This is a genomic window from Streptomyces sp. NBC_00876 (assembly GCF_045207435.1).
Taxonomy (GTDB): domain Bacteria; phylum Actinomycetota; class Actinomycetes; order Streptomycetales; family Streptomycetaceae; genus Streptomyces.
Genome location: NZ_CP108800.1, coordinates 5,339,161 through 5,450,812, shown reverse-complemented (window position 1 = coordinate 5,450,812; position 111,652 = coordinate 5,339,161). Strand labels below are relative to the sequence as shown.

The window sequence follows — 111,652 nt, the reverse complement described above, 5'->3', positions numbered from 1 at the left end:
AGACGCGCAGACGCGCAGGACCGACCGGGTCCGGCCCTCAGCGCGGCAGCGTCACCCAGGACTTGGTCCCCCGGCTCGGCTGCGGCGCCTCGCACATGCCCCATTCCCCTCCCCAGTCGTCCACGACGGCCGCGAGCATCCACAGCGCCCGCCTGCGCCGCACCTCGCAGAGCGCGGCCGTGTCCAGCTCCGTGTGGTGCGGATGCTGGTCCCAGACCAGGAGGCGGACCGCGTCCTCGCGGTGGCGCAGGGATACGTAGAGCTCCCGGCCCGGGCTCATGCGCGCGGTGACCGACACGAGTTCGGACACGGTGTGCGCCACCGGCCAGACGTACCGGGCCAGCCCGTGCGCCTCCAGTGCGGCCGCGCTCGCCGTACGGGCGATGGACGCGCTGCGGAGGTCACCGGGGAGCGTGAAACTCAGGGCGACCCCGCGGGCGGCGCCGCCCTTCGGCCGCAGGTAGGGCCGGGGAGGGGTGGAGTTCGGGTGCGGGTGTCCCGGATACGGGATGCCCGCGTACATGTCGGCGGCGACCGGGCAGAGTGCGGCGAGCGGAGATGAGGGCATGGCTGACTCCCCTGATACGGGTGGTGAGTTGGCGGTGTCTCTCTTCCTCGTGGGTGCGCACGAATGGCTCTCGCGATCCGGACGGGCAGTGGCTTGTCTCCCTGACGCGGGACTGCCCCTCCCAGGGCAGGAGGTTGCGGGCAGGACCACGCGATGCACTTCCAGCTCGTCGCTGCGTGAGCGGTGCGTCACTGAATGTAGCGCAGCGCAGGCACCCGTGTCACACGATTGGAGGCAATTGCCTCCAATCCTCCTGGACTGCGCCACCCTCGCAGGGACAGACTGTGTCCACCGTCGGCGGAAGAGGGGCCCCATGCCGAGCAGTTCCACTCCTACAGAGCGCCAGAAGCGGCTGGGTTCCGAGCTGCGGAAGATGCGCGTCGCCGCAGAGGCGACCACCACGTACGCGGCAGGCCTCCTGGGCGTAGACCGTACGAAGATCTCCAACATGGAGGTCGGTGTCCGCCCGATCGCCCCCGCGCGCGTACGGACCCTCGCCTGCAACTACGCCTGCGGCGACGAGAGGTACGTCGACGCACTGGCGGCAATGGCGGAACCGCACGAGCGCGGCTGGTGGCACCAGTACCGGGGCAGTCTCCCTTCGGGTCTGCTGGACATCGCCGAACTCGAGTGGCACGCGACACGCCTTCGCACAGCGCAGACCGTCCACCTGCCCGGCCTTCTGCACACGGACGGCTATGCCCGCGCGGTTTTCGGTGCCGTACTGCCGGAGCTGTCGCGCCTGGAGGTCGAACTGCGAGTGGCCCACCGGATGGAGAGGCAGCAGGTTCTCGACCGCGAGACCCCCATCCCCTACCTGGGATACGTCCACGAAGCCGCTCTGCGGATGCAGTTCGGGGGCCGGCAGGTCACGCAGGCCCAGCTCCGCCACCTCTGTCACATGTCCGAGCGCGAGCACATCGAGATCCGCGTCATCCCGGTCAGCCGAGGCGCGTTCCCCGGAGCAGGGCATGCCCTGCTCTACGCCCACGGCGTCGTACCACAATTGGACACCGCCCAGCTCGACTCCGCGCACGGTCCCGAATTCATGCATGCTGAGGGACAGTTGGCGAAGTACAGGGCACAACTGGACTGGCTGGAGGGCGCATCGCTCGATCCTGCCGAGTCACGAGACTTCGTCCACGCCATCTCGGGCCAAATGTAAGGACGTTCAACATGCCGGCGATCGACTGGGAAGACGCGTACTGCGGCGAGGGGAACAACTGCTTCCGCCTGGGCACGGACTCGGCAGGCAACGGCTACATCGCTGTGCTCGGCGAGGAGGACCGGTACCTCACCGACAGCCGCGAGTCACTTCAGCAGCTGATCCGCGACATCAAGGCCGGCAAGGCCGACCACCTGCTGTGAGGCGAAGGCCTCACGGCTGGTCGGGCCCCGCGACCTCCGCGTCCTCGTCCTCCCGCACGTTCCAGAACGACAGGAGCTCCGGCCACTGCGGTGCGGGTCCGGTCAGCGGGCCGGCCGCGGGGGCGCGCAGGGCGGCCAGGGTGAGGTCCAGGTAGCGGGCCCGCAGTTCGTCCACCCGCTCCGGTGAACCGGGCAGCCGGCTGCCCAGGAGCTGGAGCAGCAGCACGAGGTCGGCCAGGGTGACATCGGGCCGCAGGGCGCCCTCGTCGACGGCCCGGCGGACCAGTGCGCCCAGGGCGTGCTCCAGGCGGGCGGAGGCGGCGTCGACCTCGGGAGAGGAGGCGAAGCGGCCCCCGATGACGGGCAGCATGCTGACCTCGCCGCCCTGGGTCAGGGCGGCCCGCAAGGCACTGACCAGCGCATCCCAGGGGCCGAGGCGCTCCGCCGCCCCCTCGACGAGAGCGGTCCACCGGTCGAGTCCGTCGACCTGGACGTGCCGGGCGAGGTCGTCCTTGGCGGGGTAGCGCCGGTAGAGGCTGCCCATGCCAACCCCCGCGCGCTTGGCGATGACGGAGACGGGGGCATCCCAGCCGAATTCGGCGAATGCGGCGCGGGCCGCGCGCAGAACCCTGGCGTCGTTGGCCTCGGCCTGCATCTGGCGGCCGCGCGGGCGGCCGGCGGGGGTTCGGGAGGGGGTGGGCATGGGGATCCGGTTCTCCGCTTCTCTCGTCTCGTCGTCGCGTACGGACGGGCCGTGCGCGCGACCGGGCCCGCAGGCACGCGCGAGAAGCCGGCGCCATGGGCCCGGTCCGTATCCGCACCTACACGGCACCCGCCTTCGCGGTGTCGACCGCGCCGGTCCGGGCGCCCGCGCTCTCGTACGGATGGACGCGGAGCGCCACCGTGAGCACGATACCGGCTACCCCGAGCCCGCCGGCCAGCCAGAACCCCTGGCCGAAGGCGTCATCGGTGGGCAGGCCGGTGCCCGAGGCGATCGACGACTGGAGCAGGACGGTGGCCAGCTGGCTGCCGATGGCGCTGCCGATCGTGCGGACCACCGTGTTGAGGCTGTTGCCGGCCGCGAGGTCGCGACGGGGCACGATCTTCGCGACGAGCGAGGCGAGCGCCGCGAACCCGAACCCGGAACCGAAGCCGACCAGCGTGAAGATCACTCCGATCTGGAGCACGCTGTCGTGCCAGACGGCCATCAGGACGCCGCCCGCGGCCATGAGCGCCATGGCGGCGAACAGCGGGGCGCGGGCCCCGAAGCGGTGGCTGAGCATCGGGCCGAGACGTCCCGCGATCATGGTGCCGATCGCGCCGGGCAGCAGGAGCAGACCGGCCTGGATCACGGACAGGCCGTGCCCGTAAGGGGCACCGGCTGATTCCGGGGTCTGGAGCAGGGGCGGCAGCAGGACGTAGAACAGGAACGGGATCGCCCCGATGAGCAGCGTCGCGACGGTCGTGACGAACATCGGGCCGTGGCGCAGCAGCCGGATGTCGACCAGCGGAGCGGCGCGGCGCGCCTCGACCGCTCCGAGGGCGGCGAGCAGGACGACGGCGAGGACGAACAGCCCGATGACCCGGCCCGATCCCCAGCCCCAGGCACTGCCCTGGGTGACGGCGAGCAGGAGCGCGCACATCGAGGCGGCGAGCAGCACGGCGCCCGGGATGTCGAGGCGGGCAGGGGCGGCGGTGTGCTCGGGGCGCTGCCGCGAGGTCTCGGGGACGTACGCAACCACAAGGAGCAGGGCTATCGCGATGAGCACGCTCTCGACGCCGAACATCCAGCGCCAGGACGCGCTGTCGATCAGCAGTCCGCCGACGACCATGCCGAGCCCGGCACCGCCGCCGATCATGGCCGAGGTGAGACCGAAGGCGCTGACGGTCCGCTCGGGCGGCATCTTCTCGCGGATCAGGGTGAGCGCGAGCGGAAGCGTGGCCATGCTGATGCCCTCGAAGGCCCGCATCACGATGAGGAACGGCACTCCCGGGGCGAAGGCCGCACCGAGGGTGGACAGCAGGAAGACGCCGAGCGAGACGAGCATCATGCGGCGGTGGCCGTACCGGTCGCCGAGCGAACCGACGACCGGCGTCAGGACTGCCGAGCCGAGCATGAACGCGGTGATGAGCCACCCCGCGGTGGCGGGGTCGGTGTCCAGCTCGCGCGTCAGGACCGGCAGCGCCGGAACGATCATCGTCTGCATCAGCGCGTACGAGCCGACGGAGACGAGCAGCGCGGCCAGGAGGGCGGTGGGGCGTAGCGCGCCCCGATGCCCCGTCGACGGCGGTACGGAATGAGACATGGCAGGCCTTCGGACGGAAAAGGGCGGACGGGTGGTGCCTCGCCAACCTATCGGAGCGGAGCGCTCCGTTCAAAGCGAAGTGCTCGGTGACCCTTCACACCTCACGACGGGCGGCACAGGACCGGCACGGTGCGCGAGCGGCCGCATCCACACGTTCGGCCTCACCGCCGGGCCGGGAACGCCACAGCGGCGGCACACCGTGTGTGCCGCCGCTGTGGGCTTGCCCGGCAGGCCCGAAGCCCTGCCGCTACGCGATGACCGTCAGCTCTTGGAGCCTTCCGCGCGGGCGAAGGAGACCTCCACGCGGCGGTTCTTCTTCCGGCCCTCTTCGTTGCCGTTGTCGGCGATCGGGTACTGCTCGCCGTAGCCCCGGATCTCGTACGTGATGCCGGTGCCGGCCAGCGCCTTGTCCAGGACGTTGTGGACGGCCTCCGCACGCTGCTTGGAGAGCACGTCGCCATGGGCCGAGGAGCCGAGGTTGTCGGTGAAGCCGAACACCCGGACCTTCTTGGCGTCCTGCTTCTTGATCTCCTCGGCGATCGAGTTGATCCGGCCGTTGGCCGCCGAGCTCAGCTTGGCACTGTCCTTGCCGAAGAGGACCTCGGCCTGGAGCGCGAACTTGATGTCCGAGTTGGTGTCCTCGCGACGCTCCTCACCCCCCAGGTCCTCGATGACGGACTTGATGTCGAGGACCTTGGCCGGGGCGAGGGTCGCCCCTTCGGGGAGCTTGAGGTCCGTGTCGTTCGGGTCGATCTCGACCGGGGCCTCAGCCGAGGCCGACGGGTACGGACTGTCGTCGGCGAAGGCCTGCGGAGCTCCGGCGATCCCCAGCGCGACCACCCCGGCAAGGACGGTCATCGCCACACGAGCCCGGGTTCGCTCGGCGGTGGTGATGCGGGCGGTCATTAGGAGATCTCAATCGTCGCGGTGGTGAAGCCCGGGAACTGGATGTCCACCTTGGTGGACGTCTGAGGGGGTGCCGGGAACTGGGCGAAGAACGGGAGGCTCTTCCCCGCGTCGATCCCTGAGTCGTAACTGGTGGTGGTGAGCGGCCGGTTGTCCGTGTCGCGCAGCACGTAATAGCGCTTCTTCGCCTGGGAATCCACCAGAGTCATGGCGGCCAGAGAAGCGCCGGTGCGCGCCACTGCTTCCTCGGTGCCGCTCCACTGGACCGGTGTGACCACTCGACTGCCGGACGTGTTCTTGAACTCGCCCGTCAAAGTGAGGAATCCGCCCTCGTCGCGCTTGGCGACGTGGACGACCATGTCGATGCCCTTCTCGCCCTTGACGGTCACCAGGACCTTGCTGGTGTCCGGGAGCGTCTCGCCATCATCCTGCGGCCCCTTCTCGGCCTTGGACGGCGCAGAGGAGCTCGAAGGAGCCTTGCCGGTGGCGCCCTCGCCGTCGTCGCCACCACAGGCGGACAGGGACAGCGTCAGCGTCGCAACCATCAATGCTGCGGCTCCGGTTCGGCGCATGTTCCTCACGTACCGAGTACTCATTGATCCAGATCCTTTGCGTTCACTCGTCGGTCAGGCTTCCAGGCGTACGGAGAAGAGGTCGGCCATCTTGGGCATGACAGCCACGTTGTGGGGGCTGACCACCCATACCAGGCCGCTTTTGCAGACGACCTCACCGATGGACGACGACGTCATGTCCGGGTTCGGGATGAACTTGCAGAGATTCTCGACGACGGCCACGGCCTCGGTTTTCGCCTTCTTACCCTTGGTGCGCGGAACCAGCTTCGTGCTCATGCCCTTTTCCGACTGCAGGTCTACGAAGAACGCCCAGCGGCCTTGGTACGGCCAAATGCAATGGGCATTGGTCGCGTCGTTCTTGGAGGCCCAGGCGGACGCCTGCGGACAGGTGTTCCGACTACCGAAGAAGGGCAGATTGAACACGGCGATGTAGTAGCCGCGATCCGTGATGTGCGCCTTCAGCTCCAGCGCCATCTTGCTGCGAGAGTCCTTGGCCGCTGCCAGCGCCGAGGCATCCGCCGCGGTCTGCGCACCGTTGCGCTGGACATCGGCCTCACCGAACGCGAAGAAGACCAACGCGAGAAAGAGCAGGCCGGTCATCGCTGTGATGTACAGCGGTGCGGCCTGCCCTGTCTCGGAGTTCGCTCGACGGATCACCCGTTGAGGACCGAGTCGATCTTCTCCTTGAACTTGCCGGCGATCGTGGAGCCCAGGTTGGTGTTCAGCAGAGCAACCACGATGGCCACCACGAGGATCGTGATGCCGACGTACTCGATCGCGCCCTGCCCCTTGTCGCTGCGGCGCTTCATCGCGTCCACGGCGGTGTTCTTCCAGCCGTTGATGTAGGTCTGCGTGGTGGTGGCGGCCTTCAGCGTCAGGTTGGTCATGGTGTTCCCCTCCGAGTTCGGCCGACCGGGAATCGGCCGACGCTGCTGCATAAGTCCTCGTGTCGTCCGCACTACCGGCTTCCTCCTGGCCGGTCTCGCCTTCGACATGAGAAACGTACGCCGGGGCAACACCCACTCGCATGGGCCTGCGGGCCCAACTCCGGGCCCACTCCATCAGTTGGGCCTCGAAGCCCGTCCGGTGCTCAGCCATGCCTCATCGACCCCCCGGAAGAGATCCGGTGCCAGACGGCGATGGCCTCGCCCCGGCTGCCGGCATTCAACTTGGCGAAGATGCGGTTGATGTGGTTCTTGACGGTCTTCTGGCTGATGAAGCAGGTGGCCGCGATCTGCTGATTGGTCATGCCCGACGCGATCAGATCCATCACTTCCACCTCCCTCTCACTCAGCTCCGCCGTCACACCCTGGGGTACCGGAGCGGGAACCCTCAACGACGAATGTCCCACAGAAGGTTGCGTAAGCGAAGCCTTTTGCGGGAATCCGGGTGCGTTCAACTCGACGCGCTCACCGCCGAGGTGCTGGTCCACCGCAGTCGACGGCATCCATTTGCCCTGCGTGTCATGTGCGGATGCAGACACTTGGCCCTGATGTACTGCGGGGTGGTACCCGGGACCCGAGAAGGCCGTACCGAGGCCCTCCGGCAGTATCCGGTCGTGCTGCGCCGGGCCGGTGCCTCCTGCGCGTACCGACTCCAGGAGCGCGCTGGTTGCCGAGTACGTGAAGTGGGCCCGGCCCTCCTTCGTGTCGCGGACCGCGGCCACCAGCTGGTCCGCGGTGAACTCGCCGTGCACGAGATAGCCCCCGGCGCCCAGGCGCAGCGCCTCATGGACGATCTCGCTCTCCCGGCTGTAGGTCATCATCAGCACGGGGGCCAGGCGCACCAGGTGGGGCAGGGCCGAGATGCCGTCGACCCCGGGCATGCGAACGTCCAGCAGCACCACATCGGGGCGGTGCTGTACCGCCATCTCGTACGCCTGACGGCCGTCGCCCGCCTCCGCGACCACGTCAATGTCGTCGCGTCCGTGCAGAAGAACGGACAGGCCGGCCCGTACGACCGGGTTGTCGTCGGCGACGACCACCCGGAGCGGTCGCGTGGCGGGCATGGCTTCGGGGGCGGGGAAGGCGGGGAATCCGACGGGAGCCTCCGGTGCGGGCGCACCGGAGGTGGGGGGTGAACTGAGCGGACCGGCGTGCGAGGACGTGTGCTGCGAGACGTGCGGCTGCTGCGTCCACCGCTCTCCGGAACTGCGGGAAATCTCGTCCGGCATGGCGCTGGCCTCCTCTCTCCAGGATGGGGACTGTGGGGACTGCGGAAAATGCGGGGGTTGCATGGGTGTTGCGGATGCCGTTACGCGGTGTTCAGTTGTGGGGCCTGACGGGCTGGCCCGGTATGTGGGTGAGCAGCGGCGGCGTCGGCTCGGTGGTGACGGCCGTTGCGGGTGGTGCCAGGTCCATGGCGGCGAGCGACAGATCGAGGCGGACCTCGGTGCCCCGTGTCGCCTTGCCCCGGCCGATCCTGATCCGGGCGCCGATGGACGCCGCGCGTTCGACCATGCCGACGAGACCGAAGTGCCCGGCCTTCCTCAGATGGGCCAGTGAGGTGCCGGGGGGCAGGCCGTCGCCGTTGTCGTACACGCTGATCCGGACCACGTCGCGGACCAGCCCGGCGGAGACCTCCACCAGGCTGGGGTGAGCGTGCCGCTGGGCGTTCTCCATGGCTTCGGTGGCGATGGTGAGGGCGTGCCGGGCCACGGCGTGGGGAATGAGCGGCACCGCGCCGTCACCGATCCGGCGGAAGACGGCTTGGACGCCGTGACGTCGCTCGAAGTCGGAGGTGCGGGCGGCCAGTTCGTCCAGTACGTCGATACCGCCGTCGAGGCCCGACTCACGGCGCAGGTCGGACAGGAGTTCTCTCGACTCGGCGGCGGCCCTGCGGGCGGAGCGGGCCACGAGTTCGGCCTGTCGCTTGACGGTCATCGGGTCCATGCGGTCGGCCGTGCCGGCCAGTCCGTCGGCGGCGAGGGCCAGACCGTGCAGGGTCTTGGCGACCGAGTCGTGCATCTCGCGGGCCAGCCGGGCGCGTTCCTCCTCCACCGCGCCGCTCACCGCGAGGCGGGCCCTGGTCTCCGTCAGGGCCTGGGATGCGGCGCCGAACCTGAGCAGCAGGCTCCGCAGCGTGCTGCCGACCGCTCCGGCCATGATGCAGAGCCCCACGACGAGCAGGGCCGACGCGTCGGCGTCGACCTCCTCGCTGACACCGTAGGAGGCGGCGAGCAGAAGGGCCTGGAGTGCGGCGAAGACCGCGCCGCCCCGCCAGCCGTAGACCAGGCCCGCGAGGAGCGGGGTGCAGACCGTGACATACGAGAGCGTCGATCCGGGGCCGGCGGCGAACAGCAGGAGCGCCCCGAAGAGCATGTCCACGGCGAGGAGGGCGGGATGGCGCAGGAGGTACGGTCCGAAGCGCTCCCAGTCGCGCATCAGGGCGTAGGACACCATGACGGTGACGAGGACCGCCGCACCCACCAGCCAGCTGCCCAGTTCGTCGTGGACGCCGGTGAGCGCGAAGGGAGCGGCCAGCCCGGTCATGGCCAGCCGGAAGCCGAACAGCTGGCGGCACAGGGCCTGCAGCGCGTTCACCTGTATCGGCAGGGCCGGCACATGGCCGGGTGCGCTCGCCTGGGTCTGCGCGTCGGGGCCGCCGGTCAGCGCAGGTCCGGTCAGTCGTGGGCCCACGGTCCTCTCACCTCCTCGTCGTTCGGTCCCCCATTCGTTCGTACCCGTCAGCCGCCGAAGACATCTCCGACATTGACGCTGGCCGCATAGTAGAAGCCGACGGCGATCAGGATCATCGTTCCGGGCAGCATGAAGCTGGTGACGATCAGCGTGGCCTTGGGAACGGCCTTCGAGGCCTTGCGCCGGGCGTTCTGCGCGTCGGTGCGCCGCATGTCGTTGGCGATCTGGATCAGGGTCTCGACGATCGGGGCGCCGAGCTCCTCGCCCTGCTGGAGGGCCGAGACGAACATGGACACCTGTTCCGACTGGTTGCGATGGCGGAGCTGGTCGAATGCCTCACGGCGGCTGACGCCCATGTCCATCTGGCGCAGGGTGATGCGGAGTTCGTCGGCCCACGGCCCCACGTACTTCTCCGCCACCCGCTCCAGCGCCTGGCGGAACCCGAGTCCGGCCGAGACGACGACCGCGAGGACGTCGAGGAAGTCGGGGAGGGTCCGGTCGATGTCGTCCTTGCGCCGGCTGATGGCGGCCCTGATGATCACGTCCGTCCAGAAGAAGCCGTAGACCAGCAGGATGATGGCCAGGACCACCTGCCCGTTCATCAGCATCGCCAGGGCTGCCAGCACGCCGAGGCCGCCGTAGACGGCGCGTCGCGCCGCGTAGCGGTCGACGGTCATGCCCCTGGGGTTACCTGCCATGTCCAGCTTGCGCCGGACCTTGTCGACGCGCTTGGGGCCCATCATCGACAGGACCTGGGGGGCGTAGCGCATGCCCATCCGGTCGACCGCCGAACCGGCCACCGTGGTGCGGCTTGCGCCGATCTCCAGGGCGACGGCCAGGTCACCGGGGAGTTTGGCGTCGGCACGGTACATGCGGATGCCCTGGAAGGCCCCGTAGACGGCGAGTCCGATGACGGCCGCGAGCAGAAGCTCCATGTCTGTCTCCTTTCCTGGTTCTTCGGCCGTCAGATACGGACGCGAGTGAGCCGGTTGATGAGGAAGAAACCGAGGCCGTAGAGGACCGCGGCGATGATGACGGCAATCCGTCCAGGGGTGGCGGCGGTCATGTCGTCGAGTGCGCCGTCGCGCATTCCGTTGATGATGAGCAGGAAGCCCAGCCCGAGGATCGGGACGGCCACCGCGGTCACCTTCACCTGGGACAGCAGGGTGGTCACTTCTCGCCGGGTCTCCTTGCGCTCCTCCAGCGTCTCCGTGAGGTTGCGCAGCGAGGAGACGATCGTGCCGCCCGCCCGGTTGGAGAGGATGAGGGTGGAGACGAGCACGGTGAGTTCGCGCGAGGGCAGCCGCTCCACGAGTTCGTTCAGCGCGTCGTCGAGGGTGTGGCCGACGGCCAGCCGGTCGGCGACCTGGCGCAGTTCCTCCTGCGCCGGGGCGTCGAGTTCCTCGACCGCCATGCTGATGGCCGTACGGAGTGCCAGGCCGGCCTGGGTGGCGTTGGCGAGGACACGGGTCAGCTCGGGCAGCTGGTTGATGAACGCCTCAGTGCGCTTGGCGCGCTGCCAGTTCAGGAAGGCGTTGCCGCCCCACAGACCGGTGAGTGCGGCGAGCAGTCCGAAGAACGGCGCGAAGATCGAGCCGACCACGAAGTAGAGGGCGAGCAGGGCCGCCACGACGTAGACGAAGTACTCGCCGGGGGTGAGGTCCAGGCCGGTGACCGCGATCTTGCGTTCGATGCGCTTGCCCAGGCTCGTCCTGCGCAGTCGGCGGTCGATGCCACGGAAGCGCCGTACGCGGCCGCCGATGGTGAGCTGGCCGGTCTGGGACATCCGGTCGGACAGTTCCTGCCGCTGTGCCCTGCCCGAGGAGAAGGTGTGCAGGCCGAGGACGGCGAACAGACCGGCGAACAGTGTCACACCGACCGTCAGAAGCGGGAGATTATCCATGTCGGGGGAGACCTTCTGGGTGAACGGAGGGCTGGGGACCGTACGGGACGCGGGGACGGGTACGGCTACGGGCTCAGGCGGCGGATTTACGCATGCTCAGCTGCTCCTCCGACTCGGCGACACCGAAGGCTGCCGGGATGGCCTCGCTCATCATGAAGAAGCGGTCGGCCACCCGGCGGGGAAGCGGGTAGTACTCGAACTTCCCGTACACGCGCCCGTCCGCGCCCATCGGCTGAGCGTTGAAGCGGCAGACGGAGACGATGCGGTAGTCCTCGCGTCCGTGCGAGTCCACGATGGCGATCTCGGTGACGCGGCGGGAGCCGTCGGCATGACGCGTCAGCTGCACGATCACGTCGACGGCGCTGTTGATCTGGTCGTGGATCGCCACGAACGGGATCTCCACCTCGGACATGGAGCTCAGCGTCTGCAGACGCATCAGCGCGTCCTCGGCGTTGTTGGCGTGGACGGTGGCGAGCGAGCCGTCGTGACCGGTGGACATGGCCTGGAGCATGTCGAGCGTCTCGCCGCCACGGACCTCACCGACGATGATGCGGTCGGGGCGCATACGCAGGGAGTTGCGGACCAGGTCGCGGATGGTGATCTGGCCCTTGCCCTCCACGTTGGAGGGGCGGCTCTCCAGCGTGATCACGTGGGACTGCTGGAGCTGGAGCTCGGCGGAGTCCTCGATGGTGACGATGCGCTCGCCGTTGGGGATCAGGCCCGAGAGCGCGTTGAGCAGGGTGGTCTTACCGGTGCCGGTGGCGCCGGAGACGATCACGTTGAACTTGGCGCGGACGAGTCCGGAGAGCAGGACCAGCATGTGCTCGTCCAGGGAGCCGAGCCCGATCATCTCCTGGAGCGTGAACGCCCTGGGGAACCGCCGGATGGTGAGGATCGGGCCGGTGAGGGAGAGCGGCGGGATGATCACGTTGACACGCTCGCCCGAGGGGAGCCGGGCGTCGACCATGGGATTCGCCTCGTCCACACGGCGGTTGACCGTGGAGACGATGCGTTCGATGGTCTGCATCAGCTGTTCGTTGGACGAGAAGCGCATGGGGAGGAGCTCCAGGCGCCCGCCCCGCTCCACGTAGACCTGTTCGGGCCCGTTGACCATGATCTCGCTGATGGAGGCGTCCTCGAGCAGCGGCTCCAGGATGCCGAGCCCGAGGGCCTCGTCGACGACCCGCCGGATGAGCTGCGAACGCTCCATGGAGGAGAGGACGGGACCCTCGCGGCTGATGATGTGGCCCAGGACGCGTTCGAGCCGCGCCCTGCGCTCGGCCGCCGCGAGGGCGGACATCTCGGCGAGGTCGATCTCCTCCAGGAGCTTGGCGCGGTAGACCCCGACCAGCCGACTCTCTTCGCTCATCCCGTTCGTCGGCTCGGGACTGGTGATGCGCGCCCGCAGGCTCATGTGCTGAACTCCCTTGTGTGGTTGCCGGTGCCGGATCAGTCGGTCGGCATGGTTGCGCTCTTCTCGATGGGCCTGAAGTTGAACAGCGGCAACAACTTGGGGACCTTGACCCTCACGGTCACGGTCACCGAGCCGGCGCCGCCCGACGTGCGGAACGAAGCCTTCTTCGCGACCCATTCGCTCATGGACTCCCGGGCCACCGAGCTCCCGCGCTGGCGCTGACCGACGCCATCGGAAGCCACTCGGGCCCCCGCCCGTGCGGCCGTGCCGGCCTGCTGGGCCGCGTACACGGCGAAGCCCAGCTGGGCCGCGGCCAGCGCCACGACGAGGAGGAGGGTGACGACACCCACGTATTCGAGGGCTGCCTGCCCCCGCTGGCGGGTGGTGCGAGGGGCGGGAGTACGTCCGGGGACGAGTCGTCGCCGGCGGAGATGCGTCACCACAGCCAACCACCCGTCTCGTTCTTGGCCTTGGCCTCACCCGTTGCGCGCATCGGCAGATTGAACGCCCCGGGGAAGAGGAGCGGCACGTCGATCTTCACCCTGACCCTGACCAGCTCGCTGAACCGGCTGCCACACTTCTCGACGGTGGTGTCCCAGGCGCTGGGCACGTCCTCGTGGACGGCCTGCTCGCACGCCACACGCTGGCTGACGTTCGCCACGGCCGCCGCCCTGGCCGCCTTGTCCGCCGCGTTGCCCGCGAGCATGTACGTGTAGCCGACCAGTGCGGCCTGCCACATGATGGCCAGCGTGATCAGGATCAGCGGCAGGGTGCCGACGAACTCGATCGCCGTCTGCCCCCGGTCGCCGCGCGGGCGGCCGGTGGCGGCAGGTTCCGGTATCTCCGTTCCGGGGCTATGCGGCCCTGTCTGCAGCCGGGCCGTTCGTAGAAGGTTCATGACTCAACGGTCCTCCTCGGTCTCTTCGCTTCCCTGATCGCTTCCGGCCGACGGGACTGCCCGGCCCGGCCGCCGCTCATTTCGTACGTCCACGACGGGTGCCGACAGAGCCCCGGTCACCCTTGAACCTGCCCTGTTTCGAGGCCGCTTCCGCGCTCTTCACCAGACCGAGATCTCCGGCGAGGCCCCACAGGGCCTGCTTCACCGTGGACTTGGCCTCCAGGTCCTGCAACCGGCCGGCGTCCACCACCGCCTGGAGCTCCTTGAAGTTCGCGGGAATCACGATCCGCGCCACCTTCGTGGCCGTGATCTTCTCGACCAGCGGCGGCTGGATCTCGGTGTTGCGGGTGAAGCGGTTGATGACCGTGATCGTCTCCTCGGCCTTGCGGACCTGGAGCCGGTCCCAGAGCCGGACCATGCGTTTGGCGGCACGGACGGCGATCACGTCCGGGGTGGTGATCAGCAGGGTCCGGTCCGCCATCTCGACCGCTGCGGCGTTGGCCGAGTTCATGTGCGTACCGCAGTCGATGATGACGACCTCGAACCGGTGCCGCAGGGCGCTGATGGTCTGGCGCACGACCCGGTCGCTGACGTCCTCGCCCCGCTCCCCCTCGCCCGGCGCGAGCAACAGGGCGAGCCCGGAGTCGTGGTTGTACAGGGCGTCCTGGAGGACGCGCGGGGAGATGTCCTGGATGGTGGTGAGGTCGACGATCGACCGGCGGAACTGCACGTCGAGGTAGGACGCGACGTCCCCCGACTGGAGGTCCAGATCGGCGAGCGCGACCGTGTGGCCGGAGGCCGCCGCCGCGAGGGCCAGCTGTACGGCGGTGACGGTGGTGCCGACGCCGCCCTTCGCACCGGTGACCGCGACGACGGTGCCGCCGGGGCCGGTGAAGACCTCGGGGCCCGTGCCGAGGTGGCGGCGGACCCCGACGGACCAGCCGGCCGCGGCCTGGACGCGCTGGGCCAGTTCCTCGTACGACAGCGGCAAGGCGACCAGGCCGCGGGCGCCGGAGTCCATGGCGGCGGAGTAGTGCGCGGGGCCCGCGTCGGAGGTGACGAGCACGACCCCGACCGCCGGGAAGCGCAGGGCCACCTCCCGGATCAGCTCGAGAGCCGGAACCGGACCGATCCGCTCGTGCACCAGCACGACCTCTGGCAGCTCGTCCAGGGACTCGGCGGCGAGCCGGGCCAGCGTGTCGAGCAGGGAGGTCGAGTCACCCAGCGGCGCGGCCGGCTCCGCGTCGGGGAGCTGGCTGAGCAGCGTGGTGACGGATCGGGCGGCGTCGGCGTCACCGACGGCCGGGAGGATTCTTGTGCTCATCCGGTCCTCACTTGTTCTTGTCTTCGTCGAGGTTGTAGCTGCCCTCGCCCGGACGGAGCGTGGTGGGGCTGTCGTCGGGCAGCAGCGCCAGCCGGACGTGCTCCGCGAACGACTCCGCGTAGGCGACGCGCTGGGCGTCGGTGGTGTCCAGGGCGAAGGTGATCGGCACGGCCTCGGTGGGACCGCTCGCGCTGCCGTCCTTCCTCGGCTCCAGCGAGGTCAGCTCACCGACGTCGAGGACCTTGGCGTTCGGGACGATGACGCGCGAGGTGGGCTTGTCCTTGTCGGTCTGCCCCTCGAACGTGGCGTAGATGTTGACCAGGTTGCCCGGCCGGATCTTGCCGGCGACACCGGTCGCCGCATCGATCATGATGGCTATCTCCTGCTGCCCGTTCTCCAGCCTGGGGCGGCTGACGATCATGTCGTCCTGGAGCAGGGATCCCTTGCGCAGGCTGGTGACGGCGATCTTCCCGTTGATGACCGACAGATCGGTGACCGCGTTCTTGGACAGCCAGCGCTTCGGCATCGTGACCTTCTCGAACTGCCCCGCATCCAGCGGCTTGTAGGGCGGGATGTCCGTCTTGACCTGGTAGGCAGTCACCTCCGGTCCGACCTTCGAGTTCACATCGCTGATCACCGAGAGCACACCGGCGAAGGCGGCGAAGGCGCAGAGGACCGAGAGGAGGAGCAGGATGACGCCGCGGCGTTGCCGTGAGTTCATGAGCGGAGCAACCTCGTTGGGTGACGTGGGCCGATGAGCGGACAGGGGAACGGGACGGGGACGAGCTGTCGCGGTTCACGGTCTGGTGCGGCCCGTAAGGGGCGGACCGCCGCCTTGCGCTGTTCGCCCGGCTGTGGGTGCAGCCGGGCAGCGCCGTCGCCGCGGTGTTTCACGACGTCCGGCGCATGGGCGTTCACTGGTTCAGGACAGCGGATCCGCGTGTTCGGCTCTCCGGTGGATTCAGCGGGGCATTGCACAGGCCGCAACGGTCGCCGATGAGTTCGTTTCCGCACCAGCTACAGACCTCTCTGCGAACCGAAGAAACCAATTGATAAATCAGCGAGATATCGGGCAGAAACGCGGCGAATTCGATCAACTTGGAGGTGCCCCACCAGGCGGCCGAATCCGCGGGCAGCGCGACGTCGTGCACCTCCTGCACCTGCCAGGCCGGGGCGACCGTCTTGGTTACCCAGTCGGACTGCAACTGCCCCTTGGCCACCAGTAGATGCGTAGTGAAGTCGGGCCCGTCCAGCTCCCCCGTACCGACCTTGATCAGCTGGGGCTTCGGGTTGGCCAGCACACCGAACTGCGAGCCGGGGACCCATGACTTCGCGTGGGCCTTCAGGCTGACCGGGACCCGGTCCAGCTTGGTGACCGAGTTCAGGAGCGCACCGGAGTGGATGTAGTGCGAGAGCAGCCGGGCGGCGGAGGCGACCACCCCGGCGCTGAAGTCACAGATGGACAACTGCCGCAACTGGCGCACCAGTACGGCGACCCCCAGCGGGGGCAGATCCACCTTGAGCAGCGCGATCCGGTCGCTCTCGAGCACGGCGCGGATGGTGTGCAGCCGGCGCTCGTGGGCGGGGGCGATGCTGGACGGATAGACGGCGATGACGTAGCCGTGCAGATCCAGGAGAAGCTGCATGTCGCTCAGCGCCGTGTCCAACGACTGTTCGTCGGGGGCGCGCAGGTGTACGGCCGTGGGCGTCTGCTGATCCGTGGGCGGCAGCACGAGGTCAGCGCTTGTCACTGCTATTGCTGTCGGCACGCTGTTCCCCGTTCAGCTCCGGCCGTCGTGTACCGCCGGCCGCATTCGCTCCTGCCAGGTGCTCCTGCTCGGACGCTCCTGCTTCAGCACTTTATCCACGTAAGGCGAGGCAGAGAACACCCTCCAGGGCCCAGTTGGACACGGTCCGTGAAGTCCTCACCTGTTGTTCGCACGACAAATCGCCCCAAGTGAACCGTTGTTAATTTCCGGACGATTCACGGGCCCAACCGGGCCCAGCCAGGCCCGCCAAGGGAATTCAAGATCCTCTTTGCTTCAGCGCACGCCGGATGCGCTGAAGCAAGGCCATCCGCCGCCCCCGGCACACAGGGAGGGCCCAGCAAGCGCTCTGGGCCCGGATTGGGGCCCCCGGGCCCAGGGCCGGTGCGGACCACAGCGGACGGAACCGTTCCCCCGACAACAGCCCTGCTCACAGCCCTGGTTGCGACGGTTTACCGCCAGAGGTCTTGACAACTTGATTGGTCTGGACCAGTTTATCGGCCAGCGGTGGCCACCGTTCCCCGATTCCACACCCCGGCATCCCCGTGCCGCTCCCCCCGCCATCCCCGACTCCCCCCGGAGGCAGCAAGTGGATCGTTCCCCCGCACCCAGCCGCAGAAGAGGCCGCACCCGCCCGGTCCTCGGGTCCGCCATGGCGGTCGTCGCCGCCGGCGCCCTGACCGTCACCGGTCTCGTCAGCAGCGCCGAGGCCGCCGACGTCAACGTCGCGAAGAACGCGGGCTTCGAGTCCGGCCTCGCCAACTGGACCTGTTCCGGCGGCTCCGGTGCCACCGTCTCCTCCCCCGTGCACGGCGGCACCTCGGCCCTCAAGGCGACCCCGGCCGGCCAGGACAACGCCCAGTGCACCCAGACCGTGGCCGTGAAGCCCAACTCGACGTACGCGCTCAGCTCCTGGGTCCAGGGCGGATACGCCTACCTGGGCGCCAGCGGCACCGGGACCACCGACGTCTCGACCTGGACCCCCGGCTCCAGCAGCTGGACCCAGCTCACCACCAGCTTCAAGACGGGCCCGAGCACCACGTCCGTCACCGTGTACACGCACGGCTGGTACGGGCAGGCCGCCTACCTCGTCGATGACGTCTCGGTCAGCGGCCCCGACGGCGGCGGCGGCACCGACCCCGCCCCGACCATCCCCGCGGCCCCCGCCGGTCTCGCGGTCGGCACGGCCACCTCCTCCTCCCTCGCCCTGTCCTGGAACGCGGTGACCGGCGCGACCGGTTACACCGTCTACAAGGACGGCGCGAAGGCCACCACCTCCACCGGGACCTCGGCGACGATCACCGGACTGACGGCCGACACGGCGTACCAGTTCGCGGTGACCGCCACCAACGCGGCCGGTGAGTCGGTCAAGTCCACGACGGTCAGCGGCCGTACGGCCACCTCGGGCGGCGGCAACCCCAACCCCGGCACCTCCGTGCCCAAGCACGCGGTCACCGGGTACTGGCAGAACTTCAACAACGGCGCGACCGTGCAGAAGCTCAGCGACGTGCCCGCGAACTACGACATCATCGCCGTCTCCTTCGCGGACGCCACCACCACGCCCGGCGCGGTCACCTTCAACCTGGACTCGGCGGGCCTGAACGGCTACACCGTCGACCAGTTCAAGGCCGACATCAAGGCGAAGCAGGCGGCCGGCAAGAACGTCATCATCTCGGTCGGCGGCGAAAAGGGATCGGTTTCGGTCAACAGCGACGCGTCCGCGACCAACTTCGCCAACTCCCTGTACTCGCTCATCCAGGAGTACGGCTTCAACGGGGTCGACATCGACCTGGAGAACGGCCTCAACTCCACGTACATGACGAAGGCGCTGCGCTCGCTGTCGCAGAAGGCGGGCTCCGGTCTCGTCATCACGATGGCCCCGCAGACCATCGACATGCAGTCCACCTCGGGTGAGTACTTCAAGACGGCGCTCGGCATCAAGGACATCCTGACCGTCGTCAACATGCAGTACTACAACAGCGGTTCGATGCTCGGATGCGACGGCAAGGTCTACTCGCAGGGTTCGGTGGACTTCCTCACCGCGCTGGCCTGCATCCAGCTGGAGGGCGGCCTCGCCCCGTCGCAGGTCGGCCTCGGTGTCCCCGCCTCCACCAGCGGCGCGGGCAGCGGCTACGTCTCCCCGTCGATCGTGAACGCGGCCCTGGACTGCCTGGCCGCCGGCACCAACTGCGGCACCTTCAAGCCCGCGAAGACCTACCCGGGCATCCGCGGCGCCATGACCTGGTCGACCAACTGGGACGCCAAGTCGGGCAACGCCTGGTCGAACGCGGTCGCCCCGCACGTCCACGGCCTGCCGTAACCACCCTCCGGCATCCGTCGGAATCCGTCGGCACACGTCCGGCATACGTCCGGCAGCCGTCGGCATACGTCCGGCATCCATGACCAGCAGCGCCGCCGCTCCCCCGGCGGCGCTGCTGCATGTTCCGTCCGCCGCCTCCTGCCCGCCGTCCGCCGCTTCCTGTCCGCCGTCCCCGTATCCGGTCCGCCGTCCCCGTATCCGGTCCGCCGCCCCCGTATCCGGTCTGCCGTCCCCGTCCCCTGTCCGCAACGGAGTTGTCCGGGAGTTGCCGCATTCGATGGCTGTTCGGGCACCCGCATGGCACGGTTATGGGGCGCGGTGATGGTGTGACAGGGGGAGTGACATGGCCGGGGCGCGGGTACAGGCGCTGAGCGGGGACGATCCGGCGGCGCTCGGGCCGTACCGGCTGATCGGGCGGCTGGCGTCCGGAGGCATGGGGCGGATCTATCTGGCCCGCAGCGGCGAGCCCGGCAGCCGGGGTCTCGTCGCCGTGAAGACGCTGCTGGCCGAGGGCCGGATCAGCGAGGTCGACCGGCGGCGGTTCGCCCGCGAGGTCTCGCTCGCCCAACGGGTCGACAGCGCGTACACGGCCCGCGTACGGGACTCCGATCCGGACGCCGAGCGGCCCTGGATGGCCATCGACTACATCGCCGCACCCCCGCTCTCCGAACTGGTCAGCAGCTGCGGGGTGTTGCCCGCCTCGGCCGTACGGTGGATCGCGGCCGGCACGGCGGAGGCCCTGGCCACCCTGCACGAGGTGGGCATCGTCCACCGCGATGTGAAGCCGCAGAACGTGCTGCTGCCGCTGGACGGCCCCCGGGTGATCGACTTCGGCATATCGCACGCCATCGACCTCACCCTCACCGGTCTCACGCTCGGCACGATCGCCTTCACCTCGCCCGAGCAGGCCCGTGGCGAGGAGTCGACGGCCGCATCGGACGTGTACTCGCTGGGCGCGACCCTGTTCCTGCTCGCCACCGGGCGGCCGCCCTACCGCGCGGACGGTGACACGCTGCGGCTGCTGGCGCGCGTCCAGCGCGGCGAACTCGATCTCGGCGGCCTGCCGAAGGAGCTCGTCGCGACGATCCGGCCCTGTCTGGCCGTCGATCCCCGCCAGCGCCCCAGGCCCTCCGACCTGCTGGCCCGCTTCCGCGAGGAGCAGGCCGGCCTGCCGACGACGCACAGCGGCACCCGCTGGCTGCCGCCGCGGTGGACGGCGCTGATCGGCGCGTACGCCACCCAGGGCCTGGAACTCGCGAGCGGCCGCCGCACGGACCCCCCGACCGTGACCGCCGGCTCCCGCACGAAGGTCGTCCCGCCGCCGCCCCCGACGCTGGTCTACCCGCCGGAGCGGCAGGCGCGCGCGGCCCGGGACCGGGCCCGCCGCGACCGCACACGGCAGGAACTGGCAGTACTCGCGCAACTGGCGGAGCGGCAGCGGGCGGAGCTCGCCGAACGGGAGGAGGCCGAGCGCGCTCAGCGCGAGGGCGCCGAGCGCGAGCGGCGGGAACGGGCCGAGCGCGCGGAGCGGGAGCGGGCGGAGGCCGAGCGGGCGAAGGCCGCACGCCGGGACGCGGAGCGCCTGGCGGCCGAGCGCGCCGCCGGCGAGCGGGCCGCGCAGGAGCGGGCCCGGCGGGAGCAGCGCAGGCGGGCCGAGCGGGCAGCGGCCCGTGCCGCACAGGCGCGTCCGGCCCCGTCCCCCGCGGTCTCGCCCACCCCGGGCACGACGCGCCCGGCACCGGCGCGGACGGGTTCCTCGGACAACTCCTCGGGCCTGGGCTGGCTGGTCGCCGTGGCCGCCGTCATCGCGCTGCTGGTCTGGCAGCCCTGGGAGACGGCGGGCAGCGGGAGCACGGGCAGCAGCACCGGAGCGAGCGCGAGCACGAGCACGGACACGGGTGCGGACGGTACCGGTACGGATGGCACCACCATCGGCGGCACCAGCGGCAGCACGGATGGCAGCAGCGGGGACGAGCAGCCGGAACCGACGCCTACACCGACGCCCACGCCCACCCCCACGCCCACGCCCACGCCCACCCCTTCCCCCACTCCCGATGCCACGGACCTGGCGTTCCGTGCCGTGGGGGCCGGCGACTGCCTCAACCTCTACAGCAACGGTTACGGGGACTGGAACGCCAAGACCCCCGAGCGGGTGAACTGCGACGCGTCGAACGCGTACATGTACGTGAGCAGTACCTCGGCCGTCGACGGCGCTTCCGGCTCCTGCCCGAGCGGCGCCGGGACCAGTTGGTGGAACCACCGGGGCGAGGACGGCATCGGGACGACGCTCTGCCTCAACCGCGTCTTCCGTGTGAACCAGTGCTTCCCGGCCAAGACCCAGGGCAACGGCACCGCCGATCTGACGGTCCTCTGGGACTGCGGCTCCGGCCAGGTGCCCAAGCAGTACGACTCGATCCTCCAGATCACCGGCTACTACAAGGCACCGGCCCAGGGCACCAGCTGGACGTGCCCGGCGGGCAACGGGCAGAAGTTCTGGTGGTGGCCGGTCAACGGCGGCAAGAGCGTCATCTGCGCGATCCGGGTCTGACGCGGTGAGGCGGCGGGGCCGCCCCGCCTCACCGCGCCCCGACTCAGGTCACTGGATCACCAGGCTGAGCAGGGCGGCCACCACGAACCCGGCGACCGACAGGACCGTCTCCAGGACCGTCCAGGACTTCAGGGTGTCGCGCTCGGAGATGCCGAAGTACTTCGACACCATCCAGAAGCCGCCGTCGTTGACGTGCGAGGCGATGATCGAGCCCGCCGAGATCGCCATGATGATCAGCGCCAGGTGCGGCTGCGAGAAGTGCTGGTCCTCGACCAGCGGGACCACGATTCCGGCGGTGGTGACGATGGCCACGGTCGCCGAGCCCTGGGCGATGCGCAGCACCGCCGAGATCAGCCAGGCGAGCAGGATGACCGGCAGGCCGACGTCGTTGAACGTGTCGGCGAGCGCGTCCGCGATACCGCTGCTCTTGAGGACGGCGCCGAAGATTCCGCCCGCGCCGACGACCAGCAGGATGTTGCCGACCGGCTTCAGGGACGAGGTGGACACCGATTCGAGGGACTTGCGGGACCAGCCGCGCCGGATGCCGAGCAGGTAGTACGCGAGCAGCAGGGCGATCGTCAGGGCGACGAACGGGTTGCCGAAGAACTCGATGACCGAGCGGAGCGTAGAGGGGTCCAGCGCGATGGAGGAGAACGTCGCGGCGAGGATCAGTACCAGCGGGGTGCCGATGATCGCGAGGACGGTGCCGAGTCCGGCCGGGGCCTCGTGCGGGGTGACTCCGGCGGCGCGCTGCTCGGCGAGGACCGCCGCCTTCGCCTCCTCGGCGGCCTCGACCATGTCCTGCGGGACCTCGACGAAGATGCGCTTGCCGATCCAGGCGGCGTAACCCCAGGCGGCCAGGACGGACGGGATGCCGACGACGGCGCCCATCAGGATGACCCAGCCGAGCGAGACGTTGAAGAGACCGGCGGCGGCGACGGGGCCGGGGTGCGGCGGCAGGAACGCGTGGGTCATGGACAGGCCCGCGAGCAGCGGCATCGCGTACAGCAGGATCGATTTCCCGGAGCGCTTGGCGGCGGCGTACACGATCGGGGCGAGGACGAAGATGCCGACGTCGAAGAAGACCGGGATACCGAAGATCAGACCGGTCAGGCCCATGGCGAGCGGGGCGCGCTTCTCACCGAAGAGGTTCAGCAGGCGGGCGCTCAGCACCTCGGCGCCGCCGGAGACTTCGAGGATCGCGCCGAGCATCGTGCCGAGCCCGATGATGATCGCGACGTGGCCGAGGATGCCGCCCATGCCGGATTCGATGACGGAGACGGCGGCGGACTTCTGGACCGTGCCGAAGAGTTCGGTGACGGAGAGTCCGGCACCCAGGCCGACGGCTATGGAGACGGCGAGCAGCGCGACGAACGGCTGCAGCCTGACCTTGATGATCAGGAAGAGGAGGAGCGCGATTCCGAGGACGGCGACGGTCAGCAGACCGGCCGTCCCGTCTATGAGGAGAAGGAGTCCACCGGTGTGGGGTGGCGTCTCGGCCGGTGGGGGGCTGGCGGCGAGCAGCATGGGTAACTCCGTTGTCGTCCATGGGGATACAGGCAGGGCGGAGCGCGGCACGGCGCCCCGGTGGGGTGGGGCGCCGTGACCGGCATGGTGGTGCGGTGGTGCGGGTGCGGCAAGAGGATCAGGCTCAGCCGAGGACCGCGAGGGCGTCGATCTCGATGAGCAGGCCCTTGGGCAGGCCGACGTAGACCGTCGTGCGGGCGGAGGGGGCCTCCTTCAGGTTCTGCTCGCCGAAGTAGGTGTTGTAGATCTCGTTCATCTCCGCGAAGTGGTCCACGTCCGTGAGGTAGACGCGCATCATCATCACGTCGTCCCAGCTCGCGCCGCCCTCCTCGAGGATCGCCTTGACGTTGGCGAAGGTCTGGAGGGTCTGCTCGCGCAGGGTGGGGCCGGCCGGGGTCGGGGCCTGTCCCTCGGCGGCGGGCAGGAAACCGACCTGGCCGGCGACCTGGAGGATGTTCCCCTTCTTCACCCCGTGCGAGAACTTCGCGGGCGGGGTGGTGTGGGTGCTCGGGGTGAGTGCGGTCTTGTCGGTCATCGCTGATCAGGCTTTCTTGGGTCGGTTGGTGCCGGAGTACTCCCGGCTGATGGTGTCGGCGGTGCGACGGACCAGGGGGAGCAGGGTGAGGAGTTCCTCGGCCGTGACGACCACGTTCGGTGCGGAGACCGACATCGCGGCGACGACGCGCCCGTCGGCGCCGCGAACGGGGGCGCCGATGCAGTTGATGGACTCCTCGTGGCCGCCGAGATCGGTGGCCCAGCCCTGTTCGCGTACGGCGGCGAGCTCCTTGAGGAAGGCACCGGCGCCGGGGATCGAACGGGACGTGTACATGGGGTAGTCGAGCCTCTCGGCGATGGCGCGCCGCTCGGGCTCGCTCAGGTCGGCGAGCAGGAGCTTGGCCACGGCGGCGACGGTGATCGCGACGGGCTTGCCGATCCGGGAGTACATCCGGACCGGGTAGCGGCTCTCGACCTTGTCGATGTAGAGGACCTCGTTCTCCTCGTACACCGCGAGATGGATGGTGTGTCCGCAGGTCTCGTTGAGTTCGACGAGGTGCGGGTGGGCGATCTCCCGTACGTCGAGGTTCTCGACGGCCTCCTGGGCGAGCGCGAAGAGACGTGCGCCGAGGCGGTAGCGCTGGTCCTGCTGGCGGTAGACGAGGCCGTGCTCGTGGAGCGTACGCAGCAGGCGCAGCGCCGTGGACTTGTGGACGCCGAGCCGCTCGGCGACCTGCCCGAGGTCGGCGGGTCCCTGGGCGAGCAGCGGCAGGATGCTCAGCGCCCGGTCGACGGTCTGACTCATGCGCGTGCCTCGCTGTCCTCGGCCCGGCGTTCGCCGGGGACGCCCCTCTTGTCGGGTCGCTCGCTGCGCTCGCTCATGGCTTGGGTACCTCCGTGTCGTCCCCCGTCCACCCGGGGCCGAGACGCAGTCTCCCCCAGGCGGCGTCGTCGAGGGCCGCGAGGCGGTCGGCGCGCTCTCGGGCGGGCGGGTCGGTGAGGTCACCGGGAACGGTGAGGACGGCGGCGGCCATCAGGTGCCCGTGCCGGGCCCGGTCGCGGACGGGCAGTCGGCGCAGGGTGGCGGAGAGGAACCCGGCGGCGAAGGCGTCACCCGCGCCGACGGGGGCGACGACGTCCACGCGCAGGGCGGGGACCTCGGTGACGCTGTCGGGCAGGCCGGGCTCCGCGGAGAACACCGTCGCCCCGTCCGCCCCACGCTTCACCACGAGCACCGCCGGCTCCGGCAGCGCCGCACGGATCGCCTCGACCCCCACGATCCCCCACGCCTCCTCCGCCTCGTCCTCGCCGACGAAGACGAGGTCGCAGCGGCGGGCCAGGTCCAGCAGGACCTCGGGGGACGTCCCGCCGGCCCGCCACAGGCCGGGCCGGTGGTTGACGTCGAAGGAGACGAGCGGGCGCCCCGGACGCGGCGCGGTCAGCTCGTGCAGCAGCGCGAGGCAGTCGGCGGAGAGCGCGGCCGTGATGCCGGACAGGTGCAGGATCCGGCCGGTGGGCAGGGCCTCGTACGGGACGTTCGCCGGGGACATGGCGGACGCCGCGGACCCGGCCCGGTAGTACGCGACCTCATGGACATCGGTGGCGCGGTCCGTCGCCGTGCGGAAGTAGATGCCGGTGGGCCGGGCGGGATCGCGCTGTACGGCGGAGGTGTCCACCCCGTACCCGGAGATCGCGTCGACGAGGTGGTCGCCGAAGCCGTCGGCCCCGACCCGGCTCACCCAGGCCGCCCGGTGCCCGGCCGCCGCGAGGGCGCAGGCCACGTTGGACTCGGCGCCGCCGATCCCGCGCCCGAAGGACGGTACGTCGGCGAGGCGCCCGGGCTGCGAGGGCAGGAACGTCACCATGGACTCGCCGAGGCACACGACATCAGCGGTCGCGGCGGCGTCGTCGGTCCTGGCCGGGGTTCCGGGCACTCAAGGCTCCTCATGGTCGGGCGGGCGGCACCGGCTCTCACCATTGACCGGGCGTCGGCTCGGATGTTAGACAGCCTTGAGCGATATACGCAATGGGTGTTGCATATGTTGCAACAGCAGCATCACTGATGACCCACTGATGACCCACTTCGATCGAGGAGGCACCCCATGGCTGCCGAGCGCCCCGCGGCCGGACTCGCCGAACCCACCGGCCTCGCTGAACCCACCAGCCTCGCCGGACTCGCCGACGAACTGGTCGACCACCGGTTCAAGGCACTCCCGCCCGACGCGGAGGGTCTGACCGTCGGCGCACTGGCCGCCGAGCGCCGCAACCTCTTCACCGGCGGCTTCACCACTCCGGTGCTCGCCCTGTCGGCCGAGTCCGTCGAGCACAACCTCGTCCTGCTGGAGACGTACGCGGAGCGCCACGGCCTCGCGTTCGCACCCCACGGCAAGACCTCGATGTCCCCGCAGCTGTTCGCCCGCCAGCTGGAGCACGGCGCGTGGGGCATCACGGCGGCGGTGCCGCACCAGGCGCGGGTCTACCGGGCGTTCGGGATCCAGCGGATCTTCCTGGCCAACGAGCTCGTCGACGCGGCCGCGCTGCGCTGGGTCGCGGGCGAGCTGGACGCCGACCCGGACTTCCGGTTCGTCTGTTACGCGGACTCGGTGCGCGGCGTCGAGCTGATGGACGAGGCCCTGCGCGCGGCGGGCACCTCCCGCCCGGTCGACGTCGTCGTCGAACTCGGCGCGGGCGAGGGCGCGCGCACGGGTGCGCGCACCGAGGCCGACTGCGCTGCGGTCGCCGACGCGGTGGCCGCGGCCCGGACGCTGCGCCTGGTGGGCGTGGCGGGTTACGAGGGCGAGGTGCCCCGGGCGTCGGGCGAGCGGGTACGGGACTGGCTGCGCCGGCTCGTCGCGCTGGCCGCGTCGTTCGACGCGGCGGGGAGGTTCGCCGCGCTGGACGCCGGCGAGCGGATCGTGATCAGTGCGGGCGGCAGCGCGTGGTTCGACGCGGTGGCCGACGTGTTCGCGGAGATCCCCGAACTCTCTTCCCCCGTACTCAAGTTGCTCCGCTCAGGGGCGTACGTCTCGCACGACGACGGGCACTACCGCCACCTCACCCCCTTCAACCGGGTCCCCGAGGAAGGTGCCCTTCAGCCCGCCTTCCGGCTCTGGGCCCAGGTCGTGTCCCGCCCGACCGCCGGACAGGCGTTCCTGAACGCGGGCAAGCGTGACGCGGCGTACGACCTGGATCTGCCTCAGGCGCAGGTCGTACGGTCCGGGCGCGACGGCTCGGTGCGCGAGGCGGCGGGGATCGAGATCACCGGGCTCTCCGACCAGCACGCGTGGGTACGGACGGACGAAGGCGCCGGACTCGAGGTCGGGGACTGGGTGGGGATGGGGCTCTCGCACCCCTGCACCAGCTTCGACAAGTGGCAGCTGATCCCGCTGGTGGAGGCGGACGGCACGGTCACGGACTACATCCGCACGTTCTTCTGAGCCCCGACCGATGAAGCGGGTCCAGGGGGCGGAGCCTCCTGGACCCCCTTGAAAGGCACCCCCCATGGACCTGGTCATCCGCGACGCCCGCGTGATCGACGGCACCGCCACCCCCTCCTACCGCGCCGACGTGGCCGTCACCGACGGCCGTATCGCGGAGATCCACCGCGAGGACAGCCCCGGCCCCCGCCCCTCGGCCGCCCGCACCCTGGACGCCGGCGGGCTCGCCCTGTCCCCCGGCTTCATCGACATGCACGCCCACAGCGACCTCGCCCTGCTGCGCGACCCCGACCACAGCGCGAAGGCCGCCCAGGGCGTCACCCTCGAAGTCCTGGGCCAGGACGGCCTGTCGTACGCCCCCGTCGACGACCGCACCCTCGCCGAGGTCCGCCGCTCCATCACCGGCTGGAACGGCGACGGGAGCGACATCGACTTCGACTGGCGCACCGTCGGCGAGTACCTGGACCGGCTCGACCGCAACTTCGGCGGCCGGGGCATCGCGGTCAACGCCGCCTATCTGATCCCGCAGGGCACCGTCCGGATGCACGCGCTCGGCTGGGACGACCGGCCGGCCACGGACGCCGAGCTGATCCGGATGAAGGAGCTCGTCGCCCAGGGCATGGCCGAGGGCGCCGTCGGCATGTCCTCGGGGCTCACCTACACCCCGGGCATGTACGCGGACGACGCCGAACTCACCGCCCTGTGCCGGGTGGTGGCCGGGCACGGCGGCTACTACTGCCCGCACCACCGCTCCTACGGCGCCGGGGCGCTGGAGGCGTACGAGGAGATGGTGCGCCTCACCCGCAGCGCGGGCTGCGCCCTGCATCTCGCCCACGCCACGATGAACTTCGGCGTGAACGAGGGCCGGGCCCCGGAGCTGCTGTCCCTCCTGGACGACGCCCTGGACGCGGGCGCCGACATCTCCCTCGACACCTACCCGTACACCCCCGGCTGCACGACCCTGGTCGCGATGCTGCCGAGCTGGTCGAGCGAGGGCGGCCCGGAGTCGGTCCTGGCGCGGCTGGCCGACGACGCGACGGCCGCCCGGATCCGGCACGACCTGGAGGTCGTGGGATCGGACGGCTGCCACGGTGTGCCGATCGAGTGGGACACCATCGAGATCTCCGGCGTCAGCGAACCCTCCCTCGCCGCCCATGTCGGCCGTACGGTCGCCGAATCCGCGCGGCTGCGCGGTGAGGAGCCGTGGGTGACCGCGCGGCGGCTGCTCATGGACGACCGGCTCGGGACGACGATCCTCCAGCACGTGGGCCACGAGGAGAACGTCCGGCAGATCATGCGCCACCGCGTCCACACCGGCGGCAGCGACGGCATCCTCCAGGGCGACAAGCCGCACCCGCGCGCGTACGGCACCTTCCCGCAGTATCTCGGCCGGTACGCGCGGGAGCTGGGCGTCCTCTCCCTGGAGGAGTGCGTCGCCCACCTCACCGCACGCCCGGCGGCCCGGCTCCGGCTGCCGGACCGCGGGCTGGTGCGCGAGGGCTACCGCGCCGATCTGGTCCTCTTCGACCCGGCCACGGTGGCGGCGGGCTCGACGTTCGAGGAGCCCCGCACCCTGCCGGCGGGCATTCCGCACGTGCTCATCGACGGCCGCTTCGTCATCGAGGACGGGAAGCGGACACAGGTACTGGCGGGGCGGTCGGTGCGCTCCACGCCGCCGGCGCGTCCTTGACGGCCGCGGTTCATCCGTCCCGGGTCACCAGCGGTACCAGCGGCCGCGTCCGGCACCCGTACCGGGCCGTACGAGAAATCCGACCAGCCACACCGCAAGAACGATGACGGCTATCCACCAGAGCAGATTGACAGCGAACCCGGCACCGAAAAGAACCAGGACGAGAAGAAGAACGAGAAGCAGGGGAACCATGAATATCAACCTCCGCAAATACGGGTGCCCCGGTCCGGCCGGTCCACACATCCCTGCACGCTCCGGCCGGTTCCGGATCTGTCGAAACCCTCGGCCGCACCCCCGCCACCTGCACCGGCGTCCGGCCGCTGCGGTGGCGGAATAGTTTCCGGCAGCCTTTCCCGGGCACCCGGGTGAAATGAATATCTCTGCGACAGCCCGGAGAAGCCGCGGAAAGGCGAGACGGGCGGGAAACAGTTCCGTGGTCGAGGCGGGCGGCCGCGCGGGATTCGTCGCGCGCGGTGTGATCTATTTCCTCGTCGGCGTTCTCGCCCTGCGTATCGCGTTCGACAGCGGCGAAAAGGGCGGCGGAAAGCAGGCGGACCGGGGCGGGGCGCTCTCGGAGATCGCGCAGAAGCCCTTCGGGTCCGTCCTGCTGTGGGTCCTGGGCGGAGCGCTGGTGGGGATGGTTCTGTGGCGGCTGTCCGAGGCGGCGTTCGGAGCCGCCGGCCCCGACGGGCGCAAGGCGACGAAGCGGCTGGCCTCGGCGGGGCGCGCGGTCTTCTACGCCTTCGTGTCGTACTCGGTCCTGATGTTCGCCGCGGGCGACCGGGGCAGCGGCAGCGGTTCCGGGGACGCGCAGTCGAAGGACGTCACGGCGGACGTGCTCGGCATGCCGGGCGGGCGCTGGCTGGTGGGCGCGGCCGGTGCGGTCGTCGCAGGGACGGGCCTGTGGATCGCCGGCCGTGCCGCGCTGCGGAAGTTCCACAAGCATCTGCGCACCGGCGAGATGTCGCCCCTCGCGCGGCGGACGGTGGACATCACCGGGGTCCTCGGCGGCATCTCCCGCGGACTCGTCTTCGCGGTCGCGGGCGGATTCGCCGTGGCCGCCGCGGTGAAGGCCCGCTCGGGCGAGGCCAAGGGCATGGATGACACCCTGCGGTCCTTCAGCACGACGCCCGCCGGTCCGTGGCTACTGGCCCTGATCGCCGTCGGACTGGCCGCCTTCGGCCTCTTCTCCTGCGCGAACGCCCGGTGGCGCAGGATCTGAGGGCGAGGCGCGGTGGTGGGGAGGGCGGTCCCCCTCCCCACCACCTGCGTCACCCCTTACGGCTTGGGCAGCGTGCACCCCGCGCGGTCGAGGTCGAACACGTTCCCGGCACCGATGCACGGCACGATGCCGTAGGTCTCCTGGGCGTAGTTGATGCCCTGGCGGACCGTCACCTGGCCGTTCTCGTCGACCTCGCACGGATTGTTGTCCGTGCACTCCTGCCCGTCCTCGTTGCCGGTGTTGTTGACGGCGACGACCTTGCCGGTGGCGTTGTCGATCACCGGCGAGCCGGACGTGCCGCCGATGGTCTGGCAGGCGGAGGTGTAGCGGACCGAGTCCTTCCAGGTCCACTCCCCCTCCTCCAGGCGGTAGACGAACCCGTCGACGTTGCAGCTGTAGGTGCGCTTCCAGTACCCGGACACGACGGTGATCGCGGTGCCCTGCACGGGGTGCGCGGTGTTGAGCTCCAGCGCCTTGATGCCGTAGGTGCTCTCGATCTGGGCGTACGTGGAGGTGAGCTGGTACACCGATATGTCGGTGTCCGTCATCGTGCCGTACGCGACCTTGCTCGCCCGCAGCGTGCCGACACCGCTGCCCGCCGAGTTCAGCAGGGTGAAGCTGCGGGTGGACGCCTGGTTGAACACGACCTCGCCCGGACCGGGGAATCCGGACTCCAGGCAGTGACCGTTGGAGAGCACGAGCGCGGGGTCGCCCGGCTGGGAGTCGGGCGTACGGACGACCGATCCCGAGCAGTTGCTGAGCGCCACGGTCCCGGCGAAGCCGATGGCCTTGGGCCTGACCTTCGCCTTGACGGCCGCGTGGCCGGATGACGCCGTACCGGCCGCGGCGATGCCGGAGGCCGCTGACGTCCTGACCGTGCCGGCAGCTGCCGCGTCGTGGCTTGTGGCCGCGGTGGCGGGCGCGGTGCCGGCTCCGAGGAGCAGCACCGCGAAGAGCGCACCGACGAGAGGCTTTTTCATGTGGGGGTCCCCTCAAGTGACCTGTGCAGAGCGCGTGGGGCCTCTGCCACCGGAGTTCTTCCGGTTTTGACATGCGCATGGTGGCGCACTGAAGGGAAGCCCACAAGGGGCGAATTCAGGCCGCGGTCCACTCCCGCCCCGATCCGGGGCCCGCCGGGGCGCCGGGATGCGACAAGGGTGCGACGCCGCCCCGGTCACCCGCCGCGATCCGCCGCAGTCCGCCATGCGCCGCGGCACACCGTGGCGCATCTCACCCGCCCCGGTCCGTCACGTCCCCGTTCCACCCCATTCCAAGCCGCTCCCCCTTCCGCGCCCGGGGTTCCCACGGTTCGCGGGAGGCGGGCGCATGGCGATGGAAGTCCGCGAGGGCGGGCGGACAGACCCGTGCGGGTCAACCGGCGGGGAAAGCCCGGGCGGGCCGTGAAACACAGTCGTAAGCTCGCAGACATGCAGGTCATCCAGTCCACGAAGCTCGCCAACGTCTGTTACGAAATCCGCGGCCCCGTGCTCGAGGAGGCGATGCGGCTGGAAGCAGCGGGTCATCGCATCCTCAAGCTGAACACCGGCAACCCTGCCGCGTTCGGTTTCGAGTGCCCGCCCGAGATCCTCGAGGACATTCTGCGCAACCTCTCCGGGGCGCACGGCTACGGCGACGCGAAGGGGCTGCTGTCCGCGCGGCGGGCGGTGATGCAGCACTACCAGACCAAGGGGATCGACCTCGACGTCGAGGACGTCTACCTCGGCAACGGCGTCTCCGAGCTGATCCAGATGTCGATGCAGGCCCTGCTCGACGACGGCGACGAGGTGCTCGTACCGGCTCCGGACTATCCCCTGTGGACCGCGTCCGTCTCGCTCGCCGGCGGCACGGCGGTGCACTACCGGTGCGACGAGCAGTCGGACTGGATGCCGGACCCGGCCGACATCGAGCGGAAGATCACCGACCGCACGAAGGCCATCGTCATCATCAACCCGAACAACCCGACGGGTGCGGTGTACGACGACGAGATGCTGCGCGGGCTGACGGAGATCGCCCGGCGCCACGGTCTGGTGGTCTGCTCCGACGAGATCTACGACCGGATCCTGTACGACGGCGCGACGCACACGCCGACCGCGGCGATCGCCCCCGATCTGATGGTGCTCACCTTCAACGGCCTGTCCAAGAACTACCGCGTGGCGGGGTACCGCTCCGGCTGGCTCGCGGTCTGCGGGCCGAAGGCCCATGCCTCCTCGTACATCGAGGGGCTGACGATCCTGGCCAATATGCGGCTGTGCGCCAACATGCCCTCGCAGCACGCCGTGGCCACCGCGCTCGGCGGCCGGCAGTCGATCAACGACCTGGTCCTGCCGGGCGGCCGCATCCTGGAACAGCGGGACGTGGCGTACGACCTGCTGACGCAGATCCCGGGCGTGACCTGCGTCAAGCCGAAGGGCGCCCTGTACCTCTTCCCCCGGCTCGACCCCAAGGTCTACAAGATCAAGGACGACCGGCAGATGGTCCTCGACCTGCTGCGGGCCGAGAAGATCATGGTGGTGCAGGGGACGGGGTTCAACTGGCCGGAGCCTGACCACTTCCGCGTCGTCACGCTTCCCTCGACGGAGGATCTGACGGACGCGATCGGCCGGATCGCCCGCTTCCTGGACGGGTACGGCCAGGTGTAGCGCCGTGCGGGGCGTCACGCGCCCCGACTTTCCTCGAAGAAAGACAACTTTAGACTAAATCCAAGCTAGGATGGTCCCCACAGCACCACCAGGAGGCCATCCATGTACGAACCGATCCGCACCAAATCGGTCCACACACCGGCCGACCACGCCGGCGACTTCCCGCACCGCACCCGCGAGGAGGAGCTGGACATCCAGCTCGCCGGACACCTGGCCGCACTGCTCGCGGTCACCGACGAACTGGGACTCGGCGAGGCGGGCGACCGCATTGCCGAGCAGGTCGCCCGGCTGCGCGGCGCACCCCCCGTCCGGCACGCCGGGCTGTCCGACGCCCCCGCGCCCACGCTCCACCGCCGCGCCCACGCCCTCGCGGGCCGGGCCCTCGTGGTGGCGGCGTCCCGCGCCGACACCGTGGTCGCGATCCTGTCGGCCGAGCGCATGGACGCCCACACCGCAGCGGCCCCGGCCGCCGCCACCGCCGACTCCCCCGCCGCCCCGTCGCGGCTGGTCGGCGCCCTCTGACGGCCCCGGTCCACGGGCCGTCGAGGCGCGTGGACCGGGTGCCACCCATTCACGGCGTGGCCGGCTTCGACGCCTCGGCCGGTTCGGTCGACAGGAACGTCACGTCGGCGACCACGCACTGCGGCCGGCCCCGCACCGGAACCGGCCCGGCGATCTCCCTGGTGGCGGTCGCGCCCACCGCCAGGTCCTTGAAGACCACGGTGCGCTTCCCCGCCGCATCGCTCCCGCCCTTGCCCCGCGGGTCGCGGAACCGGAGATCCACCCTGTAGGTACCGCGCCTCTTCGCCCGGCTCACCACCCGGACACCGGCCACCGGGCCGCCTCTCACCGCGTCCTTCCGGCAGGAGGAGATGCTCACGTCCTGGGACGGGAAGCGCAGGTCCCCGTGGTTCTCCCCCGAGACGTGGAAGAACGCCACCACGAGCGCGACCGGCGACAGGACCAGCAGCGAGGCCATCGCCGGGACCAGGATCACCACCAGGCGCGGCGCGCGGGTGCGCCGGCGCGGCATGCCGGTGTGCCGGTCCGGATACGGCGGTATGCCGGAGTACGTCATGCTCCCCCACGACCTCCGCGCCCCCCGGCACGGCCCGGTCAAAGGTAGACCGGGGCGCCCCCCTCCGACAGCTCGGACCGGTCACGACCCGAGTACGAACCATGCCGGTTGCGGCCGGGGCCACCCCCGGGAAACGGGAGTGGCCCCCGGAACCGTATGGCGGTTCCGGGGGCCACTCCAGGGACGTGTTCGTGCACGTCCCTACCGCGGCAGGCCTTTGACCCCACAGGTCAGGGCGGATGTCGGGAGCCGGGCCACGGTGATCGAAGGGGCGGTCAGCCCAGGCGCTGGACCAGGGCGCGGTACTCGTCCCACAGTTCCTTCGGCGTGTGGTCGCCGAAGGTGTTGAGGTGCTCGGGGACCAGCGCCGCCTCCTCGCGCCAGACCTCCTTGTCGACGTTGAGCAGGAAGTCCAGGTCGGACTCGGAGAGGTCCAGGCCCTCGGTGTCGATCGAGCCCTTGGCCGGCAGGATGCCGATCGGGGTCTCGACGCCCTCGGCCCTGCCCTCCAGGCGCTCGACGATCCACTTCAGGACACGGCTGTTCTCGCCGAAGCCGGGCCAGACGAACTTGCCCGCCTCGTTCTTGCGGAACCAGTTCACGTAGTAGATCTTCGGGAGCTTGGACTGGTCGGCCTTGTCCGCGCCGACCTTGATCCAGTGGTTCATGTAGTCGCCCATGTTGTAGCCGCAGAACGGCAGCATGGCGAACGGGTCGCGGCGCAGCTCGCCGACCTTGCCCTCGGCGGCGGCAGTCTTCTCGGAGGCGACGTTGGCGCCGAGGAAGACTCCGTGCTGCCAGTTGAAGGACTCGGTGACCAGCGGGACGGCCGAGGCGCGGCGGCCGCCGAAGAGGATGGCCGAGATCGGCACGCCCTTGGGGTCCTCCCACTCGGGCGCGATGATCGGGCACTGCCCGGCCGGGACGGTGAAGCGGGCGTTGGGGTGGGCGGCGGGCGTGCCGGACTCGGGGGTCCAGTCGTTGCCCTTCCAGTCCGTGAGGTGCTTCGGGAGCTCCTCGGTCATGCCCTCCCACCAGACGTCGCCGTCGTCGGTGAGCGCGACGTTGGTGAAGACGGAGTTGCCCCACATGGTCTTCATGGCGTTGGCGTTGGTGTGCTCGCCGGTGCCGGGCGCGACGCCGAAGAAGCCGGCCTCGGGGTTGATCGCGTAGAGGCGGCCGTCCTCGCCGAACCGCATCCAGGCGATGTCGTCGCCGATGGTCTCGACGGTCCAGCCGGAGATCGTGGGCTCCAGCATGGCCAGGTTCGTCTTGCCGCAGGCGCTCGGGAACGCGGCCGCGACGTACTTCGACTCACCGCGCGGCGGGGTGAGCTTCAGGATCAGCATGTGCTCGGCGAGCCAGCCCTCGTCGCGCGCCATGACGGAGGCGATGCGCAGCGCGTAGCACTTCTTGCCGAGCAGGGCGTTGCCGCCGTAGCCGGAGCCGTAGGACCAGATCTCGCGGTCCTCGGGGAAGTGCGAGATGTACTTGGTGGAGTTGCAGGGCCACGGGACGTCCTCCTGGCCCTCCTCCAGGGGTGCGCCGAGGGTGTGGACGGCCTTGACGAAGAAGCCGTCGGTGCCGAGCTCGTCCAGGACGGCCTGGCCCATGCGCGTCATGGTGCGCATCGAGACGGCGACGTACGCGGAGTCGGTGATCTCGACGCCGATCGCGGAGAGCGGCGAGCCGACGGGGCCCATGCAGAAGGGCACGACGTACATGGTGCGGCCACGCATGGAGCCGCGGAAGACACCCCGGTCCCCCACGAAGATCTCCCGCATCTCGGCGGGGTCCTTCCAGTGGTTCGTCGGACCGGCGTCCTCCTCCTTCTCGGAGCAGATGAACGTCCGGGTCTCGACGCGCGCGACATCGCTCGGGTCGGAGGCGGCGTAGTACGAGTTCGGGCGCTTGATCTCGTCGAGTTTGGTGAACGTGCCCTTGGCGACGAGCTCCCCGCACAGGCGCTCGTACTCGGCCTCGGAGCCGTCGCACCAGACGACCCGGTCCGGTTCGGTGAGGGCTGCGATCTCGTCGACCCAGGAGACGAGCTCCCGGTGGTTGGTGGGGACAGTGAGGGGAGCCGCGATGTCGCGCGCCACGATCGCTCCTTGATGAGGGTGTCTGTCTGGAAGTTGCCCCGTGGGGGCTGCGACCCGGATGCTTCTACCCTTTCGGATTCCCCTGGCGCTCATCCGGTGCCGACCGCACTCATTTGATCATCCGACCGATCCGCCCATATGTCCAGAGGGCCGCCCATGTGAGCATCACCACTCATATCCGATACCTACGGTGGCGTAGGTACGATGCGGGGATGACTGCTGCCGCCGCCGCGCCTGAACCCGCCGGGCTGGAACCAGCCGGAACCGACGTAGCCGAGCTGAAGCCACGCATGCGCGGCTGGCTGCACGCCGGAATGTTCCCCGCCGTCCTGATCGCGGGCATCGTGCTCGTCGCGCTCACGGACAGCAGCCGCGGCCGGATCGCCTGCGGCATCTACATCCTGACCGCGTGCCTGCTGTTCGGCGTGAGCGCGGTCTACCACCGCGGCACCTGGGGGCCGCGCGGCGAGGCCGTGCTGCGCCGGCTCGACCACGCGAACATCTTCCTGATCATCGCGGGCACCTACACCCCGCTGACCCTGCTCCTGCTGCCCGAGTCCACCGGGACCCCGCTCCTGTGGGCGGTCTGGGCGGCGGCGGTCGCGGGCATCGCCTTCCGGGTCTTCTGGGTCGGCGCCCCGCGCTGGCTCTACACCCCGTGCTACATCGCGATGGGCTGGGCCGCCGTCTTCTTCCTGCCGGACTTCATGCGGACCGGCGGGATCGCGGTACTGGTGCTCGTGGTCGTCGGCGGGCTGCTCTACAGCGCCGGCGGCGTCATCTACGGCATCAAGCGGCCGAACCCCTCACCGCGCTTCTTCGGCTTCCACGAGGTCTTCCACTCGCTGACGCTCGCCGCCTTCGTCGTCCACTACGTCGGCATCTCCCTGGTGGCCTACAACCACAGCTGAGCCCCGCCACCCCCTCCCGTCGACAGGGCCGCGGCTTCCGAGCCGCGGCCCTGTCGCATGCCCCGCCTGCGGACCGGACCGTGAACGGGACGGACCCGCGGACTTGGCCGCCGCCCCCGCCGTTGCCCGACAATGGCGACCATGGCCGCCACCTCCCGTACCCCCTCCTCTACCGCGCCCGGCGCACCGCCCCCGATGGGGCTGCGCGAGCGCAAGAAGCTCAAGACCCGGGTCGCGATCCGGCAGGCGGCGTACCGCCTCATCGAGGAGCAGGGGTACGAGGCCACGACGATCGAGCAGATCGCGGAGGCGGCCGAGGTCTCCCCGAGCACGGTGTTCCGGTACTTCGCGGCCAAGGAGGACATCGTCCTCAGTGACGAGTACGACCCGCTCATGGAGGCCCTCCTCCGCAGCCGTCCGGCGGACGAACCTCCGCTGGAGTCCCTGAGGTTGATCGTGCACGAGGCGCTGACGTCGTTCGTCACCGCCGAGGACGGGGAACTGCGCCGGTGCACCCGGCTGATGGCGGAGGTCCCCGCCGTCCGGGCCAGGATGACGGAGACCATGTCGGACACGGCGAGGATGCTCACCCGGGTGCTGGCCGACCGGAGCGGCCGCAGCGCGGACGACCTGCGGATCCGGGTCTTCGTCGCGGCGGTGCTGGGTGCGCTGCGCGAGGTCGCGCTGTACTGGGGCGAGCACGGCCAGGAGGGCGACCTGCCGGCGATGGCCGACGGGGCGTTCGACGCCCTGGCGGGCGGCCTGCGGCTGTGAGCCGCGTCAGGACCCGTCGCCCCTGAGCGCGCGCGCCAGCACCTGCGGGTCCGTAGTCGGCGCGTCGCACACGAAGTGCCTGCACACGTACGCCGTCGGCACGCCGTCCACCATCGGGCGGTCCGCCAGCAGCGGGAACTCCGATCCGGACGTCTCCCCCGCCGCGACCACCGCGCCGGGTGCCCGCCCCAGCAGGGCCGTACGGTGCATCACGCCGCCGACCGGTCCGGCGACCGCCACCTCGCGCGGGCCGTCGAGCAGCGCCTCGGCCACCGCGAGCCCCCAGCCGATGAACCGCGGCACCTTCGGCCCCAGTGCCTTCACCACACCCAACGCCCCTTCCGCGGCCGTGCGGTGGGGCTCCGATCCGGTGTAGGCGGCGTACGAGAGCAGCGCGCCCGCCGCCGCCGTCCAGCCCGCCGGGGTGGCACTGTCGGTGGGGTCCTGCGGGCGGCGGATCAGCTGCTCGGCGTCGTCCGCCGTGTCGAACAACTGGCCGCCGTCACCGGTGAAGTGCTCCAGCACGATGTCCAGCAGGAAGCCCGCGAACTCCAGCCACACGCCCTCGCCCGTGACGGCCGCCAGCGCGAGGAAGCCCTCCGCGACATCGCCGTAGTCCTCCAGCACCCCCGCGTGCGCTCCGGCGCGGCCGTCCTTGGACGTACGGACCAGCCGGGCGACCGGGCCCATGTGCAGCCGCACCAGCAGGTCCGCCGCCTCGGTGGCTCGCTCGATCAGATCGGGGCGGTCGAAGTACGCCCCCGTCTCGGCGAGCGCGGCGATCGCCAGTCCGTTCCAGGCCGCGACGACCTTGTCGTCCCGCCCGGGCCGCTTGCGCAGCTCACGGGCGGCGAGCAGCCGGGCCCGCACGTCGGCGGCGCGGGCCTCGTCCGTGGCATCCGCCGCCGGGAGCTGGAGCACCGAGGAACCCTCCTCGAAGGTGCCCTCATCACTCACCCCGAAGAGCTCGGCGGCGAAGACGGCATCGCCCTCGCCCAGCACCTCGCGCAGCTGCGCCGGCGTCCAGACGTAGTACGCGCCCTCGACGTGCTTCCCGTCCGCGTCCTCGCTGTCGGCGTCCAGCGCGGAAGCGAAGCCGCCCTCGGCCGTGCGCAGCTCACGGACCATGAAGTCGGCGGTCTCCAGCGCCACCCGGCGGGCCGTCTCCGATCCGGTGGAGCGCCACAGATGGGCGTAGACGCGGCAGAGCAGCGCGTTGTCGTACAGCATCTTCTCGAAGTGCGGGACGACCCACTCGCGGTCCACCGAGTAGCGGGCGAAGCCGCCGCCCAGCTGGTCGTACATCCCGCCCCTGGCCATCGCCTCGCAGGTGCCGGCCGCCATCTGGAGCGCCCCGTCCGACCCGGTGCGGGCGTGGTGGCGCAGCAGGAACTCGACCGTCATCGACGGCGGGAACTTGGGCGCCCCGCCGAATCCGCCGTTCTTCTCGTCGTACTCGCGGGTGAGGCCGAGGAGCGCCTGCGCCAGCTCCGGCTCACCGGGCAGGCCGTCGCCGCCGTGCGCGAGGGAGCGCTCGGACAGATCGCGGACGATGCGTGAGGCGACCTCGCCGACCTCGTCACGGCGGTCGGTCCAGGCCGCCACCACGCCCTCGAGCACCTGGCGGAAGGACGGCAGGCCGTGCCGGGACTCGGGCGGGAAGTACGTGCCGAAGTAGAAGGGCTCCGCGTCCGCGGTGAGGAAGACGGTCATGGGCCAGCCCCCCTGACCGGTCGCCGCCTGCACCGCCTCCATGTACACGGCGTCGACATCGGGACGCTCCTCGCGGTCGACCTTGACCGGCACGAAGTGCGCGTTCACATACTCCGCGACCCCGGCGTCCTCGAAGGACTCATGGGCCATCACATGACACCAGTGGCACGCGCTGTAGCCGACGCTCAGGAGCACCGGGACATCGCGCCGCCGGGCCTCCTCGAACGCCTCGGTCTCCCACGGCCACCAGTCGACGGGGTTGTCCGCGTGCTGGAGGAGGTACGGGGACGTGGCCTGCGCAAGTCGGTTGGGCATACCTCATCCTTGCGCACCGGCCTCCACAGCACCCGCGCGCCACGGGGCGGGGGCGGGAACGAGCAGATGGCGGGGCGGCAACCCCGCGCCCTTCCGAAGTCGGGCGCCCCCACCTCACAGGACAGTAGGCTGAGCCCAACAGCGCCGGAACTGTTGAAGCACCTCGAAGGAGGCACACCATGACCGCCGAGATGGTGACGCCCGCGTGGATGCATACCCAGATCAGCGCGGAGCAGTACGAATCCTGGTCCGAGGAGCAGTGTGCGGGCATCGAGATCGTGGACGGGATGGTCGTCGTGAGCCCGAGCGCCTCCAAGCGCCACAACCGGCTGGCCCGGATCCTGGCCAATGCCCTGGACGCCGCCGCCGGCCCGGACTGGAACGCCGATACGGACTTCGACGTCCGCCTGCAGGACGTTCCCCTGACCAACCGCCGTCCGGACGTCACCGTCTACCGGGCGGAGACCATCGACCTCACGCCCACACGCCCGGAGCACGTACTCCTGGTCGTCGAGGTCGTATCGCCCGGCTCGGAGACCACAGACCGGATCGTGAAGGTGGACCAGTACGCCAAGTCCGGCATCCCCTTCTACTGGCGGGTCGAACAGGCCGCCACCGGCGTCCCGATCATCTACACCTACGTCCTCGACCCCGCCACCAAGGCTTACAGGGACGGCGAGATGTTCACCGGCACGGTGAAGGCCACCGCACCTTTCTCCATCACGGTCGAACTTGGGAACATGTAGAGAACGGAAAAGCCGTCTCGCTTTCGGCGTTTGGCCGGTGGCGACCGCATCGCATTCTTCGCGAACCAATCGGGACTCCCTCTCCCTCCGAAACAGACACGCCAATCGCGGCGGATGCCATGCCGGCTCGATGGGATCACCCATCCGCAACCGGTCAGATTCGATGCAATTTGCGAAATTTGCTTCCTATACCTCCGGTGCGGCCGAGAGGTGAGAGCACGGCCGCGATCAGCAATGCACTGGCGGCGCTGTGCGAACCACGCCTGCGCGGCGATCCGTACGCACCGCTGCCGACCGTGGAACGGGTCGCCGAACGGCTGCGCCCGCGGTGGCCGGCCGCCAACCGGGCCGCCGTGCAGTGGAACATCGACTATCTGGCGGTGAAGCTGCCGCTGGGTGCACGGCGATCTGAAGCCGGGCAACGTGCTGCTGATGGAGGACGGCACGGCACGGCTCGGCGACTTCAACATGGCGGCCGAGCTGGAGGGCACACACGCCTACTCGCCCGCGTTCGCGACGGCCGACTACACCCCGCCCGAACTGCTCTGGTCCGAGGTCGGCGAGCGGGGCATGCAGATCCGGCAGATCGCGGACATCTGGGCGTTCGGGGTACTGGCGCACCTCGTCCTGACCGGTCCGTTCCCGCTGGCGGGCGGCACTCCGCCGGCCCGGCGCAAGACGGTGGCACGCTACGCCCGCGGGGAGGAGGAACTGCGCCGCCCGCTGCTCACGGCGGCGGCCGCCGTACCCGCACCGATCGGTGCCCCTCCGATCGTCGCACCCTCTCGCGCTGACGCGCCGCACACAGGACACTTGAGCGCTACGGCCGATGACACAGCGGCCGTCGTCGTATCCGGAGGGGGACACATATGCGGGACAGCCACCGGGCGGAAGCCGAACGGCTGTTGGTGCGGGCCGTGGAGGAAGAGGTGCGCCGTTCGGGCGGCCGGACCGACCCCGGCACACTGATGGCACGCGGCCGCGTCGCGCTCGACTCGCTGGCTTCCGGGGCGGACGACGAGTACGCGGCGTACACCCGGGCGCTCGACGCCGCGGGGGCCGGACAGCGGCCGCCGGGACAGCGGTTCAGCCGCGCGACGCTGGGAACGCCCTTACTGGTCACCGGAGTTGCCGCGGCCGCCGCCTTCGGCGCGGATGTGGCGCTCGGCACGGCGGCCGGCCTGGCGCTCGGCGCGGGAGCCGTCGTCGCGGTGGCCGGCGCCACCGCCACCGTCGCCAAGGTCACCGTCTCGCACTGGCCGGCCGCGCACCGGCGGGCGGCCGCGGCGGGACAGCCCGGAGGGGCCGAACAGCTGCGGCTGCAGTGGCTGACGGCACTGGAGGTACGGGGCATCCGCCCCTTCCTGGACCAGCAGCGGATGCTCGCAGCCTCGTCCCGCACCCCGGCGAAGAAGGCCGCCGCCAAAGCGCGGACCGCACCGCACCTGCGCGGCGGGGACCGCAGCGCCGCGGCACGCATGCGCTCCCTCCTCGAACAGTCGTTCAGCCATCTGCCCACGTCCGAGGGCCGGTTCGCGGGCCGCCGGGCCGAGCTGGCCCGGATCGCCCAGTGGGTGCACGCGGCCCGCGCGTCGACGGAGACCAAGCCGACGGTCGTGGTGCTGCACGGTGCGCCCGGCGCCGGGCGCACCACACTGGCCGTGCGGGCGGCGCACGATCTGAAGGACCAGTTCCGCGGTGCGTGCGTGGTGGACCTGCGCGGCGGCGCGGACGGCGAGTCGCCCCTGCCGACCCGGGACGCGCTTCTCCATCTGCTGAACCGGCTGGGCGCACCCCGCGAGCAGCTGCTGTTCCGTGAGAGCTCCTCGGCCGATCAGCAGGTGCGCCGGCTCAGCGAGCTGTACCACCAGCATCTGACCGGCACCCCGGTGACGATCGTCCTCGACGACGCGAGCGATGCCGAGCAGGTCCGCACGCTGATCCCGGAACGTTCGGACAGCCTCGTCCTGGTCACCACCCGTGAGCCGCTCGATCTGCCGGACTCCCTTCCGGCCTGGGTGCACCGCCTGGAGGTCGGGGCCCTGGATCCGGCGGGCGCGGAGGAGCTGCTGCGCGAGGCGTCCCAGGAGGAGGAGCACGGGCCGTACGACTACCCGTCGAGCGAGGCCATCGCCGAGCTGTGCGGCGGGCTGCCGCTCGCGCTGCGGATCGCGGGCTCCTCGCTCGGAGCGCGCACCCCGAGCACGCTGGCCGCCGATCTCGCCGCGTACGGGCCGGTACCTCCCGTAGAACGGGCCCTGTGGCTGCGCTACACCGACCAGTCCGAGCAGGCGCGCCGGCTCCTTCGCCGGCTCGCCCTGGCCGGGCGGGCCAGTCTCGGCACGGCGGCGGCCGCCGCGCTGCTCTCCGCCGACGAGCAGGAGGCCGGACGGCTGCTGACGGCCCTGTCCGGGGCCGGCCTGCTGGACCATGTACGGGGCTCTCGCTACCGGCTGCACGATCTCGTACGGGCCTTCGCCCTGGCCCGGCTGCTCGACGAGGAGGAACCGGCCGAGCGCACGGCCGCGCAGGAACGGCTCATCACGAACTACGCGGAGCTGGCCGGTGCGGTGATCCGGATGGTGGACGGCAAGATGTCCACCCGGGCCGGTCAGTTCGGTTCGCACGGATTCGGTTCCCTCGACGCGGCGCTGCGCTGGCTGGACGACGAGTCGAGCTTCATCACCTCCGCGCTGCGGCACTCCGAGGGCGTCGACCAGGGTGCGGTGCTCGCCCTGCTGGGCGCGCTGTGCGACTACTGCCTGCTGCGCGGCGACCTCTACCGGCTGGGCGAGATAAGCGAGTTGACGCAGGCGGTCGACCAGGGGCTGCTGGAGCGTTCGGTGCAGTGGCGCACCGGTATCGCGGCCCGTCAGCTCGGCGAGCTGGACAAGGCCCGCACGACGCTGTCCTCCGTCGTGGGCCTGTACCGCGAGGCGCAGAACGATTCGGGTACGGCGCTGGCGCTCTGCTCGCTCGGCATCACCCTGCACCACCAGGGCAACCTGACGGAGGCGGCGGCGCGGCTGCGCGAGGCGATGGCCCTCCAGTCCTCCGCGGGGCAGGCGGAGGACCGGGCCTGGTCGATGCACGCGCTGGCCGCGGTGGAGCGCGACCGGGCCCACCTGCCCGAGGCGCTGGAGCTCCTGGACGCGGCGCTGGTCCTGCACCGCGAGGGCGAGTCGCTGCACGGGGAGGCGTGGACGCAGTTCCAGCTGGGTCAGGTGCTGCTGCGGATGGGCGATGTGGAGCGGGCCGAGCTCGCGCTGCGTACGGCCCTGGAGCTGTACGGGCGGACCCGGGACGAGCGGGGCGAGGCGTGGGCGCTGACCCAGCTGGCCCGGGCGCGGCTGCTGGACGGCGATCCCTCCCCGGCGGTCGAGCAGCTGAGCGCGGCCCTGTCCCGCCACCGCGACAGCGAGGACGCCCGGGGTGAGGCGTGGACGCTCTACTACCTGGGCCAGGCCCTGGAGGAGGCCGGCGACACCGATCAGGCGGTACGGCAGCTGGAGCGGGCCCGCACGATGTTCTCGCGGATGCGGGACGTGTACGGGCTGGCGTGCGCCCGGCACCACTCGGGCCGGGTCACCCGCGACCAGCGGGCCGCGCAGACGGGGAACCTGCGCAATTCCGGTTTCGCCCGTCAGCTGCTGGTCGACGCGCGGGCGGACTTCCGGCGCATCGGCGTCGCCCACGGGGAGGCGTGGACGTGTCTGGAGCTGGCCCTGATCGACGCGGGCAACCAGCGTGCGCCGCAGGCCCTGGAGCTGTGCGGCGAGGCGGCGGCGCTGTTCGACTCGTACGGCGACGCGCGGGGCGGCGACTGGGCCCGCTTCCTGCGCTGCACGCTGCTGCCGTACGCGTCACCGGGCGGCATCGAGGTGGGCTCGGTGGTGGCCCAGCAGGAACTGGCCGACCTGATCGCGGCCGGCCATCCGACCCGGGACGGCAAGGTGGAGGACTGCGCGGAGGCGTTCCGGGTGATCCTGAACCGTGGGGTGACCCTGGAGGACGGCTGGCAGGCCTGGCACCTGGGCCTGACCCCGACCCGCCAGGCCCGAGAAATCATGGGCGTACAAGTCCCACCGAGGCCATAACCCCCGAGCCCACCCAAGCCGAATCAAGCCCACCCGGCCACATCAAGCCCACCCGGCCACACCGAGCCCGCCCGGCCACATCAAGCCCGCCCGGCGATTGAGGGCATCCTTCAACCCACCCCGGCCAAAACAAGCCCGCCCGGCGATTGAGGGCATCTCCAGCCCGTCCGGCGCTTGAGGACACCCCGGCAACCCGGGGCGGGGGCACCGGTCACCCGGCACCCCCGCCCCACCACCTACTTCCGCTTCGCGGAATCCGCAGCCCCGGACTCCACACCCTCCGCGGCGAGCGCCGCGTCCGGCGCCTCCTCGAAGTCGACCCGGCCCATGTGCCGGTTCATCGACTTCATCAACAGCCACACGCCCACGGCGAGCGCCGCGAAGACGAGGAAGCCGAGGACCCCGGGGGTCACCTTGTTCTTGTCCAGTTCCTCGGCGAGCGGAACGAGGTGCGTCAGTGCCTGAGTCGCGTACATATCAGGCATTGTCGCGGATGCCCGCGAAGAGGTCGCTCTCGGGGAGGGAGGTATCGACGAGAGACTTCGCCAGCTCGTACTCCTCGGTCGGCCAGACCTCCCGCTGGATGTCCATCGGAACGCGGAACCAGCCGCCGTCCGGGTCGATCTGCGTGGCGTGCGCGATCAGCGCCTTGTCGCGGATCTCATAGAAGTCCGCGCACGGAACATGCGTGGTCAGCGTGCGCTCGGCGCGCTCGAACTCCTTCCAGCGCTCCAGCCAGTCCCCGTACGGGGACTCCATGCCCCGGGCCAGCAGCGCCTCGTGCAGGGCGACGGTGCGCGGCTTGTTGAAGCCCTGGTTGTAGTAGAGCTTCTGCGGCGTCCAGGCGGGGCCGAACTCCGCCTCGGGGAACTTCTCGGTGTCCGCGGCGCCCTCGAAGGCGATCATCGAGATCGTGTGGGTCATGATGTGGTCGGGGTGCGGGTAGCCCCCGTTCTCGTCGTACGTGGTGATGACCTGCGGCCGGAACGCGCGGATCTTCGCGACAAGACGCCCCGCCGCCACGGTCTCGTCCTCCAGCGCGAAGCAGCCCTCGGGCAGCGGCGGCAGCGGGTCGCCCTCGGGGAGCCCGGAGTCGACGAAGCCGAGCCACTCCTGCTTGACGCCCAGGATCTCCCGGGCCTCGTCCATCTCCTTCTTGCGGACCTCGTGGATGTTCTCCTCGATGTACGCGTCGCCCTGGAGTTTCGGGTTGAGGATGGAGCCGCGCTCGCCTCCCGTGCAGGTCACCACCAGCACGTCCACCCCCTCGGACACGTACTTGGCCATGGTGGCCGCACCCTTGCTCGACTCGTCGTCGGGGTGGGCGTGCACGGCCATCAGTCGAAGCTGCTCAGTCAAGACTCGATCCTCAGTGATTGGTCGCCATCAAGGTGCCGTCCCGCAGGGACGTCGGTGTGGGGTGGCGGTCGGGTGGCGGTAGGACGGCTTCTATAGTGACCGAACCGGGGGGTGGAAAATTCCTCGATCCCCGGTACGGGAGGAACGATCATGACGGCGGTGCGCGAGGCGCTTCCCGAGAACCGCTACGGCCGCTCCGCGGACCAGCGCGCGGACCGCAAGCTCAAGATCATCGGCTCGGTCCTGGGCGTCGCCCTGCTGGGCGTGGTCGGCTGGATCGGGTACGACTACGTGGGCGGCAAGGGCCTCAGCGCCGAGATGATCAAGTTCAAGGTCGTCTCGGACAGCCGCGTCGAGGTGCACCTGGAGGTCCGCAAGGACCGGGACGCCAAGGGCTACTGCACGCTCCGCTCGCTGAGCGAGGAGGGTGCGGAGGTGGCCCGCAAGGACTTCCGCTTCGACGGGGACACCGACCGGATCGACCAGGTCCTCACCCTGCGTACGACATCCAGGGCGACCGCCGTCGAGCTGCTGGGGTGCACGGACGACGGCGGGGCGTCACGTTGACCGCCGCACGCACGTCCTGACCCGCACATACCCGCGCTGACCTGCGGCTCGACAGTCTCAGCCGTTTACCTTCTCCCCCTTTTCCCGGCGAATTGTTAGGCTCGTGGTTTCGCCCACCCGTAGGAGCACATGCTTCCGGGTAGGGCGATGCTTTGTATTCCCAGTACCGACGAGGAGCACCCTGTGACCCAGACCAGCGAAAACGTCACCTGGCTCACGCAGGAGGCGTACAGCCAGCTCAAGACCGAGCTGGAGTACCTGTCTGGTCCCGCGCGCACGGAGATCGCCGTCAAGATCGCGGCGGCCCGTGAGGAGGGCGACCTGCGTGAGAACGGCGGGTACCACGCGGCCAAGGAGGAGCAGGGCAAGATGGAGCTCCGGGTGCGCCAGCTGACCCAGCTCCTGGAGCACGCGAAGGTCGGCGAGGCGCCGGCCGACGACGGCGTGGTCGAGCCCGGCATGGTCGTGACGATCGCCTTCGACGGCGATGACGACGACACGACGACCTTCCTGCTGGCCTCCCGCGAGTACGCGAGCTCGGACATCGAGACGTACTCCCCGCAGTCCCCGCTCGGCAGGGGCGTGAACGGCAAGAAGATGGGCGAGAACGCGGACTACGAGCTGCCGAACGGCAAGATCGCCACGGTGAAGATCCTTTCGGCGAAGCCGTACTCCGGCTGATCCGCACAGCTCGCACAGGAGCCCCGGCCGCATGGCGGCCGGGGCTCCTGCGTGCGCTCAGACGGCCACCGAGCGGTACTTGCGCACCGCCAGGGTCCGGAAGACCATGATGATCAGCACCGACCAGATCAGCGAGGCCCACACCGGGTGCTGCATCGGCCAGGCGTCGGACGTCGACACGCCGGGGTTCCCGAAGAGCACCCGGCACGCCTGGACGGTCGCGCTGAACGGGTTCCAGTCGGCGATCGGCTGGAGCCAGCCGGCCATCTGGCTGGAGTCCACGAAGGCGTTGGAGATGAACGTCACCGGGAACAGCCAGATCAGCCCGCCGGAGGTGGCCGCCTCCGGGGTACGGACGGACAGGCCGATCAGCGCGCCGATCCAGGAGAAGGCGTAGCCGAGCAGCAGGAGCAGTCCGAACGCGCCCAGCGCCTTGGGGATGCCCTCGTGGATGCGCCAGCCGACGATCAGGGCGACGATCGTGAGGACCAGCACGGTGAACATGGTCTGGACGAGGTCGGCCAGCGTGCGGCCGGTGAGCACGGCGCCGCGCGCCATGGGCAGCGAGCGGAACCGGTCGACGAGCCCCTTGTGCATGTCGTCGGCGATCCCGGCCCCCGCCCCGGCCGTGGCGAAGGTGACGGTCTGCGCGAAGATCCCGGCCATCAGGAAGTTCCGGTAGACGACGGGGTCCGTCGAACCGGCGATGTTCATGGAACCGCCGAACACATAGCTGAACAGCACCACGAACATGATCGGCTGGATGAGCCCGAAGAGCACCACTTCGGGAATCCGGGTCATCCGGATCAGGTTCCGCCGGGCCATGACCAGCGAGTCCCGGACGGACTGGCCGATGCCGCCGCGGCCGCGGGGCAGGGGTACTGAGGTCGTCTCGGTAACGGCACTCACTTCTCTGCCTCCGTCCGGGCGGCGGGCTGCGCGCCGCTCCCGTTCTCCTCGGCCCTCTCCTGCTCGGCCGCGTGGCCGGTGAGGGAGATGAACACGTCGTCGAGGGTGGGTCGGCGCAGCCCGATGTCGTCGATCTCCACGCCCCGGGCGTCGAGGTCGCGGATGACCTCGGCGAGCAGCTTGGCGCCGCCGTCGACCGGGACGGTCAGTTTGCGCATGTGCGGGACGACGGCGACCTCGCCCTTGCCCAGGTGGGCGAGCACCTCGCGGGCCGGGTCGATCTGGTCGCGCTGCTGGACGACGACCTCGACGCGCTCGCCGCCGGTGCGGGCCTTGAGCTGGTCGGAGGTGCCGCGGGCGATGACGAGTCCGTGGTCGATCACGCAGATGTCGTGGGCGAGACGGTCGGCCTCCTCCAGGTACTGCGTGGTCAGCAGCAGGGTCGTGCCACCGGCGACGAGCTCCTCGATGACCTCCCAGAGCTGCTGCCGGTTGCGCGGGTCGAGGCCGGTGGTCGGCTCGTCCATGAACATGACCGGCGGGGAGACGACGAGCGCCGCCGCGAGGTCGAGGCGGCGGCGCATGCCGCCGGAGTAGGTCTTGGCGGTGCGGTCGGCCGCGTCGGCGAGGTTGAACCGCTCCAGCAGCTCCACGGCCCTGGCCTTCGCGTCGCGCGCCGTCATCTGGTAGAGCTGGCCGACCATCTGCAGGTTCTCGCGGCCGGTCAGGTACTCGTCGACGGCGGCGAACTGGCCGGAGAGGCCGATCGAGCGCCGCACCTCGTCGGGATTCTTCAGTACGTCGATGCCCGCGACGAAGGCGCTGCCGCTGTCGGGCATGAGCAGCGTCGTGAGGACGCGTACGGCGGTCGTCTTGCCGGCCCCGTTGGGGCCGAGAAGTCCGAGGACGGTGCCTTCCGGCACGTCGAGATCGACGCCGCCGAGTGCGGTGACGTCACCGAAGGTCTTCACCAGACCTTCGGCGTAGATGGCGCCTGGCATACGGGATTCCCCCAGTACGTTCGGGTGACTTCCTCACAAATCCTAGATTTGCCCCAGTTTCCGCGCCCGGCGAACACGCGAAGCGAACGCGCGTGCGGCTCGGGCCGGACGCGGGAACAGTAACGCGATACATCGCGACTGACAAGCAGTCAGGCCATCACGCGATAGCCCGCCCCGCGCAGCGCCGCGGCGACCTCCTCGCAGTGCTCCGGCCCCTTGGTCTCCAGGTGCAGCTCCACCTCGGCCTCGGTGAGTCCGAGCCGGGGATCGGTGCGCACATGGCTCACGTCCAGGACGTTGGCATCGGCCACCGAGAGCACGCCGAGCATGGTCGCCAGCGCGCCGGGGCGGTCCGTCAGGCGCAGCCGCAGGCTCAGATAGCGGCCGGCCGCCGACATGCCGTGGGTGAGGATGCGCTGCATCAGCAGCGGGTCCACATTGCCGCCGGAGAGCAGGGCCACCACCGGCCCGCGGAACGACTTCGGGTCGCTGAGCAGCGCCGCCACCGGGCTCGCCCCGGCCGGCTCCACCACCATCTTGGCCCGCTCCAGGCAGAGCAGCAGGGCGCTGGAGAGCTCGTCCTCGGAGACCGTACGGACCTCGTCGACCAGCTCCTGGACCAGGCCGAACGGCACATCGCCGGGGCGCCCCACCTTGATGCCGTCCGCCATCGTCTGGAGCGAGCCGATCGACACGGGGTGGCCGGCGGCCAGCGAGGGCGGGTAGCAGGCCGCGCCCGCCGCCTGCACGCCGACGATCCGCACCTCGGGCCGGATCGCCTTCACCGCCACCGCGATCCCGGCCGCGAGCCCGCCGCCGCCGATGCCGACGACGATCGTGCGCACCTCGGGGCACTGCTCCAGGATCTCCAGGCCGACCGTGCCCTGTCCGGCGATGATGTCCGGGTGGTCGAAGGGGTGGATGAAGACCGCGCCGGTCTCGTGCGCGTACTCCTGCGCCGCGGCCAGCGTCTCGTCGACGACATGGCCGTGCAGCCGCACCTGCGCCCCGTACTCGCGGGTCGCGGCGACCTTCGGCAGCGGCGCCCCGACCGGCATGAAGACCGTCGACCGTACGCCGAGCAGTGCAGACGCGAGCGCGACACCCTGCGCATGATTGCCTGCGCTCGCGGCGACGACGCCGGCCGCCCGCTCGACCGGGGACAGACCGGAGATCCGTACGTACGCGCCCCGCAGTTTGAACGAGCCGGTCCGCTGCAGGTTCTCGCACTTGAACCGGACCGGCGCGCCCACCAGGGCGGACAGATGACGGCTGCCCTCCAGCGGGGTGACCCTGGAGACCCCGGAGAGCATCTTCTGCGCCCCCCGTACGTCATCGAGGATCAGCGGGGGGAAGCGGCTGGGCGGCGCGAAGTTCATACCGTAAGTCTTGCAGTCACAACGGGTCGCGGCCGCCGCTCGTGGTGCCGTCCTGCGCCGATGTCCGCAGGTTTGTGCAGCACTGGTACGCGTTGCCCCGGCGCCGCGTACTCTGTCCCCCACCCATCCGACACCGCACGAAGAGAGCCCCCGGCCATGCCCCCTCAGGACATGACGACTGCCGCGTCTCCTTCCGGGGGCGCCGCCCCGGAGAACCCGGGTCACGACCACCTTCTCGACGCCCTTCAGCACCAGGTGGCGGTCTTCGCCCGACGTGCCGAGCAGACCCGCCTCGGCGGTGTCGGCCAGGTGCGCAACTCCATGGACCGGGCCGCGTATCTGCTGCTCAACCGGCTCGACCGGGAGGGCCCCATGGGCGTCAAGGCACTGGCCGCCGGGATGGGGATCGACTCGTCGACCGTGACCCGGCAGGTCGCGCCGCTCGTGGACACCGGTCTGGTCAAGCGCACCTCGCATCCGGAGGACGGCCGCGCGGTCGTGCTCCAGCTGTCCCCGCGCGGACAGGCGCGGCTGGACGAGGTCCGGGCCTCGCGGCGCGAGCTGATGAACCAGGTGACGGACGAGTGGAGCGAGGACGAGCGGGACACGTTCTGCGCGCTGCTCACCCGCTTCAACACGGCGCTGGCCGCGCGCCAGACGGCGAACCAGGCCCCGGCCGCGGGATAGCCCGGCCCGGCGGGTCCCCGGGGGTTGACCCGGGGGCCGCGGAGCGCTCGGATTGAACTCGTGCAAGAGCGCCATGCGGGCCGACAGCGGCGCCGCGCCCGGGAGTTCGAGGCCTTCGTGGCGGGCGCGGCAGGCCGCCTGCTGCACACCGCCACGCTCCTGACCGCCGAACCCGTCGAGCCGCCCGGCGCGAACGAGCGCGCGCAGCGGCTCCTGACCACGGCTCTGGCCCGTACGTACGCGGGCTGGGACCGGTTGCACGGCGAGGATCCGTACGACCGCACCCGGCAGGATCTGGCCACCCGCTTCGCCCGGGACGCCTGGCGCCATCGCCGGCCGCGCGGCGGGCTGCTGGACCGGCTGACCCCGCAGGAACGCCTGGTCCTGGTACTGCGCCTGTACGAGGGGGTCCCCGAGGAACAGACCGCGGCGCTGCTCGGGCTGCCGGCGGACCGGGTCCGTGCGATCTGCAACCGCTCGGTGGCCACGATGCGCGGCACCCGGAAGCCGACCGTACGGCGGGGACTCACCGGGCCCCTGGGGGCCGCGCCGTGAGCGGCACCGGACGCAAGGTGGACGAGGTCCGGCGCATGCTGGAGGGCCCGCACCCGCAGGTGCCCGCCGAACTGGCGGCGCGGGCGGCGGAGCGCGGCGGGCGGCTGCTGCGCCGCCGGCGGATCCTGCGCCGGGTGTGGCTGCTGACGGCGGCCGCGGCGGTCGTGGCGTTCACGGTGTGGGCGGTGGTGGTCCAGCCCTGGCAGGTGCCGCCCGCCGAGACGACGCCGCCGCTGAACGGCTGGTAGGAGCGGTTCGCCGGGTCCGTGGATCTTTCCTTGATTCGCGCGGATCTATCCTGGAGTGGAGTGCCTCGCGACTGGGGGGAACCGGCCTAGGAGGCTGTGATGACCAGGAAGATCGCTGACTGCCGCAAGTATCCGAGCGTGTCGAACTGCTCGCTGACGATCTCCGGCGAGGAGGAGGAAGTCGTGCGGGCGGCGACCGAGCACGCGGTGTCCGTCCATGAGCACACCGACAGCCCCGAGCTCCGGGAGCAGGTCAGGGCCTCGCTGGAGGACGAGAAGGCGGCTGTCTGAGACGGCCGGGCCACCCGGGTCCGGGACCGGTTCGCCCGGTCCCGGACCCGCGTACGCTGCTGCTCGCGCTCGGCTAGCCGAGCGCCTGCGTCAGATCGGCCAGCAGGTCGTCGGCGTTCTCGATGCCGACGGAGAGCCGGACCAGGTCGGCGGGGACCTCGAGCGGGGAGCCCGCGGTCGAGGCGTGCGTCATCCGGCCCGGGTGCTCCAGGAGGGACTCGACGCCGCCGAGCGACTCACCGAGCGTGAAGAGCTTCGCGCGGTTGCAGACCTCGACCGCCGCCTCCTCGCCGCCCGCGACGCGGAAGGACACCATCCCGCCGAACGCCTTCATCTGCTTGGCGGCGACCTCGTGGCCCCGGTGCTCGGGCAGCCCCGGGTAGAGGACGTGGGTGACCTTGGGGTGGCGGGTCAGCAGGTCGGTGACCTTGGTGGCGTTCTCGGTGTGCCGGTCCATCCGGACGGCGAGGGTCTTGATGCCGCGCAGCACCAGCCAGGCGTCGAACGGCCCGGCGACGGCGCCCATCGCGTTCTGGTGGTAGGCCAACTCATCCGACAGGTCCGGGTCGTTGACGATCAGCGCACCGCCGACGACGTCCGAGTGGCCGCCCATGTACTTGGTGGTGGAGTGCACGACCACGTCGGCGCCCAGGGCGAGGGGCTGCTGGAGGTACGGGCTGGCGAAGGTGTTGTCGACGACCAGCCGCGCACCCGCCGCACGGGCGACCCCGGCGACCGCCGCGATGTCGGTGATGCCGAGCAGCGGGTTGGACGGGGTCTCCACCCAGACCGCCTTGGTGCGCGGGGTGATCGCCGCCCGTACCGCCGCCACGTCCGATGTGTCGGCGACCGAGAACTCCACGCCCCAGCGCGAGGCGACCTTCGCGAACAGCCGGAACGTGCCGCCGTAGGCGTCGTTCGGGATGACCACGTGGTCGCCGGGGGTCAGCAGCGTACGGAGCAGGCAGTCCTCGGCGGCGAGCCCGGACGCGAACGCGAGCCCGCGGCGGCCGCCCTCCAGGGCAGCGAGGTTCTCCTCCAGGGCGGTGCGCGTCGGGTTGGCGCTGCGGCTGTACTCGTAGCCGCCGCGCAGCCCGCCCACGCCGTCCTGCTTGTACGTGGACACCTGGTAGATGGGCGGGACGACGGCGCCGGTGAGGGGATCGGCGGTGTTTCCCGCATGGATCGCAAGAGTCTCGAAGCTGTGCTGGTCGCTCATGGGGCACGAGCGTAGTTCGTCTCGAGGGCCCTCACGGAGCACCTGGCCGTCCGGTGACAATGGGGGCATGGAGATTCTGCTGTTCCTGCTCGCGCTGTGCGTTCTCACCGCCGTCGTCGGCCCCTATGTGCGGCGCCGTCGCGGTGGCATCCGTCAGGTGGCGCCCGGTTCCCCCGACGCCGCCGACCCGGACACCTACGGGTTCCTGCGCCAGGAGGAGCTCGACATCCGGACGCCGGGCCCGGACCAGGATCTCCTCGACGTACTGGAAGTCGTGCAGAACACCCAGGAGTGGCGGGCCGCGTCCCAGCTGCTGTCCGGGACGCCGAAGGACGGTGAGGTGCGGTGGCAGCGGGTGCAGGCGTTCGCCGGTGCCGCTTCGCTGGAGCTGATGCAGCGGCCGGGCGTCGGCGGGGCGTGGCTGCGCAAGTGGCGGGCCGAGGCGCCGAAGGACGCGGGCGGTGCGGCCGTGCACGCGGAGTTCCTGGTCCAGCAGGCGTGGCGTTCCTCCACGGCGGGCACGGACGACTTCCGGATCATTCTGGAGGAGGCCCGTACGGTCGTCGGCGAGGCGGCCCTGCTGGCGCCGGGCGACCCGGTGCCTTACATCGTGGAGCTGGCCGTCGCGCGCGGACTGGGCTACTCCCACGAGGAGTTCGACCAGCTCTGGGCGAAGATCATCGACCGGGCGCCGGCGCACATGGGCGCGCACATCGCGGCGCTGCACTTCTGGTGCGAGAAGTGGCACGGATCGCGTGAGGAGGCCGACCGCTTCGCGACCGCTGCGGCCGCCCGTGCCCCGCAGGGCTCGCTGCTGGCGGCGCTGCCGCTGTTCGCGGTGTACGAGCACCTGCCCGAGGTCAATCTGGTGCAGGGCTTCTACCGGAGCCTGGTGGTGACGAAGGCGGTCGAGGGCGCGATGTTCGCGGTGCACGCGGCCCGGGCCGACGACCCGATGCTCGCGCACGTCCGCCATCTCCTGGTGCTGTTCCTGGTCCGGATGGAGCGCTGGTCGGAGGCGATGAACCAGCTGATCCACATCGACGGCCACGTGGGCGCCCTGCCGTGGACGGAGAGCTCGGACCCGGCCGCCGAGTACACCGTGTACCGGGCCCTGGCGGTCGCGGGCTACGAGGCGAACGGCGGCAGCCCGGCGACGCTGCTGCGGTAGCGGAGGGCTCCCGCGGCCGCCGGTGTGCGACCGTGGGAGCGACGTACCCCTGATTCGTCTGATTCCTCTGATTCCCCGGCAAGGAACGGTGTTCCCGTGGCACGACTGATACCCCTGGCCCTGATCGGTCTCGGCCTCTACTTCTGGTTCAAGGCCCGCAAGCGGGCCGCCGCCTATGTCGAGGCCGCCGAGTCGGACGACGGCACGCCCCGCGCCTGAGCTCCGGGGCCGGAATCCGCGGGGTTCCCGGTGCGTTGTACGGACAGCACGCCGACCCACGAGGAGCCCCCGCATGTTCCTGCACCGCCGCACCCCGCAGCTCCCCACCCCGGAGGAGGCCCTGCGCGGCCGCCCCACTCCGGAATTCACCGTCCCGTCCCGCCACACGGTCCTGGGCAACCCGCTGCTCGGCCCGTACCCGGAGGGTCTGGAGGTCGCGGACTTCGCGATGGGCTGTTTCTGGGGCGCCGAGCGCAAGTTCTGGCAGACGGACGGCGTCTGGACGACGCTCGTCGGCTACCAGGGCGGCTATACGGAGAACCCCGCGTACGAGGAGGTCTGCTCCGGCCTGACCGGGCACACCGAGGCCGTGCGCGTCGTCCACGACCCGAAGACCGTCACGTACAACCAGCTCCTGAAGCTCTTCTGGGAGTCCCACGACCCGACCCAGGGCTTCCGCCAGGGCAACGACGTGGGCACCCAGTACCGCTCCGCCGTCTACACCCACTCCCCCGAGCAGGCCGCGGCCGTGGCGGCCTCCCGCGAGGCGTACCAGAAGGTCCTCACGGCCTCCGGCCACGGTGAGATCTCCACGGAGATCCTCCCGGCGGAGGGCCGCCCGTTCTGGCCGGCCGAAGCAGCGCACCAGCAGTACCTGGACAAGAACCCGGCGGGCTACTGCGGAATCGGCGGCACGGGCGTCTCGTGCCCGATCGGTGTGGCCCGGGCCGACGGCTGATCCGGTTACCCTCGCTGCGACATGACCGGCGAGGGTGGGGGCAGCATGCGCGACAACCGTACGGACAGACCGGCGACCCCCTCGTTGAGCGGCCGCCCCTGGTGGGCCGCGAACGAGGGCCTGGCGTTCCTGCTGGAGCTGGCCGCGCTGGCCTGCCTGTGCTGGTGGGGGTTCACCGCCGGTGACGGCCTGGCCGTGCACCTGCTGCTCGGAATCGGGCTGCCCGCCGTCGCCATCGCCCTGTGGGGCACCTTCGCCGCACCCCGCGCCCGGATCCGGCTGCCGCTCGCTGGCGTGCTCGCCGTCAAGGCCGTGGTGCTCGGCGGTGGCGCGCTCGCGCTGTACGGGGTGGGGCACCCGGTCGCGGCGGTGGTCATGGCCGTGGTGGTCGTGGTGAACACGGCGCTGGCGGAGACGTTCCGGCGCAGGCCGGCGGCGGAGGGGCAGGGCGGGCCTGCTTGAACGACAGTTCCAAGGGGCGGCCGCGCTCCGGAGCCGGCCCGGGCCGGCCCTCACACGGGCCCGGGACGCGCATGCGTCCCGGGCCCGTGTGAGGGCACCGGGGAACCGGTCAGATCAGGCCCTGCGCCAGCATCGCGTCCGCGACCAGTTCGAAGCCGGCGATGTTCGCGCCGACCACGTAGTTGCCGGGGCTGCCGTAGCGCTCCGCCGTGGTGTAGCAGGAGTCGTGGATGTGCCGCATGATCTCCGCGAGCCGCTCCTCCGTGTGGGCGAAGGTCCAGGAGTCGCGCGAGGCGTTCTGCTGCATCTCCAGGGCGCTGGTGGCCACGCCGCCCGCGTTGGCCGCCTTGCCGGGGGCGAAGGCAACACCGGCTTCCTGGAGGACGCGGACGGCCTCGGGGGTGGTGGGCATGTTGGCGCCCTCGGCGACCGCCTTCACGCCGTTGCGCACGAGGGTCAGGGCGTCGGCCTCGTGGAGTTCGTTCTGCGTGGCACAGGGCAGGGCCACGTCGCAGGGGACGTTCCAGACGCCGGGGCCGGGGACGAAGACGGCCTGGCCGGCACGGCGTTCGGCGTACTCCGAGACGCGGCCGCGGCCGGTCTCCTTGATCTCCTTGAGCAGGGCGAGGTCGATGCCCTTCTCGTCCACGACGTAGCCGTCGGAGTCGGAGCAGGTCACGACCGTGGCGCCGAGCTGCTGGGCCTTCTCGATCGCGTAGATCGCGACGTTGCCCGAGCCGGAGACGGCGATGCGCTGGCCGTCGAGGGATTCGCCGCGGCTGCGGAGCATTTCGGCGGTGAACAGGACGCAGCCGTAGCCGGTCGCCTCCGTGCGCGCCTGGGCGCCGCCCCAGCCGAGGCCCTTTCCGGTGAGGACGCCGGACTCGAAGCGGTTGGTGATCCGCTTGTACTGGCCGAAGAGGTAGCCGATCTCGCGGCCGCCCACACCGATGTCACCGGCGGGGACGTCGGTGTACTCACCGAGGTGGCGGTGGAGTTCGGTCATGAACGACTGGCAGAACCGCATGATCTCGGCGTCCGAGCGGCCCTTCGGGTCGAAGTCCGCGCCGCCCTTGCCGCCGCCGATGGGCATACCGGTGAGGGCGTTCTTGAAGATCTGCTCGAAGCCGAGGAACTTCACGATGCCGAGGTTGACCGAGGGGTGGAAGCGCAGCCCGCCCTTGTACGGGCCGAGCGAGCTGGAGAACTCGACCCGGAAGCCGCGGTTGACGTGGATGTCGCCGGAGTCGTCCGACCACGGCACACGGAAGATGAGCTGGCGCTCTGGCTCGCATATCCGCTCGATGATCCGGGCGTCCACGAACTCCGGCCGCTGGGCCAGCACCGGGCCGAGCGTCTCCAGGACCTCGCGTACGGCCTGGTGGAACTCCATCTCGCCCTGGTTGCGCCGGAGGATCTCCGCGTACAGCGGCTCGATGACGCGGGTGTCGGCGGCGTGCGGAGTTGCGGAGTCAGGGGTGGCCGTCATCTGATCAAAACCTTCCATGGGTCGGCTCATGCGCGAAGGCGCCCCCGTCCCGAGGGGCGCCAGGTCCCCCCTCCCCATTGAGGGCGTCGCCCAGACATCACGCATACCGTGCTCACGAAAGCGACGAACAGAACCGTTGTGGCCTACCGAGTGTCCCAGCGGGACCGCCTCATGCTCCACGGCATCCACATGGTGATCCCGTGACCCCGCACGCCGACGGCCCGCAACGGCCTTGCCGCAGCCCGCTTCCCGGCCGGAACGACCGGCCGGGGCCGGGGGCACCCACCGCCCGAAGTGGCGAACCTCACAGTGGGGCGAGGGCTGTTGTGAGGTCGCACGGGAGATCGCCGGGCCCGCGTCCTCGATGCCGTTACGCCCCCAGCGCCGCCGCCGCCCGCATCACGGCCGCCGTCGCGGCGGCGTCGTAGTCCGGTGCGACGCCTTCCACGAGCACCACGTCGCCCGCCATGTTCCGGGTCCGCAGCGGCAGCAGCTCCAGGTAGGCGGGCGAGGCGTACCAGGCGCGGGCCGCCTCGACGGACGGGAAACCGACGATGACCAGAGCCCCGGGCCAGTCCCCCTCGACGATCTCGACCGGGGTGTTGTGCACCAGGAAGCGGCCGCCGTACGGGTCCATCGTCGACTGGATGCGCTCGATGTAGCTGAGCACCTCCTCGTTGGGCAGGCCTTCGGGGTGCAGGTGCGCAATCACGTAAGCGGTCATGGTCTCGCCCTCCGGGCTTCCGGTTGTGCGTCGGCTGGTGGACTCCATGCTGCCGAGGAGCGCCGGCGGCGTCGATTACCCGTGGGGTAATGCGGCTCAGTGCGCGGTCCCGGCCCACGGTGACGGGTAATCAGACATGATTCCGCTATGACGCCTTCACGGGGGAACCGCAGAGTCCGGCATTCTCGTACCCCGTACGAGCCGGCGCCGCCCGCCGGGCCTTCCTTAACCGGGTACGGCCTGCCCCGGACGGGCTACGGGCCGGTCGCGGCGGAGCGGCCCGGAACGCGCACGCCGCCGCGGGCCGGGGAGATGCGCCGGTATCTGGCCGTGGGACTCGACTGCTACCTGTGCCTGGTCACCAGCGGGCTGCTGGTCCGGCCTTACGTGGATTCCGCGACCGTTCCCCAGGCCGTCGCCCTGCTCATCGGACCGGTGCTCGCCCTGTCGTTCGTCAACCAGGTGGTGCTCACCGCGGTCGTGGGAGCGGGCGCGGGGAAGCTGATCATGGGGATCCGGGTGGTGAGCCTGCCGGACGCGGGGCGTCCCGGCCCGGGGCGACTGGTGCGGCGCTGGATCCACGGGCTGTGCTGGCTGCCGTTGCAGCCCTGGTACGGGCTGCGCGCCCATCTCGCCAGGACCGCGGGCGAGGGCGGCCCCGGCCCGCGGACGGCCTGCGAGGAGGTTGTCCCGCACACCGACCCGCTCGGCCTGCGCCAGGTCCGCCGCAGCGATCTCCTGGCGCACCGCCGGGCCGTCGCCGGGCGCGCGGTCTGAGCCGGCGGACCGCGGTGCGGGCCCGCCGGCCGGGATGACAGCCGTACGAACGCGCCCTAGGCGGCGGCGTTCTCCGTGATGGTGACCTTGCCCTTGCGGATGGTGGCCAGCCGCGGCGCGCGGCGGGCGATCGCGCTGTCGTGGGTGACCATGATGAAGGTGAGCCCGTGCTCCTTCCACATGGTCTCCAGCACCTCCATGATCTCGTCGCGCATCGACTCGTCGAGGTTGCCGGTGGGCTCGTCGGCGAGCAGCACCTTGGGCTGCTTGACCAGGGCCCGCGCGATCGCCACCCGCTGCTGCTGGCCGCCGGACATCTCGCCGGGCAGATGGCTGAGCCGTTCGCCGAGCCCGACCGAGTCGAGCGCCTCGGCGGCTCTTCTGCGCCGCTCGGACGCCTTGCCGCCGAGCGGGACGAGGGCGGTCTCGACGTTCTCCTGGGCGGTGAGCGTCGGGATGAGGTTGAAGCTCTGGAAGACGAAGCCGATGTTCTGGGCCCGCACCTTGGTGAGCTTGGCCTCGCTGAGCCCGGCCAGGTCCACGCCGTCGAGTTCGACGCTGCCGGCCGTGGGACGGTCCAGGCCGCCGAGCATCTGGAGCAGCGTGGACTTCCCGCCGCCGGTGGGGCCCTGGATGACCAGGCGGCCGCCGTCCTCGATCGTCAGATCGATGCCGGCGAGCGCGTGGACGGTGGCCTTGCCGCGCTTGTAGTGCTTGGTGACGCCTTGAAGCGTGTACATGGGTCAACTCCTGCTGAACGATGATCGCGGGTCCCGGCGGACGCCTCGCGGGTCGCGGGCCGTACGGGGGACGACGGCGGGGTGCGGGACTGCCCGGGTGCCGGGCATCGCGCGACGGGTTACTCGACGCGGCGCAGCGCGTCGGCGGGGCGCAGCCGGGAGGCGCGCCAGCCGCCGAAGGCGCCCGCGATCAGCCCGCCCGCCACGGCCAGCGCGACGGCGATCAGGATGGTGGAGAGGGAGACGGGCGCGGTCAGCGCGATGTCGAGGGCCTTGGAGGCGGTCTGCCGGCCGGGGCCGCCCATCATCGCGCCGCGCATCCCGCCGCCGCCCGGGGAGCCGAGCTCGGCGGTGAGGGTGGGGCTGACGGCGGTGACGGCGTAAGCGCCGGCCAGGCCGGCCGCGATGCCGAGGACGCCGCCCATCAGGCCGTTGACGAGGGCCTCGCCGATGACCTGGCGGGTGACCCGGCCGCTCTTCCAGCCGAGCGCCTTGAGCGTGCCGAACTCCCGTACGCGGCGGCTGACCGCGGAGGAGGTGAGGAGCCCCGCCACCAGGAAGGCGGCGATCAGTACGGCGATGGAGAGCCACTTGCCGACGCTGGAGGCCAGGTCGGACGCGGTGGACAGGGAGCCGGACACGGTGTCCGCGAGGTCGGCCGACGTGGTGACCGTGGTGCCCGGGATGTTCTTCTGGATGGTGGACTTGACGCTGTCGATCCGCTGCGAGTCCGTGGCCTTGACGTAGACCGTGGTGACCTTGTTCTTCGCGTCGGCGAGGGTCTGGGCCCGCTTGAGCGGGATGTAGAGGTTGGCCGCCGCGTCGCCGCTGTCGGCCGTCGAGACGCCCACGATGGTGAACTCGGTGCCGTGGATGGTCACCTTCTTGCCGGTGGAGAGCTTCTTCTCCTTGGCGTAGGCGGCGTCGACGACGGCCACCTTGCCGTTGGTCTCGGTCGCCTTGAACGTACGTCCGGCGGTGATCTTCGACGAGGTCAGCGGGCCGAGGTCCTGCTCGGTGACGTCGGTGCCGTACACGGTGAAGGAGTTGACGTCGAAGGAGGCGCCGCCGCCCTGGACCTCGCCCTGCGGCTGGCCGCTGCCGCCGCCGGGGCCGCCGCGGCTGCCCTGGGCCGTGCCGCCCTGCTGCTTGAACTCACCGCGCTTGAACTGGCCGTCCACCTTCATGACGGTCATGCTCAGCCCGCCGACGGCGTCGGCGACGCCGCTCTGCTCGTCCACCTTGCCGACCGTGGTGGAGGCGAGCGTCTGGAAGCCCTGGACCATGACCCGGTCCGTGCTCTGCGTCGATTCGTCGTCGCTGCCCTTGGCGTCGAACTCGAACCTCGGACGCTCCGTGCCGGAACCGGGAGCCGCGGCGGCCTTGGTGACGGTCATGTCCGTGCCGAGGCCGTACAGCGATTCCAGGACCTTGTCCTGGGCCTTGCTCATGCCCGAGGAGACCGAACTGACGATGATGACCAGCGCAATGCCGAGGGCGAGCCCCGAGGCGACGACGAGCGCCGCCTTTCTGCGGCGGCGCAGCTCGCGCCGGAGGTAGGTGAAGAACATGGCGCGAGGCTAGGAACCGCTTGTGATGGTGGGTTAAGGCCACGATGAGAGCGGGATGAGAACGGCCGGGAACGCCGAAGGCGGCGGCTCCGGGATCCGTGGGGATCCGGTGCCGCCGCCTGGCGTACGGGACTTGGTGCCGATCAGGGGTCCTGCCCGGGGCGAGGAGGACGGGTCCGGTCGGCTCAGGCCACGGAACCCGCCGTCCACTGGGCCCAGGTCATGTTCCAGCCGTTGAGTCCGTTGTCGGGCTGGATGGTCTTGTCCGGGGAGTTCTTGACGATGACCACGTCGCCGATCATGGAGTTGTTGTAGAACCAGGCTCCGGGCGCGCTGGCGTCCCCGGCGCCCTTGGTGTCGGAGAGGCCGACGCAGCCGTGGCTGGTGTTGGCGCTGCCGAAGATCGACTTGGCGCCCCAGTAGTTGCCGTGGATGAAGGTGCCCGACGTGGACAGCCGCATGGCGTGCGGCACGTCCTTGATGTCGTACTCACCCTTGCCGTCGTCGTCGGTGAAGCCGACGGTCGAGCCGTCCATCCGGGTCTCCTTGAACTTCTCGGAGATCACCATCTGGCCGTTGTACGTCGGGTTCTCCGACGAACCGGCCGAGATCGGGATGGTCTTGATCGTCTTGCCGTCCTGGGTGACGGTCATCGTGTGCGTCTTGGCGTCCACGGTCGAGACCTGGTTGCGGCCGACCTTGAAGGTGACCGTCTTCTGCTGCACGCCGTAGACGCCGTCCGCGCCCTCGACGCCGTCCAGGGCCAGCTTCAGGGTGACGGTGGAGCCGCCCTGCCAGTAGTCCTCGGGGCGCAGGTCCAGACGCTGTGCGTTGAACCAGTGGCCGACGACCTGCTGGCCGCTGGAGGACGTCACCGTGATGCCGTCCTGGACGGCCTTCTTGTCGGTGATCGCCTTGTTGAAGTTGATCGAGACGGGCATGCCGACACCGACGGTGGAGCCGTCCTCGGGGGTGAAGTTCCCGATGAAGCTGTTGGTGGGCGACACGGTGGTGAAGGAGGAGTTCTCGTGCGCCTCGCGGCCCTTCGAGTCCTGCGCCGTCGCATTGATCTTGTACGTGGTCGAACGCTCCAGCTGGGCGTCCGGCCGCCAGCTCGTACCGTCGGCGGACAGGGTGCCCTTGACGCTCGCCCCGGCCGAGGTGGTCAGCGTGACGACGGTCAGCTTGCCCTTGGTGACGGTGACCTTGGCGTCGTTGTTGATGCTCGCGTTGGTCGCACCGTTCTTCGGCGAGATCGTTATCTGTGCCTGAGAGGCTTCCTCGGCCGCCGCCTTGTCGACCTCGGCCGCCTGCGACTTCTTCGAGCTCTCGGGGCTGGGACCGCCCTTGTCGCCGCCGTCGCTGCAGGCCGAAAGCACCAGCACGCCGCCGAGCAGTGCGGACGCGGCCATGAGGCCCCTGCGCCGCTTGCTGTCCGTCATCACACGCTTCTCCATCGTTGCCGAAATCCCCATAAAAACCCCGAGCAAGGCCGCCGGCCGGCGATACCCCGTCAATGCTCCAAGAACACCTGGAATGGGTCCTCCGTTCCACATCTGCCTCAGATGTGGGGAACACCACTCATCGACGCGGTGGTGACGGCGTTGGTTCCCGCCGTTGATCACCTGTGTGTCCGCCGGTGCGGAGCCCGGCCGGCCGGCACGGCCGCGACCCGGCTCACCGGTCGTCACGCACACCGGCCCCGGTCCGCGGGAAGCGGGCCGGGGCCGGTGTCTCCACCCGCTAGGCCCGCCGCTCCGTACTGCCGTCCTTGTCGTCCTCCTGCCCATTGTGCGGGACGCCGACGCCGCCCTCGTCGCCGTCGTCCTCGTCGTCCTCGTCGTCGTACCCTTCGCCGTCCTCGTCCCGGCCGTCATCGAGATCCCACGCATCCGGGTCCTGCGGGTCGTAGTCGATGGTCTCGCTGCTCCAGGAGGCCTGGGTCAGTTCGACCCCGGGCACCTCACTGACCAGGTCGAACGGATCGATCAGCGAGGCGAGGGCCTCCGCACCGTCTTCCCGCACCGCGGTCTCGGCATGCGTGCGTTCCTCGGCGGAATCGCCGCCGGGCTCCCCGTACTCGGCCGCGAGGCTCTCCAGCGCGGTCCCGCTCAGGGCATCGGCGTCCGTGATCTCCAACACCATTTCGACACGAAGGCGAACGAATCGTGATGACTCAGAAGTGCTCATGAGCCGGAGCGTAAGCTCCCGGCCGCCACGCCTTTCCTGCGACCCGCTGCTTTCATTAGCATCGGCCACAGGCCCGACTCGGGCTGTCACAAGGGGGATCGATTCCGTGGCCATCACCCGCCGCCCGCTCCTGACCGCGACCGCCGCGGGAACACTGCTGTGCGCCCTGTGGTTCGTCCCGTCCGCCAACGCGGGCGACGCACCACCGGCACCGGGCCGGGCCGGCGACAGCGCCGCCGCCACCGGTCCGGGTACGGGCCCCAGCGCGCTCGCCGACACCGGGACCGGCGTCGACACGACGCCGTATCTCCTCGGCGGCATGGCGTTCCTGGGCATCGGAGCCGGCTTCGTCGCGTACTCGGGCCGTCGCGGAGGTCCGCAGCCGGCGCTCTGACCGGTACGCGGAAGCGGCCACCGGGTCTGTCCCGGTGGCCGCTTGCGCGCATACGCCGGCGATCAGGCCAGCGGCCCCGTGACCGGCTCGACCGCCGCCACGAGCCCGCCCGCCCGGACGAAGGCGTCCGCGGCCGCCAGGTCCGGCGACAGGAAGCGGTCCGGGCCCGGACCCTCTACGCCGGCCGCCCGCAGCGCCTCGATGGCGGCCAGCGAGGCGGGGGCCGGGGTCAGCCCCTGTGCGGCCCGCAGTTCGATGGCGCGGGTCGCCGCGTACAGCTCGACGGCGACGATCCGGGCGAGGTTGTCGACGGCGGTACGGAGCTTGCGCGCGGCCGACCAGCCCATCGAGACGTGGTCCTCCTGCATCGCGGACGACGGGATCGAGTCCGCGGACGCGGGGACGGCGAGCCGCTTCATCTCACTGACCAGGGCGGCCTGGGTGTACTGGGCGATCATCAGGCCGGAGTCGACGCCGGCGTCGTCGGCGAGGAACGGCGGCAGCCCGTGCGATCGGTTCTTGTCCAGCAGCCGGTCGGTGCGGCGCTCGGTGATCGAGCCGAGGTCGGCGGCGACGATCGCCAGGAAGTCCAGGACGTAGGCGACCGGGGCCCCGTGGAAGTTGCCGTTGGACTCGACCCGGCCGTCGGGCAGGACGACGGGGTTGTCCACGGCGGCGGCCAGTTCGCGCTCGGCGACGGTCGCGGCGTACGCGAGGGTGTCGCGGCCGGCGCCGTTGACCTGGGGCGCGCAGCGTACGGAGTAGGCGTCCTGGACGCGTGGCGCGTCGTCCTGGTGGTGACCGGTGAGACCCGAACCGGCCAGCACCCGCAGCATGTTGTCGGCGCTGGCGCCCTGGCCGGGGTGCGGGCGGATGGCGTGCAGCTCGGGGGCGAGGACCTTGTCCGTGCCGAGCAGGGCCTCCAGCGAGAGGGCCGCGGTGATGTCGGCCGAGGTGTAGAGGCCGCGCAGGTCGGCGAGGGCCATCACGAGCATGCCGAGCATGCCGTCGGTGCCGTTGAGGAGGGCCAGGCCCTCCTTCTCGCGCAGTTCGACCGGGGTGATGCCGTGGGCGGCGAGGAGTTCGCCCGCGGGCCGCACGGTCCCGTCGGGGCCTTCCGCGTCGCCCTCGCCCATCAGGGTCAGCGCGCAGTGCGAGAGCGGTGCCAGGTCGCCGGAGCAGCCGAGCGATCCGTACTCGTGAACGACGGGCGTGATCCCGGCGTTCAGTACGTCGGCCATGGTCTGCGCGACCTCGGGCCGTACGCCGGTGCGGCCGGAGGCGAGCGTCTTCAGCCGCAGGAACATCAGCGCCCTGACGACCTCGCGCTCGACCCGCGGGCCCATGCCGGCGGCGTGCGAGCGGACGATGTTGCGCTGGAGCTGCGCGCGCAGCTCCGGGCTGATGTGGCGGCTTGCCAGCGCGCCGAATCCGGTCGAGACGCCGTAGACCGGCTCGGGCTTGGCGGCGAGCGCCTCCACGATCCGGCGGGCGGCGGCGAGGGCGCTCACCGCGGCGGCGGAGAGCTCGACGCGGGCGTTGCCGCGGGCCACGGCGATGACGTCCTGAGCGGTGGTGCCGGACGTCCCCACCACGACTGTATGCATATCCATATTCAGAAGCGTACGGACTGAAACCCTTCATGTCACTAGTGGTCGCCGCCTTGACCCCTTACCGGCCCGGTCAGGACTCAGGGGGGTTCCCGCGCAGCCGGCGGCGGTCGTGGGCGGCCTTCGGCGGGGAGTCGGCCAGCCGGATGACCTCGCCGTCGCGCCCCGCCACCACGGGCTTGACGGAGCGGGCGGCCTTGGCCCGGTACTGGGCCGCGTCCGCGAGCCGGAAGAGCCGGCGCGCGGAGACCACCGGGCCGATCGGATCACCGGTGGACGCGATCCCGCAGGCGACCCCGTTGCCGAACTCCAGCTCGGCCGCCCGTTCGCACAGCTCCGTGGCCACCGCGACCACCTCGTCCGCCGCGGGACCCGCGGCCAGCAGGCAGAACTCGTCCCCGCCGAGCCGGGCGGCCAGCGCACCGGGCAGCATGGCCCCGCACCGGGAGAGCACCGAGCCGAAACGTTCCAGCAGCCGGTCGCCGACCGCATGGCCGTGGGTGTCGTTGACCCACTTCAGGCCATTGAGGTCGCAGACGACCAGGCTGACCACCGAACCGTCCGCCCGGTGCCGCTCCACCGCCTCGTCGAGCCGCATGTCGACGGCCCGCCGGTTGGCGAGGCCCGTCAGCGGATCGGTGAAGGCGAGCTTGCGCACCTCCTCCAGGCGCTCCGTCTGGGCGAGCCCGGCGGCCACGACGGCCGCCAGCACAGTGGCGAAGTCCGCGTCCCGGCGGCCGAACACCGGCTCCCCCACCGGCCGCGCCACATAGAGCTCACCCCAGGCCCGCCCGTGCAGCACGATCGGCGCGACCACGCAGCAGCCGCGCCCGCGCCGCCGCAGACCCGCCACCCGCTGATGGCAGTAGCCGTGCCCGTAACCGTGCGCACCCGCCACCCCCGCCCCCCGCGCATCGCCCACGGGTTCCGGCTCCAGCGGCCCGTCGGCGGTCTCCACCCAGGCGTCCGGCTCACCACCCCCGGCCCACCGCTCATGGAGGAACTCGGTGATCTCCGGAAACTGATGGACCGGGTACACCTCGTCGTCGGGGAACTCCTCCTCCCCCTCGGCCCGCTCGCCCGCGTTGACCAGGACCCGCAGCCGCCCGCGCCCGCGCTCCCAGACCGACAGCGCGGCAAAGCTGCCGCCCAGCGCCTCGCACGCCCCCAGCGCGGCCGCTCGCCAGCACCCCCGCGGGGTGTGCGCCGCCGCCATCGCCTGCGCAAGCGAAACCACGGCCCGCAGCCGCGCATCATCACCACCCATCACCACAGCTTATGTAGATTTGTGATGATTTGACCGATTTGCCGCTCCCGCCATGCTCATCACGTCGGAGATCGGTCACCCAGGGTCACGCGCCGGGCAGTGGGCGGCTTCGTACGCCGAGCCGTTCGTCGGGGTCACTCACCGCGTCACTCGCCGGGCCAGTTCGCCTTCCGCTTCTCGTTGAACGCGGCCACACCCTCAGCCCGGTCCCCGGAGAAGGCCACCGACCGCCACGCGGAGTCCTCGACCTCCAGGCCGGCCCGCAGATCGAGCCCGTGCCCCAGCCGCAGCGCCCGCTTGGCCGCCCGCAGCCCCACCGGCGAGTTGGCCGCGATCCGGCCGGCGAGCGCCAGCGCCCCGGCCCGGTCCTCGCCCTCCGCGACCAGCTCGTCCACCAGCCCCAGCTCCCGCGCCTCGGCGGCCGGCACCCGGCGGGCGGTGAAGATCAGCTCGGCGGCGCGCGCCGCCCCGACCCGGCGCGGCAGCAGCTGCGTGCCGCCGCCGCCCGGGATGACGCCGACCGAGACCTCGGGCAGGCCCACCAGGGCGGTCCGGTCGGCGACGATCAGGTCGCAGGACAGGGCCAGCTCGAATCCGCCGCCGAGCGCGAAACCGTGCACCGCGGCGATCGTCGGCATCGGCAGTTCGAGCACACCGGTGTAGGCGGCCCGCGCGGTGGGCCGCTGACGCACCAGGTCCGCGTCGGTGAAGGAGTTGCGCTCCTTGAGGTCCGCACCCACGCAGAAGGCCCGCTCGTGGCTCGAGGTGAGGACGGTGACCCGTACGTCGGGGTCGGCGGCGAGCGCGGCGCAGGCGGCCGCGATCGAGCGGGCCATGTCCGTGGACACCGCGTTCATGGCCTTGGGCCGGTCGAGAACCAGCTCGGCGACGTGTTCCAGGCCCTCGTGGCCCCGCACGGCGACGAACTCCCCGAACCGCTGCTCCGACGTGACGGTCATGACTGCACCCCTCCGGTTAACGAGCGTTACCGGAGGGATCCTAGGGTCTTTCGTTTGAATCCGGCCCGGCCCCGGCGAGAGACCCCGGAGCTCTCCCCCGGTGAAGGGGGCAGGGCTCGGTCAGGACGTGCCGCGACGGGCCAGCAGCCACGGTTCGACGATGCCGAGGCCGCGCACCGGGCGCTGCCACATCGGCTGCAGCCCGTAGCGGTACTTGGGCACGGGCTTCGGCTCCTCGCCGTCCGCGCCCTCCTTCTCTGCCCGCTCGGCGGCCGCCGCGGCGTCCTGCGCGGCCTGGGCCTCGGAGACGGGGGCGTCGCCGGTACGGGTCAGCTCCTCGGCGAACGCCCCGTCCACCAGGACGGCGTCCTTCGGAGCTATCGAGGTCAGCCGGCTGGCGAGGTTCACCGTGGTGCCGAAGACATCGCCCATCCGGGTGGTGACGGTGCCGAACGCGATGCCGACGCGCAGCGCCGGCATCGTCTCGTCCAGGGCCATGGCCTCGACGAGACGCAGCGCGATCTCGGACGCGGTGCCCGCGTCGTCGGCGGCGAAGAGGACCTCGTCGCCGAGGGTCTTGATGAGCCGGCCGCCGTGCGCGGCGACGAGGTCGGCGCAGGTGGTCTCGAAGGACTCGACGAGCTCGCCGAGCTCCTCCTCCTCCAGCCGGCGGGTCAGCCGGGTGAACCCGACGAGGTCGGCGAAGCCGACGGCCAGACGCCGGTCGACCATCTCCTCGTCGTCCGCCGCCTGGACGACCCGGCCGGTGGCGGCGGCGAGCTGGCGCCGCCACACGTACACCAGGAATTCCTCCAGCTCCGGCAGGAGCAGTTCGATCAGGGGGTACGTGACCTCGGTACGGGTCATGCCCGGTTCCGGCGGCTCGGTGAGGCCCTCCAGGAACGAATCGATCTGCCACTCCGCCAGCCGGGCGGTGGTCTGCCCGGTCGACCGGGCCACCTGGATCGCCATCGGCTCGCTGAGCAGCCCGGCCTCGACCAGACCGGACAGCCGCCGCAGCGCCAGCACGTCCGCCTCGGTCAGCGCCTTGGCCTGACCGATGTCCGCGAAGCCCATGGCCCGCCAGAACCGGGACGCCAGGTCCATGGAGACCCCCGCGGTCCGGGCGGCCTGGAACGGCGTGTAGCGCCGGTCTGCGCCCAGGATCAGCTGTTCCAGCCTGATCGCGAGGGGGTCGTCGGTGGGTTCCACCGTGTGGTCGACTTCGTGATGCGGTGTCGCGTGGACCGAGGAGTCCGACGGGGGCTGTGTGCCCGCGCCGGAGGTCGTGTCGTCGACGGTCACCAGCCGCCTCCTGCCCGTTCCCTGCGCACTGCCCTGCCGATCTGTCGGTGGATCGCCTCAACGATACGGCAGGTGTGCCCTACCTCACGTCGTCCAGGCGTTACCGGAGTGCTTCGCGCCGTGCGGGCGCGGCTCAGGTCAGTCCGCCCCCGGCCCCGCGCAGATGCACGATGTCGCCCGCCGACACCGGTTCCCGCAGCCCGTCGCCGGTCGACAGGACCAGCCGCCCGTCGCCGTCGATCGCGACCGCCTCCCCGGTGAGCGTGCGATCGCCCGGCAGCTGGGCCCGCACCGTCCGGCCGAGCGTGGCGCAGCCCGCCGCGTACGCCTCCTGGAGGCCGCTCGCCGCCGCGTCGCCGTCCGCCGCCCGCCACTGCCCGTACCACTGCTCCAGTGAGCGCAGCACGCCCCGCAGCAGCGTCTCGCGGTCGGTGGACACGGCGCCGGCGAGGGCCAGTGAGGCGGCCGTGGGGGCCGGCAGTTCGTCCTCGCGCAGGGAGACGTTGAGGCCGATGCCGATGACGACGCCGTCACCGGCCCGCTCCGCGAGGATGCCGCCCGTCTTGCGCTCCTGCCCGTCGACCGTGACCAGCAGGTCGTTGGGCCACTTCAGCGCGGTGTCGACGCCCGCCGACTTCGCCAGGCCGGTCGCCGCGGCGACGCCCGCCAGGAGCGGCAGCCAGCCCCAGCGCTGCACGGGGACGTCGCCGGGGGTCAGGTAGACGGAGAAGAACAGCCCGGAGCGCGCCGGGGCGGTCCAGGTCCGGTCCAGCCGCCCCCGGCCCGCGGTCTGCTCCTCGGCGACCAGGACGGTGCCCTGGGCGAGGGAGGCCGCGCGCCCCGCGAGATCGGAGTTGGTGGAGCCGGTACGGGTCACCACGTCCAGGGCGGTCCACAGGCCGTCCGGCCGCAGCAGTCCACGCCGCAGCGCGGGAACGTTCAGGGGCGGCCGGTCCAGGTCCGACCAACGGCTGTGAGACGCATCCGAAGGTGTCATGCAAGCCACCCTAGGTGTGTCAAACGACGCACTGCCGAACCGTATCCGCGCCGATACGCTACGGATCAGTAGCCGTTCGGCGCTGCGGGCCGTCAGCGGTTCATCCGCTGACCAGCAGCGCAGTCGTCCCCCGTGACCAGGCAGGGAGCCGCCACCCGATGTCCGAGCCGGAAGAGATCGACATCCACACCACCGCGGGCAAGCTCGCGGACCTGCAGCGCCGCATCGACGAGGCGACCCACGCGGGGTCGGCGCGCGCGGTGGAGAAGCAGCACGCGAAGGGCAAGCTGACCGCGCGCGAGCGGGTCGGTCTCCTGCTCGACGAGGGTTCCTTCGTGGAGCTCGACGAATTCGCCCGGCACCGCTCGACGAACTTCGGGATCGAGAAGAACCGGCCGTACGGAGACGGTGTCGTCACCGGGTACGGCACGGTCGACGGCCGCCCCGTCTGCGTGTACTCGCAGGACTTCACCATCTTCGGCGGCTCGCTCGGCGAGGTCTACGGTGAGAAAATCGTCAAGGTGATGGACTTCGCGCTGAAGACCGGCTGTCCGGTCATCGGCATCAACGACGGCGGTGGCGCCCGCATCCAGGAAGGCGTGGCGGCGCTGGGTCTCTTCGCGGAGATCTTCCGGCGCAATGTGCACGCCTCGGGTGTCGTCCCGCAGATCTCCCTGATCGTCGGACCGTGCGCGGGCGGCGCGGTGTACTCCCCCGCGATCACCGACTTCACGGTCATGGTCGATCAGACCTCGCACATGTTCATCACCGGGCCCGACGTCATCAAGACGGTCACCGGTGAGGACGTCGGCTTCGAGGAGCTCGGCGGCGCCCGTACCCACAACACCACCTCCGGTGTGGCGCACCACATGGCGGGCGACGAGAAGGACGCCATCGAGTACGTCAAGTCGCTGCTGTCGTACCTGCCGTCGAACAACCTCTCGGAGGCCCCGGCCTTCCCGGAGGAGGCGGACCTGGCCACCACCGACGAGGACCGCGCGCTCGACACGCTCATCCCCGACTCGGCGAACCAGCCGTACGACATGCACACCGTGATCGAGCACGTGCTGGACGACGGCGAATTCCTGGAGACCCAGGCGCTGTTCGCGCCGAACATCCTCACCGGGTTCGGCCGGGTGGAGGGTTATCCGGTCGGTATCGTCGCCAACCAGCCGATGCAGTTCGCCGGCTGCCTGGACATCAACGCGAGCGAGAAGGCCGCCCGGTTCGTCCGGACGTGCGACGCGTTCAACGTGCCCGTGCTGACCTTCGTGGACGTGCCGGGCTTCCTGCCGGGTGTCGACCAGGAGTACGGCGGCATCATCCGCCGCGGCGCCAAGCTGATCTACGCGTACGCGGAGGCCACGGTCCCGCTGATCACGGTGATCACCCGCAAGGCGTTCGGCGGCGCGTACGACGTCATGGGCTCCAAGCACCTGGGCGCCGACATCAATGTCGCCTGGCCGACCGCGCAGATCGCCGTCATGGGCGCACAGGGCGCCGTCAACATCCTGCACCGCCGTACGATCGCCGCCGCCGAGGATCAGGACGCCACCCGCGCCGAGCTGATGGCGGACTACGAGGACGCGCTCCTCAACCCGTACGTGGCGGCCGAGCGCGGCTACGTGGACGCGGTGATCATGCCGCACGAGACCCGGGCGCAGGTGGTCAAGGGGCTGCGGCAGCTGCGGACCAAGCGCGAGTCGCTGCCCCCGAAGAAGCACGGCAACATCCCCCTCTAGAAAGGGTCCTGGCCATGATCAAGGTCGTACGGGGCAACCCGACCCCGGAGGAGCTGGCCGCCGCACTCGCGGTGGTCCGGGCGCGCGCCGCGGCGGCGTCCGCCGTGTCGTCCGGTGCGCCGGAGCTGCCCGCACAGTGGTCCGACCCGGCCCGGCCGGCCCGGCGCGGCCGCCATATGCCGGGACCGCGGGCCTGGGCGCGCACGTACTGGCCCGGATAACCGCGGCCGCCCCGGGCCCGGATCCCCTGCGGGGTCCGGGCCCGGGGCGTGTTCCGGAAGGATCTGGTCCGTACGCGCCGGGGGGCTGAGTACAGGTACTCAGGCGCGGCGCCGGTGCCCGCAGCAGGATCGTTCGCATGCTGTGGTCCGATCCCGAGAACAAGCCCCCGAAAGAGCTGCGCGACATGCAGGACATGATGCGCCGCGCGGGGCTGGTGCTTGCCCTGGCCATGGTGGTGGCCATGTTCGTGCTCGGGACGCGGTGACGCGGTCCCGCACGGTGCCGCCGGTGGCGGCGGCGGGCCCGGCCGTGCCGAGCACGGATACCGGGCCCCCGCCCCCTTTGTACGATGACGCTCATGACTGATCCCGCTCGCCGCCGTCTCGTGCTCGCCTCCGCCTCCCCCGCCCGCCTCGGCCTCCTGCGGCAGGCCGGGTTCGCGCCCGAGGTGATCGTCAGCGGGGTGGACGAGGACGCGCTGAGCGCCCCGACGCCGGGCGAGCTCGCGCTGGTGCTCGCCGAGGCCAAGGCGGCCGTCGTGGCCGGGCTGCCGGAGGCGGCGGGGGCCCTGGTCATCGGGTGCGACTCGGTGCTCGATCTCGACGGCGAGGCGCTCGGCAAGCCGGCCGACGCCGAGGAGGCCACGGCTCGCTGGAAGTCCATGCGCGGCCGCGCCGGTGTACTGCGGACGGGGCACAGCCTGACCGACACCGCGAGCGGTCGCACCGCGTCGGCGACCGCGTCCACCACGGTCCGTTTCGGTGAACCGACGGACGCCGAGATCGCCGCCTACGTGGCCTCCGGCGAACCGCTGCACGTCGCCGGCGCCTTCACGCTCGACGGGCGCTCGGCACCGTTCGTGGACTCCATCGACGGGGACCCGGGCAATGTCATCGGGCTCTCGCTGCCGTTGCTGCGCAGGCTGCTGGGCGAGCTGGGGCTCTCGGTCACCGACCTGTGGGTCTCGGACTGACCGTCCCTCAGGCGGGCGCCGGGGCCGCCGGCTGCTCGGGCTCCGGCTCGGTCCGGACGGCCGGCTCCTCGCCTGCGGAGCCGTACGCCACCAGCGTCAGCACGATCAGGCCGAGCACCACCATCATGAACACGAACGCGGTCCAGCCGACCAGACCCACGGTCAGGGCGCCCAGCACCCCGTGGATGACGGCGCAGGAGATGAGCACGGTCCGGGCGGCGCGGCCCGGGGCGCGGTCGCGGATGCCGGCCAGCAGGAGCAGTACACCGCACAGCACCAGGAACAGTCCCGAGACGCCGCCCAGCACCCAGGTGCCCTTGGACATGACTCCGGGGTCCGTGCCGGCCATGGACATGTCCTGGTTCTTCACCACCGTCCCCAGGACAACGTTGATGATCACGATGCCCACGGCTTCCGCGAACAGTACGAGCGCGGCTATGAAAGCCACCGGCCTGCGCACCACTGCGCTCACCCCCTGTTACCTGTAGTACGTGCGATAGCGCGGACCCTACTAACGGGTAATGCCCACGACAAGGGGGTGCGTCAACCTTCGCACCCCCCTATCCACCCCGGCATTACGCGCCCTCTGTGGGCGCCCTCGTGCGTCGCGCAAAGAATCTCGTGCCCGTTAGTGGGAACTCCACAAAGAAACACGGGGTGTCGCTGCCTGTGCAGACAGAGACCTGGACCACACCTCACGGCTACTGTGCGGTCATGCGACCCGGCGTACCGTGGTGGCACAAGGGATTTCGCGACTCGAGCAAGCCTCGAATCACACTCCGTGTGGGCAAGCTCACCATTGGGGACGGGTCGTAAGGCCGTGTCGGTAGTCCCTAAACTCAGCTTGTTTCAAGGAGGGAGCCATCGTGCGCAAGGTGCTCATCGCCAACCGTGGCGAAATTGCTGTCCGTGTTGCTCGGGCCTGCCGGGACGCGGGAATCGGGAGCGTGGCCGTCTACGCAGACCCGGACCGCGACGCTCTGCATGTGCGTGCGGCCGACGAGGCATTCGCTCTGGGCGGTGACACCCCGGCCTCCAGCTACCTGGACATGGCCAAGGTGCTCCAGGCGGCCAAGGATTCCGGGGCGGACGCGATCCACCCGGGTTACGGATTCCTTTCCGAGAATGCCGAGTTCGCCCAGGCAGTGCTGGACGCCGGTCTCACGTGGATCGGCCCGCCGCCGCAGGCGATCCGGGACCTCGGTGACAAGGTCGCCGCCCGTCACATCGCCCAGCGCGCCGGTGCCCCGCTCGTCGCGGGCACCCCGGACCCGGTCTCGGGCTCCGCCGAGGTCGTCGCCTTCGCCGAGGAGCACGGGCTGCCGATCGCGATCAAGGCCGCGTTCGGCGGTGGCGGGCGCGGGCTGAAGGTCGCGCGCACGCTGGAGGAGATCCCGGAGCTGTACGACTCCGCGGTCCGTGAGGCCGTCGCCGCCTTCGGGCGCGGGGAGTGCTTCGTGGAGCGCTACCTGGACAAGCCGCGGCACGTGGAGACCCAGTGCCTGGCCGACAGCCACGGCAACGTGGTCGTCGTCTCGACCCGTGACTGCTCGCTCCAGCGCCGTCACCAGAAGCTCGTGGAGGAGGCCCCGGCCCCCTTCCTGTCCGAGGCGCAGAACGCGGAGCTGTACGCGGCCTCCAAGGCGATCCTGAAGGAGGCCGGCTACGTCGGCGCCGGCACGGTCGAGTTCCTGGTCGGCACGGACGGCACGATCTCCTTCCTGGAGGTCAACACCCGCCTCCAGGTGGAGCACCCGGTCACCGAGGAGGTCACCGGCCTCGACCTCGTGCGCGAGATGTTCCGCATCGCCGACGGCGAGGAGCTCGGTTACGGCGACCCGGCCGTGCGCGGCCACTCGTTCGAGTTCCGGATCAACGGCGAGGACCCGGGCCGCGGCTTCCTGCCGGCGCCCGGCACCGTCACCGTCTTCGCCCCGCCGACCGGCCCCGGCGTCCGCCTGGACGCGGGCGTGGAGTCCGGCTCGGTCATCGGCCCGGCCTGGGACTCGCTGCTGGCGAAGCTGATCGTGACCGGTGCGTCACGCGCACAGGCACTTCAGCGCGCGGCCCGTGCGCTGGCCGAGTTCAACGTCGAGGGCATGGCCACCGCCATCCCGTTCCACCGCGCGGTCGTCGTCGACCCGGCGTTCACCAGCGACCCGTTCCGTATCCACACCCGCTGGATCGAGACGGAGTTCGTCAACGAGATCAAGCCGTTCGCCGCTCCCGCCGACGTGGAGGCGGACGAGGAGTCCGGCCGCGAGACGGTCGTCGTCGAGGTCGGCGGCAAGCGTCTCGAGGTCTCGCTGCCCTCGTCGCTGGGCATGAGCCTGGCCCGTACGGGACTCGCGGCGGGCGCCAAGCCCAAGCGCCGCGCGGCGAAGAAGTCCGGCTCGGCGGTCTCCGGCGACACCCTCGCCTCCCCGATGCAGGGCACGATCGTGAAGATCGCCGTCGAAGAGGGCCAGGAAGTCCAGGAAGGCGATCTGATCGTCGTCCTGGAGGCCATGAAGATGGAACAGCCGCTGAACGCCCACCGGGCCGGCACGATCAAGAGCCTGGCCGCCGAGGTCGGCAGCTCGGTCTCCTCCGGTGCCGTCATCTGCGAGATCAAGGACTGACCCCGCACCGCCCCACCTGATCCACCGGCGCCCCGCTCATGTCATAGGACGTGAGCGGGGCGCCGGTCATTTCCGCGCGAGGCCTTCCTCGTCCGTCGTTACGGAGAGCACCTCCGGTTGCGCGATGGCATCCTGGACCCAGGGGCGGAACAGGGAGGACTGCGCAATGGCGATGAGCACGGCACGGACACCGGCACGCACGCCGGACCGGCCCATGCGCGCCGACGCGCGCCGCAACTACGACCGGCTGCTCACCGAGGCCCGCACCGCCTTCGCGGAACACGGCACCGACGCGTCCCTGGAGGACGTCGCACGGCGTGCGGAGGTGGGCATCGGCACGCTGTACCGCCACTTCCCGACCCGGCACGCCCTGATGAGCGCGGTCTTCCAGGAGGCGGTCACCTCACTGATCACCCGCTCCCGCGAACTGGCCGCGGCGGAGCGGCCGTGCGCCGCTCTGGTGGAGTGGCTGGGTGCGATCGTCACTCATGCGGGTGAGTACCGGGGGCTGGCCCAGGCGCTCATGTCGACGTGCCGCGACGAGACTTCGGCCCTCGCGCGGTGCAATGTGCCGATGCGCGAGGCGGGTTCGGTGCTGCTGGCCCGGGCACAGGCGAGCGGCTCGGTACGCGCGGATGTGTCCATCGACGATCTGATGCAGCTGACGAACGCGATCGCCCTGGCCGCCGAGCAGTCACCGGACGATCCGGGACTCGCCGGACGGCTGCTGACGCTGACGCTGCGCGGCCTGAAGGGGGATTCGAACCCCTCCGGCGGCCAATCCAGCCCCACCACCGACTCATCCAGCCCCACCGGCGGCTGATCCAGCCCCACCGGCGGCCAATCCAGCCCCTCCGGCGATTGAGGAGCGGGGGTACGGGGGCAGCGCCCCCGGAACCCGCACCCGCACCCGCACCGCCGTCCCGCTACAGGCTTCCCGATACCGCCGCCCCGCTACCGGCGGCGCAGGTCCGCCACTCTGCCCCGGTCCCCCTGCCCGCCCTGCTCCGCCAGCACCGCCGCCCCCCGCAACTGCTGCGCATGGGTGCGCCGCTGTCCCGGCAGGGGCATGTCGCGCCGGGCGGCCCGGCCCGGTGGCGCGGGGTCGGCCGAGGCGGGGCCGCCTCCGGCACCGGCCACCGCGATCTGCACCCCCTGGTCCGCCAGGGCCTGGAGCTCCGCGGCCGCCCGGTCGTCGTGACCGGCCGGTTCGTCCGTCACCAGACGGGTGATGAGATCCGTCGGCACGGTCTGGAACATGGTGTCGGAGCCGAGCTTGGTGTGGTCGGCGAGGACCACCACCTCCGCGGCGGCCTGCACCAGCGCCCGGTCCACGCTCGCGGAGAGCATGTTGGACGTGGAGAGCCCGCGTTCGGCGGTGAGCCCGCTTCCGGACAGGAAGGCGCGCGAGACCCGCAGCCCCTGGAGCGACTGCTCGGCCCCACTGCCCACCAGGGCGTAGTTGGAACCGCGCAGAGTGCCCCCGGTCATCACCACTTCCACCCGGTTGGCATGGGCCAGCGCCTGGGCGACCAGCAGTGAATTGGTGACCACGGTCAGCCCGGGGACCCGCGCGAGCCGGCGGGCCAGCTCCTGCGTGGTCGTACCGGCTCCGACCACAATGGCCTCGCCTTCTTCGACGAGACCGGCGGCCAGGTCGGCGATGGCCGTTTTCTCCGCGGTGGCGAGATGGGATTTCTGCGGAAAGCCGGACTCCCGCGTAAAACCGCCCGGCAAAACCGCACCGCCGTGCCGGCGGTCGAGGAGTCCTTCTGCCTCCAGTGCCCGCACGTCCCGCCGTACGGTCACTTCGGAGGTCTGGACGACGCGGGCGAGCTCACGGAGCGATACCGCCCCGTTGGCACGCACCATTTCGAGGATCAACTGACGACGTTCTGCAGCGAACACAGAACTGACAGTAACGTGACCGCCCGAGAGTTTTCAGCAGTTTGCGCCGAATTGCAGAAGTTGTACACACAAGGGGCCGCCAAGTGGTATAGGCGGCCCCGTTGTTGTTCCGTACTGATCGAACGGCGGTCCCGGACCGCCTGAGTTGCCGGGAGTTGCCGGGGAATGCCGGGTTCCCGGGGGTGGCTACGCCTCGCCCGCGCGCTTGCGGGTGTGCAACTGACGGGCCACTTCCGCGATCGATCCCGACAGGGACGGATACACAGTGAAGGCGTTTGCGATCTGTTCCACCGTCAGATTGTTGTCGACCGCGATCGAGATGGGGTGGATCAGCTCGCTCGCCCGCGGCGAGACGACACAGCCGCCGACCACGATGCCGGTGCCGGGCCGGCAGAGGATCTTGACGAAGCCGTCGCGGATGCCCTGCATCTTGGCGCGCGGGTTGCGCAGCAGCGGCAGTTTGACGACCCGGGCGTCGATCTTGCCGCCGTCGACATCGGCCTGGCTATAGCCGACCGTGGCGATCTCGGGGTCGGTGAAGACGTTCGAGGAGACCGTCTTCAGGTTCAGCGGGGTCACCGCGTCACCGAGGAAGTGGTACATCGCGATCCGGCCCTGCATCGCGGCGACGGAGGCGAGGGCGAAGATCCCGGTGACGTCACCGGCCGCGTAGACGCCCGGTGCGCTGGTGCGGGAGACCTTGTCGGTCCAGATGTGGCCCGAGTCCTTGAGCCGGACCCCGGCCTCCTCCAGACCCATGCCCGCGCTGTTGGGGATCGCGCCGACCGCCATCAGGCAGTGCGTGCCGGAGATGACCCGGCCGTCGGCGAGGGTCACCTCGACCCGGTCGCCGACGCGCTTGGCGGACTGGGCACGGGAGCGGGCCATGACGTTCATGCCGCGGCGGCGGAAGACGTCCTCCAGGACGGCGGCCGCGTCCGGGTCCTCGCCCGGCAGCACCCGGTCCCGGGACGAGACGAGGGTGACGCGAGAGCCGAGGGCCTGGTAGGCGCCGGCGAACTCCGCACCCGTCACGCCCGAGCCGACCACGATGAGCTCCTCGGGGAGCTCGTCGAGGTCGTAGACCTGGGTCCAGTTCAGGATCCGCTCACCGTCGGGGAGCGCGTCCGGGATCTCCCGGGGGTGGCCGCCGGTCGCGATCAGCACGGCGTCGGCGGTGAGGGTCTCCTCCGTGCCGTCGGCCGCGGTGACGACGACCTCGCGCGAGCCGTCGGCGGCCTGGAGGCCCTCCAGACGGCCGCGCCCGCGCATCACCCGTGCGCCCGCACGGGTGACGGAGGCGGTGATGTCGTGGGACTGGGCGAGCGCCAGGCGCTTCACCCGCCGGTTGACCTTGCCCAGGTCGACGCCGACGACCCGCGCCGCCTGCTCTATGTGCGGCGTGTCGTCCGCGACGATGATGCCGAGCTCCTCGTACGAGGAGTCGAAGGTGGTCATCACCTCTGCCGTCGCGATCAGGGTCTTCGAAGGCACGCAGTCGGTGAGTACGGACGCGCCGCCGAGGCCGTCACAGTCGACGACGGTCACCTCCGCGCCGAGCTGGGCACCCACCAGTGCCGCCTCGTACCCGCCGGGTCCGCCGCCGATGATCACGATCCGGGTCACGAAAAGTCCGCCTCGCGTTTCTCGTCCCGCGGCCGTCTGCTGTCCCGGCCGGGGGTCCGGGGGATCGCCCCGGGGGAATGCAGTACGTACTTCATTGTCCCGCACGCGCCAAGGTGCTTCGCCCCGGGGCCCTCCATACGTGGGGCGGGGCTGCCCGCGCGCGGGCGGCGGGTGGGCGGCGGGTGGTGAAACCGGGTCCCCCTGGCGGGTCTTCCTCACAGGAATCGACCCTCCCGGGGCCACCTCCCGTACCCTCGACCCCATGTCGCTCTACGCCGCGTACGCCGGCAACCTCGACGCGCGGCTGATGACGCGCCGCGCACCGCACTCACCGCTGCGCGGCACCGGCTGGCTGAACGGCTGGCGGCTGACGTTCGGCGGCGAGCAGATGGGCTGGGAGGGCGCGCTGGCCACGGTGGTCGAGGCGCCGCGCTCCCAGGTCTTCGTGGCCCTGTACGACCTGGCCCCGATGGACGAGGACTCCATGGACCGCTGGGAGGGTGTCGGCCTCGACATCTACCGGCGCATGCGGGTGCGGGTGCACACCCTGGACGGCGAGGAGCCGGCCTGGATGTATGTGCTGAACGGCTACGAGGGCGGGCTGCCGTCCGCCCGCTACCTGGGCGAGATCGCCGACGCGGCCGATTCCGCGGGCGCGCCGCACGATTATGTGATGGAGCTCCGCAAGCGCCCCTGCTGAGCACCGGGGCACCGCCCTGATCTGCCCTTTCGCAGGATCACCACGCGCTGGCTGTGGGAACACACGAACGGACGCGGCCAGACTCTGTACGAGGGCATCTACGCGCGTAGGGAATCAGCGGTTACGCTCATCCGCGTGAACGCATCAGTTATTCCGGACCTCATCCAGGGCGACCCGCACGCCGCCGCCGCCGACGCCGCCGCCCGCCTGCGCGAGCTCACCGGTGCCGAGACCCACGACGTCGCCCTTGTGATGGGCTCCGGCTGGGCGCCCGCCGGCGATGCGCTCGGCACTCCGGAGGCCGAGTTCCCGGTGACGGAACTGCCCGGGTTCCCCGCCCCCGCCGTCCAGGGCCACGGCGGCACGATCCGCTCGTACCGCTTCGGCGAGAAGCGCGCCCTGGTCTTCCTTGGCCGTACGCACTTCTACGAGGGCCGCGGCGTCGCCGCCGTGGCGCACGGGGTGCGCACCGCGGTCGCCGCGGGCTGCAGGACCGTCGTGCTGACGAACGGCTGCGGCGGACTGCGCGAGGGCATGCGCCCCGGACAGCCCGTCCTGATCAGCGACCACATCAACCTCACGGCGGCGTCGCCGATCATCGGCGCCAACTTCGTCGACCTGACCGACCTGTACTCGCCGCGGCTGCGGGCGCTGTGCAAGGAGATCGACGACACGCTCGAGGAGGGCGTGTACGTGCAGTTCCCCGGCCCGCACTACGAGACGCCGGCCGAGATCAACATGGTCCGCGTGATGGGCGGCGACCTCGTCGGCATGTCCACCGTGCTGGAGGCCATCGCGGCCCGCGAGGCGGGAGCGGAGGTGCTGGGCATCTCGCTGGTGACCAACCTGGCGGCGGGGCTGAGCGGCGAGCCGCTGAACCACGAAGAGGTGCTGCAGGCGGGGCGCGACTCGGCGACCCGGATGGGCTCGCTGCTGGCGCGGGTCCTGGACCGGATCTGACCCCAGGCCCCCTCAGCCCCTCCGGCGTTCGAGGAGCGGGGTCCGGGGCTGAGCCCCACACCACCACAACGGCCACACCCCGGAAGGCGGACCACCGTGCAGCAGGACCTCATCACGCGGGCCAGGACCTGGCTCGCCGAGGACCCGGACCCCGAGACCCGCGACGAGCTGGCGAAGCTCATCGAAGCCGAGGACCTCGACGAGCTCGGCGCACGGTTCGCCGGCACGCTCCAGTTCGGCACCGCCGGACTGCGCGGTGAGATCGGCGCCGGGCCGATGCGGATGAACCGCGCGGTGGTCATCCGCGCCGCCGCCGGGCTCGCCGCGTACCTCAAGGACCAGGGACAGGCCGGCGGCCTCGTCGTCATCGGCTACGACGCCCGCTACAAGTCCACCGACTTCGCGCGGGACACGGCCGCCGTGATGACCGGCGCCGGCCTGCGGGCAGCGGTACTCCCCCGCCCGCTCCCCACCCCCGTACTGGCGTACGCCATAAGGCATCTGGGGGCCGTCGCCGGCGTCGAGGTCACCGCCAGCCACAACCCGCCGCGCGACAACGGCTACAAGGTCTACCTCGGCGACGGCTCGCAGATCGTGCCGCCCGCCGACGGCGAGATCGCCGCCGCGATCGCCGCGACCGGCCCGCTGGACACCGTGCCCCGCCCCGAGGGCGGCTGGGAGATCCTCGGCGACGACGTCCTGGACGCCTATCTGGCGCGTACGGACGCGGTACTGGCCGCCGGTTCGCCGCGTACCGCCCGCGTCGTGTACACGGCGATGCACGGCGTCGGTACGTCCGTGCTCACCGCCGCCTTCGACCGGGCCGGCTTCTCCGCCCCGGTGCTCGTCGCCGAACAGGCCGAGCCCGACCCCGCGTTCCCCACCGTGGCCTTCCCCAATCCGGAGGAGCCCGGCGCGATGGATCTCGCGTTCGCCACCGCGCGCCGCTCGGACCCCGACATCGTCATCGCCAACGACCCGGACGCAGACCGCTGCGCCGTCGCCGTCCCGGACCCGGCGGCCAACGGCGGCTGGCGGATGCTGCGCGGCGACGAGGTCGGCGCCCTGCTCGCCGCGCACCTCGTCCGACGCGGTGTCACCGGTGTGTTCGCCGAGTCGATCGTGTCCTCGTCCCTCCTCGGCCGGATCGCCGCGAAGGCGGGCCTGGGCTACGAGGAGACGCTGACCGGCTTCAAGTGGATCGCCCGCGTCGAGGGTCTGCGGTACGGATACGAGGAGGCGCTCGGCTACTGCGTCGACCCGGACGGCGTACGCGACAAGGACGGCATCACGTCCGCGCTCCTGGTCGCCGAACTCGCCTCCGTACTGAAGGAGCAGGGCCGCACGCTCCTGGACCTGCTGGACGATCTCGCGGTCGAGCACGGGCTGCACGCCACCGACCAGCTGTCGGTCCGGGTCGAGGACCTGTCCGTCATCGCGGACGCCATGCGCCGGCTGCGCGAGCAGCCGCCGGCCGCGCTCGCGGGCCTGGCCGTCACCTCGGCCGAGGACCTGTCGCACGGCACGGAGCTGCTGCCGCCCACCGACGGGCTGCGCTACCACCTGGAGGGCGCCCGGGTGATCGTGCGCCCGAGCGGCACCGAGCCGAAGCTCAAGTGCTATCTGGAGGTCGTCGTGCCGGTCGGCTCGGCCGACGAGCTGCCCGCGGCCCGCGCGAGGGGCGCGGAGCTGCTGGCCGGCATCAAGCGGGACCTGGCGGCCGCGGCCGGGATCTGACGAACACCCGGACCGCGGCCGGACCGCACCGGGTCGTCCGAAGGTCCGGCGCCCTGTCCGCGTGCGAGAGAAGGGGCCCCGGCGCGGGACCCCTTCCTCGGCTCACTCAGCCGGCGACCCGGGCCATCCACTCCTCGACGTCGTCCGCCGACCGCGGCAGACCGTCCGAGAGGTTCTCGTGGCCGTCCTCGGTGACGACGAGGTCGTCCTCGATCCGGACTCCGATGCCGCGCCACTCCTCGGGCACGGTGAGGTCGTCCGCCTGGAAGTACAGGCCGGGCTCGACGGTGAGCACCATGCCGGGCTCCAGCACGCCGTCGACGTACTCGTCGTTCCGGGCCTCCGCGCAGTCGTGGACGTCCAGACCGAGCATGTGACCGGTGCCGGCCATGGTGAAGCGGCGCTGGAGGCCGAGTTCGTACGCGCGGTCGGCCGGGCCCTCGATGAAGCCCCACTCGACCAGCCGGACCGCGAGGTGACGCTGCGACGCCTCGTGGAAGTCGCGGTAGGCGGCACCCGGCTTCACGGCGGCCATGCCCGCTTCCTGGGCCTCGTACACGGCGTCGTACACCTTGCGCTGCACCGGCGTGAAGGTCCCGCTGATCGGCAGGGTGCGGGTGACGTCGGCGGTGTAGAGGGTGCGCGACTCCACACCGGCGTCGAGCAGGAGCAGGTCGCCGGGGCGCACCGGGCCGTCGTTGTCGGTCCAGTGCATGATCGTGGCGTGCTCGCCCGCGGCGCAGATGGAGCCGTAGCCGACGGCGTTGCCCTCAAGGCGTGCGCGGCGGAAGAACGTGCCCTCGATCCACCGCTCGGACGACGCGACGGCCCCGGAGAGGTCACCGATCGCGTCGGTGAATCCGCGGACGGTGGAGTCGACGGCCTTGCGGAGCTCGTTGATCTCCCAGTCGTCCTTGACGAGGCGGAGGTCGCTGAGCGCCTCCTCCAGCTCGAAGTCGCGCTCCTCGTCGGTGGTGACGGCGGCCTGGAGGGCCTGGTCGATACCGCGGACGATCCGGGTCGGCGCCTCGGAGGCGGCGGCGAGGTCTTCGGCGGCCGTGCGGACGTCGCGGCAGGGCAGACCGAGCACGAGCTCCGACTCGGCGAGCGAGCGGCGCCGGCCCATCCAGAGCTCCGCCGTGGGGCCGGTCCAGAACTCGTCGTTGTCCCGGCTGTCACGCGGCAGCTGGAAGCAGTAGGCGTCATGCCCGCCGTCCGCGCGCGGTTCGAGGACGAGGGCGCCGTCACGGGCCTGGTCCCCGGTCATGTGCACATAGCCGGTGTACGGACGGAAGGGGTAGCCGTCGTCGTTCGAACGGACCTTGAGGTTCCCGGAGGGGATCACGAGGCGTTCGCCCGGGAAGCGCGCGGAGAGCGCGGCGCGGCGGCCGGCCGCGTACGGAGCCTGCTCGTCGAGCTCCAGATCGTGCCGCTCGGTGTCCGCCCAGCCGGTCCGCATCAGCGCGGACAGTTCCTCGGAGATCCCTGAGTAGAGCCCGTTCCGTCGGCCTTTCGCCACGTCCTGCACCTCTTTCTGAGTGGGTTCCTCGCCGGCGAGGGGCCGCGAAAGCCGTACGGGGTGGCTTCGCCTCCGGCGCGTCCGGGGCGCCCTCGCTGCCGCCGGTCGCCGGCGGCTCCCGGACGCTATCGCGGACCGCGTCCGTATTGTGCACAGGTGTGCCACTGGCACAGATCGGCCACGCCCGCGGTCGGCACCCGTTGGACAATGTGGTCATGACGAACGCGAAACTCGGCGAGGCGCTCCGGCTCCTGGGCATCGGCCACGATTCGGCCCAGGTCTATCTGGCGCTGCTCGAACTGGCCCCTGCCCCGCTGAGCGCGATCGGAGCCGCGACCGGCCTGAGCGATGCGGAGCTCGCCGGGGCGTACGACGCCCTGGTCGACGCGGGCCTGGTCAGCGCCGCCGGTGCGGGCGAGGACGTGGTGGCCCCGGTGCCGCCGGCCGCGGGCCTGGAGATCCTGGCCCGGCACCGGGAGAGCGAGGTCGAGGAGTCCCGGATCGCCGTCGGGGGCGCGTTCGAGTCGTTCCGGCGCCGGCGGCTCGCCGCGTACAACGACCATCTCGTCGAGGTCGTCACCGGCGAGTCCGTGGGCCCCCGGATCCGTCAGGCGTGGGCGAGCGCCCGCGACCAGATCCGGCAGTTCGAGTCACCGCCGTACTTCCCGCTGCCCGGCGCCACGGACGACTCACTGGCCACGCTGGCCCGCGGCGTCACCCAGCGTGTCGTGTACTCACGGGAGTCCCTGGAGTACCCGGGCCACCTGAAGAACGTCATCGAACCGTGCATCCGGGCCGGCGAGCAGGCCAGGGTGGCACCGTCGGTGCCGGTCAAGCTCTTGATCATCGACGACTCGTACGCGCTCGTGTCGCTGTCGATCAAGGAGGCCGACGTGCACAACACCACGCTGGTCGTGCAGCCGTGCGGCCTGCTCTCCGCCCTCATCGCCCTGTTCGAGCAGTCCTGGCAGAACGCCCTGCCCTTCCACGGCCGCACCACCTCCCCGGGCGGCCTGCCCCCCGCCGACCGCCGCCTGCTGTGGCTCCTGGCGGGCGGCGCGGGCGACGACGTCATCGCCCGCGAACTGGACATCAGCCGCCGCACCCTGTTCCGCCGCCTCCAGATCCTGATGGCCCGGCTGGGCGCCGAGAACCGCTTCCAGATGGCGCTGCAGGCACAGCGCAACGGCTGGCTGTGACCGGCGCCGCCGCACCGACGCGGCGGTCCCCCGCACCCCGCAGGGCCTCATGAGCCCTGGAAGTACCGGGTGAAGGGCGACGTGTCGAGCGCGAGAAGGCCGCTGAACGGCTGGTTCAGCTGGTAGACGAGCACGACGGTGAAGGTGATGAGCGCCGTGAGCCCCATGACCATGGTGACGTGGGTGAGGTTCCGTTTGACGCCGAACATGAACATGAACGCCACGGTGAGGGCACCGCCGATGATCAGTCCGAGCCACAGCGTCGGGGACAGGCTGTCGAGGGCGTCGGCCTCCCGGCCCCGCCGGGCGGCGTCCAGCGTGCTGAGCTGCGCCAGCACCTCCTGCACGGTGGCCTGCTGCACGGGCGTCGCGCTGTCGGGGACCCGGTTGGCGGCGCGCACCTGGTGGAGCAGGTTCCAGCCCTCCGCGCCGAGCGGTCGCCCCGCCACCATCTCGGGGAATTCGGCGCGGACCACGTGGTGGACGTAGGCCTGCATCGTCGTCCGGACCTGCTCGGTCCGGGCCGCGGGCAGTCCGTCGGCCAGCAGATAGACCTGGTGGGCCGCGCCGGCCTCGGTCTGCACATGGTCCTGGGCGCTGGAGCGCGTCTCCCAGACCGACACCAGCGACAGTCCCAGGATCAGGGCGTAGAGCACTCCGACCATCATCGAGATGTACTCGGCCACGTCCTCGCGCGGCTCCTCGTCGGGGTCCGGGGGCCAGTAGCGGTGCCGTACGAGCACGCAGGCGGCGGCCAGCATCGCGACGCCGAGAACAACGGCGATGATCTCGGTCATCGGGGTCCGGCTCCTGTCGGCGGAAGTGGTTCACGGCGGTTCACGGCGGGTGGGCGGGGCGAAGGAGGCGGTGGGGCCGTCCGTCATCCCCGCCGGGATCCGAGGACGGCGGCGGCGATGGCGGCGGGCATCAGCACCAGGAAGAGGGAGGTGAGCAGTCCCAGTCCCGTGGGACCGCTTCCCGGACGGTAGAAGTGGCTCAGGATCGGCTGCCGCCTCACGGGCTGCGTCGGCTCGTCGGGCCGGGCGGCAATCCCCCCGGCGTCGGCACCCGTACCGGTGCCGCTGCTCGCGCCCGTGCCTGCGTCTGCGCCGGTTCCGGTGCCGGTGCTCGTGCCGGTGCCGGTGCTGCCCGTGCCGGTGCCCATGCCCGTGCTCACACCTGTACCGGTGCCGGTGCCGGCGCTCGTGCCCGTGCTCGTGCCCGTGCCGGTGCCCGTGCTGGTGCCCACACCTGTACCGGTGCTCGCACCTGCACCGGTGCCCGCGTTGGTGCCGGCTGTCGCGCCCGTACCGGTGCCCTCGCCCGTACCGCCGGCCGCGGCCGTGCCCGGTACGGCAGCCCCGGGCGGCGGCTCGGCGGCGGCCAGGAAGCCGGGGGCCGCGATGCCCGGTGGTGGCGGTGGCAGGACGAGGGCGCCCGCCGGCACCTGCGGAACAGCGGAGAGCGGAGGTACGTCAGCGGGCGGCGGTCCCGCCGGCGGACGGAGCGACGGCGGAGCGGCCGGCCTGGACGGCGTGGACGGTGGAGTCGGCGTGGACGGCGGACGGGCCGGGGGGTTCGGGCGCGGGGTGTTCGGGCGCGGGGGGTTCGGGCGCGGAGGCCGCTCCGGCGGGCCGGTGAGCGTGAACCGCCCGGACGAGCGTGCGGTCAGCCGCGGCGGCGGGACCCTGCCGCCCGTGCGGCCGAGCGTGCCGATCCGGTCGCTGCCCTCGGCGAGCCCCTTGCTGACGTACCTGCCGGGTCCACGGCGTACGAGCGCCCGGCACCGCGCGGAGCGCCCCGGCGCGATCCGCGCCACGACGGGCCGCCCGCTCCCGCAGCCGATGCCGCCCGCGGCGACGAGCGGGTCGCTGAGCCGTACGTCGTACACGGTGCGGTTGCCCCGGTTCGTCACCGCGTACCGGATGACCGCCCGCCGGCCGGTGACCGTCACGGCCTCGGAGAGCGCGAGGGCGCTGCCGACCCCCTGGTACCCCGACCGTGCCGTGGCCCTCGAGCCGGCGCGCAGATACGGGATGCGGCCCTCGGCCCGGACCTCGGCCGTCCAGGTGCCGGGCCGCGCCCTCGCCTCCGCTGTGCAACGCGTCGAACTCAGGCCGCGCAGCATGGGCACCCGGTCGCCGCCGGAGCAGCGGACCGCCACTCCCGGCAGGCCCGGATCGGTCACCCGCACGTCGTACAGGTCGGCGCCGCCCCGGTTGGTCAGCAGGTAGACCTTGACCACCGGATCACCCACCCGGATCCCCGGTCTCAGCGCACCCAGCCCCGGGCGGGAGTTCACGCTCACGCTGAGTGCCAGCCCGTGCGTGCCCGCGCCGTCGGCACGGGCCGGGGCGGGAGGGACGGCGCCCGCGACCGCGGCCAGCAGGGCCGACAGCAGCAGGGGCGCCCTGTGACGGCGGTGCCGGGTGCGGGGTTCCGCGTTCCGATGTGCTCCGATGATCACATCGGAATGCTGGTCGGGTTCGGCCCCTCACCGCACCCGCCACGCCCTCGCCCCCGCGGCGGCGAACGATAATCGCCCGAATGGCGCCGGGGCGCGTCCGGGGCACGGCCGTCAGGCCGTCAGGCCGTCGTCCTGCTGTCCGGCGTCCGGTCGTCCTGTCGTCCGGTACGGGCGCCGGCATCACTCGGCGGTGGTGAGGGCGAGTACCGCGTTCTGGCCGCCGAAGCCGAAGGAGTTGCTGATCGCCGCCCGCATGGCATGCGGACGCGGGGCCTTGGTGACGACGTCGAGGTCGATCTCCGGGTCGAGGGTGTCCAGGTTGGCCGTGGGCGGGATGAGCTGGTGCTCCAGGGACAGCACCGTGCAGGCCGCCTCGATGGCCCCGGCGCCGCCGATGGCGTGCCCGATCGCACCCTTGAGCGCGGTGACGGGTGGCGGCCGGCGGAACACCTGGCGCAGGGCGCGGTGTTCGGACTCGTCACCGCGCGGCGTGGCCGTGCCGTGGGCGTTGACGTGGTCGATGTCCTCGGGCGAGAGCCCGGCGTCGGCCAGGGCGCCGCGGATCGCTTCGGCCGCACCGTCGCCCTGGGGGTGGGGTGCGGTGAAGTGGTACGCGTCGCAGCTCGCCCCGAAACCGGCGATGTACGCCCGGGTCCGCGCGGCCCTGGCGCGGGCGTCCTCGGGGCGTTCCAGGACGAGGACGGCGGCTCCTTCACCGAGGACGAAGCCGTCGCGGTCGCGGTCGAAGGGGCGGGACGCGGCGTGCGGTGCGCCGGAGCGGCGGGAGAGCGCCCGCATCTGGGCGAAACACGCGGCGGTCATCCGCAGCCGGGCCGACTCGCTGCCTCCGGCGAGCACCACGTCGCAGGCGCCGGAGAGCAGCCAGTCCCTGGCCAGCCCGATGGCACTGGTGCCGGAGGCGCAGGCCGTGGAGACGACCATGTTGGGGCCCGTCGCGCCGAGGTCGATGGCGATCTCGGCCGCGGCCATGTTGGGCAGGCTGCGGGACAGTGCGAGGGGCGAGATCCGTTCGGGCGTCCGGTCCGCGAGCCGGTCGAACTCGGCCTGCCAGCTCTGCATGGAGCCGGTGCCGACCCCCATCACCACGCCCACCCGGGGGCCGGCCGGCCCGCCCGCCGTGAGCCCGGCGTCCGCCGCGGCCTCCCGGGCGGCGAGCAGGGCGAGCGTGGTGAAACGGTCGAGCCGCCGCGCCCGTCGGTGTCCCAGGAACTTCCCGGCGTCCAGGCCGGGGACCCGGCAGGAGAACGCGACGGGCAGCCCGTCGAGGTCGGGATCGGCGGTGGCGGCCGAACACCCCGTGCTCAGCCCCTCCCAGGTGGCCTGCGCTCCGATCCCCGCCGGGGTGACCAGTCCAAGGCCCGTGACAGCCACGGGCGCGCGCCTCATGCGTGTGCCTTCGCTCGATGCATAAAGCGTGATTATGCGCGGAATGTCACGCTTGCCGGGTCAGCGTGCGGCGGCGACCGGCGTCAGCGACTCGTCCGGCGCACACCGGACAGGCTTCCGGCCGCCCCTGCCGCGTGCTTCCGGACCGGCGGAAGCGTCCGGGTCCGGAAGCGTCGGGGTCCCGACCGGGCGGGGCCCGAGCAGCCGGGCGGACCTCACCGGGGGCTCACCCGGCCGGGTTCCGCACGCCCCGCGTCCAGCCGCTTGGCGGCGAGGCGGTCCGCGTCGGGCCAGCGCACGTCGTAGGCCCAGCCGAGCTTCTCGAACAGGGCGATCAGCCGTGCCGTGGGGTCGGCCTGGCCCTTGAGCGCTCCGTGGCGTGCGCTGATGGGGTCGGCGTGGTGAAGGTTGTGCCAGCCCTCGCCGAAAGTGAGGGCCGCCACCCATCGCACGTCCCGCGACTGGTCCCGGGACGCGTAGTGCTGGGGGCCGAAGGCGTGCGCGACGGAGTTGACCGACCAGGTGACGTGGTGGACCAGTGCGTACCGCACCAGGCTCGCCCAGAAGAAGGCGGTGGCCGTCGCCCACCAGTCCTGGGTCCAGGCCAGGGTGAGCACCGGCGGCAGCAGCAGGGAGAGGGCGGCGGTGGCCGGGTACCAGCGGTCCAGCCGGCGCACATCGGGGTCGGCGAGGAGGTCGGGCGTGTAGCGCCGGTAGTTGGAGCGCACCGGGGAGGAGGAGAACCAGCCGATCTGGGCGTGCCACAGCCCCTTGGCCAGCGCCCGCCGGCTCGTGCCGTACTTCCACGGGGAGTGCGGGTCCCCGTCACGGTCCGAATGCTGGTGGTGGCGCCGGTGTTCGGCCACCCACATGGTGACGGGGCCCTCCATCGCCATCCCGCCGGCGAGGGCGAGAGCGATCCGCAGCGGGCGCCTGGCCTTGAAGGACAGATGGGTGAAGTGGCGGTGGTATCCGGCGGAGATTCCCATGATGGAGATCGCGTACATGGCGACGCCGAGCACGACGTCGCGCCCGTGGATGCCCCAGCCCCACGCGAAGGGGACCGCCGAGACGAGGACGGCGAAGGGCAGCACCACGAGCATCAGCAGATAGCCGGTACGCAGGGGGAGGCCGACGGAAACGGTGTCGGGCAGCGGTTCACGGCGTCGGGGCGCGGCGGAGGAGGAGGACGGAGGCATGGGCGGGCTCTCGTTCGCTGGATGACGGAAGACGGAAGGCCTCTTGTACGACGGGGGTCCCCGGTCCGGCCGGGACGGACGGGCGGACGGGCGGGCGGACGGGCGGGCGGACGGACGGGCGGACGGACGGGCGGACGGGCGGGCGGGCGGACGGGCGGGCGGACGGGCGGGCGGACGGGCGGGCGGACGGGCGGGCGGGCGGGCGGGCGGAACGGCGGGCGGGCGGAACGGCACACGATGATCACTGTCACTGTGCAGGAGCCGGAGCCCTCCGGCAGCGCCGTACCGGGGCATGGCCCCCGGCGGTAACCGCCCGGATGACCCCCGCGGACGTGGGGATGGCATCGCCCCCGGGAGCATCTGCGGTGGCGCGGCCCGGCGGGCGGTCCTACAGTCCCGCCTCCCAGGACGGGGCGCCGCGCCGCCGAGGACGCTCCCGGGCGGCCGGCGCCGCGGGAAGCGCCCGGGGATCACCCGCACGCACCAACCGGCCCCCGTCCTCCCGATGTGCGCCGGGCAACCGACCGGCCAAGGATGGTGGAGTGCAACACGGGCCCGGCCTACACGGACCCGGCGGCGAAGGGACCATCCTGATGGCCGAGCACTCCCGGGCGCACGTCTCGCAGCCGGCGGACGGCCCTTCGGCCGTTCCGGCGAAGGAAGTACTGAGGCAGTGCGCGCGCGACGTCGTCGCCGTCGCCGAGGGAATCCGCGAGGTGTCCGCGCGCACGACGGCCGTTCTCCTGGACCAGGAGTTCCGCGCCTCCGCCCGCAGACATCCGCGCACCGGACTGCCCGCCCAGTGGGCCACGCTGCGCGTCCTGATGAGCAAGCGGGGCCTCGGCTCCGCCATCACCGCGGAGCACGGAGCGGGGCGCCGGCTTGGACAGGGCGGCGAGATCCTGGGCCGGGAGAGCCTGGCCGCCCTGGTCGCCGTGACCTCGCTGCGGATGCGGATCGGCGCGGTCCTGCTCGACCATCCCGAACTCGTCCGGGACGCGGGCATGCGCCGTCTCCTCGACGCGGTGACGTCCGACCGCGATCTGGCCTCGGTGCGTGCGCTGCGCTCCCTGTTCAAGGACCGCGGTGCTCAGCAGGCCCTGTCCGCGCTCGCACCGGTCACGGCCGAACTCCTGGCGATCCGGGCCCTCCTGGACGAGGACCCGATGAACGACGAGACCGGCTGGGCGCTGGCGACGGGGCGCGAGCTCACCGCCGATCCGGTGAAGGGCGTCAGCGCCTCGTACCTGTGCGAACTCGACCGGGGCGAGGGCGCGGCCGACCCCGTCGAACTCGCCGCGCACGAGCTCCCGCGCGTGAGTGTCCGGGGCTCGTTCCTGGGGTTCCTGCGCAATATCAACCTGCTGTCCACCGACGGGCGGATCCTCATCCAGGACATCCGCGGGCCGGACGGCACCGTCCGGCACGTCGTGCACGCCCCCGGTATGGCCCCGGGCCGGCCCCGCAACGACTCACCCCAGGATTTCGTGGGCGCATGGCGCAATCTGTTCATGGCCGACTCCCCGTACACCCGGTCGATCCTGCGGGCCGTCGAGCACTACGGCATTCCGCGCGGTGCGGACGTCGCGCTGATCGGGCACAGCGAGGGCGGCATCGCCGTGATGAACCTCGCCCAGAGCGAGGAGTTCTCCCGCACCTACCGGGTCACGCACGTCGTCGCGGTCGGCTCCCCGGTGGACTACAAGAAGCCCGCCGACCCACGCACCTGGGTGGCCACCCTCACCAACCAGCACGACATCGTGCCCATCCTCGACGGCAGGGCGGCCGGCACGGCCTTCGACCCCCACCCGGACTGGTACGAGGTCGACTACACCGGCCCCACCCACGAATTCCCCCTGAGCCACATGCTCGACACCTACATCAAGGACCTCGAGACGATCGTCGCCGACGCCGCCCGGGACGTCGACGAGGCACTCGCGCCGTACCGGGGCGAGGTACTGCGCACGCAGTCCTACCAGCTCAAGGACCGGGAACACCCGCCGCGGGGCTATCCGTTCCTGACCGTGCCCACCACCCCGGTGCCGACCGCCGCCGGTCCGGTCGACACCCCTGTGCGCTACTACGACTCGACCGCCGCGCACGCGTTCTTCCCGGTCGACGCCGAGGCGGCGAGGAGCCTGCTCCCCGACGTCACCTGGATGACGCCGGCCCGTCTCGGACGCCGGGCGCTGGCAGTGCTCTCGGTGTACGAGCACCGGTGCACCACCATCGGCCCGTACAGCGAGGTCGGCCTGTCGGTGGTCGTCAACGACCTCTGGCGGCCGCGGCCGTACGACCTCGCTCTCGACCTGACGCGCTCGACGGACCTGCGCCGCACCGGGCGTTACGTCGTCGGGCTGGCGGTCTCCACGGAGGAGGCCCGCGCGGTGGCCGAGGAGGTCTGGGGCCAGCCGGCGTCGGTCTCGGCGGTCGATGTCGATCTGCTGGGCCGGGACATCAGTGCCGGGGCGGCGGAGCCCGGTATCCGGCTGGTGGGCGGACTGGGCCCGGCCATCCGCTGTCCCGACGTGGACTGGGTGCTCTACGGCCGCAGGGGCGACCGGACGCTGCGCGTCCAGGTCCGCAACCACGGCAGACCCCGGCTCCACCCCGCACCGCGCGTCCGGCTGCGGGTGGACACGCACGCGCACCCGCTGGCGGAGCGGTTGCACCGGCTCGGTCTGGACTCCGCGAGGCCGCGGTCCGTACTGATCTGCCACGACTTCATGGCCCGCCGGGGAGCGGGCGCCGAACTGCCGCGCTGAACCCCGGACCGGCAGCCGGCCGTACGCCCCGACGGCCCCGTACACCCCCACGCCCCGTCCGACGGCACGGAAGAGCAGGTGACACCCATGGTGACCGAGATCCCCGGCCTGAGCGCATCCGACGCGGCCGCCCCCGGCACACTGCCCGGCCTCGCCTCCACGCTCCGGGCCGATGCCGCCAGGATGGAGGAGTACGCGCGCACCCTGCGCGCCACCGCCGCGACCCTCGACGGCCTGGACGAGGCTCCGCCATGGTGCGGCCCCGTCCTGGAACAGCAGGCGTCGGCCTGCCTGGTCGCCGCGGACCAGCTGCGCACCGCGGCGGCTGCGGCGGACACCCACGTCCGCGCCACCGGAGCCACCGCGGCGACGGGCTGAGGCCCGTACCCCGTCGACGGGGTACGGGCCTCGGCCCGTCGCCGCGGGTCACCGCCCGGTGCGGCTCCCGGCGGCCGCGAGCGAAACGGTGTACCGCCCGTCGTCCTCCGGCAGATTGCGGTGCACCAGCTGCGAGAAGCCGTGGGTCTCCCGGATGATCCGCATCCCCTCGGGCGAGAAGGTCGAGGAGCTGAACAGGCGTGGTGCCAGCAGCGGGTTGTTGAGCGCCTCGGAGAAGGCGTCGACGGAGATGACGCGTTCGAGCAGCCGGCCGAAGATGGCACCCGGCCCGGGTTCCTCGGCGAACACGCCGACGAACAGCTCGACGTCGTCCACGTCCGCGTAGGTGTCCCGCAGTCCCTCGCGGACCTGCGGATCGCCGGAGATCTGCCGCCAGTCGGTGACGCGGGGGAAACCGTAGTACGCGCGGTAGTCGTTGTACGAGGCCAGGCCGAGCTTCCGGCCCACGGCGATGCTCCCGGTCTCGATGGGAAGCAGCAGCGGATCGGTGTTGAAGAGACCGGACCGGCCCGCGGGCTGGAGGGACAGGTCCTCGAAGAGCGGCCCGAGGCCCCGGTCCAGGACGAGCTGCCCGTTGGCGACGGTCCCGGCCAGGGGTACGTCGCGGCCGCCGATCGCGTACGTGGAGGGAATCAGGCTGTGCCACCGGTAGACGAGGCTGAACTCGATGGTCGCCCAGTTCTCCCGGTGCCACACCCCTTTGTCGGTGCGGGCCGGGTCGAGGACGAAGCGGAAGTGGTACGGCGTGATGTGGTTGATGTACTCCTCCAGCATCACCCGGATCATCATCACCACCAGGGTGTTCCGGGTGGTCTGGAAGACCCGCTCGTCGTCCCAGTCCGGGTGGGCGGCGGCGATGATGCCGGCGACCCGGTTGTGCTCGCGCAGGAAGAGGACGTTCATCGCCATCGGCCCGATGTGCGCGTGGACGCGGTCGCCGCCGCAGGCGAAGAGGGTGTCGCGGAGCTCATCGGGCACTTCCTCGAACCGGACCGGTTTGAGCGCGCCGAACTCGCTCTTGATCCGGCCGCCTTCGCACAGCGCGGGCGGGAACTCGCCCCCGTTGACCGTGCGGCTCTTCAGTCTGCCGCCCTCGAAGGACCGCAGACAGGTGGTGGCCTCCTCGCCGTCGCCGTACAGCTGGGACATGTCGAGGGTGTGCGGGGAATCGGTCCTGCACGGGTCGCCGGTGGCTCCGTGGCCGCGCAGGAAGCCGTCGGTGAACCACTGGGCGAAGGCGGGCAGCAGCGCACTGGAACGCTCGCAGGTGCGGGTGGGGCCGCTGCGCCGGAACAGTTCGGTGACCGTCTCCAGGCCCGGCCGGCCGGGGTGCGGGCCGGAGACCGGGGGGAGGTGGCGTCCGACGTAGGAACGGTCGGTCAGCGACGGCCAGGAGGTGTACGGGGCTTTGGTGCTCAGCGGGTTGGGGCGGGTCGGGGCCTTGAGCACGGCCAGGTCGGTGAGGGTGGAGTTCACCCGGCGGTGCAGGGAGCGGTTGCCGTGCACCGAGCGCCACATCGGACCGTAGTGGGTCAGCAGGTGCGACTCGAAGCGGTTGCGCCAGCCGTCCTTGGACGGGTCCCGGACGGTGGTCCGCTCTTCGGGCCGGCGGGAGGCGGTGGTGGTCATGGGTCTCCTCCGGAGGGGGGCGGACGGATGGCCGCGGGTGCGGGCGGGCCGGATCAGCGTTCGCCGGAGTCCGGACCGGCCGCCACCGCGTAGTGCTGCGGGTAGGGCGTACCGGCGTAGTCCATCGCCTGTTCGGCTCCGGCGGGCGGCCGGACGCCGGGGCGCAGCAGCACCCGCCGCACCAGCTCGGGCACGATCACGGACGCCGCGTACTTGCCCACGCACTCGTGGGCGCCGTACCCGAGGACGAGGTTGTGCGAAGGCGGCCGTCCCGTGCGGAACTCGGCGGGCGCCTCGATCACGTCCTCGTCGAACATCGCCGAGTACATCCAGGCCACGACGGGGGTTCCCGCGGGAATCCTGGTCTGCCGCGGTGTTCCCGCCGCGAGGACGTGCTCACGTACGCACAGCCGGGGGGTGGCCGGCACGAACGGGTGGAAGCGCAGTGCCTCCCAGACGTACGCGTCGAAGCGTGCGGGGTCGGGGTCGGCCGCGGCCCGCTCGGCCTCGGCCAGTACCTCGGGCCGGAGCGCCAGTTCCTTGAGCGCGGTGGCCGCGCACTGGGTGGCGTTCTGCTGGTACCCGGTGAGATAGCCGACCAGGTTGGCGTTGATCCGCTCGTCGTCGAAGCCGAACTCGTCGGGCAGCCGGGTGCGCAGCATCCGTCCGAGGACGTCGTCGGGGCCGTCCGTCCGTCCCGTTCCGTCCGTCCCGTCCGGGCGGCCGGACTCGGCCCGGCGCCGGGCGATGAGGGCGGCCACCAGGTCGTGCATCTCCTTGCCCGCGGCGGTCCCGGCCGCGTGGACGTCCGGGTCCCGGCCCTGGTTGGCCGCGAACGCCCACTGCATCAGGCGCGAGTCGGTGTGCAGCGTCTCCTCGGGGATGCCCGTGAAGCCCAGGTACTCGACGGCGACCCGGGCCGCCGCCAGGCAGGCGTAGTCCTGGATCAGGTCGAACGTGGCGCTCCCGCGCTCCGCGGCACCCGCCACGGCCGCGTCGAGAGCGGCGTCGGCGAGCGAGGCGGTGAGGGCGCGCACCCGGGGCGCGTCCTCGGGAGCCAGGACCAGCTGCCCGTACCCGCGCTCGCGCCAGTGCACGTCGGCGCCGTCCCGGGCGAGGATGAACGGGGCCCCCAGCACCTCTTCGAGGACGGGCCCGAAGACGCCGGCCGTGAAGGTCTCCGGGGCGGACAGCACCTCCAGTACGTCGGGATGCCGGGTGACGAAGACGCCGAGCGGGGTGGGGAACACGGGGCGGGCCGCACGCAGTTCCCTGAAGAGCCCGGCCCGGTCGGTGGCCGTCGCCCGGCGGAGCAGCCCGATCCGTCGCGGTGCGTCGGTCTCGGGGACCGCGTCGTACGCGGCGAGGAAGTCCATGGTGATGACCGCCTGAGGTGGGGGGATGCCGGAAGCGTGCGCGAGCCGCCGCACGGACGGCGCGACGCCGGACGGCTCGCCCGGCCGCGCACCCGATCATTCAGACACGCGCCCGGGGCGGCCGCATGCCGGCGGCGCATCCGGGTGTTCCGGCCCGCCGGGAACAGCGGTCCCCCGGGAACCCTCGCCCTCTCAGCCGGTCGCGCCCAGGACCACCAGCAGCACCGCACCCACCACGGCCGGCGCGATGATCTCGTAGGCCCAGCGCACCGACGCGGTGGTGCCGCCCGCCACGGGCTTGTCGCCTGCGCGTTCGGCCAGTTCGCGCAGGTCCACCACGGTCTGGTCCGCGGGTGCCACGCGTGCCTTCTTGTCGCGCACGTCGGCGGTCACGGCGGTCCTGCGGTACGGGTCGTCCATCGACTGGCGGGACTGCTGCCGGGCGACCTTCTTGCGCTGCCGCAGCGACACCGGCACCGCCCAGAGCTGGTACTTCGTACCGTCCTGGGTGAACAGCTCGCTCGAGTACCCGGCCCGCACGTCGGCGACGTCGGTCCACGGCAGCGTGATCGTCCGGAACGGGTTGCGGATCCGGATGCGCTCGTCGCTGGCGGACACCACGGGGCGCAGGGTGAAGGCGATCACCAGCGGCACCACGGCCAGCAGCCCGGCCAGCGCCAGCCACGGCACCCGGCCCTCGCCCCGGATCGCGGCGTCGCCGGCGATCCAGCAGATGAGCAGGAGCAGCAGGGCGCCCCCGACCAGCCCGGCGGGCGACCGGAAGGTCCGGTCGGCGTAGGTGTGCTCGGAGGGGGGCGTGGGGCTCGTCATGAGCCCGATTCTGCCTGACGGACGCGGCGGACGCGGGGGCGGCCGCCCGGACACGCGTACGGAGGGCGGCGGGGCCGGTTCCGGGCGCAGGCGCGCCCCGCTCGCGCCGCGCCGCGCGATGCGCGCCGGACCTGGGCCCCTGTACAGGCCGCTACGCGCGTAGATATGCTCCCCTGGTGACCATGCCCACCACTGCACCTGCATTCGCCGACGCGACGGCGTCCGACAGTGCGCTGCGCCGCTTCCTGCACGGGCTGCCCGGCGTCGACGCCGTCGGCCTCGAAGCGCGCGCCGCCTCGCTCGGAACCCGTTCGATCAAGACGACGGCCAAGGCGTACGCCATCGACCTCGCCATTTCGATGATCGACCTGACGACGCTGGAAGGCGCGGACACCCCGGGCAAGGTCCGGGCTCTCGCCGCCAAGGCCGTTCATCCCGATCCCACCGACCGCACGGCCCCGCGCACCGCGGCGGTCTGCGTCTACCCCGACATGGCGGCGACCGCGGTCGCCGCGCTGGCCGGCTCAGGTGTGAAGGTGGCGTCCGTCGCGACGGCCTTCCCCGCCGGGCGCGCCGCACTCGACGTGAAGCTCGCGGACGTCCGCGACGCCGTGGCCGCCGGGGCCGACGAGATCGACATGGTGATCGACCGGGGCGCGTTCCTCTCCGGCCGCTATCTGAAGGTGTACGAGGAGATCCTGGCCGTGAAGGCCGAGTGCGGCTCCGCACGCCTGAAGGTGATCTTCGAGACCGGCGAGCTGTCCACGTACGACAACATCCGGCGGGCCTCCTGGCTCGGGATGCTGGCCGGCGCCGACTTCATCAAGACCTCGACCGGCAAGGTCGCGGTCAACGCCACACCCGCGAACACCCTGCTGATGCTGGAGGCGGTGCGCGACTTCCGTGCGCAGACCGGCGTCCAGATCGGCGTGAAGCCGGCCGGCGGCATCCGCACCTCCAAGGACGCGATCAAGTTCCTGGTCCTGGTCAACGAGACGGCGGGCGAGGACTGGCTGGACAACCACTGGTTCCGCTTCGGCGCCTCCAGCCTGCTGAACGACCTGCTGATGCAGCGCCAGAAGCTCAGCACCGGCCGTTACTCCGGCCCCGATTACGTGACGGTGGACTGATTCCCATGGCATCTGCATTCGAGTACGCACCGGCGCCGGAATCCCGTTCCGTCGTCGACATCGCCCCCTCGTACGGCCTGTTCATCGACGGTGAGTTCACCGACGCCGCCGACGGCCAGGTCTTCAAGACGGTCAGCCCGTCGTCCGAGGAAGTCCTCTCCGAGGTCGCGCGGGCAGGCTCCGCGGACGTGGACCGGGCCGTGAAGGCGGCCCGCCGGGCGTTCGAGAAGTGGTCGGCGCTGCCCGGCTCCGAGCGCGCGAAGTACCTGTTCCGGATCGCCCGGATCATCCAGGAGCGCTCCCGCGAGCTCGCCGTCCTGGAGACCCTGGACAACGGAAAGCCGATCAAGGAGACGCGCGACGCGGACCTCCCGCTGGTGGCGGCGCACTTCTTCTACTACGCGGGCTGGGCCGACAAGCTGGACCACGCGGGCTACGGCGCGAACCCGCGCCCGCTCGGCGTGGCCGGCCAGATCATCCCGTGGAACTTCCCGCTCCTGATGCTCGCGTGGAAGATCGCCCCGGCGCTGGCCACCGGCAACACGGTGGTGCTCAAGCCCGCCGAGACGACCCCGCTCTCCGCGCTCTTCTTCGCGGACATCTGCCGCCAGGCGGGCCTGCCCAGGGGCGTCGTCAACATCCTGACGGGATACGGGGACGCGGGCTCGGCCCTCGTCGAACACCCGGACGTCAACAAGATCGCCTTCACCGGATCGACCGCCGTCGGCAAGGCCATCGCGCGCCAGATCGCCGGCACGGGCAAGAAGGCCACCCTGGAGCTGGGCGGCAAGGGCGCCAACATCGTCTTCGACGACGCCCCGATCGACCAGGCCGTCGAGGGCATCGTCACCGGCATCTTCTTCAACCAGGGCCAGGTCTGCTGCGCGGGTTCTCGTCTCCTCGTGCAGGAGTCGGTCGAGGAGGAGCTGCTGGACTCCCTCAAGCGCCGGCTGTCCACGCTGCGCCTCGGCGACCCGCTGGACAAGAACACCGACATCGGCGCGATCAACTCCGCGGAGCAGCTCTCCCGGATCACCGCGCTCGTCGAGACCGGTGAGGCGGAGGGCGCGGACCGCTGGTCGGCCCCGTGCGAACTCCCCTCCGCCGGCTACTGGTTCGCACCGACGCTGTTCACCGGCGTCACCCAGGCGCACACCGTCGCCCGCGACGAGATCTTCGGCCCGGTGCTGTCGGTGCTGTCGTTCCGTACGCCGGACGAGGCGGTCGCCAAGGCCAACAACAGCCAGTACGGCCTCTCGGCCGGCATCTGGACGGAGAAGGGCTCCCGCATCCTCGCGGTGGCGAACAAGCTCCGGGCGGGCGTCGTCTGGGCCAACACGTTCAACAAGTTCGACCCGACCTCGCCGTTCGGCGGTTACAAGGAGTCGGGCTTCGGCCGCGAAGGCGGCCGTCACGGCCTGGAGGCGTACCTCGATGTCTGAGCGCAGTGACCGACTGAGCGTCTTCAAGACCTACAAGCTGTACGTAGGGGGCAAGTTCCCCCGCTCCGAGAGCGGCCGGGTGTACGAGGTGACGGACTCCAAGGGCAAGTGGCTGGCGAACGCGCCCCACTCCTCCCGCAAGGACGCGCGTGACGCCGTCGTGGCCGCCCGCAAGGCGTTCGGCGGCTGGTCGGGCGCGACCGCGTACAACCGCGGCCAGATCCTCTACCGCGTCGCCGAGATGCTGGAGGGCCGCCGGGAGCAGTTCGTCCGGGAGGTGGCGGAGGCCGAGGGGCTGTCGAAGTCCAAGGCCGCGGCCGTCGTCGACGCGGCGGTCGACCGCTGGGTCTGGTACGCGGGCTGGACCGACAAGATCGCCCAGGTCGTGGGCGGCGCGAACCCGGTCGCGGGGCCGTTCTTCAACCTGTCCACCCCCGAGCCCACCGGGGTGGTGACGGTCCTGGCCCCGCAGGAGTCGTCGTTCCTGGGCCTGGTCTCGGTGGTCGCCCCGGTGATCGCGACCGGCAACACCGTGGTCGTCATCGCCTCGGCCGACGCCCCGCTGCCCGCGCTGTCGCTGGGCGAGGTGCTGGCCACCTCGGACCTGCCGGGCGGTGTGGTCAACATCCTGTCGGGAAGGACGGCGGAGATCGCCACGCCGCTCGCCTCCCACCAGGACGTGAACGGCATCGACCTCACGGGGGCCGACGCGGATCTCTCCAGGGAGCTGGAGATCGCCGCGGCCGACAACCTCAAGCGCGTCCTGCGTCCACAGGCTGTGGACGGCGCCGCTTCCGGTGACGGCGTCGACTGGTCGGCCGATCCGGGGACCCGCCGGCTGACGGCGTTCCTGGAGACCAAGACGGTCTGGCACCCGACGGGTGCGCTGGGCGTGTCGGGCTCCTCGTACTGACGCGCACACAGCGGCGGCCCGCGCCCCGGAATCCCGGGCGCGGGCCGCTTCCGTGTCAGCCGTGCAGCAGCCCGGCGACCTGGCCCACCACGGGCAGGTCCTTCAGAGCGCCGCCGCTGGTCACCGGGTCGGTGAGGGCGGCGGTGGAGACCGGCTTGAAGTCGGCGATCTGGGTCCCCACCGCGTTGTCCAGCGGGTCCACGCCCGTGCCGGCCAGCGGGTCGAGCCGCAGATGCGTCACGGGGGCGAGACCGCTGTCGAGCGAGTGGCCGAGCGCCCCCGCCGCGCCGGAGACGGCGGCGTCGCCGGCCTCGCCGATGCTGCTGTCGGCGCCCGCCGCAGGCGCCAGGGGCAGCGGTGCGGCCTGAGCCACCGCACCCCCCGCGCCGAGCGCGGCACCGACCGCGGTGACGGTCAGGCCTGCCCGCAGCAGAGCGCGGCGACGGGACTTGGAAAGTGCGTGACGTGCCATGGATTTCCCACCTGATCGAGCCGGTCGAACCGTCAATCGAGTAATCGTCTGGGTGCACAGCGTAGTTGAGGTGTGATGCTGGATACCAACAGGACCTCCGGGGGATCCCCTGCGCGGGTCAATGCCTCACACTCGTGTCCTGTGAGTTCCCATGCGCTTTCGACCCGCGTCGTCCTCCTGGCGGGCCCCTCCGGCTCCGGCAAGTCCTCCCTTGCCGCCCGCACCGGCCTTCCGGTGCTGCGGCTCGACGACTTCTACAAGGAGGCGGGCGACCCCACGCTGCCGCTCGTCACCGGCAGTACGGACATCGACTGGGACTCCGTACGGTCCTGGGACGCCGACGCCGCCGTCGCCGCGATCTCCGAACTGTGCCGCACCGGGCGCACCGACGTTCCGGTGTACGACATCTCCACCAGTTCCCGCAGCGGGCACGAGGCCCTCCACATCGAGCGCACCCCGCTGTTCGTGGCCGAGGGGATCTTCGCCGCGGACATAGTCGAGCGGTGCCAGTCGCTGGGGCTCCTGGCGGACGCCCTGTGCCTGCGCGGGCGCCCGACGACGACGTTCCGCCGCCGGCTGCTGCGGGATCTGCGCGAGGGCCGCAAGTCGGTGCCGTTCCTGCTGCGGCGGGGCTGGCGGCTGATGCGGGCGGAGCGCCGGATCGTGGCGCGCCAGGCCGAACTGGGCGCGTACCCCTGCGGCAAGGACGAGGCGCTGGGACGGCTGGCCGCCGCCGCGGCGGGCCGGTGCCGCACGCCCGCGCCTGCGAGGTCGAGCCTCTCCCGCGACTGAGGAGCGGGGCACGGGGGCGGCAGTACCCCTGGGCCGGTGTGCACAAGAGGCCCTGGCGGCTCCTGTACGGCGCTCAGGCGCCCCGGAACGCACTGTGGGGCCGGACAGGACCCCCCGGCCCGTCCGGCCCCACAGCTATCCCCGTAAACCGCCGCCTCCCCCGAGGCGACGGCCCGTTTCCCCCGTACACCGCCGCTTCCCCCGAAGCGACAGCCGTTTCCCCCGTACACCGCCGCCTCCCCCGAGGCGACGGCCCGTTTCCCCCGTACACCGCCGCCTCCCCCGAAGCGACAGCCGTTTCCCCCGTTGCCTCAGGCCACCAGCTCGCCGAAGGACTCCTCCTCGTCACGGCCGAAGCTGAGGACATCGTCCTCGCGCAGCCGGCGGAGCGACCGCCAGATGCTGGACTTCACCGTGCCGACACTGATGTCGAGGATGGACGCGATCTCCGGGTCCGTGCGGCCCTCGTAGTAGCGCAGGACCAGCATCGTGCGCTGCGTCTCGGGCAGTCGCGCCAGCGCCTGCCAGAGCACGGCGCGCAGCTCCGTACCGCGCATCGCGTCCGTGTCGCCCGCCGTCTCCGGCAGCTCCTCGGTCGGGTATTCGTTCAGCTTGCGCCTGCGCCAGGCGCTGATGTGCAGATTGGTCATGGTCCGGCGCAGATAGCCGCCGACCGCCGCCTTGTCGCTGATCCGGTCCCATGCCCGGTACGTGGAGAAGAGGGCGCTCTGCAGCAGATCCTCGGCCTCGAACCGGTCACCGGTCAGGTGATAGGCGGTGGCGTACAGGGAGGCGCGGCGCTCCCGGACGTAGGCCGTGAACGCCGCTTCGGCGTCCTCGTCCTGCGCCGGGGCCTTCCGCTCCCCCGTGACCTCCCCGTACGTGCTTCCCCCGTTGACCCCACCCGTTGCCACGGGAGGAGCGTCGACCACCGTCATGTACGACGGGTGCTGACGCCCGGCGCCTCGAACGCACCCCCGTCCGTTCAGTGCGGCGCCGGACTTCTCGGTGGTCCTGCCGACGTCATGGAGACGCGTGACAACTGCGCTTGCGGTGATGCTGTGAGTTGCGTTCATCTCGCGCCCCCCGTCGGTGGAGTCCGTCCGTTCCTTGTGTCAACGAGCTTGCCGGGGCAGTTTCATGGCGCTGTCCGCCGACTGTCACAGACCTGTCACAGGGCCCGGCGACGACACGATCCGGGGGTCCCGGATGCATAAGAGGGGACCAACTGTCGAACTAGGGCTCCCCCATGGGTCAGAATGACCAACGTGCCTTTCCTGTTGCTGATCGAGGACGACGACGCCATCCGCACGGCCCTCGAACTCTCGCTGTCACGCCAGGGCCACCGTGTGGCCACCGCGGCGACGGGAGAGGACGGCCTCAACCTGCTGCGCGAGCAGCGGCCCGACCTGGTCGTGCTGGATGTGATGCTGCCCGGGATCGACGGTTTCGAGGTGTGCCGGCGCATCCGGCGCACCGACCAGCTGCCGATCATTCTGCTGACCGCACGGAGCGACGACATCGACGTCGTCGTCGGACTGGAGTCCGGCGCCGACGACTATGTGGTGAAACCCGTGCAGGGGCGGGTGCTCGACGCCCGCATCCGCGCGGTGCTGCGCCGCGGCGAGCGCGAGTCCACGGACTCCGCGACCTTCGGCAACGTGGTGATCGACCGCTCCGCCATGACCGTCACCAAGGACGGGGAGGACCTGCAGCTCACGCCGACCGAGCTGCGGCTCCTGCTCGAGCTGAGCCGCCGGCCGGGCCAGGCCCTGTCGCGGCAGCAGCTGCTGCGCCTGGTCTGGGAGCACGACTATCTCGGTGACTCCCGGCTGGTGGACGCCTGTGTCCAGCGGCTGCGCGCCAAGGTGGAGGACGTACCGTCCTCGCCGACCCTGATCCGTACCGTGCGGGGTGTGGGATACCGGCTGGACTCGCCGCAGTGAGTACGGCTGTGCGGCGGAGCCTGCTCTCCGGGCTCCGCTGGACCAGCCTGCGGCTGCGGCTCGTCGTGGTGTTCGCGCTGGTCGCGCTGACCGCCGCGGTGTCCGCGTCCGGGATCGCGTACTGGCTGAACCGCGAGGCCGTGCTGACCCGTACGCAGGACTCCGCGCTCGGGGACTTCCGCCAGGAGATGCAGACCCGGGCGGCGTCGCTGCCGCTGCGCCCGACCCGGGAGGACCTGCAGACCGCCGCCGTGCAGATGGCGAGCAGCAGCCCCGGCTACAGCGTCCTGCTGATCGACGAACGCGACCCGGGCAAGCCCATCGTCGGCAATTCCGACCTGGACACCTTCACCCGCAGCAACGTACCGCTGTCGCTGCAGAAGCAGGTCGACAAGAAGCAGCCGGTCAAGGCGGGCAACAAGTACCAGTACCACCTGTTCTGGCAGCGCACCTCGATCCGCGGCACCCCGTACCTCGTCGCCGGCACGAAGATCATCGGCGGTGGCCCGACCGGGTACATGCTCAAGTCACTGGACCAGGAACGGCAGGATCTGAGCTCCCTGGCCTGGTCGCTGGGGATCGCGACGGCGCTCGCCCTGGTCGGCTCCGCCCTCCTCGCCCAGGCCGCGGCGACGACGGTGCTGCGCCCCGTGCAGCGGCTCGGTGACGCCGCCCGCAAGCTCGGCGAGGGCGAACTCGACACCCGGCTCGTGGTGTCCGGCACCGATGAACTGGCCGATCTCTCCCGTACGTTCAACAAGACGGCGAGCTCCCTGGAGAAGAAGGTCGCGGACATGAGCGCGCGGGAGGAGTCCAGCCGCCGCTTCGTCGCCGACATGTCGCACGAACTGCGCACCCCGCTCACCGCGATCACCGCGGTCGCCGAGGTGCTGGAGGACGAGGCCGACAGCCTCGATCCGATGATCGCGCCCGCCGTGCATCTGGTGGTCAGCGAGACCCGGCGCCTCAACGACCTGGTGGAGAACCTGATGGAGGTCACCCGCTTCGACGCGGGCACGGCCCGTCTCGTCCTGGACACCGTCGACGTCGCCGACCAGGTGACCGCCTGCATCGACGCCCGCGCCTGGCTGGACGCGGTGGACCTGGACGCCGAGCGCGGCATGATGGTCCGCCTCGATCCGCGTCGGCTCGACGTGATCCTGGCCAATCTGATCGGCAACGCGCTGAAGCACGGCGGTTCGCCGGTACGGGTCGCGGTACGCACCGAGGGCGACGAACTCGTCATCGAGGTGCGCGACCACGGACCGGGCATCCCCGAGGACGTGCTGCCGCACGTGTTCGACCGCTTCTACAAGGCCAGCGCCTCCCGGCCGCGCTCCGAGGGCAGCGGACTCGGGCTCTCGATCGCCATGGAGAACGCGCACATCCACGGCGGTGACATCACCGCCGCGAACTCGCCGGACGGCGACGGCGCGGTGTTCGTCCTGCGGCTGCCGCGTGACGCCGAGGCGCTGAACAGCACCACCGAGGGTCGCGACGCACAGATCCCGGACCAGGAGGACGACGCGACGTGATGCGCAGCGAACGCCGGGGCCGCCGCCCCGCCGCGGCCGTGGCCGGTGCCGCACTCTGTGCCGTACTGGCCACGGGCTGCGGGATCCGGACCACATCGGTACCGGTCGACGCCGGCCCCGCCCCGTCCCGGGTGCCGTGCGCGATGCCCGCCGAGGACATCACGACGCAGGCGACGAAGGGCATCCCCGTACAGGTCTATCTGGTCTGCGCCTCCCAACTGGTCACCGTGGACCGTGCGGTGCGGGTCCAGGAGGCGACGACCGACCGGATCCTGATCGCCGGCGCACTCCTGGACGAACTGCGGCAGGAGCCCCCGAGCGCCGAGCAGCAGGCGGGCTTCTCCACGGACGTCCCCGCGACGCTTCGGGTCTCCGGCCCCCGCCCAGGCGACCCGAAGGGCGGGCTGCGGCTCAGCGAACAGCCGGAGGACCTGCCGTCCGAGGCACTGGCCCAGATCGTCTGTACGTTCGCGGAGAGCGATTCACTCGTCGTCCGGGGCACGGTGACGCTCGGCGGCCCCGGGGACTACGCACCGCGCGGCTACCTGTGCACCGCGGAGACGAAGGCCAGCCCGAAGGCAGTACCGACGCACGGCGCGATCGGGCAGCACTGAGACCGCCACCGCCACGCCCCCTGCTCCGCACGCCCCTCCCGTCTCCCCCCTTCCCTCCCGCACCATGAAGCAGGTATCCGCGGCATGCGCGGAACCGATCCTGCCGCTGCCCGCGTCTTGGGGGACGTGCGTCAAGGTTCGGGCGGCCAAGCCGTCATCCGCTTCCGCGCGGTCGGAGTGTTCCTCCTCCTCGCGCATCTTCTGCTCGTCGGGTGGCTGACTCTGCGCCCGCTGGACGTGCCGTGGATGACCGCCGCCAACCTCTCCCCGTTCGCCGGCATCAAGGCCGATCTGTCCCTCGGCCCGGCCGTCGCCGCCCGCCGGATCGGCGAGGGACTTCTGCTGCTGGCACCCCTGGGGGTGCTGCTCCCGATGGCCGGCGGCCGGCTGTTCGTCTCGCCGTGGTCCTCGCTGGCCCGGACGGTGGCGGCCGGGTCGCTGATCTCGCTGGCCATCGAACTGGGCCAGACCGGGGTGCCGGGCCAGGTCGTCGACGTCGACTCGATGATCCTGAACACCATCGGCGTCGCCCTCGCCCACGTGGTGGTCGTACCCGCGTGCAGGGCGCGCCTGCGGCGCAGCAAGCAGCAGCGGGTCCGCCGGCTGCCCCGGGCCGGGCACGAGACCTCTCAGGGGTCGACCCCTCAGGGATCGACCCCGACGATTTCCGGGGTCGGCATCGCCCCGTAGAGCGACGCTTTGCCCCCGTTCGGCGAGCCACCATGGATGCATCGGGAGCACAACGGACTGCTCCCCCGGGGAGCGCACGGCTGCTCCCTCCGCAACGGTTCGCGAAGGAGCCCACCATGGCCGCACTTGCCCGCCCCCGAGACGGACGCATGATCGGCGGAGTGTGCGCAGCGCTGGCACGGCGCTTCGGCACCTCCGCGGGAACCATGCGGGTCATCTTCCTGGTCTCGTGCCTGCTGCCGGGCCCGCAGTTCCTGCTCTACCTGGCGCTGTGGCTGCTGCTTCCGCAGGAGAAGGCGTCGTCCGCCGCCACCGCCTGGTAGTTCCCCGCACACATGCCTGTGGGCGGGCACCCGGTCCGGGTGCCCGCCCACAGGCATGTGGTGGAGCCGGAACTCAGCGGCCGAGCGGCAGACCGTTGGCCGAGAGGCCACTGGTCGTCAGACCGCCGGCGGGCATCCCGCCGAGGAGGCCCTTGACGGGCGTGGTGGCCTGGTCGAGGACCTTCGCCTGGCTGGTGCCGAGGAGATCGGTGGCGGTGTCCTGGACCGGCAGGGTCGACGTGGCGTTCGCCAGGGCGCCGGCGACGGGCAGGGCGCCGGTCGCGGTGTCCAGCGGCAGCGCGGAGGCCGATGCGGTACCGGCGGCGGCAGCGGCGAAAGCGGCACCGAGAGCGGCGACGCCGAGAGTCCTGGCAGCAGACTGCTTCATGTGAATTTCATCCTTGGGGAAGGGGATGTGAGCGGCTCTGCAACGTAGTCAGCCCGCGGCCCGTCCCGCAAACATCCGGAAACACGGAAAACGGCCGGGATTTGCCCTCCCGGCCGTTTCCCTCCGGGTCGCCGGTCAGCCGGAAACCGAGGTAGACACGCTGGTCGCAGCGGTCTGCTCGAAGAGCCATTCGGACTTCAGCTCCGCGTATCCGGGCTTGATGACGTCATTGATCATCGCCAGACGTTCATCGAAAGGAATGAATGCTGATTTCATCGCATTGACTGTGAACCACTGCATGTCATCGAGCGTGTATCCGAATGTCTCGGTCAGCTTCTCGAATTCCTGGCTCATGCTCGTCCCGCTCATCAGCCGGTTGTCCGTGTTCACGGTGGCCCGGAAGTGGAGCTTGCGCAGCAGCCCGATGGGGTGCTCGGCGTACGAGGAGGCGGCCCCGGTCTGCAGATTGGAGGTCGGGCAGAGCTCCAGCGGGATGCGCTTGTCGCGTACGTAGGAGGCGAGGCGCCCGAGCTTCACACTGCCGTCCTCGGCGACCTCGATGTCGTCGATGATGCGGACGCCGTGGCCGAGCCGGTCGGCGCCGCACCACTGGATGGCCTGCCAGATCGACGGCAGGCCGAAGGCCTCACCGGCGTGGATGGTGAAGTGGTTGTTCTCGCGCTTGAGGTACTCGAACGCGTCCAGGTGCCGGGTGGGCGGGAAGCCCGCCTCGGCGCCCGCGATGTCGAAGCCGACGACGCCCTGGCCGCGGTAGCGGTTGGCGAGTTCGGCGATCTCCAGCGAACGGGCGGCGTGCCGCATCGCGGTGAGCAGGGCGCCCACCCGGATCCGGTTCCCGTCCCGCCGGGCGCGCAGCTCGCCCTCACGGAAGCCCTCGTTGACCGCCTCGACGACCTCTTCGAGGCTCAGCCCGGCTTCCAGGTGCTGCTCGGGCGCGTACCGGATCTCGGCGTACACGACGCCGTCGGCGGCCAGGTCCTCGGCACACTCGGCGGCCACCCTGACGAGCGCGTCGCGGGTCTGCATGACGGCGCAGGTGTGGGCGAACGTCTCCAGATACCGCTCCAGCGAACCGGAGTCCGCGGCCTCGCGGAACCAGATGCCGAGCTTGTCGGGGTCGGTCTCCGGAAGTCCGTCGTATCCGTTCGCGGCGGCGAGGTCGACGATCGTCCCGGGGCGCAGGCCGCCGTCGAGGTGGTCGTGGAGAAGGACCTTGGGGGCACGCCGGATCTGGTCCTGGCCGGGCACATTGAGGGTCGGGCTCATCATCCACGCACTGTAGCGCCTACGCGCGTAGAGCGCCGCTGGGCACGGCTCTCCGATACGTAACAGAGACCGCGAATACGGGTGGCGTACACCTGCCCTTCTGACACTGTTACGTCATGGCACAGCGCGCACTACCCCTGCCTGCTGCGAGGCTGGGACGGGCCGTCAGGACGGCCGGAGCATCAACCGCGGTCAGCGGCGTGGTCCTGCTGCTCCCGGACGGCGAGCCCTACTCGTACCGCCGCCCCTCCCCCCTCTCGTACGCCCTCCAGCTCCCGCTGGCCCGCTCCCTGGCCCGCGCCGGCCAGGACGACGGCCTCGCCGCGCATGTCGTCCACTACCGCTGCCGCGGCTGGAACACGACGGACGCGCAGCTCGCGGCGGACGCGGAATGGGCCGTGGACGAGGTCGTACGCCGCTACGGCGACGTCCCCGTCTGTCTGGCCGGCCACGGCATGGGCGGCCGCGCGGCCCTCCGCGCCGGCGGCCACCCTGCGGTCGGCGCGGTCCTGGCGATGGCCCCCTGGCTCCCCGGCGACCCATCGGCCGAACCGGAACCGGTGAAGCACCTGGTCGGCCGTCAGGTCCTGCTGGTCCACGGCACCAACGACGCCCGCTGCGACCCCGAACTCTCCTTCCGCCTCGCCGAACGCGCCAAGAAGTCCAACCGCAACACCTGCCGCTTCGAGGTCCACTCGGACGGCCACTCCCTGCGCCAGCACCACGCCGAAGTCACCGCCCTGGCAGCGGACTTCATCCGCGGCTCCCTCTTCGACCGGGCCTACGCCCGCCCGGTCACCGACGCCCTGGCGGCCCCGCCACCCCTGGGACTGCGGATGCCGCTGGCGGCGGGGTTCGGGAAGTCGTTGCGGGGGTGAGGGGGTTCGGGGGTGAGGCGGTTCGGGCGGCGGACGTGGCGCCCAGCCAGCGTCGTGCCGGGGTGGAGGGACCTGGCGCCTCGCCCACGCGGGCTGTGTACACCCCGACGCGGCCGGTTGGGCCGAAGCAGGGGCTGACCGGGCGGTGGGACGGTACGCGCCGATCAGCCCGCGGTGACGGGAACATCCCCGCGGGTGCGGGGAGCAGACCCCCTCGCCCCCGAACCGGGCGTGTGGGTCGGGACCATCCCCGCGGGTGCGGGGAGCAGCGCCAGATGGAATCCGCGGACCGGCGCAGCATGGGACCATCCCCGCGGGTGCGGGGAGCAGCAGGACGGTGCCGTTTGCCCGCTGCCCGATCAGGGACCATCCCCGCGGGTGCGGGGAGCAGAGATCGCCATCAGCAGGACCCGCACCTTCCCGGGGGACCATCCCCGCGGGTGCGGGGAGCAGGCTTCGCGACCTGCGGTTATACGGTGAGACTCGGCCGTTCCACGCCACTTTCACCGAATCCGTCATTCCACGAAAAGCTCCCAATAGCAGCATTCAACCCCTGCCGAACCGACGCCTCTTCGACGCCTTGCTCCAGCCAGGCTTCGCGCCGCCGGAGGATGTCTCATTCCGCCCCGCGCCCTCACCCGGGCGGCGGATCAGAGTCAGTCCCTCGTGGTCGATCGGGTGCCATTTGTGGTCGTGCGTGCGGAAGGTGCAGCCCTGTTCGTTGTTGGTCGTGTGGGCGAGCAGCGCGCGGCCCTGGTCCGCGTACTGCTGGACTTCGTCCCACAGGACGTCACGAATCCTCGCCGACGGGTTTCCGATGAACACGCCTGCGGAGATCTCGAGCAGCCAGCGTGTGAGGAACCCACGCAGGCCGGCAGGGCAGTTGGTGAGCACGATTACCGTCACCAGAGCATCTCCTCGCTCTCGCCCGTCCCCGCGACCGTGTCACCGTAATTCCGGCCTGCCGCGACCGCGCGTCCGCCGTCACTCTGGAGCGTGACAACGTCCCGGTCCCCGGAGGTGGCCTCGCCCATGTCGCCCTGAAGCAGCAGCTGCTTGATGTCGTCCACGCAACGATTCAGGAGCGAGGTCTCGTTGATGCGATCACGCAGTGCCCTCCGGGTACGGGAGGCCACGTCCTCGTCGCTCTCCGCCGCTACGTCGAAGGCCAGAGGGATACCGATCTCCGTCTTGTACAGGTCGGCGATGTCGAGGACGAAGGACAGCTCGTGGCCGGAGTGGACGAAGCCCAGGGCGGGACTGCACCCGAGGGATGACACCACGGCATGGGCAACGCCGTACATGCATTGGGCGGCTGCGGTGATGGCCTGATTGACCGCGTCGCCGGCGGCGAAGTCCCCTGGGATGTACTTGCGGCCTCGCCATCGGATGCCGGTGCGGGCCGCCTCGGCCCGGTAGCAGTCCTTGACGCGGCGGCCCTCGCAACCGAGGAGGCCTTTTCGGGTGAGGCCCTCGGGGTCCACGTCAGGAAAGCGCAGCCGGTACATCGCGCGGGCGACGGACAGGCGGGTGCGGACGTTCGCCCACTGGACCGCTTGGGCCTCCGCAAGCGCCGACGAGCGCGTCAAAGCACGGCCGCCCGCGTAGTAGCGCACACCCTGCTCCCCGACCCAGGCGACCGCGGCTCCGGTTTCTCCGAGGACGCTCATCGCCTGGTGCGTGATCCTGGTTCCGGGTCCCAGGAGCAGGGTGCCGATCGTTGCCGAGGGTATGTGCGTCGTACCTTCCGCGTCCTCGGCCGTGATCGCATTGGCGTCCCGGTGCACCGTGCAGCGCTCCAGGTAGATGAAGGACAGCCGTTCGCCGGTGCGGGTGAGCTGCCGCGGGGTGAGAGCGTTGCGCCGGGAGACCGATGCCACCGGTTCATGCCCTTCCGGCAAGCGGCGCCAGCGTCAGCAGGCCGCAGCCGTACGCCTTCGCCTTGCCGATCCCCTGCGTGAGGGTGCGACGCATCGCGCCGGGGTCAGTGACTTCCAGACGGCCGTCGAAAGTAACCGTCACCAGGCTGACGCGGCTTCCCCGCCCACCCTCACCGCGGGACTTGTCGAAAGCCAGCGCCCGCCGGTCACCGACGGTCAGTTCGTAACGGTCTCCGTGGTGCTCGTGGTCGTTGTACGTGGTCCCGCTCGGCAGCAGGCGCTCACCGCGCGACTT

At 71.2% G+C, this 111,652-nt stretch carries 108 protein-coding genes, 2 pseudogenes and 1 CRISPR repeat array (1 of these 111 cut by a window edge); of the genes and pseudogenes, 49 read left to right on the top strand and 61 right to left on the bottom strand.

Annotated elements, in window-relative coordinates; translation table 11 throughout:
- Window positions 1-37: 37 nt before the first annotated feature.
- Window positions 38-568, bottom strand: coding sequence for an ATP-binding protein (locus OG782_RS24110; RefSeq protein ID WP_406454220.1), 531 nt, complete (start codon window positions 566-568; stop codon window positions 38-40).
- 313 nt (window positions 569-881) lie between these two features.
- On the opposite strand from OG782_RS24110, the gene OG782_RS24105 reads away from it, so the two are divergent.
- Entirely contained in the window at window positions 882-1,733 is an 852-nt protein-coding gene (locus OG782_RS24105) for a DUF5753 domain-containing protein (RefSeq protein WP_406454219.1), read from the top strand.
- 11 nt (window positions 1,734-1,744) lie between these two features.
- A complete protein-coding gene (locus tag OG782_RS24100) occupies window positions 1,745-1,936 on the top strand; it encodes a hypothetical protein (RefSeq protein WP_406454217.1) in 192 nt (63 codons plus the stop codon).
- Window positions 1,937-1,946: 10 nt separating this feature from the next.
- Here the strand turns inward: OG782_RS24100 and OG782_RS24095 are convergent, their stop codons facing one another.
- The 16 genes from OG782_RS24095 to OG782_RS24020 form a co-directional block, all read right to left on the bottom strand.
- Window positions 1,947-2,639 (bottom strand): TetR/AcrR family transcriptional regulator, encoded by a 693-nt coding sequence (locus tag OG782_RS24095; RefSeq protein ID WP_406454215.1) that lies wholly within the window; start codon window positions 2,637-2,639, stop codon window positions 1,947-1,949.
- A gap of 118 nt (window positions 2,640-2,757) precedes the next feature.
- Window positions 2,758-4,242, bottom strand: a complete 1,485-nt coding sequence (locus OG782_RS24090; protein WP_406454213.1) for an MFS transporter — start codon at window positions 4,240-4,242, stop codon at window positions 2,758-2,760.
- A 261-nt stretch (window positions 4,243-4,503) separates the two neighbouring features.
- On the bottom strand, window positions 4,504-5,148 hold the full coding sequence (locus OG782_RS24085) for an OmpA family protein (protein WP_406454211.1): 645 nt from the start codon (window positions 5,146-5,148) through the stop codon (window positions 4,504-4,506).
- The gene (locus OG782_RS24080) at window positions 5,148-5,744 is read right to left on the bottom strand and encodes a hypothetical protein (protein WP_406454209.1); all 597 of its coding nucleotides are present in this window, start codon (window positions 5,742-5,744) and stop codon (window positions 5,148-5,150) included. The genes OG782_RS24085 and OG782_RS24080 overlap by 1 nt, the downstream gene beginning before the upstream one ends.
- 30 nt (window positions 5,745-5,774) lie before the next feature.
- Window positions 5,775-6,377 carry a pilus assembly protein TadG-related protein gene (locus tag OG782_RS24075; protein WP_406454207.1) on the bottom strand — a complete coding sequence of 201 codons (603 nt, stop codon included), beginning with the start codon at window positions 6,375-6,377 and terminating at the stop codon, window positions 5,775-5,777.
- Window positions 6,374-6,607, bottom strand: a complete 234-nt coding sequence (locus tag OG782_RS24070; protein WP_406454205.1) for a hypothetical protein — start codon at window positions 6,605-6,607, stop codon at window positions 6,374-6,376. The genes OG782_RS24075 and OG782_RS24070 overlap by 4 nt, the downstream gene beginning before the upstream one ends.
- Window positions 6,608-6,810: 203 nt before the next feature.
- A complete protein-coding gene (locus OG782_RS24065; RefSeq protein WP_406454203.1) occupies window positions 6,811-7,893 on the bottom strand; it encodes a response regulator in 1,083 nt (360 codons plus the stop codon).
- A gap of 91 nt (window positions 7,894-7,984) precedes the next feature.
- Window positions 7,985-9,358, bottom strand: coding sequence for a sensor histidine kinase (locus tag OG782_RS24060; protein WP_406454201.1), 1,374 nt, complete (start codon window positions 9,356-9,358; stop codon window positions 7,985-7,987).
- A 47-nt stretch (window positions 9,359-9,405) separates the two neighbouring features.
- On the bottom strand, window positions 9,406-10,293 hold the full coding sequence (locus OG782_RS24055; RefSeq protein ID WP_406454199.1) for a DUF5936 domain-containing protein: 888 nt from the start codon (window positions 10,291-10,293) through the stop codon (window positions 9,406-9,408).
- Between the two features lie 29 nt (window positions 10,294-10,322).
- Complete coding sequence (locus OG782_RS24050; RefSeq protein ID WP_406454197.1) at window positions 10,323-11,261, bottom strand: type II secretion system F family protein; 939 nt, start codon at window positions 11,259-11,261, stop codon at window positions 10,323-10,325.
- 73 nt (window positions 11,262-11,334) lie between these two features.
- Window positions 11,335-12,675, bottom strand: a complete 1,341-nt coding sequence (locus OG782_RS24045; protein ID WP_406454195.1) for a CpaF family protein — start codon at window positions 12,673-12,675, stop codon at window positions 11,335-11,337.
- 35 nt (window positions 12,676-12,710) lie between these two features.
- A complete protein-coding gene (locus OG782_RS24040; protein WP_406459239.1) occupies window positions 12,711-13,115 on the bottom strand; it encodes a TadE/TadG family type IV pilus assembly protein in 405 nt (134 codons plus the stop codon).
- Window positions 13,112-13,573, bottom strand: coding sequence for a TadE family protein (locus OG782_RS24035; RefSeq protein WP_406454193.1), 462 nt, complete (start codon window positions 13,571-13,573; stop codon window positions 13,112-13,114). The genes OG782_RS24040 and OG782_RS24035 overlap by 4 nt, the downstream gene beginning before the upstream one ends.
- Before the next feature lie 76 nt (window positions 13,574-13,649).
- The gene (locus OG782_RS24030; RefSeq protein WP_406454191.1) at window positions 13,650-14,897 is read right to left on the bottom strand and encodes a CpaE family protein; all 1,248 of its coding nucleotides are present in this window, start codon (window positions 14,895-14,897) and stop codon (window positions 13,650-13,652) included.
- A 7-nt stretch (window positions 14,898-14,904) separates the two neighbouring features.
- Window positions 14,905-15,618 (bottom strand): Flp pilus assembly protein CpaB, encoded by a 714-nt coding sequence (gene cpaB, locus OG782_RS24025; protein ID WP_406454189.1) that lies wholly within the window; start codon window positions 15,616-15,618, stop codon window positions 14,905-14,907.
- A 193-nt stretch (window positions 15,619-15,811) separates the two neighbouring features.
- Window positions 15,812-16,648: a hypothetical protein gene (locus OG782_RS24020; RefSeq protein WP_406454187.1), complete on the bottom strand. Its 837-nt coding sequence runs from the start codon at window positions 16,646-16,648 to the stop codon at window positions 15,812-15,814.
- 667 nt (window positions 16,649-17,315) lie between these two features.
- Here OG782_RS24020 and OG782_RS24015 point away from each other — a divergent pair.
- Complete coding sequence (locus OG782_RS24015; protein WP_406459237.1) at window positions 17,316-18,983, top strand: chitinase; 1,668 nt, start codon at window positions 17,316-17,318, stop codon at window positions 18,981-18,983.
- Between the two features lie 343 nt (window positions 18,984-19,326).
- Entirely contained in the window at window positions 19,327-21,531 is a 2,205-nt protein-coding gene (locus OG782_RS24010; protein ID WP_406454185.1) for a serine/threonine-protein kinase, read from the top strand.
- 48 nt (window positions 21,532-21,579) lie between these two features.
- Here OG782_RS24010 and OG782_RS24005 read toward each other — a convergent pair whose 3' ends face one another.
- The 4 genes from OG782_RS24005 to OG782_RS23990 all read right to left on the bottom strand — a co-directional run bounded on the left by OG782_RS24005 (window position 21,580) and on the right by OG782_RS23990 (window position 25,487).
- Window positions 21,580-23,058 carry a GntP family permease gene (locus OG782_RS24005; RefSeq protein ID WP_406454183.1) on the bottom strand — a complete coding sequence of 493 codons (1,479 nt, stop codon included), beginning with the start codon at window positions 23,056-23,058 and terminating at the stop codon, window positions 21,580-21,582.
- Window positions 23,059-23,182: 124 nt separating this feature from the next.
- Complete coding sequence (locus OG782_RS24000) at window positions 23,183-23,593, bottom strand: RidA family protein (RefSeq protein WP_406454181.1); 411 nt, start codon at window positions 23,591-23,593, stop codon at window positions 23,183-23,185.
- Between the two features lie 6 nt (window positions 23,594-23,599).
- Window positions 23,600-24,358 (bottom strand): IclR family transcriptional regulator, encoded by a 759-nt coding sequence (locus OG782_RS23995; RefSeq protein WP_406454179.1) that lies wholly within the window; start codon window positions 24,356-24,358, stop codon window positions 23,600-23,602.
- Window positions 24,359-24,431: 73 nt separating this feature from the next.
- Window positions 24,432-25,487, bottom strand: a complete 1,056-nt coding sequence (locus OG782_RS23990) for a sugar kinase (RefSeq protein ID WP_406454177.1) — start codon at window positions 25,485-25,487, stop codon at window positions 24,432-24,434.
- A gap of 168 nt (window positions 25,488-25,655) precedes the next feature.
- Here OG782_RS23990 and OG782_RS23985 point away from each other — a divergent pair, with 168 nt between their 5' ends.
- Both OG782_RS23985 and OG782_RS23980 read left to right on the top strand, forming a co-directional pair.
- Window positions 25,656-26,990: an amino acid deaminase gene (locus tag OG782_RS23985; protein ID WP_406454175.1), complete on the top strand. Its 1,335-nt coding sequence runs from the start codon at window positions 25,656-25,658 to the stop codon at window positions 26,988-26,990.
- A gap of 64 nt (window positions 26,991-27,054) precedes the next feature.
- Window positions 27,055-28,680 (top strand): amidohydrolase family protein, encoded by a 1,626-nt coding sequence (locus tag OG782_RS23980; RefSeq protein ID WP_406454173.1) that lies wholly within the window; start codon window positions 27,055-27,057, stop codon window positions 28,678-28,680.
- A 24-nt stretch (window positions 28,681-28,704) separates the two neighbouring features.
- Here OG782_RS23980 and OG782_RS23975 read toward each other — a convergent pair whose 3' ends face one another.
- Window positions 28,705-28,872: a hydrophobic protein gene (locus tag OG782_RS23975; protein WP_406454171.1), complete on the bottom strand. Its 168-nt coding sequence runs from the start codon at window positions 28,870-28,872 to the stop codon at window positions 28,705-28,707.
- Between the two features lie 178 nt (window positions 28,873-29,050).
- Here OG782_RS23975 and OG782_RS23970 point away from each other — a divergent pair, with 178 nt between their 5' ends.
- A complete protein-coding gene (locus OG782_RS23970; protein WP_406454169.1) occupies window positions 29,051-29,902 on the top strand; it encodes a DUF1206 domain-containing protein in 852 nt (283 codons plus the stop codon).
- 56 nt (window positions 29,903-29,958) lie between these two features.
- Here the strand turns inward: OG782_RS23970 and OG782_RS23965 are convergent, their stop codons facing one another.
- A complete protein-coding gene (locus OG782_RS23965) occupies window positions 29,959-30,882 on the bottom strand; it encodes a serine protease (protein WP_406454167.1) in 924 nt (307 codons plus the stop codon).
- A 447-nt stretch (window positions 30,883-31,329) separates the two neighbouring features.
- Between OG782_RS23965 and OG782_RS23960 the strand changes: the two genes are divergently transcribed.
- Window positions 31,330-32,541, top strand: a complete 1,212-nt coding sequence (locus OG782_RS23960) for a pyridoxal phosphate-dependent aminotransferase (RefSeq protein ID WP_406454165.1) — start codon at window positions 31,330-31,332, stop codon at window positions 32,539-32,541.
- A gap of 102 nt (window positions 32,542-32,643) precedes the next feature.
- The gene (locus tag OG782_RS23955; RefSeq protein ID WP_406454163.1) at window positions 32,644-33,063 is read left to right on the top strand and encodes a hypothetical protein; all 420 of its coding nucleotides are present in this window, start codon (window positions 32,644-32,646) and stop codon (window positions 33,061-33,063) included.
- 49 nt (window positions 33,064-33,112) lie between these two features.
- On the opposite strand, the gene OG782_RS23950 is transcribed toward OG782_RS23955, so the two are convergent.
- Together OG782_RS23950 and OG782_RS23945 are read right to left on the bottom strand one after the other, a co-directional pair.
- Complete coding sequence (locus OG782_RS23950) at window positions 33,113-33,619, bottom strand: hypothetical protein (RefSeq protein ID WP_406454161.1); 507 nt, start codon at window positions 33,617-33,619, stop codon at window positions 33,113-33,115.
- Window positions 33,620-33,894: 275 nt separating this feature from the next.
- Window positions 33,895-35,721 (bottom strand): phosphoenolpyruvate carboxykinase (GTP), encoded by a 1,827-nt coding sequence (locus OG782_RS23945; protein WP_406454159.1) that lies wholly within the window; start codon window positions 35,719-35,721, stop codon window positions 33,895-33,897.
- Window positions 35,722-35,933: 212 nt separating this feature from the next.
- Here OG782_RS23945 and OG782_RS23940 point away from each other — a divergent pair, with 212 nt between their 5' ends.
- Both OG782_RS23940 and OG782_RS23935 read left to right on the top strand, forming a co-directional pair.
- Window positions 35,934-36,632: a hemolysin III family protein gene (locus tag OG782_RS23940; protein WP_406454157.1), complete on the top strand. Its 699-nt coding sequence runs from the start codon at window positions 35,934-35,936 to the stop codon at window positions 36,630-36,632.
- A 141-nt stretch (window positions 36,633-36,773) separates the two neighbouring features.
- Entirely contained in the window at window positions 36,774-37,406 is a 633-nt protein-coding gene (locus OG782_RS23935; RefSeq protein WP_406454155.1) for a TetR/AcrR family transcriptional regulator, read from the top strand.
- 6 nt (window positions 37,407-37,412) lie between these two features.
- Here the strand turns inward: OG782_RS23935 and OG782_RS23930 are convergent, their stop codons facing one another.
- Window positions 37,413-39,434, bottom strand: a complete 2,022-nt coding sequence (locus OG782_RS23930) for a thioredoxin domain-containing protein (protein ID WP_406454153.1) — start codon at window positions 39,432-39,434, stop codon at window positions 37,413-37,415.
- A gap of 179 nt (window positions 39,435-39,613) precedes the next feature.
- Between OG782_RS23930 and OG782_RS23925 the strand changes: the two genes are divergently transcribed.
- From OG782_RS23925 to OG782_RS23910, 4 genes and pseudogenes are all read left to right on the top strand, one after another.
- Window positions 39,614-40,180: a Uma2 family endonuclease gene (locus OG782_RS23925; RefSeq protein ID WP_406454151.1), complete on the top strand. Its 567-nt coding sequence runs from the start codon at window positions 39,614-39,616 to the stop codon at window positions 40,178-40,180.
- Between the two features lie 239 nt (window positions 40,181-40,419).
- Window positions 40,420-40,605 (top strand): annotated as a pseudogene (locus OG782_RS23920) (FHA domain-containing protein); the annotation flags it as partial.
- Window positions 40,574-40,897, top strand: a pseudogene (locus tag OG782_RS23915) (protein kinase domain-containing protein); the annotation flags it as partial. The pseudogenes OG782_RS23920 and OG782_RS23915, both read left to right, overlap by 32 nt.
- A gap of 152 nt (window positions 40,898-41,049) precedes the next feature.
- Window positions 41,050-44,277 carry a tetratricopeptide repeat protein gene (locus OG782_RS23910; protein WP_406454149.1) on the top strand — a complete coding sequence of 1,076 codons (3,228 nt, stop codon included), beginning with the start codon at window positions 41,050-41,052 and terminating at the stop codon, window positions 44,275-44,277.
- A gap of 236 nt (window positions 44,278-44,513) precedes the next feature.
- Here OG782_RS23910 and OG782_RS23905 read toward each other — a convergent pair whose 3' ends face one another.
- Together OG782_RS23905 and mca are read right to left on the bottom strand one after the other, a co-directional pair.
- Window positions 44,514-44,753, bottom strand: a complete 240-nt coding sequence (locus OG782_RS23905; RefSeq protein ID WP_406454147.1) for a hypothetical protein — start codon at window positions 44,751-44,753, stop codon at window positions 44,514-44,516.
- A 1-nt stretch (window position 44,754) separates the two neighbouring features.
- Window positions 44,755-45,636 (bottom strand): mycothiol conjugate amidase Mca, encoded by an 882-nt coding sequence (mca, locus tag OG782_RS23900; protein ID WP_406454145.1) that lies wholly within the window; start codon window positions 45,634-45,636, stop codon window positions 44,755-44,757.
- A 150-nt stretch (window positions 45,637-45,786) separates the two neighbouring features.
- Between mca and OG782_RS23895 the strand changes: the two genes are divergently transcribed.
- The gene (locus OG782_RS23895; protein WP_406454143.1) at window positions 45,787-46,203 is read left to right on the top strand and encodes a DUF4307 domain-containing protein; all 417 of its coding nucleotides are present in this window, start codon (window positions 45,787-45,789) and stop codon (window positions 46,201-46,203) included.
- Window positions 46,204-46,386: 183 nt separating this feature from the next.
- Entirely contained in the window at window positions 46,387-46,884 is a 498-nt protein-coding gene (gene greA / locus OG782_RS23890) for a transcription elongation factor GreA (RefSeq protein ID WP_406454141.1), read from the top strand.
- 57 nt (window positions 46,885-46,941) lie between these two features.
- Here greA and OG782_RS23885 read toward each other — a convergent pair whose 3' ends face one another.
- The 3 genes from OG782_RS23885 to ilvA form a co-directional block, all read right to left on the bottom strand.
- Window positions 46,942-47,793 (bottom strand): ABC transporter permease, encoded by an 852-nt coding sequence (locus tag OG782_RS23885; RefSeq protein WP_406454139.1) that lies wholly within the window; start codon window positions 47,791-47,793, stop codon window positions 46,942-46,944.
- A complete protein-coding gene (locus tag OG782_RS23880) occupies window positions 47,790-48,794 on the bottom strand; it encodes an ATP-binding cassette domain-containing protein (RefSeq protein ID WP_406454137.1) in 1,005 nt (334 codons plus the stop codon). Before OG782_RS23880 ends, OG782_RS23885 begins: the two co-directional genes overlap by 4 nt.
- Window positions 48,795-48,943: 149 nt before the next feature.
- Window positions 48,944-50,173 carry a threonine ammonia-lyase gene (gene ilvA, locus OG782_RS23875; protein ID WP_406454135.1) on the bottom strand — a complete coding sequence of 410 codons (1,230 nt, stop codon included), beginning with the start codon at window positions 50,171-50,173 and terminating at the stop codon, window positions 48,944-48,946.
- Between the two features lie 156 nt (window positions 50,174-50,329).
- Between ilvA and OG782_RS23870 the strand changes: the two genes are divergently transcribed.
- The 4 genes from OG782_RS23870 to OG782_RS23855 all read left to right on the top strand — a co-directional run bounded on the left by OG782_RS23870 (window position 50,330) and on the right by OG782_RS23855 (window position 51,954).
- Entirely contained in the window at window positions 50,330-50,860 is a 531-nt protein-coding gene (locus OG782_RS23870; protein ID WP_406454133.1) for a MarR family winged helix-turn-helix transcriptional regulator, read from the top strand.
- A gap of 60 nt (window positions 50,861-50,920) precedes the next feature.
- Complete coding sequence (locus OG782_RS23865) at window positions 50,921-51,415, top strand: sigma factor-like helix-turn-helix DNA-binding protein (RefSeq protein WP_406454131.1); 495 nt, start codon at window positions 50,921-50,923, stop codon at window positions 51,413-51,415.
- Window positions 51,412-51,663: a hypothetical protein gene (locus tag OG782_RS23860; protein ID WP_406454129.1), complete on the top strand. Its 252-nt coding sequence runs from the start codon at window positions 51,412-51,414 to the stop codon at window positions 51,661-51,663. The genes OG782_RS23865 and OG782_RS23860 overlap by 4 nt, the downstream gene beginning before the upstream one ends.
- 99 nt (window positions 51,664-51,762) lie before the next feature.
- Window positions 51,763-51,954, top strand: a complete 192-nt coding sequence (locus OG782_RS23855; RefSeq protein WP_406454127.1) for a DUF1059 domain-containing protein — start codon at window positions 51,763-51,765, stop codon at window positions 51,952-51,954.
- Between the two features lie 73 nt (window positions 51,955-52,027).
- Here the strand turns inward: OG782_RS23855 and OG782_RS23850 are convergent, their stop codons facing one another.
- Window positions 52,028-53,173, bottom strand: coding sequence for a cystathionine gamma-synthase (locus tag OG782_RS23850; protein WP_406454126.1), 1,146 nt, complete (start codon window positions 53,171-53,173; stop codon window positions 52,028-52,030).
- A 67-nt stretch (window positions 53,174-53,240) separates the two neighbouring features.
- On the opposite strand from OG782_RS23850, the gene OG782_RS23845 reads away from it, so the two are divergent.
- From OG782_RS23845 to OG782_RS23830, 4 genes are all read left to right on the top strand, one after another.
- Window positions 53,241-54,344: a hypothetical protein gene (locus OG782_RS23845; RefSeq protein WP_406454124.1), complete on the top strand. Its 1,104-nt coding sequence runs from the start codon at window positions 53,241-53,243 to the stop codon at window positions 54,342-54,344.
- 96 nt (window positions 54,345-54,440) lie between these two features.
- Window positions 54,441-54,563: a hypothetical protein gene (locus OG782_RS23840; protein ID WP_406454123.1), complete on the top strand. Its 123-nt coding sequence runs from the start codon at window positions 54,441-54,443 to the stop codon at window positions 54,561-54,563.
- Between the two features lie 73 nt (window positions 54,564-54,636).
- Window positions 54,637-55,302, top strand: coding sequence for a peptide-methionine (S)-S-oxide reductase MsrA (msrA, locus tag OG782_RS23835; protein ID WP_406454121.1), 666 nt, complete (start codon window positions 54,637-54,639; stop codon window positions 55,300-55,302).
- Window positions 55,303-55,386: 84 nt separating this feature from the next.
- On the top strand, window positions 55,387-55,764 hold the full coding sequence (locus OG782_RS23830; protein ID WP_406459235.1) for a YrdB family protein: 378 nt from the start codon (window positions 55,387-55,389) through the stop codon (window positions 55,762-55,764).
- 109 nt (window positions 55,765-55,873) lie between these two features.
- On the opposite strand, the gene gdhA is transcribed toward OG782_RS23830, so the two are convergent.
- Entirely contained in the window at window positions 55,874-57,253 is a 1,380-nt protein-coding gene (gene gdhA, locus OG782_RS23825; RefSeq protein WP_406454120.1) for an NADP-specific glutamate dehydrogenase, read from the bottom strand.
- A gap of 370 nt (window positions 57,254-57,623) precedes the next feature.
- Window positions 57,624-57,977 (bottom strand): DUF1330 domain-containing protein, encoded by a 354-nt coding sequence (locus tag OG782_RS23820; protein WP_406454118.1) that lies wholly within the window; start codon window positions 57,975-57,977, stop codon window positions 57,624-57,626.
- A gap of 312 nt (window positions 57,978-58,289) precedes the next feature.
- Here OG782_RS23820 and OG782_RS23815 point away from each other — a divergent pair, with 312 nt between their 5' ends.
- Window positions 58,290-58,754 carry an RDD family protein gene (locus tag OG782_RS23815; RefSeq protein ID WP_406454116.1) on the top strand — a complete coding sequence of 155 codons (465 nt, stop codon included), beginning with the start codon at window positions 58,290-58,292 and terminating at the stop codon, window positions 58,752-58,754.
- A 56-nt stretch (window positions 58,755-58,810) separates the two neighbouring features.
- Here OG782_RS23815 and OG782_RS23810 read toward each other — a convergent pair whose 3' ends face one another.
- From OG782_RS23810 to OG782_RS23795, 4 genes are all read right to left on the bottom strand, one after another.
- A complete protein-coding gene (locus tag OG782_RS23810) occupies window positions 58,811-59,494 on the bottom strand; it encodes an ABC transporter ATP-binding protein (RefSeq protein ID WP_406454114.1) in 684 nt (227 codons plus the stop codon).
- Between the two features lie 119 nt (window positions 59,495-59,613).
- Window positions 59,614-61,065 carry an ABC transporter permease gene (locus OG782_RS23805; RefSeq protein WP_406454112.1) on the bottom strand — a complete coding sequence of 484 codons (1,452 nt, stop codon included), beginning with the start codon at window positions 61,063-61,065 and terminating at the stop codon, window positions 59,614-59,616.
- Between the two features lie 185 nt (window positions 61,066-61,250).
- A complete protein-coding gene (locus OG782_RS23800; RefSeq protein WP_406454110.1) occupies window positions 61,251-62,522 on the bottom strand; it encodes an Ig-like domain-containing protein in 1,272 nt (423 codons plus the stop codon).
- 286 nt (window positions 62,523-62,808) lie between these two features.
- Window positions 62,809-63,210 carry a hypothetical protein gene (locus OG782_RS23795; protein ID WP_406454108.1) on the bottom strand — a complete coding sequence of 134 codons (402 nt, stop codon included), beginning with the start codon at window positions 63,208-63,210 and terminating at the stop codon, window positions 62,809-62,811.
- Between the two features lie 151 nt (window positions 63,211-63,361).
- Between OG782_RS23795 and OG782_RS23790 the strand changes: the two genes are divergently transcribed.
- Complete coding sequence (locus OG782_RS23790; RefSeq protein ID WP_406454106.1) at window positions 63,362-63,649, top strand: hypothetical protein; 288 nt, start codon at window positions 63,362-63,364, stop codon at window positions 63,647-63,649.
- A gap of 62 nt (window positions 63,650-63,711) precedes the next feature.
- Here OG782_RS23790 and hutH read toward each other — a convergent pair whose 3' ends face one another.
- From hutH to OG782_RS23765, 5 genes are all read right to left on the bottom strand, one after another.
- Complete coding sequence (hutH, locus tag OG782_RS23785) at window positions 63,712-65,262, bottom strand: histidine ammonia-lyase (RefSeq protein ID WP_406454104.1); 1,551 nt, start codon at window positions 65,260-65,262, stop codon at window positions 63,712-63,714.
- Window positions 65,263-65,332: 70 nt separating this feature from the next.
- Window positions 65,333-66,526 (bottom strand): diguanylate cyclase domain-containing protein, encoded by a 1,194-nt coding sequence (locus OG782_RS23780; RefSeq protein WP_406454102.1) that lies wholly within the window; start codon window positions 66,524-66,526, stop codon window positions 65,333-65,335.
- Between the two features lie 146 nt (window positions 66,527-66,672).
- On the bottom strand, window positions 66,673-67,485 hold the full coding sequence (locus OG782_RS23775; protein WP_406454100.1) for an enoyl-CoA hydratase/isomerase family protein: 813 nt from the start codon (window positions 67,483-67,485) through the stop codon (window positions 66,673-66,675).
- 120 nt (window positions 67,486-67,605) lie between these two features.
- Window positions 67,606-68,790 (bottom strand): adenylate/guanylate cyclase domain-containing protein, encoded by a 1,185-nt coding sequence (locus tag OG782_RS23770; protein WP_406454098.1) that lies wholly within the window; start codon window positions 68,788-68,790, stop codon window positions 67,606-67,608.
- A 133-nt stretch (window positions 68,791-68,923) separates the two neighbouring features.
- Complete coding sequence (locus OG782_RS23765) at window positions 68,924-69,787, bottom strand: biotin--[acetyl-CoA-carboxylase] ligase (protein WP_406454096.1); 864 nt, start codon at window positions 69,785-69,787, stop codon at window positions 68,924-68,926.
- Window positions 69,788-69,945: 158 nt separating this feature from the next.
- Here OG782_RS23765 and OG782_RS23760 point away from each other — a divergent pair, with 158 nt between their 5' ends.
- The 4 genes from OG782_RS23760 (at window position 69,946) to OG782_RS23745 (ending at window position 72,724) form a co-directional block, all read left to right on the top strand.
- Window positions 69,946-71,529, top strand: a complete 1,584-nt coding sequence (locus OG782_RS23760) for an acyl-CoA carboxylase subunit beta (protein WP_406454094.1) — start codon at window positions 69,946-69,948, stop codon at window positions 71,527-71,529.
- Window positions 71,530-71,543: 14 nt separating this feature from the next.
- Entirely contained in the window at window positions 71,544-71,750 is a 207-nt protein-coding gene (locus OG782_RS23755) for an acyl-CoA carboxylase epsilon subunit (protein WP_406454092.1), read from the top strand.
- A gap of 137 nt (window positions 71,751-71,887) precedes the next feature.
- A complete protein-coding gene (gene mmpB / locus OG782_RS23750; RefSeq protein ID WP_406454090.1) occupies window positions 71,888-72,016 on the top strand; it encodes a morphogenic membrane protein MmpB in 129 nt (42 codons plus the stop codon).
- Window positions 72,017-72,100: 84 nt separating this feature from the next.
- Window positions 72,101-72,724 carry a Maf family protein gene (locus tag OG782_RS23745; protein ID WP_406454088.1) on the top strand — a complete coding sequence of 208 codons (624 nt, stop codon included), beginning with the start codon at window positions 72,101-72,103 and terminating at the stop codon, window positions 72,722-72,724.
- A 7-nt stretch (window positions 72,725-72,731) separates the two neighbouring features.
- On the opposite strand, the gene OG782_RS23740 is transcribed toward OG782_RS23745, so the two are convergent.
- Window positions 72,732-73,196 (bottom strand): hypothetical protein, encoded by a 465-nt coding sequence (locus OG782_RS23740; protein ID WP_406454086.1) that lies wholly within the window; start codon window positions 73,194-73,196, stop codon window positions 72,732-72,734.
- Window positions 73,197-73,590: 394 nt separating this feature from the next.
- Here OG782_RS23740 and OG782_RS23735 point away from each other — a divergent pair, with 394 nt between their 5' ends.
- Together OG782_RS23735 and OG782_RS23730 are read left to right on the top strand one after the other, a co-directional pair.
- Window positions 73,591-75,345 carry an acetyl/propionyl/methylcrotonyl-CoA carboxylase subunit alpha gene (locus OG782_RS23735; protein ID WP_406454084.1) on the top strand — a complete coding sequence of 585 codons (1,755 nt, stop codon included), beginning with the start codon at window positions 73,591-73,593 and terminating at the stop codon, window positions 75,343-75,345.
- A 166-nt stretch (window positions 75,346-75,511) separates the two neighbouring features.
- Window positions 75,512-76,168 carry a TetR/AcrR family transcriptional regulator gene (locus OG782_RS23730; protein WP_406454082.1) on the top strand — a complete coding sequence of 219 codons (657 nt, stop codon included), beginning with the start codon at window positions 75,512-75,514 and terminating at the stop codon, window positions 76,166-76,168.
- Window positions 76,169-76,299: 131 nt separating this feature from the next.
- On the opposite strand, the gene OG782_RS23725 is transcribed toward OG782_RS23730, so the two are convergent.
- Together OG782_RS23725 and OG782_RS23720 are read right to left on the bottom strand one after the other, a co-directional pair.
- Window positions 76,300-77,253 (bottom strand): DeoR/GlpR family DNA-binding transcription regulator, encoded by a 954-nt coding sequence (locus tag OG782_RS23725; protein WP_406454080.1) that lies wholly within the window; start codon window positions 77,251-77,253, stop codon window positions 76,300-76,302.
- A 186-nt stretch (window positions 77,254-77,439) separates the two neighbouring features.
- Window positions 77,440-78,879 carry an NAD(P)H-quinone dehydrogenase gene (locus OG782_RS23720; RefSeq protein ID WP_406454078.1) on the bottom strand — a complete coding sequence of 480 codons (1,440 nt, stop codon included), beginning with the start codon at window positions 78,877-78,879 and terminating at the stop codon, window positions 77,440-77,442.
- A 262-nt stretch (window positions 78,880-79,141) separates the two neighbouring features.
- Between OG782_RS23720 and OG782_RS23715 the strand changes: the two genes are divergently transcribed.
- The 3 genes from OG782_RS23715 (at window position 79,142) to OG782_RS23705 (ending at window position 82,276) form a co-directional block, all read left to right on the top strand.
- On the top strand, window positions 79,142-79,579 hold the full coding sequence (locus OG782_RS23715; protein ID WP_024490113.1) for a gamma-glutamylcyclotransferase: 438 nt from the start codon (window positions 79,142-79,144) through the stop codon (window positions 79,577-79,579).
- A 135-nt stretch (window positions 79,580-79,714) separates the two neighbouring features.
- Entirely contained in the window at window positions 79,715-80,539 is an 825-nt protein-coding gene (locus OG782_RS23710) for a purine-nucleoside phosphorylase (protein ID WP_406454076.1), read from the top strand.
- 96 nt (window positions 80,540-80,635) lie between these two features.
- Window positions 80,636-82,276, top strand: coding sequence for a phospho-sugar mutase (locus tag OG782_RS23705; protein ID WP_406454074.1), 1,641 nt, complete (start codon window positions 80,636-80,638; stop codon window positions 82,274-82,276).
- A 106-nt stretch (window positions 82,277-82,382) separates the two neighbouring features.
- Here OG782_RS23705 and OG782_RS23700 read toward each other — a convergent pair whose 3' ends face one another.
- Complete coding sequence (locus OG782_RS23700; protein ID WP_406454072.1) at window positions 82,383-83,795, bottom strand: aminopeptidase P family protein; 1,413 nt, start codon at window positions 83,793-83,795, stop codon at window positions 82,383-82,385.
- Between the two features lie 215 nt (window positions 83,796-84,010).
- Here OG782_RS23700 and OG782_RS23695 point away from each other — a divergent pair, with 215 nt between their 5' ends.
- A complete protein-coding gene (locus OG782_RS23695; RefSeq protein WP_406454070.1) occupies window positions 84,011-84,994 on the top strand; it encodes a LuxR family transcriptional regulator in 984 nt (327 codons plus the stop codon).
- Window positions 84,995-85,041: 47 nt separating this feature from the next.
- On the opposite strand, the gene OG782_RS23690 is transcribed toward OG782_RS23695, so the two are convergent.
- The 4 genes from OG782_RS23690 to OG782_RS23675 form a co-directional block, all read right to left on the bottom strand.
- A complete protein-coding gene (locus OG782_RS23690) occupies window positions 85,042-85,791 on the bottom strand; it encodes a DUF4239 domain-containing protein (protein WP_406454068.1) in 750 nt (249 codons plus the stop codon).
- Window positions 85,792-85,874: 83 nt separating this feature from the next.
- On the bottom strand, window positions 85,875-87,461 hold the full coding sequence (locus OG782_RS23685) for a hypothetical protein (protein ID WP_406454066.1): 1,587 nt from the start codon (window positions 87,459-87,461) through the stop codon (window positions 85,875-85,877).
- Between the two features lie 180 nt (window positions 87,462-87,641).
- Window positions 87,642-88,868: a beta-ketoacyl-[acyl-carrier-protein] synthase family protein gene (locus OG782_RS23680; protein ID WP_406454064.1), complete on the bottom strand. Its 1,227-nt coding sequence runs from the start codon at window positions 88,866-88,868 to the stop codon at window positions 87,642-87,644.
- A 215-nt stretch (window positions 88,869-89,083) separates the two neighbouring features.
- Entirely contained in the window at window positions 89,084-90,067 is a 984-nt protein-coding gene (locus OG782_RS23675) for an acyl-CoA desaturase (protein ID WP_406454062.1), read from the bottom strand.
- Window positions 90,068-90,660: 593 nt separating this feature from the next.
- On the opposite strand from OG782_RS23675, the gene OG782_RS23670 reads away from it, so the two are divergent.
- Window positions 90,661-92,832, top strand: coding sequence for an acetoacetate decarboxylase family protein (locus OG782_RS23670; protein WP_406454060.1), 2,172 nt, complete (start codon window positions 90,661-90,663; stop codon window positions 92,830-92,832).
- 87 nt (window positions 92,833-92,919) lie between these two features.
- Window positions 92,920-93,210, top strand: a complete 291-nt coding sequence (locus tag OG782_RS23665) for a hypothetical protein (protein ID WP_406454058.1) — start codon at window positions 92,920-92,922, stop codon at window positions 93,208-93,210.
- Window positions 93,211-93,258: 48 nt separating this feature from the next.
- On the opposite strand, the gene OG782_RS23660 is transcribed toward OG782_RS23665, so the two are convergent.
- The 3 genes from OG782_RS23660 to OG782_RS23650 form a co-directional block, all read right to left on the bottom strand.
- On the bottom strand, window positions 93,259-94,860 hold the full coding sequence (locus OG782_RS23660) for a peroxidase family protein (RefSeq protein ID WP_406454056.1): 1,602 nt from the start codon (window positions 94,858-94,860) through the stop codon (window positions 93,259-93,261).
- 53 nt (window positions 94,861-94,913) lie between these two features.
- Window positions 94,914-96,236 (bottom strand): cytochrome P450, encoded by a 1,323-nt coding sequence (locus OG782_RS23655; RefSeq protein WP_406454054.1) that lies wholly within the window; start codon window positions 96,234-96,236, stop codon window positions 94,914-94,916.
- 192 nt (window positions 96,237-96,428) lie between these two features.
- Window positions 96,429-97,067 (bottom strand): PH domain-containing protein, encoded by a 639-nt coding sequence (locus tag OG782_RS23650; RefSeq protein ID WP_406454052.1) that lies wholly within the window; start codon window positions 97,065-97,067, stop codon window positions 96,429-96,431.
- A 182-nt stretch (window positions 97,068-97,249) separates the two neighbouring features.
- Between OG782_RS23650 and deoC the strand changes: the two genes are divergently transcribed.
- Genes deoC through OG782_RS23635 form a run of 3 tightly spaced genes read left to right on the top strand, consistent with a single transcriptional unit; the run spans window position 97,250 to window position 100,552 of the window.
- Window positions 97,250-98,197 carry a deoxyribose-phosphate aldolase gene (deoC, locus tag OG782_RS23645; protein WP_406454050.1) on the top strand — a complete coding sequence of 316 codons (948 nt, stop codon included), beginning with the start codon at window positions 97,250-97,252 and terminating at the stop codon, window positions 98,195-98,197.
- A gap of 5 nt (window positions 98,198-98,202) precedes the next feature.
- Window positions 98,203-99,639 carry an aldehyde dehydrogenase family protein gene (locus OG782_RS23640; RefSeq protein WP_406454048.1) on the top strand — a complete coding sequence of 479 codons (1,437 nt, stop codon included), beginning with the start codon at window positions 98,203-98,205 and terminating at the stop codon, window positions 99,637-99,639.
- Window positions 99,632-100,552, top strand: coding sequence for an aldehyde dehydrogenase family protein (locus OG782_RS23635; RefSeq protein WP_406454046.1), 921 nt, complete (start codon window positions 99,632-99,634; stop codon window positions 100,550-100,552). Before OG782_RS23640 ends, OG782_RS23635 begins: the two co-directional genes overlap by 8 nt.
- A gap of 55 nt (window positions 100,553-100,607) precedes the next feature.
- Here OG782_RS23635 and OG782_RS23630 read toward each other — a convergent pair whose 3' ends face one another.
- A complete protein-coding gene (locus OG782_RS23630) occupies window positions 100,608-101,024 on the bottom strand; it encodes a hypothetical protein (protein WP_406454044.1) in 417 nt (138 codons plus the stop codon).
- 75 nt (window positions 101,025-101,099) lie between these two features.
- Between OG782_RS23630 and OG782_RS23625 the strand changes: the two genes are divergently transcribed.
- Window positions 101,100-101,816, top strand: coding sequence for a uridine kinase (locus tag OG782_RS23625; RefSeq protein WP_406454043.1), 717 nt, complete (start codon window positions 101,100-101,102; stop codon window positions 101,814-101,816).
- A gap of 311 nt (window positions 101,817-102,127) precedes the next feature.
- On the opposite strand, the gene OG782_RS23620 is transcribed toward OG782_RS23625, so the two are convergent.
- A complete protein-coding gene (locus OG782_RS23620) occupies window positions 102,128-102,892 on the bottom strand; it encodes a SigE family RNA polymerase sigma factor (protein WP_406454041.1) in 765 nt (254 codons plus the stop codon).
- A gap of 192 nt (window positions 102,893-103,084) precedes the next feature.
- On the opposite strand from OG782_RS23620, the gene afsQ1 reads away from it, so the two are divergent.
- From afsQ1 to OG782_RS23595, 5 genes are all read left to right on the top strand, one after another.
- On the top strand, window positions 103,085-103,762 hold the full coding sequence (gene afsQ1 / locus OG782_RS23615; protein WP_026249390.1) for a two-component system response regulator AfsQ1: 678 nt from the start codon (window positions 103,085-103,087) through the stop codon (window positions 103,760-103,762).
- A complete protein-coding gene (locus tag OG782_RS23610) occupies window positions 103,759-105,297 on the top strand; it encodes an ATP-binding protein (RefSeq protein WP_406454039.1) in 1,539 nt (512 codons plus the stop codon). The genes afsQ1 and OG782_RS23610 overlap by 4 nt, the downstream gene beginning before the upstream one ends.
- Window positions 105,297-105,911 (top strand): hypothetical protein, encoded by a 615-nt coding sequence (locus OG782_RS23605; RefSeq protein WP_406454038.1) that lies wholly within the window; start codon window positions 105,297-105,299, stop codon window positions 105,909-105,911. Before OG782_RS23610 ends, OG782_RS23605 begins: the two co-directional genes overlap by 1 nt.
- Before the next feature lie 84 nt (window positions 105,912-105,995).
- On the top strand, window positions 105,996-106,601 hold the full coding sequence (locus OG782_RS23600; protein ID WP_406454036.1) for a VanZ family protein: 606 nt from the start codon (window positions 105,996-105,998) through the stop codon (window positions 106,599-106,601).
- Window positions 106,602-106,717: 116 nt separating this feature from the next.
- Window positions 106,718-106,924, top strand: a complete 207-nt coding sequence (locus tag OG782_RS23595; RefSeq protein ID WP_406454034.1) for a PspC domain-containing protein — start codon at window positions 106,718-106,720, stop codon at window positions 106,922-106,924.
- 73 nt (window positions 106,925-106,997) lie between these two features.
- Here the strand turns inward: OG782_RS23595 and OG782_RS23590 are convergent, their stop codons facing one another.
- Together OG782_RS23590 and OG782_RS23585 are read right to left on the bottom strand one after the other, a co-directional pair.
- Entirely contained in the window at window positions 106,998-107,312 is a 315-nt protein-coding gene (locus OG782_RS23590) for a hypothetical protein (protein ID WP_406454032.1), read from the bottom strand.
- 135 nt (window positions 107,313-107,447) lie between these two features.
- Window positions 107,448-108,602, bottom strand: coding sequence for an adenosine deaminase (locus OG782_RS23585; RefSeq protein WP_406454030.1), 1,155 nt, complete (start codon window positions 108,600-108,602; stop codon window positions 107,448-107,450).
- Between the two features lie 113 nt (window positions 108,603-108,715).
- On the opposite strand from OG782_RS23585, the gene OG782_RS23580 reads away from it, so the two are divergent.
- A complete protein-coding gene (locus tag OG782_RS23580; RefSeq protein WP_406454028.1) occupies window positions 108,716-109,477 on the top strand; it encodes an alpha/beta hydrolase in 762 nt (253 codons plus the stop codon).
- Window positions 109,478-109,656: 179 nt separating this feature from the next.
- Window positions 109,657-109,930: a CRISPR direct-repeat array (repeat unit 29 nt; unit sequence GGGACCATCCCCGCGGGTGCGGGGAGCAG).
- A 93-nt stretch (window positions 109,931-110,023) separates the two neighbouring features.
- Here OG782_RS23580 and cas2e read toward each other — a convergent pair.
- The 3 genes in view from cas2e to cas6e are tightly spaced (at most 4 nt apart) and all read right to left on the bottom strand, a layout consistent with a single transcriptional unit that may run on beyond the window.
- Window positions 110,024-110,383 (bottom strand): type I-E CRISPR-associated endoribonuclease Cas2e, encoded by a 360-nt coding sequence (cas2e, locus tag OG782_RS23575; protein WP_406454026.1) that lies wholly within the window; start codon window positions 110,381-110,383, stop codon window positions 110,024-110,026.
- Window positions 110,380-111,357 carry a type I-E CRISPR-associated endonuclease Cas1e gene (gene cas1e / locus OG782_RS23570; protein ID WP_406454024.1) on the bottom strand — a complete coding sequence of 326 codons (978 nt, stop codon included), beginning with the start codon at window positions 111,355-111,357 and terminating at the stop codon, window positions 110,380-110,382. The genes cas2e and cas1e overlap by 4 nt, the downstream gene beginning before the upstream one ends.
- Window positions 111,358-111,361: 4 nt before the next feature.
- Window positions 111,362-111,652, bottom strand: partial view of a type I-E CRISPR-associated protein Cas6/Cse3/CasE gene (cas6e, locus tag OG782_RS23565; RefSeq protein WP_406454022.1) — the 3' end only. Its footprint extends 486 nt past the window's final position; only the last 291 of its 777 coding nucleotides appear in the window; its start codon lies beyond the right edge, outside the window; the stop codon is at window positions 111,362-111,364.

Bases quoted from the DNA above. Each gene is read 5' to 3' on its own strand.
- OG782_RS23695 (WP_406454070.1), top strand. From the start codon at position 84,011: ATGACGAACGCGAAACTCGGCGAGGCGCTCCGGCTCCTGGGCATCGGC.
- OG782_RS23805 (WP_406454112.1), bottom strand. From the start codon at position 61,065: ATGTTCTTCACCTACCTCCGGCGCGAGCTGCGCCGCCGCAGAAAGGCG.
- OG782_RS23895 (WP_406454143.1), top strand. From the start codon at position 45,787: ATGACGGCGGTGCGCGAGGCGCTTCCCGAGAACCGCTACGGCCGCTCC.
- OG782_RS23930 (WP_406454153.1), bottom strand. From the start codon at position 39,434: ATGCCCAACCGACTTGCGCAGGCCACGTCCCCGTACCTCCTCCAGCAC.
- OG782_RS24045 (WP_406454195.1), bottom strand. From the start codon at position 12,675: ATGAGCCTGCGGGCGCGCATCACCAGTCCCGAGCCGACGAACGGGATG.
- OG782_RS23905 (WP_406454147.1), bottom strand. From the start codon at position 44,753: ATGTACGCGACTCAGGCACTGACGCACCTCGTTCCGCTCGCCGAGGAA.
- OG782_RS24035 (WP_406454193.1), bottom strand. From the start codon at position 13,573: ATGAACCTTCTACGAACGGCCCGGCTGCAGACAGGGCCGCATAGCCCC.
- OG782_RS23670 (WP_406454060.1), top strand. From the start codon at position 90,661: ATGGCCGAGCACTCCCGGGCGCACGTCTCGCAGCCGGCGGACGGCCCT.
- hutH (WP_406454104.1), bottom strand. From the start codon at position 65,262: ATGGATATGCATACAGTCGTGGTGGGGACGTCCGGCACCACCGCTCAG.
- OG782_RS23850 (WP_406454126.1), bottom strand. From the start codon at position 53,173: ATGAGCGACCAGCACAGCTTCGAGACTCTTGCGATCCATGCGGGAAAC.
- OG782_RS24010 (WP_406454185.1), top strand. From the start codon at position 19,327: ATGGCCGGGGCGCGGGTACAGGCGCTGAGCGGGGACGATCCGGCGGCG.
- OG782_RS23635 (WP_406454046.1), top strand. From the start codon at position 99,632: ATGTCTGAGCGCAGTGACCGACTGAGCGTCTTCAAGACCTACAAGCTG.
- OG782_RS24005 (WP_406454183.1), bottom strand. From the start codon at position 23,058: ATGCTGCTCGCCGCCAGCCCCCCACCGGCCGAGACGCCACCCCACACC.
- OG782_RS24080 (WP_406454209.1), bottom strand. From the start codon at position 5,744: ATGAGTACTCGGTACGTGAGGAACATGCGCCGAACCGGAGCCGCAGCA.
- OG782_RS23605 (WP_406454038.1), top strand. From the start codon at position 105,297: ATGCGCAGCGAACGCCGGGGCCGCCGCCCCGCCGCGGCCGTGGCCGGT.
- OG782_RS23845 (WP_406454124.1), top strand. From the start codon at position 53,241: ATGGAGATTCTGCTGTTCCTGCTCGCGCTGTGCGTTCTCACCGCCGTC.
- OG782_RS23585 (WP_406454030.1), bottom strand. From the start codon at position 108,602: ATGATGAGCCCGACCCTCAATGTGCCCGGCCAGGACCAGATCCGGCGT.
- OG782_RS23810 (WP_406454114.1), bottom strand. From the start codon at position 59,494: ATGTACACGCTTCAAGGCGTCACCAAGCACTACAAGCGCGGCAAGGCC.
- OG782_RS24000 (WP_406454181.1), bottom strand. From the start codon at position 23,593: ATGACCGACAAGACCGCACTCACCCCGAGCACCCACACCACCCCGCCC.
- OG782_RS23935 (WP_406454155.1), top strand. From the start codon at position 36,774: ATGGCCGCCACCTCCCGTACCCCCTCCTCTACCGCGCCCGGCGCACCG.
- OG782_RS23980 (WP_406454173.1), top strand. From the start codon at position 27,055: ATGGACCTGGTCATCCGCGACGCCCGCGTGATCGACGGCACCGCCACC.
- OG782_RS24070 (WP_406454205.1), bottom strand. From the start codon at position 6,607: ATGACCAACCTGACGCTGAAGGCCGCCACCACCACGCAGACCTACATC.
- deoC (WP_406454050.1), top strand. From the start codon at position 97,250: ATGCCCACCACTGCACCTGCATTCGCCGACGCGACGGCGTCCGACAGT.
- OG782_RS23995 (WP_406454179.1), bottom strand. From the start codon at position 24,358: ATGAGTCAGACCGTCGACCGGGCGCTGAGCATCCTGCCGCTGCTCGCC.
- OG782_RS23660 (WP_406454056.1), bottom strand. From the start codon at position 94,860: ATGACCACCACCGCCTCCCGCCGGCCCGAAGAGCGGACCACCGTCCGG.
- OG782_RS24100 (WP_406454217.1), top strand. From the start codon at position 1,745: ATGCCGGCGATCGACTGGGAAGACGCGTACTGCGGCGAGGGGAACAAC.
- OG782_RS24110 (WP_406454220.1), bottom strand. From the start codon at position 568: ATGCCCTCATCTCCGCTCGCCGCACTCTGCCCGGTCGCCGCCGACATG.
- gdhA (WP_406454120.1), bottom strand. From the start codon at position 57,253: ATGACGGCCACCCCTGACTCCGCAACTCCGCACGCCGCCGACACCCGC.
- OG782_RS23780 (WP_406454102.1), bottom strand. From the start codon at position 66,526: ATGGGTGGTGATGATGCGCGGCTGCGGGCCGTGGTTTCGCTTGCGCAG.
- OG782_RS23680 (WP_406454064.1), bottom strand. From the start codon at position 88,868: ATGAGGCGCGCGCCCGTGGCTGTCACGGGCCTTGGACTGGTCACCCCG.
- OG782_RS23620 (WP_406454041.1), bottom strand. From the start codon at position 102,892: ATGAACGCAACTCACAGCATCACCGCAAGCGCAGTTGTCACGCGTCTC.
- OG782_RS23880 (WP_406454137.1), bottom strand. From the start codon at position 48,794: ATGCCAGGCGCCATCTACGCCGAAGGTCTGGTGAAGACCTTCGGTGAC.
- OG782_RS24050 (WP_406454197.1), bottom strand. From the start codon at position 11,261: ATGGATAATCTCCCGCTTCTGACGGTCGGTGTGACACTGTTCGCCGGT.
- OG782_RS23650 (WP_406454052.1), bottom strand. From the start codon at position 97,067: ATGACGAGCCCCACGCCCCCCTCCGAGCACACCTACGCCGACCGGACC.
- OG782_RS23755 (WP_406454092.1), top strand. From the start codon at position 71,544: ATGATCAAGGTCGTACGGGGCAACCCGACCCCGGAGGAGCTGGCCGCC.
- OG782_RS23970 (WP_406454169.1), top strand. From the start codon at position 29,051: ATGAATATCTCTGCGACAGCCCGGAGAAGCCGCGGAAAGGCGAGACGG.
- OG782_RS24030 (WP_406454191.1), bottom strand. From the start codon at position 14,897: ATGAGCACAAGAATCCTCCCGGCCGTCGGTGACGCCGACGCCGCCCGA.
- OG782_RS23960 (WP_406454165.1), top strand. From the start codon at position 31,330: ATGCAGGTCATCCAGTCCACGAAGCTCGCCAACGTCTGTTACGAAATC.
- mmpB (WP_406454090.1), top strand. From the start codon at position 71,888: ATGCTGTGGTCCGATCCCGAGAACAAGCCCCCGAAAGAGCTGCGCGAC.
- OG782_RS24105 (WP_406454219.1), top strand. From the start codon at position 882: ATGCCGAGCAGTTCCACTCCTACAGAGCGCCAGAAGCGGCTGGGTTCC.
- OG782_RS23955 (WP_406454163.1), top strand. From the start codon at position 32,644: ATGTACGAACCGATCCGCACCAAATCGGTCCACACACCGGCCGACCAC.
- OG782_RS23600 (WP_406454036.1), top strand. From the start codon at position 105,996: ATGCGCGGAACCGATCCTGCCGCTGCCCGCGTCTTGGGGGACGTGCGT.
- OG782_RS23940 (WP_406454157.1), top strand. From the start codon at position 35,934: ATGACTGCTGCCGCCGCCGCGCCTGAACCCGCCGGGCTGGAACCAGCC.
- OG782_RS23690 (WP_406454068.1), bottom strand. From the start codon at position 85,791: ATGACCGAGATCATCGCCGTTGTTCTCGGCGTCGCGATGCTGGCCGCC.
- OG782_RS23590 (WP_406454032.1), bottom strand. From the start codon at position 107,312: ATGAAGCAGTCTGCTGCCAGGACTCTCGGCGTCGCCGCTCTCGGTGCC.
- OG782_RS23595 (WP_406454034.1), top strand. From the start codon at position 106,718: ATGGCCGCACTTGCCCGCCCCCGAGACGGACGCATGATCGGCGGAGTG.
- OG782_RS23795 (WP_406454108.1), bottom strand. From the start codon at position 63,210: ATGGTGTTGGAGATCACGGACGCCGATGCCCTGAGCGGGACCGCGCTG.
- OG782_RS24095 (WP_406454215.1), bottom strand. From the start codon at position 2,639: ATGCCCACCCCCTCCCGAACCCCCGCCGGCCGCCCGCGCGGCCGCCAG.
- ilvA (WP_406454135.1), bottom strand. From the start codon at position 50,173: ATGAACTTCGCGCCGCCCAGCCGCTTCCCCCCGCTGATCCTCGATGAC.
- OG782_RS23580 (WP_406454028.1), top strand. From the start codon at position 108,716: ATGGCACAGCGCGCACTACCCCTGCCTGCTGCGAGGCTGGGACGGGCC.
- cpaB (WP_406454189.1), bottom strand. From the start codon at position 15,618: ATGAACTCACGGCAACGCCGCGGCGTCATCCTGCTCCTCCTCTCGGTC.
- OG782_RS23625 (WP_406454043.1), top strand. From the start codon at position 101,100: ATGCTGGATACCAACAGGACCTCCGGGGGATCCCCTGCGCGGGTCAAT.
- OG782_RS23715 (WP_024490113.1), top strand. From the start codon at position 79,142: ATGTCGCTCTACGCCGCGTACGCCGGCAACCTCGACGCGCGGCTGATG.
- OG782_RS23925 (WP_406454151.1), top strand. From the start codon at position 39,614: ATGACCGCCGAGATGGTGACGCCCGCGTGGATGCATACCCAGATCAGC.
- OG782_RS23910 (WP_406454149.1), top strand. From the start codon at position 41,050: ATGCGGGACAGCCACCGGGCGGAAGCCGAACGGCTGTTGGTGCGGGCC.
- msrA (WP_406454121.1), top strand. From the start codon at position 54,637: ATGTTCCTGCACCGCCGCACCCCGCAGCTCCCCACCCCGGAGGAGGCC.
- OG782_RS23760 (WP_406454094.1), top strand. From the start codon at position 69,946: ATGTCCGAGCCGGAAGAGATCGACATCCACACCACCGCGGGCAAGCTC.
- OG782_RS23800 (WP_406454110.1), bottom strand. From the start codon at position 62,522: ATGGAGAAGCGTGTGATGACGGACAGCAAGCGGCGCAGGGGCCTCATG.
- OG782_RS23855 (WP_406454127.1), top strand. From the start codon at position 51,763: ATGACCAGGAAGATCGCTGACTGCCGCAAGTATCCGAGCGTGTCGAAC.
- OG782_RS23950 (WP_406454161.1), bottom strand. From the start codon at position 33,619: ATGACGTACTCCGGCATACCGCCGTATCCGGACCGGCACACCGGCATG.
- OG782_RS24055 (WP_406454199.1), bottom strand. From the start codon at position 10,293: ATGGAGCTTCTGCTCGCGGCCGTCATCGGACTCGCCGTCTACGGGGCC.
- OG782_RS23730 (WP_406454082.1), top strand. From the start codon at position 75,512: ATGGCGATGAGCACGGCACGGACACCGGCACGCACGCCGGACCGGCCC.
- OG782_RS23975 (WP_406454171.1), bottom strand. From the start codon at position 28,872: ATGGTTCCCCTGCTTCTCGTTCTTCTTCTCGTCCTGGTTCTTTTCGGT.
- OG782_RS23815 (WP_406454116.1), top strand. From the start codon at position 58,290: ATGCGCCGGTATCTGGCCGTGGGACTCGACTGCTACCTGTGCCTGGTC.
- OG782_RS23965 (WP_406454167.1), bottom strand. From the start codon at position 30,882: ATGAAAAAGCCTCTCGTCGGTGCGCTCTTCGCGGTGCTGCTCCTCGGA.
- OG782_RS23870 (WP_406454133.1), top strand. From the start codon at position 50,330: ATGCCCCCTCAGGACATGACGACTGCCGCGTCTCCTTCCGGGGGCGCC.
- OG782_RS23630 (WP_406454044.1), bottom strand. From the start codon at position 101,024: ATGGCACGTCACGCACTTTCCAAGTCCCGTCGCCGCGCTCTGCTGCGG.
- OG782_RS24015 (WP_406459237.1), top strand. From the start codon at position 17,316: ATGGCGGTCGTCGCCGCCGGCGCCCTGACCGTCACCGGTCTCGTCAGC.
- OG782_RS23765 (WP_406454096.1), bottom strand. From the start codon at position 69,787: ATGACACCTTCGGATGCGTCTCACAGCCGTTGGTCGGACCTGGACCGG.
- OG782_RS23675 (WP_406454062.1), bottom strand. From the start codon at position 90,067: ATGCCTCCGTCCTCCTCCTCCGCCGCGCCCCGACGCCGTGAACCGCTG.
- OG782_RS23655 (WP_406454054.1), bottom strand. From the start codon at position 96,236: ATGGACTTCCTCGCCGCGTACGACGCGGTCCCCGAGACCGACGCACCG.
- OG782_RS24090 (WP_406454213.1), bottom strand. From the start codon at position 4,242: ATGTCTCATTCCGTACCGCCGTCGACGGGGCATCGGGGCGCGCTACGC.
- OG782_RS23820 (WP_406454118.1), bottom strand. From the start codon at position 57,977: ATGACCGCTTACGTGATTGCGCACCTGCACCCCGAAGGCCTGCCCAAC.
- OG782_RS24085 (WP_406454211.1), bottom strand. From the start codon at position 5,148: ATGACCGCCCGCATCACCACCGCCGAGCGAACCCGGGCTCGTGTGGCG.
- OG782_RS24065 (WP_406454203.1), bottom strand. From the start codon at position 7,893: ATGCCGGACGAGATTTCCCGCAGTTCCGGAGAGCGGTGGACGCAGCAG.
- OG782_RS23775 (WP_406454100.1), bottom strand. From the start codon at position 67,485: ATGACCGTCACGTCGGAGCAGCGGTTCGGGGAGTTCGTCGCCGTGCGG.
- OG782_RS23665 (WP_406454058.1), top strand. From the start codon at position 92,920: ATGGTGACCGAGATCCCCGGCCTGAGCGCATCCGACGCGGCCGCCCCC.
- OG782_RS23985 (WP_406454175.1), top strand. From the start codon at position 25,656: ATGGCTGCCGAGCGCCCCGCGGCCGGACTCGCCGAACCCACCGGCCTC.
- OG782_RS23640 (WP_406454048.1), top strand. From the start codon at position 98,203: ATGGCATCTGCATTCGAGTACGCACCGGCGCCGGAATCCCGTTCCGTC.
- OG782_RS23745 (WP_406454088.1), top strand. From the start codon at position 72,101: ATGACGCTCATGACTGATCCCGCTCGCCGCCGTCTCGTGCTCGCCTCC.